The sequence below is a fragment of the Bradyrhizobium sp. BR 10289 genome, assembly GCF_019455385.1.
Taxonomy (GTDB): domain Bacteria; phylum Pseudomonadota; class Alphaproteobacteria; order Rhizobiales; family Xanthobacteraceae; genus Bradyrhizobium.
Genome location: NZ_JACOFR010000032.1, coordinates 1 through 84,148, shown reverse-complemented (window position 1 = coordinate 84,148; position 84,148 = coordinate 1). Strand labels below are relative to the sequence as shown.

Annotated in this window: 84 protein-coding genes and 1 pseudogene; 35 read left to right on the top strand and 50 right to left on the bottom strand. The window is 64.3% G+C overall.

Annotation, left to right across the window (positions count from 1 at the left end; genetic code table 11):
* Positions 1-168 precede the first annotated feature (168 nt).
* Entirely contained in the window at positions 169-2,199 is a 2,031-nt protein-coding gene (locus HYH08_RS33805) for a TonB-dependent siderophore receptor (protein ID WP_349631488.1), read from the bottom strand.
* A 61-nt stretch (positions 2,200-2,260) separates the two neighbouring features.
* On the opposite strand from HYH08_RS33805, the gene HYH08_RS37595 reads away from it, so the two are divergent.
* The 3 genes from HYH08_RS37595 to HYH08_RS33795 all read left to right on the top strand — a co-directional run bounded on the left by HYH08_RS37595 (position 2,261) and on the right by HYH08_RS33795 (position 6,524).
* A complete protein-coding gene (locus tag HYH08_RS37595; RefSeq protein ID WP_228748262.1) occupies positions 2,261-2,470 on the top strand; it encodes a hypothetical protein in 210 nt (69 codons plus the stop codon).
* Between the two features lie 439 nt (positions 2,471-2,909).
* On the top strand, positions 2,910-5,420 hold the full coding sequence (gene bamA / locus HYH08_RS33800; protein ID WP_220014141.1) for an outer membrane protein assembly factor BamA: 2,511 nt from the start codon (positions 2,910-2,912) through the stop codon (positions 5,418-5,420).
* Between the two features lie 174 nt (positions 5,421-5,594).
* Positions 5,595-6,524, top strand: coding sequence for a helix-turn-helix domain-containing protein (locus HYH08_RS33795; protein WP_220014140.1), 930 nt, complete (start codon positions 5,595-5,597; stop codon positions 6,522-6,524).
* 110 nt (positions 6,525-6,634) lie between these two features.
* Here HYH08_RS33795 and HYH08_RS33790 read toward each other — a convergent pair whose 3' ends face one another.
* From HYH08_RS33790 to HYH08_RS33760, 7 genes are all read right to left on the bottom strand, one after another.
* Positions 6,635-7,348, bottom strand: a complete 714-nt coding sequence (locus tag HYH08_RS33790) for a phosphoribosyltransferase (protein ID WP_228748257.1) — start codon at positions 7,346-7,348, stop codon at positions 6,635-6,637.
* Between the two features lie 18 nt (positions 7,349-7,366).
* Entirely contained in the window at positions 7,367-8,599 is a 1,233-nt protein-coding gene (locus HYH08_RS33785; protein WP_220014139.1) for a Zn-dependent hydrolase, read from the bottom strand.
* Positions 8,592-9,377, bottom strand: a complete 786-nt coding sequence (locus HYH08_RS33780) for an ABC transporter ATP-binding protein (protein WP_220014138.1) — start codon at positions 9,375-9,377, stop codon at positions 8,592-8,594. Before HYH08_RS33780 ends, HYH08_RS33785 begins: the two co-directional genes overlap by 8 nt.
* The gene (locus HYH08_RS33775) at positions 9,374-10,147 is read right to left on the bottom strand and encodes an ABC transporter permease (RefSeq protein ID WP_220014148.1); all 774 of its coding nucleotides are present in this window, start codon (positions 10,145-10,147) and stop codon (positions 9,374-9,376) included. Before HYH08_RS33775 ends, HYH08_RS33780 begins: the two co-directional genes overlap by 4 nt.
* Before the next feature lie 71 nt (positions 10,148-10,218).
* Complete coding sequence (locus HYH08_RS33770; RefSeq protein ID WP_220014137.1) at positions 10,219-11,163, bottom strand: ABC transporter substrate-binding protein; 945 nt, start codon at positions 11,161-11,163, stop codon at positions 10,219-10,221.
* A 104-nt stretch (positions 11,164-11,267) separates the two neighbouring features.
* The gene (gene hutC / locus HYH08_RS33765) at positions 11,268-11,996 is read right to left on the bottom strand and encodes a histidine utilization transcriptional repressor HutC (RefSeq protein WP_220014136.1); all 729 of its coding nucleotides are present in this window, start codon (positions 11,994-11,996) and stop codon (positions 11,268-11,270) included.
* Entirely contained in the window at positions 11,993-13,351 is a 1,359-nt protein-coding gene (locus HYH08_RS33760; RefSeq protein ID WP_220014135.1) for a formimidoylglutamate deiminase, read from the bottom strand. Before HYH08_RS33760 ends, hutC begins: the two co-directional genes overlap by 4 nt.
* A gap of 85 nt (positions 13,352-13,436) precedes the next feature.
* Here HYH08_RS33760 and hutI point away from each other — a divergent pair, with 85 nt between their 5' ends.
* From hutI to hutU, 3 genes are read left to right on the top strand one after another with little or no spacing between them, the layout of a single operon-like run.
* Complete coding sequence (gene hutI / locus HYH08_RS33755; RefSeq protein ID WP_220014134.1) at positions 13,437-14,651, top strand: imidazolonepropionase; 1,215 nt, start codon at positions 13,437-13,439, stop codon at positions 14,649-14,651.
* Positions 14,648-16,207, top strand: a complete 1,560-nt coding sequence (hutH, locus tag HYH08_RS33750; protein ID WP_220014133.1) for a histidine ammonia-lyase — start codon at positions 14,648-14,650, stop codon at positions 16,205-16,207. Before hutI ends, hutH begins: the two co-directional genes overlap by 4 nt.
* Positions 16,208-16,233: 26 nt before the next feature.
* A complete protein-coding gene (hutU, locus tag HYH08_RS33745; protein ID WP_220014132.1) occupies positions 16,234-17,904 on the top strand; it encodes a urocanate hydratase in 1,671 nt (556 codons plus the stop codon).
* Positions 17,905-17,911: 7 nt separating this feature from the next.
* On the opposite strand, the gene HYH08_RS33740 is transcribed toward hutU, so the two are convergent.
* The 3 genes from HYH08_RS33740 to HYH08_RS33730 all read right to left on the bottom strand — a co-directional run bounded on the left by HYH08_RS33740 (position 17,912) and on the right by HYH08_RS33730 (position 21,616).
* The gene (locus HYH08_RS33740; protein ID WP_220014131.1) at positions 17,912-19,918 is read right to left on the bottom strand and encodes a putative bifunctional diguanylate cyclase/phosphodiesterase; all 2,007 of its coding nucleotides are present in this window, start codon (positions 19,916-19,918) and stop codon (positions 17,912-17,914) included.
* A gap of 254 nt (positions 19,919-20,172) precedes the next feature.
* Positions 20,173-20,457 (bottom strand): TonB-dependent receptor plug domain-containing protein, encoded by a 285-nt coding sequence (locus HYH08_RS33735; RefSeq protein WP_220014130.1) that lies wholly within the window; start codon positions 20,455-20,457, stop codon positions 20,173-20,175.
* Between the two features lie 61 nt (positions 20,458-20,518).
* Positions 20,519-21,616, bottom strand: a complete 1,098-nt coding sequence (locus tag HYH08_RS33730) for a hypothetical protein (RefSeq protein WP_349631487.1) — start codon at positions 21,614-21,616, stop codon at positions 20,519-20,521.
* 327 nt (positions 21,617-21,943) lie between these two features.
* Between HYH08_RS33730 and HYH08_RS33725 the strand changes: the two genes are divergently transcribed.
* On the top strand, positions 21,944-22,753 hold the full coding sequence (locus tag HYH08_RS33725; protein ID WP_220014128.1) for an ABC transporter substrate-binding protein: 810 nt from the start codon (positions 21,944-21,946) through the stop codon (positions 22,751-22,753).
* Here HYH08_RS33725 and HYH08_RS33720 read toward each other — a convergent pair.
* A complete protein-coding gene (locus HYH08_RS33720) occupies positions 22,727-23,425 on the bottom strand; it encodes an ABC transporter permease (protein ID WP_220014127.1) in 699 nt (232 codons plus the stop codon). The genes HYH08_RS33725 and HYH08_RS33720 overlap by 27 nt on opposite strands.
* 343 nt (positions 23,426-23,768) lie before the next feature.
* Between HYH08_RS33720 and HYH08_RS33715 the strand changes: the two genes are divergently transcribed.
* Together HYH08_RS33715 and HYH08_RS33710 are read left to right on the top strand one after the other, a co-directional pair.
* On the top strand, positions 23,769-24,620 hold the full coding sequence (locus HYH08_RS33715; RefSeq protein ID WP_220014126.1) for a 3-hydroxybutyryl-CoA dehydrogenase: 852 nt from the start codon (positions 23,769-23,771) through the stop codon (positions 24,618-24,620).
* Positions 24,621-24,761: 141 nt separating this feature from the next.
* A complete protein-coding gene (locus tag HYH08_RS33710) occupies positions 24,762-25,226 on the top strand; it encodes a group III truncated hemoglobin (RefSeq protein ID WP_220014125.1) in 465 nt (154 codons plus the stop codon).
* Here the strand turns inward: HYH08_RS33710 and HYH08_RS33705 are convergent.
* Entirely contained in the window at positions 25,216-25,377 is a 162-nt protein-coding gene (locus HYH08_RS33705) for a hypothetical protein (RefSeq protein ID WP_220014124.1), read from the bottom strand. The genes HYH08_RS33710 and HYH08_RS33705 overlap by 11 nt on opposite strands.
* A gap of 95 nt (positions 25,378-25,472) precedes the next feature.
* On the opposite strand from HYH08_RS33705, the gene HYH08_RS33700 reads away from it, so the two are divergent.
* Both HYH08_RS33700 and HYH08_RS33695 read left to right on the top strand, forming a co-directional pair.
* The gene (locus HYH08_RS33700) at positions 25,473-26,126 is read left to right on the top strand and encodes a QcrA and Rieske domain-containing protein (protein ID WP_220014123.1); all 654 of its coding nucleotides are present in this window, start codon (positions 25,473-25,475) and stop codon (positions 26,124-26,126) included.
* Positions 26,127-26,245: 119 nt separating this feature from the next.
* Positions 26,246-27,994: a methanol/ethanol family PQQ-dependent dehydrogenase gene (locus tag HYH08_RS33695; RefSeq protein ID WP_220014122.1), complete on the top strand. Its 1,749-nt coding sequence runs from the start codon at positions 26,246-26,248 to the stop codon at positions 27,992-27,994.
* Positions 27,995-28,242: 248 nt separating this feature from the next.
* On the opposite strand, the gene HYH08_RS33690 is transcribed toward HYH08_RS33695, so the two are convergent.
* From HYH08_RS33690 to xoxF5, 7 genes are all read right to left on the bottom strand, one after another.
* Positions 28,243-28,503 (bottom strand): hypothetical protein, encoded by a 261-nt coding sequence (locus HYH08_RS33690; protein ID WP_220014121.1) that lies wholly within the window; start codon positions 28,501-28,503, stop codon positions 28,243-28,245.
* A 55-nt stretch (positions 28,504-28,558) separates the two neighbouring features.
* A complete protein-coding gene (locus HYH08_RS33685) occupies positions 28,559-30,871 on the bottom strand; it encodes a xanthine dehydrogenase family protein molybdopterin-binding subunit (RefSeq protein WP_220014120.1) in 2,313 nt (770 codons plus the stop codon).
* Position 30,872: 1 nt separating this feature from the next.
* Positions 30,873-31,325 carry a (2Fe-2S)-binding protein gene (locus tag HYH08_RS33680; RefSeq protein WP_220014119.1) on the bottom strand — a complete coding sequence of 151 codons (453 nt, stop codon included), beginning with the start codon at positions 31,323-31,325 and terminating at the stop codon, positions 30,873-30,875.
* Between the two features lie 587 nt (positions 31,326-31,912).
* Positions 31,913-32,476, bottom strand: coding sequence for an S-(hydroxymethyl)glutathione synthase (gene gfa / locus HYH08_RS33675; RefSeq protein WP_220014118.1), 564 nt, complete (start codon positions 32,474-32,476; stop codon positions 31,913-31,915).
* Between the two features lie 34 nt (positions 32,477-32,510).
* Positions 32,511-33,620 carry an S-(hydroxymethyl)glutathione dehydrogenase/class III alcohol dehydrogenase gene (locus HYH08_RS33670; protein WP_220014117.1) on the bottom strand — a complete coding sequence of 370 codons (1,110 nt, stop codon included), beginning with the start codon at positions 33,618-33,620 and terminating at the stop codon, positions 32,511-32,513.
* A gap of 63 nt (positions 33,621-33,683) precedes the next feature.
* On the bottom strand, positions 33,684-34,172 hold the full coding sequence (locus tag HYH08_RS33665) for a c-type cytochrome, methanol metabolism-related (protein WP_220014147.1): 489 nt from the start codon (positions 34,170-34,172) through the stop codon (positions 33,684-33,686).
* A 110-nt stretch (positions 34,173-34,282) separates the two neighbouring features.
* Positions 34,283-36,088 (bottom strand): lanthanide-dependent methanol dehydrogenase XoxF5, encoded by a 1,806-nt coding sequence (xoxF5, locus tag HYH08_RS33660; protein WP_220014116.1) that lies wholly within the window; start codon positions 36,086-36,088, stop codon positions 34,283-34,285.
* Between the two features lie 513 nt (positions 36,089-36,601).
* Between xoxF5 and HYH08_RS33655 the strand changes: the two genes are divergently transcribed.
* Positions 36,602-37,570, top strand: coding sequence for a helix-turn-helix domain-containing protein (locus HYH08_RS33655; RefSeq protein WP_220014115.1), 969 nt, complete (start codon positions 36,602-36,604; stop codon positions 37,568-37,570).
* A gap of 20 nt (positions 37,571-37,590) precedes the next feature.
* Here the strand turns inward: HYH08_RS33655 and HYH08_RS33650 are convergent, their stop codons facing one another.
* From HYH08_RS33650 to HYH08_RS33635, 4 genes are all read right to left on the bottom strand, one after another.
* Positions 37,591-38,580, bottom strand: coding sequence for a Bug family tripartite tricarboxylate transporter substrate binding protein (locus HYH08_RS33650; protein ID WP_220014114.1), 990 nt, complete (start codon positions 38,578-38,580; stop codon positions 37,591-37,593).
* A gap of 278 nt (positions 38,581-38,858) precedes the next feature.
* Positions 38,859-39,782, bottom strand: coding sequence for a type 2 periplasmic-binding domain-containing protein (locus tag HYH08_RS33645; protein ID WP_220014113.1), 924 nt, complete (start codon positions 39,780-39,782; stop codon positions 38,859-38,861).
* Positions 39,779-40,135 carry a c-type cytochrome gene (locus HYH08_RS33640; protein WP_220014112.1) on the bottom strand — a complete coding sequence of 119 codons (357 nt, stop codon included), beginning with the start codon at positions 40,133-40,135 and terminating at the stop codon, positions 39,779-39,781. Before HYH08_RS33640 ends, HYH08_RS33645 begins: the two co-directional genes overlap by 4 nt.
* A gap of 10 nt (positions 40,136-40,145) precedes the next feature.
* Positions 40,146-41,810, bottom strand: coding sequence for a methanol/ethanol family PQQ-dependent dehydrogenase (locus HYH08_RS33635; protein WP_220014111.1), 1,665 nt, complete (start codon positions 41,808-41,810; stop codon positions 40,146-40,148).
* Positions 41,811-42,146: 336 nt separating this feature from the next.
* Here HYH08_RS33635 and lanM point away from each other — a divergent pair, with 336 nt between their 5' ends.
* The 4 genes from lanM to HYH08_RS33615 all read left to right on the top strand — a co-directional run bounded on the left by lanM (position 42,147) and on the right by HYH08_RS33615 (position 44,063).
* Entirely contained in the window at positions 42,147-42,539 is a 393-nt protein-coding gene (gene lanM, locus HYH08_RS33630) for a lanmodulin LanM (protein WP_220014110.1), read from the top strand.
* A 172-nt stretch (positions 42,540-42,711) separates the two neighbouring features.
* Complete coding sequence (gene pqqA, locus HYH08_RS33625; protein WP_012029362.1) at positions 42,712-42,792, top strand: pyrroloquinoline quinone precursor peptide PqqA; 81 nt, start codon at positions 42,712-42,714, stop codon at positions 42,790-42,792.
* A 64-nt stretch (positions 42,793-42,856) separates the two neighbouring features.
* A complete protein-coding gene (locus HYH08_RS33620; protein ID WP_220014109.1) occupies positions 42,857-43,726 on the top strand; it encodes a DUF6662 family protein in 870 nt (289 codons plus the stop codon).
* A 127-nt stretch (positions 43,727-43,853) separates the two neighbouring features.
* Positions 43,854-44,063 (top strand): hypothetical protein, encoded by a 210-nt coding sequence (locus HYH08_RS33615; RefSeq protein ID WP_212235236.1) that lies wholly within the window; start codon positions 43,854-43,856, stop codon positions 44,061-44,063.
* Positions 44,064-44,067: 4 nt separating this feature from the next.
* On the opposite strand, the gene HYH08_RS33610 is transcribed toward HYH08_RS33615, so the two are convergent.
* From HYH08_RS33610 to HYH08_RS33595, 4 genes are read right to left on the bottom strand one after another with little or no spacing between them, the layout of a single operon-like run.
* A complete protein-coding gene (locus tag HYH08_RS33610) occupies positions 44,068-44,421 on the bottom strand; it encodes a hypothetical protein (protein ID WP_220014108.1) in 354 nt (117 codons plus the stop codon).
* A gap of 48 nt (positions 44,422-44,469) precedes the next feature.
* Entirely contained in the window at positions 44,470-45,180 is a 711-nt protein-coding gene (locus HYH08_RS33605) for an ABC transporter ATP-binding protein (protein WP_220014107.1), read from the bottom strand.
* Entirely contained in the window at positions 45,170-45,907 is a 738-nt protein-coding gene (locus HYH08_RS33600) for an ABC transporter permease (RefSeq protein WP_220014106.1), read from the bottom strand. Before HYH08_RS33600 ends, HYH08_RS33605 begins: the two co-directional genes overlap by 11 nt.
* Position 45,908: 1 nt before the next feature.
* Positions 45,909-46,889, bottom strand: a complete 981-nt coding sequence (locus HYH08_RS33595) for an ABC transporter substrate-binding protein (protein WP_220014105.1) — start codon at positions 46,887-46,889, stop codon at positions 45,909-45,911.
* Positions 46,890-46,976: 87 nt separating this feature from the next.
* Between HYH08_RS33595 and HYH08_RS33590 the strand changes: the two genes are divergently transcribed.
* On the top strand, positions 46,977-47,336 hold the full coding sequence (locus HYH08_RS33590) for a hypothetical protein (RefSeq protein ID WP_220014104.1): 360 nt from the start codon (positions 46,977-46,979) through the stop codon (positions 47,334-47,336).
* 122 nt (positions 47,337-47,458) lie between these two features.
* Here the strand turns inward: HYH08_RS33590 and HYH08_RS33585 are convergent, their stop codons facing one another.
* Together HYH08_RS33585 and HYH08_RS33580 are read right to left on the bottom strand one after the other, a co-directional pair.
* A complete protein-coding gene (locus HYH08_RS33585; protein WP_220014103.1) occupies positions 47,459-48,277 on the bottom strand; it encodes a quinoprotein dehydrogenase-associated SoxYZ-like carrier in 819 nt (272 codons plus the stop codon).
* Positions 48,278-48,333: 56 nt separating this feature from the next.
* Entirely contained in the window at positions 48,334-49,260 is a 927-nt protein-coding gene (locus HYH08_RS33580; protein ID WP_220014102.1) for a quinoprotein relay system zinc metallohydrolase 2, read from the bottom strand.
* A gap of 128 nt (positions 49,261-49,388) precedes the next feature.
* Here HYH08_RS33580 and HYH08_RS33575 point away from each other — a divergent pair, with 128 nt between their 5' ends.
* Positions 49,389-50,270, top strand: coding sequence for a substrate-binding domain-containing protein (locus tag HYH08_RS33575; protein ID WP_220014101.1), 882 nt, complete (start codon positions 49,389-49,391; stop codon positions 50,268-50,270).
* Positions 50,267-50,824 (top strand): PQQ-dependent catabolism-associated CXXCW motif protein, encoded by a 558-nt coding sequence (locus tag HYH08_RS33570; RefSeq protein WP_220014100.1) that lies wholly within the window; start codon positions 50,267-50,269, stop codon positions 50,822-50,824. Before HYH08_RS33575 ends, HYH08_RS33570 begins: the two co-directional genes overlap by 4 nt.
* 116 nt (positions 50,825-50,940) lie before the next feature.
* On the opposite strand, the gene HYH08_RS33565 is transcribed toward HYH08_RS33570, so the two are convergent.
* The 6 genes from HYH08_RS33565 to HYH08_RS33540 all read right to left on the bottom strand — a co-directional run bounded on the left by HYH08_RS33565 (position 50,941) and on the right by HYH08_RS33540 (position 55,980).
* On the bottom strand, positions 50,941-51,240 hold the full coding sequence (locus HYH08_RS33565; RefSeq protein ID WP_220014099.1) for a copper-binding protein: 300 nt from the start codon (positions 51,238-51,240) through the stop codon (positions 50,941-50,943).
* A 134-nt stretch (positions 51,241-51,374) separates the two neighbouring features.
* A complete protein-coding gene (locus tag HYH08_RS33560) occupies positions 51,375-51,989 on the bottom strand; it encodes a BAR domain-containing protein (protein ID WP_220014098.1) in 615 nt (204 codons plus the stop codon).
* Complete coding sequence (locus HYH08_RS33555; RefSeq protein WP_220014097.1) at positions 51,986-52,834, bottom strand: lanthanide ABC transporter permease protein PedC; 849 nt, start codon at positions 52,832-52,834, stop codon at positions 51,986-51,988. Before HYH08_RS33555 ends, HYH08_RS33560 begins: the two co-directional genes overlap by 4 nt.
* On the bottom strand, positions 52,831-53,640 hold the full coding sequence (locus tag HYH08_RS33550) for a lanthanide ABC transporter ATP-binding protein PedB/LutE (protein ID WP_220014096.1): 810 nt from the start codon (positions 53,638-53,640) through the stop codon (positions 52,831-52,833). The genes HYH08_RS33555 and HYH08_RS33550 overlap by 4 nt, the downstream gene beginning before the upstream one ends.
* On the bottom strand, positions 53,637-54,596 hold the full coding sequence (locus HYH08_RS33545; RefSeq protein ID WP_220014095.1) for a YVTN family beta-propeller repeat protein: 960 nt from the start codon (positions 54,594-54,596) through the stop codon (positions 53,637-53,639). The genes HYH08_RS33550 and HYH08_RS33545 overlap by 4 nt, the downstream gene beginning before the upstream one ends.
* A gap of 202 nt (positions 54,597-54,798) precedes the next feature.
* The gene (locus HYH08_RS33540; RefSeq protein ID WP_220014094.1) at positions 54,799-55,980 is read right to left on the bottom strand and encodes a lanthanide ABC transporter ABC transporter substrate-binding protein PedA1; all 1,182 of its coding nucleotides are present in this window, start codon (positions 55,978-55,980) and stop codon (positions 54,799-54,801) included.
* A 126-nt stretch (positions 55,981-56,106) separates the two neighbouring features.
* Here HYH08_RS33540 and HYH08_RS33535 point away from each other — a divergent pair, with 126 nt between their 5' ends.
* Positions 56,107-56,607, top strand: a complete 501-nt coding sequence (locus HYH08_RS33535) for a DUF3280 domain-containing protein (RefSeq protein WP_220014093.1) — start codon at positions 56,107-56,109, stop codon at positions 56,605-56,607.
* A 41-nt stretch (positions 56,608-56,648) separates the two neighbouring features.
* Here the strand turns inward: HYH08_RS33535 and fghA are convergent, their stop codons facing one another.
* Positions 56,649-57,494: an S-formylglutathione hydrolase gene (gene fghA, locus HYH08_RS33530; RefSeq protein WP_220014092.1), complete on the bottom strand. Its 846-nt coding sequence runs from the start codon at positions 57,492-57,494 to the stop codon at positions 56,649-56,651.
* A gap of 76 nt (positions 57,495-57,570) precedes the next feature.
* On the bottom strand, positions 57,571-58,191 hold the full coding sequence (locus tag HYH08_RS33525) for a response regulator (protein WP_220014091.1): 621 nt from the start codon (positions 58,189-58,191) through the stop codon (positions 57,571-57,573).
* A gap of 141 nt (positions 58,192-58,332) precedes the next feature.
* Here HYH08_RS33525 and HYH08_RS33520 point away from each other — a divergent pair, with 141 nt between their 5' ends.
* The 3 genes from HYH08_RS33520 (at position 58,333) to HYH08_RS33510 (ending at position 65,498) form a co-directional block, all read left to right on the top strand.
* Positions 58,333-59,691 (top strand): histidine kinase, encoded by a 1,359-nt coding sequence (locus tag HYH08_RS33520; protein WP_220014090.1) that lies wholly within the window; start codon positions 58,333-58,335, stop codon positions 59,689-59,691.
* Positions 59,692-59,853: 162 nt separating this feature from the next.
* The gene (locus HYH08_RS33515) at positions 59,854-62,337 is read left to right on the top strand and encodes a TonB-dependent receptor (RefSeq protein WP_220014089.1); all 2,484 of its coding nucleotides are present in this window, start codon (positions 59,854-59,856) and stop codon (positions 62,335-62,337) included.
* Between the two features lie 335 nt (positions 62,338-62,672).
* A complete protein-coding gene (locus HYH08_RS33510; protein ID WP_228748255.1) occupies positions 62,673-65,498 on the top strand; it encodes an ATP-binding protein in 2,826 nt (941 codons plus the stop codon).
* A 16-nt stretch (positions 65,499-65,514) separates the two neighbouring features.
* Here HYH08_RS33510 and HYH08_RS37765 read toward each other — a convergent pair whose 3' ends face one another.
* The 3 genes from HYH08_RS37765 to HYH08_RS33500 form a co-directional block, all read right to left on the bottom strand.
* Positions 65,515-65,646 (bottom strand): hypothetical protein, encoded by a 132-nt coding sequence (locus tag HYH08_RS37765; RefSeq protein WP_283844193.1) that lies wholly within the window; start codon positions 65,644-65,646, stop codon positions 65,515-65,517.
* Positions 65,647-65,791: 145 nt separating this feature from the next.
* Positions 65,792-66,208: a putative quinol monooxygenase gene (locus HYH08_RS33505; RefSeq protein WP_228748254.1), complete on the bottom strand. Its 417-nt coding sequence runs from the start codon at positions 66,206-66,208 to the stop codon at positions 65,792-65,794.
* A gap of 43 nt (positions 66,209-66,251) precedes the next feature.
* Positions 66,252-67,091 carry a VOC family protein gene (locus tag HYH08_RS33500; RefSeq protein ID WP_220014087.1) on the bottom strand — a complete coding sequence of 280 codons (840 nt, stop codon included), beginning with the start codon at positions 67,089-67,091 and terminating at the stop codon, positions 66,252-66,254.
* A 42-nt stretch (positions 67,092-67,133) separates the two neighbouring features.
* Between HYH08_RS33500 and HYH08_RS33495 the strand changes: the two genes are divergently transcribed.
* Positions 67,134-67,400 carry a hypothetical protein gene (locus tag HYH08_RS33495; RefSeq protein ID WP_220014150.1) on the top strand — a complete coding sequence of 89 codons (267 nt, stop codon included), beginning with the start codon at positions 67,134-67,136 and terminating at the stop codon, positions 67,398-67,400.
* Positions 67,401-67,474: 74 nt separating this feature from the next.
* Here HYH08_RS33495 and HYH08_RS33490 read toward each other — a convergent pair whose 3' ends face one another.
* The 3 genes from HYH08_RS33490 to HYH08_RS33480 all read right to left on the bottom strand — a co-directional run bounded on the left by HYH08_RS33490 (position 67,475) and on the right by HYH08_RS33480 (position 69,283).
* A complete protein-coding gene (locus HYH08_RS33490) occupies positions 67,475-67,678 on the bottom strand; it encodes a hypothetical protein (RefSeq protein ID WP_220014086.1) in 204 nt (67 codons plus the stop codon).
* A 223-nt stretch (positions 67,679-67,901) separates the two neighbouring features.
* Positions 67,902-68,219: a hypothetical protein gene (locus HYH08_RS33485; RefSeq protein ID WP_220014085.1), complete on the bottom strand. Its 318-nt coding sequence runs from the start codon at positions 68,217-68,219 to the stop codon at positions 67,902-67,904.
* A 26-nt stretch (positions 68,220-68,245) separates the two neighbouring features.
* The gene (locus tag HYH08_RS33480; protein ID WP_220014145.1) at positions 68,246-69,283 is read right to left on the bottom strand and encodes a DUF1236 domain-containing protein; all 1,038 of its coding nucleotides are present in this window, start codon (positions 69,281-69,283) and stop codon (positions 68,246-68,248) included.
* Positions 69,284-69,637: 354 nt separating this feature from the next.
* Between HYH08_RS33480 and HYH08_RS33475 the strand changes: the two genes are divergently transcribed.
* The 7 genes from HYH08_RS33475 (at position 69,638) to HYH08_RS33445 (ending at position 74,901) form a co-directional block, all read left to right on the top strand.
* Complete coding sequence (locus HYH08_RS33475) at positions 69,638-70,039, top strand: hypothetical protein (protein WP_220014084.1); 402 nt, start codon at positions 69,638-69,640, stop codon at positions 70,037-70,039.
* Complete coding sequence (locus tag HYH08_RS33470; RefSeq protein ID WP_228748253.1) at positions 70,020-70,280, top strand: hypothetical protein; 261 nt, start codon at positions 70,020-70,022, stop codon at positions 70,278-70,280. Before HYH08_RS33475 ends, HYH08_RS33470 begins: the two co-directional genes overlap by 20 nt.
* A 33-nt stretch (positions 70,281-70,313) precedes the next feature.
* The gene (locus HYH08_RS33465; protein WP_220014143.1) at positions 70,314-70,676 is read left to right on the top strand and encodes a hypothetical protein; all 363 of its coding nucleotides are present in this window, start codon (positions 70,314-70,316) and stop codon (positions 70,674-70,676) included.
* 103 nt (positions 70,677-70,779) lie between these two features.
* Positions 70,780-71,187, top strand: coding sequence for a hypothetical protein (locus HYH08_RS33460; RefSeq protein WP_220014083.1), 408 nt, complete (start codon positions 70,780-70,782; stop codon positions 71,185-71,187).
* A 148-nt stretch (positions 71,188-71,335) separates the two neighbouring features.
* Positions 71,336-72,799: a GH1 family beta-glucosidase gene (locus HYH08_RS33455; protein ID WP_220014082.1), complete on the top strand. Its 1,464-nt coding sequence runs from the start codon at positions 71,336-71,338 to the stop codon at positions 72,797-72,799.
* A 234-nt stretch (positions 72,800-73,033) separates the two neighbouring features.
* Positions 73,034-74,266: an acetyl-CoA C-acetyltransferase gene (locus HYH08_RS33450; RefSeq protein ID WP_220014081.1), complete on the top strand. Its 1,233-nt coding sequence runs from the start codon at positions 73,034-73,036 to the stop codon at positions 74,264-74,266.
* A gap of 332 nt (positions 74,267-74,598) precedes the next feature.
* Positions 74,599-74,901, top strand: a complete 303-nt coding sequence (locus tag HYH08_RS33445) for an HU family DNA-binding protein (protein WP_220014080.1) — start codon at positions 74,599-74,601, stop codon at positions 74,899-74,901.
* 72 nt (positions 74,902-74,973) lie between these two features.
* Here HYH08_RS33445 and HYH08_RS33440 read toward each other — a convergent pair whose 3' ends face one another.
* The 4 genes from HYH08_RS33440 to HYH08_RS33425 form a co-directional block, all read right to left on the bottom strand.
* Positions 74,974-75,129, bottom strand: coding sequence for a hypothetical protein (locus HYH08_RS33440; RefSeq protein WP_220014079.1), 156 nt, complete (start codon positions 75,127-75,129; stop codon positions 74,974-74,976).
* A 5-nt stretch (positions 75,130-75,134) separates the two neighbouring features.
* On the bottom strand, positions 75,135-77,519 hold the full coding sequence (gene lon, locus HYH08_RS33435; protein ID WP_220014078.1) for an endopeptidase La: 2,385 nt from the start codon (positions 77,517-77,519) through the stop codon (positions 75,135-75,137).
* 8 nt (positions 77,520-77,527) lie between these two features.
* Complete coding sequence (locus tag HYH08_RS33430) at positions 77,528-77,911, bottom strand: Hsp20/alpha crystallin family protein (protein ID WP_220014077.1); 384 nt, start codon at positions 77,909-77,911, stop codon at positions 77,528-77,530.
* Between the two features lie 189 nt (positions 77,912-78,100).
* The gene (locus HYH08_RS33425) at positions 78,101-78,670 is read right to left on the bottom strand and encodes a YciE/YciF ferroxidase family protein (RefSeq protein ID WP_220014076.1); all 570 of its coding nucleotides are present in this window, start codon (positions 78,668-78,670) and stop codon (positions 78,101-78,103) included.
* Between the two features lie 104 nt (positions 78,671-78,774).
* On the opposite strand from HYH08_RS33425, the pseudogene HYH08_RS37920 reads away from it, so the two are divergent.
* The 3 genes and pseudogenes from HYH08_RS37920 to HYH08_RS33410 all read left to right on the top strand — a co-directional run.
* Positions 78,775-78,978 (top strand): annotated as a pseudogene (locus HYH08_RS37920) (MarC family protein); the annotation flags it as partial.
* Positions 78,979-79,146: 168 nt separating this feature from the next.
* Entirely contained in the window at positions 79,147-79,800 is a 654-nt protein-coding gene (locus tag HYH08_RS33415) for an L-fuculose-phosphate aldolase (RefSeq protein ID WP_220014075.1), read from the top strand.
* Between the two features lie 8 nt (positions 79,801-79,808).
* On the top strand, positions 79,809-81,596 hold the full coding sequence (locus HYH08_RS33410) for a chloride channel protein (RefSeq protein WP_220014074.1): 1,788 nt from the start codon (positions 79,809-79,811) through the stop codon (positions 81,594-81,596).
* Here HYH08_RS33410 and HYH08_RS33405 read toward each other — a convergent pair whose 3' ends face one another.
* Together HYH08_RS33405 and HYH08_RS33400 are read right to left on the bottom strand one after the other, a co-directional pair.
* Positions 81,597-82,823, bottom strand: a complete 1,227-nt coding sequence (locus tag HYH08_RS33405; RefSeq protein WP_220014073.1) for an MFS transporter — start codon at positions 82,821-82,823, stop codon at positions 81,597-81,599.
* Between the two features lie 58 nt (positions 82,824-82,881).
* Positions 82,882-83,139, bottom strand: coding sequence for a DUF2798 domain-containing protein (locus HYH08_RS33400; RefSeq protein WP_220014072.1), 258 nt, complete (start codon positions 83,137-83,139; stop codon positions 82,882-82,884).
* A 292-nt stretch (positions 83,140-83,431) separates the two neighbouring features.
* On the opposite strand from HYH08_RS33400, the gene HYH08_RS33395 reads away from it, so the two are divergent.
* Complete coding sequence (locus HYH08_RS33395) at positions 83,432-83,884, top strand: hypothetical protein (protein WP_228748252.1); 453 nt, start codon at positions 83,432-83,434, stop codon at positions 83,882-83,884.
* Positions 83,885-84,148: the final 264 nt, after the last annotated feature.

The following is an 84,148-nucleotide window of genomic DNA, read 5'->3' as shown; positions in this document are numbered from 1 at the left end:
ACGCAGCGCAGCGCTATCCCGGCGATGCGAAGCATCGTCCGGAGCGGCGGTGCGCCGCAGAGCCGGGGCCCATCTCTCCACCCGTGCCGGGCCGCTTTGGGTCCCGGCCCTGCGCTGCAACGCTGTCCGCGTTGCAGCTTGTCCGGGACACGAGAGCGGGCCATGTCATCACCACCGATAGCTCAGGGTCCCGATCACCTGCCGCCGTTCGCCGGCATAGCAATAGCCGGACTGGCAGGTCGTATATTGCTTGTCGAACAGGTTGGTGGCGTTCAGGCGCATATAGGCGCCGCGAAAGCTGCGGTCGAGCTTGCCCAGATCGTAGTCGATCACGGCGTCGAACAGCGTCTTGGCGGCATTCTCGAACGTGTTCTGGTCGTCGCCGAAATTGGCGCCGATGTAGCGGACGCCGAGCCCCAGCCCCAGTCCTTCCACCGGCGTGCCGGACTGGAATGTGTACTTGCCGAACGCCGCGAACGAGTCGTGCGGAATGCCGGAATATTCATGGCCGGTGGTGTCAGTGTTGCCGCGCGTGATCACGACGTTGAGATGGGTGTAGGCCGCGGTGAGATCGAAGCCTGGCTTCAGTGCCAGCCTGGCCTCGAGCTCGAGCCCTTTGGACTCGACCTGCCCGGTCGCCGCCTGGAACGCGATGTCGTCGGGATTGGTACGCAGGACATTGTCCTGCTTGATGTCGAACACCGCAGCGGTCAGCAGCAGCGGAAAACTCGGCATCTGATATTTGACGCCGGCTTCGGTCTGCTCGCCGGTGGTCGGCTTGAACGTGGCGCCTGTCGCGTCGACGCCGGTCTGCGGGCTGAACGAGGTGGCGTAGCTGACGTAGGGCGCAACGCCGTTGTCGAACAGATAACTGAGGCCGGCGCGGCCGGTGAAGGCGGAGGGCTTCGAGGTCTCCGGTATCCCGTCCAGCGTCGTGGTCGTGCTCTGCTTGACCCAGCTCTGACGACCGTTGAGCGTCAGGATGAATCCGCCGAGCCTGGCCTGCTCCTGCGCGTAGACGCCGACTTCGTCGATCGTCTGGTTGGTGAAGATCGAAAATGGCGGAGACGATATCGCTTGGGCGCCGTAGTTCATGGTCGCAAGATTGAGATCGGGCGCCGGCCCGTACCCGATCTTGTCGTCGTAATGCTGGTGACTGTAGTCCACCCCGAACAGGACGGTGTTCTTGATGGCACCGAGGGCGAATCTGGCTTCAGCCTGGTTATCGATGGACGCCGTCTTGAGATTGTCGACGATGCGCCAGGCCGAGCGCGAGGCTGTCTGGGTCGCGGTGTCGATCGAATCGATCTGGGCGTATTTCGCATCGACGTCGACTTGATAGTACCGGAAATTCTGCCGCACGGTCCAGGTGTCGTCGATGTTGTGCTCGAACGCATAACCGATGCGGAACTGCTTCTGGTCCATGGCGCTGAACGCCGGATCATTCGAGTAGATGTTGGTCAGCTTTCCGTCCGCCGTGCGCGCGTTGCCGATGCTCGCGGCGGTGCGGCTCGTCTGATATTCGCTGAAGACAGTGAATGTCGTGTCGAGATCCGGCTTCCAGGTCAGGGCCGGCGCGATATAGGCTCGGTCGTCGTCGTTGCCGGGAAACCAGGTTTTGGCGTCGCGGAACAGGCCCGTCAGCCGGTAGTACAATTGATCGCTGCCGGGGACCGGGCCGCCAACGTCGAAGGCACCCTGATAGCGGTCGTAATTGCCGGCCTGCAATTGCACCTCGCCGAACGGCGTCTCTGTCGGCCGCTTCGTCGTGACGTCGACGATGCCGCCGGGAGAGCCGAGGCCGTACAGGCCGGAGGCGGGCCCGCGAAGGATCGACACGCTCTCGAGCCCGTAGGGTTCGATCTTGGGAATGACGAAATTGCCGCCGCCCTGGCGCAGACCGTCGCGATAAATGCCGGTGTAGGTCACGTCGAAGCCGCGGATGTAGAAGCTGTCGAAGCGCGGATCGTAGCCGAACGCCGAGGTCGTGACACCCGGCGTGTAGTTAACGGCGTCCTTGAGCGTCTGGACGTTGCGATCCTCGAGCTCCTTTCTGGTCACCACCGAGATCGACTGCGGCGTCTCGATCAGGGGCGTGTTGGTCTTGGTGCCGGCGGAGCTGCTGGTGGCGAGATAGCCGGTCGCTGTTCCAGCCGCCCGTTCAGCGGCATCCGATGCCTGATTCTGATTGGCCGTCACGTTGGAGCGCCGGCCCGTCGAGGCCGCTCGCGAAGGCCGTGTGCGCTGACTGGAGGCCGCAGTGCCGCTGCGCGGCTTCGCTGCCGCCGGCGCTTCGACGGTGACCGGCGGCAAGCTGCTCTGGGCCTGCGCTTGCGAAGGCGATACTTCAACGGATGCCAGTACGACGGAACCGAACATCGTCGCGTTGATCGCAGCTGCGCTTCCGAACCAACGTTTCCTCTCCGACAAAGCAACGCCCACCAATGATGTTCCTCAAGTTCAGAACTGATCCACACGAGCGCGCGCAGCTGCATGCTGATGCGCGTCGAGCGATGCGAACTTCTATGGGTGGCGCGATGGGAATTCCACACGCGCAAACTAGAATTGCTTGAACGTGTGGAGAACGACTCTGGAACGACTCAAGATGCGATTGATGAGTGCGACATGATTGCAGTCTGTCCGCGGCGGATGCGCGATGCGGCGTTCATTTCGCGATGGATCGTGGTTCATCGGTCGATGGAGTGTTGCTGAATGCGACAGCGCGTTGCCGACAGTTTCGCCCGTCGCGGCGCTCGCCGCCGCCGGCGGACCGAGCAAGCCTCGACGGCGCGCTCACGCGGCTGATCCGCCAATCAAATTCAACGACCGGAAACAGTACAGCAATCTGAAAGCCACACCGCGGCCACAGCCGTCACGTTTCAGAGCAGGAGGTGCTCTTGAGGTGTTGAATGTCGGTTTTGCGGGCCTGGCTGATCGCGGTGGCGATCGGCAGTGTATCGATTGCGGGATCAATCTCCGTGCTGTTGCCGCAGCCGGCGGTGGCGCAGGCGGCGGAGACGGTCGTGGTTGAAGGCAATCGCCGCGTCGAGGCCGAGACGGTCCGCTCCTATTTCAGGCCCGGTCCCGGCGGACGTCTCGACCAGCCCGCGATCGACGACGCCCTCAAGGCGCTGATGGAGACCGGCCTGTTCCAGGACGTCAGGATCAACCGGGCCGGCGGCCGCGTCGTGGTGTCTGTGGTCGAAAATGCCGTGATCGGCCGCATCGCCTTCGAGGGCAACAAGAAGATCAAGGACGAGCAGCTCTCGGCCGAGATCCAATCGAAGCCGCGCGGCACCTTCTCCCGCGCCATGGTGCAGTCCGATACGCTCAGAATCGCCGAGATCTATCGCCGGTCCGGCCGCTACGACGTGCGCGTCACGCCCGAGATCATCGAGCAGCCGAACAACCGCGTCGATCTCATCTTCACCGTCGAAGAAGGCACCAAGACTGCGGTCAAATCGGTCGAGTTCGTCGGCAACAGCGCCTATTCGGCTGCGCGCCTGCGCGACGTGATCAAGACCCATGAGAGCAATCTGCTCAGCTTCCTCGCCAACAACGATATTTACGATCCCGACCGCGTCGAGGCCGATCGCGACCTGATCCGGCGCTTCTATCTCAAAAATGGATACGCCGACGTCCAGGTCGTCGCCGCGCTCACCGAATACGATCCGGAGAAGAAGGGCTTCAACGTCACCTTCAAGATCGAGGAAGGCCAGCAGTACCGGGTCGGATCGGTCGACTTCCGCTCCAGCATTCCCAATTTCGATGCGGGCTCGATGCGCTCCTATTCGCGTGTCGGGGTTGGTTCGCTCTACAACGTCGAATCGGTCGAGAAGTCGGTCGAGGAGATGCAGATCGAGGCGTCACGCCGTGGTTACGCATTTGCGGTCGTGCGGCCCGGCGGCGATCGTAATTTCGATGCGCACACGGTGTCCGTCGTGTTCAATATCGACGAGGGGCCGCGCACCTATATCGAGCGCATCACTTTGCGCGGCAACACCCGCACGCGCGACTACGTGATCCGGCGCGAGTTCGACATCTCGGAGGGCGATGCCTACAACCGCGCGCTGGTCGATCGTGCCGAGCGGCGCCTGAAGAACCTCGATTACTTCAAGAGCGTGAAGATCACGACGGAGCCCGGCTCCTCGAGCGACCGCGTCATCCTGATCGTCGACATGGAAGAGAAATCGACCGGCGACTTCTCGATCTCCGGCGGCTATTCCACCAGCGACGGCGCGCTGGCAGAGGTCTCGGTCTCCGAGCGCAATTTGCTCGGCAGGGGACTCTACGCCAAGGCGTCGGTGAGCTACGGGCAGTATTCGCGTGGCGTCTCGCTGTCCTTCGTCGAGCCCTATCTGCTCGACTACCGGCTGGCGCTCGGGTTCGACACGTATTGGAAGCAGCAGAAATCGAACAGCTATACGAGCTACGGCGTGACGACGCTGGGCTTCTCGCCCCGCCTTGGCTTCGCGTTGCGCGAAGACACCTCGCTCCAGCTGCGATATTCGCTCTATCAGCAGAGCATCACGCTCGCCAGCGCCTACAACAATTGTAACAACAATGCGTCAAACTCCTCGCTCGCCTTCAACCCGACGCCGGCCTACGTCAAGAACGTTCTTGGAGGCGTCGACCCGACCAATTCGACGGATTCGGGCGTCTATGGCTATGGCTGCTATGGCGATGGTGAATCGAGCCTGCCGGTCCGCAAGGAGCTGGCGGACGGCGCGACCTGGACCTCGGCGATCGGCTACACGCTGAACTACAACACGCTCGACAACAACAAGAACCCCACCGATGGCCTGCTGGTCGACTTCAAGCAGGATTTCGCTGGCGTCGGCGGCGACGTCACCTATCTGAAGACGGCGCTGGACACCAAATACTATACGTCTCTGGTGTCGGAGATCGTCAGCGTGATCCACCTTCAGGGCGGCATCCTCAACAAGATCGGCAACAACGATCTGCGCATGCTGGATCATTTCCAGATGGGGCCGAACCTCGTGCGCGGCTTCGCCTCCAACGGCATCGGCCCGCGCGACATCACCTATTACAATTACGGATCCAACGGCGATGCGCTCGGCGGCACCAAATACTGGGGCGCCTCGATGGAGCTGCAGATGCCGTTCTGGTTCCTGCCGAAGGAAGTGGGCCTAAAGGGCGCGGTCTATGCCGATGCCGGTTCGCTCTGGGGCTATCAGGGGCCGACGTCGTGGACCGCCACGGGCGAGGTCAACACCAAGGCCTGTCCGACCTGCGGCCTGCAATATGACGACAGCAGCGTGGTGCGCTCGTCGGTCGGTGTCGGCCTGATCTGGGCCTCGCCGTTCGGCCCGTTGCGCTTCGACTACGCGGTGCCGCTCACCAAGGGCAAATATGACATCGTGCAGGAGTTTAGATTCGGAGGTGGCACCTCGTTCTAGGACGCGGCGCTGCGGCGGCACGCTGCGGCAACTATCGTGCAATTGTGAAAATGTGTGACGAGCCTGCCGCGCCCGAGCGTGGACAGCTCATGGCGAATGTCCGATAAGTGGCGGCTGCGAATTGCAGGCGCTCCTGTGGCCTGCATATGCTCTTCCACAGAAGGATTAATTCCGATGACACAGGTGGGCGCCTATGGACAGAGGCTTGGGCAGTTCCTGCGCTTGAAGGATGCGCCGCCCGCGCTGGTCGCGCGCTCGCTGCGCAGCGCCGAGCTTGCGGTGACCGAAACCCGCAACGACCATCCGGAGCGCGGGCTGTCGGGCTCGCTGGCCGCCGAGGACGCCTTCCTCGTCAGCCTGAAGCTGCATGATTATCCGGATTGCGAATGCTGGGAGCGCGGCAAGTCCGTCATGAAGGCGGACATTCGCGCCGGCACGACCTATCTCTACGACCTCAAGCGTGATCCGCGCTACGTCATCGACAAGCCGTTTCACTCCCTGTTCTTCTACATTCCGCGCCGGGCGCTCGACGGCATCGCCGAACAGAGCAACGCGCCGCGGATCGACGAGCTCGACTGCCGGGTCGGCGTCGGCCATGACGATGGAATCATTCGCCACATCGGCGCATCGCTCCAGGAGGGGCTGCGCAGGCCGGACGAGGCCAACCAGCTCTTCATCGACCACATGATGCTCGGGCTCACCGCCCACGTCGCGCAGACTTATGGTGGACTTCGTCGCACGTCAGCGCCCGCGCGTGGCGGTCTTGCGCCCTGGCAGGTAAAGCGCGCCTGTGAGCGGCTCGAATCGGATCTCGGCGGCAAGCTCTCGCTGCGGAAGGTCGCAGCCGAGCTCGACCTCTCGATCAGCCACTTCTCGCGCGCGTTCCGGATCTCGATCGGCCTGCCGCCGCACCAATGGCTGCTGCACCAGCGCGTGAAGGCCGCCAAGCAGCTGATGCGCGTCCGCGACCTGCCGCTGTCGGAGATCGCGATGTCGGCCGGCTTCGCCAACCAGAGTCACTTCACGCGCGTGTTCTCGTCCATCGCCGGCGTGAGCCCGGCCATGTGGCGCCGCGAGGCGCTTGGCGCCGCAAACGAGGCGTGAGGGCGGAGGTGAGCGGCGCTTCGCTTGGCGAGATTGGCCGGATTGAAGATCACAGGCCTGTTCCAGCTCGCCCGCCTCGCGCTGTCGGGTGCCTGTGATCGCCTGACCTGTCAGGGGATGTTGGGCTGAGTCTCCGCCAGCGGTGTCCAGCCGTCCTCGCCACGCTGGAACAGCGGGCAGCCGTAGACCGCGCGGACCGCAAGCGGCGCCGTCACGGCCTGCCAGCGATTGGTCTGCTTCATCGCGACGACCATGCCGGCCACGTCGGCGCCGATCCTCTGCAGCAGGCGCACCGCGGCGGTCGCGGTCGCGCCGGTCGAGATCGCGTCATCGACGAGAACGATCCGGCGGCCCTTGATCAGCGGCAGCAGGTTCGGATCCAGCCGTAGCTTCTTCCCGGCCTCGGGGCTGGTGATGGAGCTGACGGGCTCGGACAGCGCGTCGTCGTACCAGAACTTACGCGAATAGCCGAGCGGGACATAGCGCGGCTGGCCCAGCCGTTCGGCAACCAGCGATGCGAAGGCCAGACCAAGGGTCGGCAGGCCCACGACGATGTCGGCATCGAATGCGCGCGCCTGCGTCGCCATGTGGTCCGCAAGCACCGCGACGACGAGGCTCGAGGCCTGGTTGGCAATCAGGGAGGCGACGGCGCGGCCGCCGTCGGGCAGTTGGCGCAGCGGCAGGACGAGGATGCGGCCACAGGGCAGGGTCACGGGATAGCCGAAACGATAGGGAGGCTTTGCGGAGAAGCGCGCGGGGACCTCCGGCGTCAGCTCCTGCCAATAGCCGGTGGTCGCCTCGGTATAGGTCTCGCGCACGCTCATGATGCCGGCATAGCGCTCCTAACCGCTGAGAATCCGCCGGCAGGCATCGACGAAGACCTGTGCGCCGGTGACGATATCGGCGTCGGCGGTATTCTCGGTCCAGTGATGGCTGATGCCGCCGATCGACGGCACGAACAACATCGCTGCGGGCATGATGGTCGCAAGCATCTGCGCGTCGTGACCGGCGCCGCTCGGCATGCGCAGCGATCGTCCGCCGGCCAGCGCCTTGCTCGCGGCTTCGATGGCATCCTGAAAGCCGGCGTCCATCATGGCGGGCGCGCCGGTGCGAATCTTCTCGATGGCGACGGTGCAGGGGCCCTTCGCATTGGCCTCGGCCGCCATGGTGTGCAGCAATTGCTCCAGCCGCGCGATGACATCGGGATTGTCGTCGCGGATCTGGAACAGCATCTCGGCACCGCCCGGAATGATGCTCGGCGCGCCCGGATCGAGCGTGATGCGGCCGGTGGTCCAGACCGTGCGCGGCCCGCACGCAGAAGGAAAACGCTCGCCGATGGCCACGCAGAATTTCGCCAGCGCGAGGCCGGCGTCCTTTCGCACCGCCATGCGCGTGGTGCCGGCGTGATTCTGTTGGCCGACGAAATTGATCCGGTATTGCCAGATGCCGACGATCGAGGTCACGACGCCGATCGCGAGCTTGCCGCTTTCGAGGGTATCGCCCTGTTCGATGTGTGCCTCGATATAGCCGACGTGCCGTCCCGGCTCGGCGGCGACACGCGGACGCCCGGCGAGCCCCATCTCGCGCAGCGCGTCGCGCATGCTGCGACCATTGGTACGGTCGCGTGCGGCGTCGATCTCGGCCTCAGTCACCTGACCAACATAGGAGCGGGAGCCGAGAAAGCTGCCGAAATGGCCTTCCTCGTCAACCCACGCGGCGACCTCGACCGCGCCTTTCACGGAAGGGTCGCCATTGAGCACGCGCGCGGCTTCGAGCGCATAGACGACGCCGAGCGGGCCATCGAGCCAGCCGGCGTAGTTCTGGCTTTCCAGATGCGAGCCCGCCAGCAGCTTCGGTCCTGCCTTCGTGCTCGTCCCGAACACATTGCCGATGCCGTCGATCCCGGCGGAGAGATTAGCATCTGGCAGCTTCCGAACCAGCCAGTCCAGCGACAGTCTGTGTGGCTCGGAGAAGGTCGGCTTGTGCACGCCGGTCTTGTAGGCGCCGATGGCGCGCAGCGCATTGAGATCGGCAAGGACGCGCTCGCCGTTGGCGTGGGATAGAGTGTCAGGCATGCTCGGCAACCTTCAGCGCCTCGGTGCGGATCTCCTCGACCAGCCGCTCCTTGAACTGGACGAATTCGGGCGTGGTCTTGATCTTGTAGGAGCGCGGATGCGGCAGATCCACCGCAATCTCGGCCTTGATCCGGCCGGGTCGCGCGCTCATGACGATGACGCGGCTGCCGAGGAAGATCGCTTCCTCGATGTCGTGGGTCACGAACAGCACGGTCTTCTGGTCGCGCTCCCAGATGCCGAGCAGCATCTCCTGCATCAACGCGCGGGTCTGGTTGTCGAGCGCTCCGAAGGGCTCGTCGAGCAGCAGGATCTTGGGATCATTGGCAAGCGCACGCGCGATCGCGGTGCGTTGCTGCATGCCGCCGGACAGCTGCTTGGGCCAATGGTTCTCGAAGCCCGCGAGCCCCACTTGACGGATGAAGGCATCGGCGATCTTATTGCGCTCTGCCTCGGACACACCGCGCTCGCGGAGGCCAAAGGCGATGTTCTCGCGCACCGTCAGCCAGGGAAACAGCGTGTACGACTGGAACACCATGCCGCGATCTGCGCCCGGACCGGTGACCTCGCGCCCATCGAGCGTGACGCGGCCGCTGGTCGGACGGTCGAGACCCGCGACGATGCGGAGCAGCGTAGACTTGCCGCAGCCGGACGGGCCGAGGATAGTGACGAAGTCGTTGTTGCCGATGGTGAGATCGGTCGGCTCCAGCGCCCGGGTAGGCGCATTGCCGTGGCGCGCGGGAAAAGTTCGCGAGACCTGTTCGACCTTGAGGATCGTCATGCGAGCCTCCACGGAAACAGCCAGGCATTGAACGCCTTGAACATGAAGTCCGAGAGCAGGCCGATCAGGCCGATCACGATGATGCCGAAGATGATCTGGCCGGTGTTGAGCAGCGCCTGGCTGTCGGTGATCATGTGGCCGATGCCGGAGGACGAGCCGATCAGCTCGGCGACGATGACGTAAGTCCAGGCCCAGCCCAGCACCAGCCGCAGGATTTCGGCGATCTCGGGTGCGGAGGAAGGCAGCAGCACGCGGCGTATGACGCCGCGGTCGCTGGCGCCGAGCGTATAGGCGGCTTCGACCAGGTCGCGCCGCGTTGCGCCGACGGTGACCGCGACCATCAGGATGACCTGGAACACCGAGCCGATGAAGATGACGAGCAGCTTTTGCAATTCGCCGATGCCCGCCCAAAGGATCAGTAGCGGAATGAAGGCGGAGGCGGGCAGATAGCGCGCAAAGGACACGAACGGTTCGAGAAAGGCTTCGACCGGCTTGTAGGCGCCCATGAGAACGCCGAGCGGCACGGCGATGATTGCCGCCAGCGCAAAGCCGCCGACGACGCGCCAGATCGTCATGCCGATGTCGAACAGGAAGCCCTGCCTGGCGAGCAGATCGTAGCCCTCCTGCACCATGGTCAGCGGGTTGGCGAGAAAGGTCTTCGACACATGGCCGCCGAAGGTCGCCCAGGACCAAAGGGCAACGAACAGCACGAAGAACGCAAGACCATAGGCCAAGCGCTGCCGCGATGTCACGGGATCAAGGGGACGCATCAAACTGTTTATCCGGGTGGTCGGTCAGGCACCGGTCCCGCCTTGCAGCGGGACCGGATGCTCGCTGAAGCTTACTTGATGAAGCTGGCGTCGTAGAGGTCCTCGATCTTCGGCGCGGCCTTGATGATGCCGACCTCGAGCAGGAGCTCGGCGGCCTCCTTGTTGAAGGTCAGGAAATCGCCGGCGAAGAACTTCTGGTTCGCGGCCTTGTCCTGCCAGCGCAGGTACTTTGCCGAGTTGCCGAACTGCTCGCCGGTCTGCTTCACGTCCGCGCCCATGATCTCATAGGCCTTGGCCTGGTCGTTGGCGATCATGTCGAGCGCCTCGAAATAGCTGTTGGCAAGGGCTTGCGCGGCCTTCGGATTCTCGGCGAGGAACTTCGGCGTGCAGCCGAAAGTATCCATCACGATCGGATAGTCCAGCGTGGTCGCGATGATCTTGCCCTTGTCGGGGGCGGCACGCACGGTCGACAGATACGGCTCATAGGTCATCGCGGCGTCGTTCTGGCCGGAGACGAAGGCCTGCGCAGCGGCCGCCGGCTCGAGGTTCACCACGGTTACGTCCTTGGTGGTGAGGCCGTTCTTCTTGAGCATCCAGGCCAGCGCGAAATAGGGCGAGGTGCCGGGCGCGGAAGCCGCGACCGTCTTGCCCTTCAGATCCTTGATCGCGGCGACGTCGTTGCGCACCGCCATGCCGTCGGCGCCAAAGCTCTTGTCGAGCTGGAAGATCTGCTTGGTGGCGACGCCGTTGGCGTTCCAGGAGATCCAGGTCTCGACCGTGGTGGCGGCGCACTGGATGTCGCCGGAGGCGATCGCCAGGTGGCGGTCCTTTTGCGGAATCTTCTTGATGGTGACGTCGAGGCCGTTCTTCTTGAAGATGCCGGCCTCCTTCGCCAGCGTCAGCGGCGCGAAGCCGGTCCAGCCCGAGATGCCGACGCCGACCTTGACGTCATCGGCGAGCACGGGGGTGGAAGCCGCAAGCGCAATGATTGTCGCGAAAATTATCGAACTACGCATGATTGTCGTCCTCTTGCCCAGATGGATTGACGTCCTGTTGATCCCTGCTGGTCCATGCGGACCGTCGCCCGAAGCGTTGCACGAATTGTGCCGACATTGGTCTCTCAGCCTCCCTTGAATCGGGCGACAAGGCGGTGAGAGTCACCGGGATAAAGCAGCCGCACGGCGGTGATCGTGCGTGCGCTGCGCCATGTATAGCGGTCGATCACGAGGCAGGGCGCACCGATTGCGATGTCGAGCGCTTCCGCCGTGCGATCATCTGCAATGATGGCGCTGATCGTATGCTCGGCCTCTGTCCATGGGACATGATGAAGCAGCCATGACCCAGGCGGCTCTCGCGAAAAATCCGCAGCCGCCGCATCGGGCACGGACGACAGATCGATCAATCTGTCCTCGACCGCAAAGGGTACGTTGTCGGCGCTGTGCCGGCAGGTGACCGCGATCACCTTGCCGGCCTTCTTCACGCCGAGACGTTCGCGATCGGCAACGGTTGCCGCGCGCAGCTTGCGGCTCATCAACTCGTAACCGTAGCCGCGGCCGAGCGCGGTGATCTCGGCGCGGATATCGGAGATCTTGAGCACGGCCGATTGGTGCTGCGGCCGGCGCACGAAGGACCCGGCGCGCCGCCGTCGCTCGATCAGATCGGCTTGCGCGAGCTCGGACAGCGCCTTGTTCACCGTCATGCGCGAGCAGCGGTAGCGCGCGACGAGCTCGTGCTCGAACGGAATGCGATATCCGGGCGGCCATTCGCCGGTCAGGATCCGCTTTTCGATGTCGGCGCGGATGCGCTTGTAGAGTGTCGGCTTGTCGGCCGCGTCGGTGGCGAGGCTCATGCAACGAGCCTCCGTACCGCCGCGTTGAAGCGCTCGCGCGCGGTCTGGCGCAGCCTGTGCCGGCCGCCTTCGACGACCTTGTTGCCGCCGGCCCAGACGCAATCGATCGCGCCGCTACCCGCGGCGAAGATCCAGCCGTCGACGGCCGCGTCGCGCGAACGTCCGGCCAGCGACGGATGCGCGGTGTCGAGCGTGACGATATCGGCGCGCGCGCCGGGCGCGATGCCAATTGTCGTCTGGGCCATAGCCCGCGCGCCGCCGGCAAGCGCATGGTCGAACAGCGAGCGTCCTGTCGAACGGCTCGCGCCGCCGGAGAGCACATTGCGCTGGCGATGCGCGAGGCGTTGGCTGTATTCGAGCTGCCGCAACTCGTCGGAAGCGCCGACCAGCACGTTGGAATCAGTGCCTACACCGAACGCGCCGCCGGCATCGAGGAATTCGCGGGCCGGAAAAATGCCATCGCCGAGGCTGGCTTCGGTGATGGGACAGAGGCCCGCCACCGCGCCGGTCTTCGCGAACGCGATGACTTCCTCGTTCGTGATGTGGGTCGCGTGAATGAGGCACCAGCGCTGATCGAGTGGTGCGTGCTCCAGCAGCCATTGCACCGGCCGCTGGCCCGACCAGGCCAGGCAATCTTCGACTTCCTTCACCTGCTCGGCGGCATGAATGTGTATCGGACCGCCACCCGCCAGCGGAATGATCGCCGCGAGCTCGTCCGGTGTGACTGCACGCAGACTGTGTGGCGCGATGCCGATATTGGCGCCCGGCAGGCTTGCGATCGCCTTGCGTGAGGCGGCCATCAATGCGGCGAATTGATCGACTGTGCAGATGAAGCGCCGCTGGCCGTCATGCGGTGCTGCGCCGCCGAAACCGCCGCGCGCATAAAAACTCGGCAGCAGCGTCAGCGCGATGCCGGAAGCTTCGGCAGCCTGCGCGATGCGCGCGGCCATTTCGCCGATATCGGAATAGTGCGAACCGTCGCGATCGTGATGCAGATAGTGGAACTCGCCGACGCGGGTAAAGCCCTGTTCCAGCATCTCGACATAAAGCTGCGTCGCGACCGCGGCCACGTCGTCCGGTGTCATCGCCAGCGCAAAACGATACATCGTCTCGCGCCAGGTCCAGAACGTGTCGGCGTTGTCGCCGCGCAGCTCGGCGAGTCCCGCCATGCCGCGCTGGAAGGCGTGGCTGTGCAGGCTCGCAAGCCCCGGCAGCGCGATGGCGTGGCGCTCGTCGCCGGCGGACGGCGCTACGCCCGGCGTCACCTCCGCGATCGCGCCGGCGGTGATCACCACCTGCACGTCGTTGGCCCAGCCCGAGGGCAGGAGCGCGGAAGTGAAATGCAGTCGGGACATGTCGACACGCCGGCTGGACAGAACCGCCTTACGATTATATGTCTAGACATATAAGTCAAGCATCCGACGGCGAATGGACACCCGCATGGCAGAGCGCTTCGACCGGATCTGGCATAATGCCCGCCTTGCCACGATGCGGGCCGATCGTCCCGATCTCGGCGAGATCGAGCACGGCCTGATCGCTACGCGCGGCGGCCATATCGTTTATGCCGGCGCGGCGGCGGATTTTCCCGTCGATGCGGACGCGATCCAGCGAAACGATTGCGAGGGGCGCTGGATCACGCCGGGCCTGATCGACTGCCACACCCATCTCGTTTTTGGCGGCAACCGCGCGCATGAATTCGAGTTGCGTTTAAAGGGTGCAAGCTATGAGGAGATCGCGCGCGCCGGCGGCGGTATCGTCTCGACAGTCGCGGCGACACGCAAGGCGAGCGAAGCCGAACTCGTTGCTGGTGCGCTGCCACGGCTCGATGCGCTGATCGGCGAAGGCGCCACCACGGTCGAGATCAAGTCCGGCTACGGTCTCGACACCGAGACCGAGATGCGGCAGCTTTCTGCCGCGCGCAGCCTCGGTCGCCAACGGCCCATTGCGATCCGCACGTCCTTCCTCGGCGCGCACGCGCTGCCGGTGGAAGCCGATGGCGACAAGGATCGCTACATCGATCTCGTCTGCAAGGAGATGCTGCCGGCCGTCGCAAAGGCCGGTCTTGCCGATGCCGTTGATGCCTTCATGGAGGGTATCGCATTTTCCGGCGAACAGACTGCGCTTGTGTTCGAGACGGCGAGGGGGCTGAGCCTGCCGGTCAAGCTCCATGCCGATCAGCTCTCGAATCTCGGTGGCGCGGCGCTCGCCGCAAAATTCTCGGCGCTATCGGCCGATCATCTCGAGCATACCGATGACGCCGGCGCCGTAGCGATGGCCAAGGCCGGAACGGTCGCCGTGCTGCTGCCTGGTGCGTTCTACTTCATTCGCGAAACGCAAAAACCGCCGGTCGAGGCGTTCCGCAAGCACGGCGTGCCTATGGCGCTGGCGACAGACTGCAATCCCGGCAGTTCGCCGCTGACCTCGCTGCTGCTTACCATGAACATGGGCGCGACGCTGTTCCGGATGACGGTCGCCGAATGCCTCGCCGGCATCACACGCGAAGGGGCGCGAGCGCTTGGCGTGCTCCATGAGACCGGCACGCTGGAAGCCGGAAAATGGTGCGATCTCGCGATCTGGGACATCGAGCGCCCGGCCGAGCTGGTTTACCGCATTGGCTTCAATCCGTTGCATCGCCGGGTTTGGAGGGGGCAGTGACGGAGCAGGGCGCAGCGATTGTCGTCAAGCCGGGAACGGTCAGCCTCGACGATCTCGCGCGCGTGCTGGAAGGCGCGTCTGTCGTGCTCGATCCGTCGTTCTGGTCGCGCGTCGAGGCCGCTTCGGAGATCGTCGCGAAGGCTGCTCAGGCCGCGGCGCCGGTCTACGGCATCAATACCGGCTTTGGAAAGCTGGCCTCGAAGCGAATTCCGCCGGACCAGACGGCGCTGCTCCAGCGCAATCTCATTGTGTCGCATTGCTGCGGCGTCGGCCCGGCGACGCCCGAGCCAATCGTCCGCCTGATGATGGCGCTGAAAATCGTTTCCCTCGGCCGCGGCGCCTCCGGTGTGCGTCGCGAGGTGATCGAGCAACTTCAGGCCATGCTGGCGCGAGGTGTCTACCCGCTGGTGCCGCAGCAGGGCTCGGTCGGTGCCTCCGGCGATCTCGCGCCGCTTGCGCATATGACGGCAGTGATGATCGGCGAGGGGCAGGCGATCCTGGACGGGAAGATCGTGTCCGGCAGCGAGGCGTTGGCGGCTGCTGGCCTCGCGCCGCTGACACTCGGCCCCAAGGAGGGGCTGGCGCTGATCAACGGCACGCAGTTCTCGACGGCGTATGCCATCTCCGGCGTGCTGCGTGCGTTCGCTCTGGCCCGTGCCGCGCTGGTGACGGGTGCGCTGTCGGTCGACGCGGCGATGGCGTCGACGGCGCCGTTCCGGCCCGAAATTCAGACGTTGCGCGGCCATGCCGGGCAGATCGCTGCGGCCGCGACGCTGACCGCGCTGCTCGACGGCAGCGACATCCGGCTGTCGCATCTCGAAGGCGACGAGCGCGTGCAGGATCCCTATTGCCTGCGCTGCCAGCCGCAGGTTGCCGGTGCCGCGCTCGACCTGATCACGCAGGCCGCGCGCACGCTGATCGTCGAGGCCAATGCCGTCACCGACAATCCGCTGGTGCTGGTCGAGACCGGCGAGATCGTCTCCGGCGGTAATTTCCACGCCGAGCCGGTGGCCTTTGCCGCTGACGCCGTCGCGTTGGCGTTGTCCGAGATCGGCGCGATCAGCGAGCGGCGCATTGCGACGCTGGTCGATCCCGCGCTCAATTTCGGCCTGCCGCCGTTCCTCACGCCAGATCCCGGCATCAATTCCGGATTCATGATCGCCGAAGTGACCGCGGCCGCGCTTTATGCAGAGAACAAGCAGCGCGCTTCTGCCTGCTCGATCGATTCGACCCCGACCAGTGCCAACCAGGAAGACCACGTCTCGATGGCCGCGCATGCCGCGCGACGGCTCTCCGACATGGCCGACAATCTCGCCGCCATTCTGGGCATCGAGCTTCTGGTCGCCGCGCAAGGCATCACGCTTCGTGCACCGCATGCGACCAGCGCGGCCCTCGTTGCGGTCATTGCCAAGCTTCGCGAGCAGGTGCCCGCGCTCGGCGCGGACCGTTACATGGCCGGCGATCTGGCCAGGGCCGCTGCGCTGATCGAGGCCGACGCGCTGCCGGCGGCGGCGCTCACGGCGCTTTCATCCGATCCGTTTCCAAAACTTGACTGAACAGGCTTGACCAAGAGGTCCTCCGCATGAACCGCCGACTGGACAATGACCGCACCATCCGTGCTCCCCGCGGCAACGAGATCAGCGCCAAGAGCTGGCTGACGGAAGCTCCGCTCCGCATGCTCATGAACAATCTCGACCCTGATGTCGCCGAGCGCCCGAGCGAGCTCGTCGTCTATGGCGGCATCGGCCGCGCCGCGCGCGACTGGGAGAGCTTTGACCGGATTACGGCGGCCTTGCGCAAGCTCGAGAACGACCAGACCCTGCTGGTCCAGTCCGGCAAGCCGGTCGGCGTGTTCCGCACCCATGCCGATGCGCCCCGCGTGCTGATCGCGAACTCCAACATCGTGCCGCACTGGGCGACGCTCGATCATTTCAACGAGCTCGATCGCCAGGGTCTGATGATGTACGGCCAAATGACCGCGGGCTCGTGGATCTATATCGGCAGCCAGGGGATCGTGCAGGGGACTTACGAGACCTTTGTCGAGGTTGGCCGACGCCATTATGGTGGCAGCCTCGCAGGCAGATGGATTTTGACCGCGGGCCTTGGCGGCATGGGCGGCGCGCAGCCGCTGGCGGCGACCATGGCCGGCGCGTCCATGCTCGCGGTCGAATGCCAGCCGAGCCGCATCGAGATGCGGCTGCGCACCGGCTATCTCGATCGCCAGGCCGCAACGCTGGACGAAGCGCTGGCGATCATGGCGGACGCGGCGAAGACGAAGAAGGCGGTCTCGGTCGGCCTGCTCGGCAATGCCGCGGAGATATTCCCCGAGTTGGTGCGCCGCGGCGTCAGGCCCGACATCGTCACCGACCAGACCAGTGCGCATGACCCGATCAATGGCTATCTGCCGAAAGGCTGGACGCTGGCCGAGTGGGAGGCCAGGCGCGCGTCCGATCCGAAGGCGGTCGAGCGCGCCTCGAAGACCTCGATGGTCGAGCATGTTCAGGCCATGCTGGATTTCCATGCGCAGGGCATTCCGACGCTCGACTATGGCAACAACATTCGCCAGATGGCGCAGGACATGGGCCTGACTAATGCCTTCGATTTCCCGGGCTTCGTGCCGGCCTATATTCGGCCGCTGTTCTGCCGTGGCGTCGGGCCGTTCCGCTGGGCCGCACTGTCGGGCGATCCCGAGGACATCTTCAAGACCGACGCCAAGGTCAAGGAGCTGATGCCCGACGACAAGCATCTGCACAATTGGCTCGACATGGCGAAGGAGCGGATCAAGTTCCAGGGCCTGCCGGCGCGGATCTGCTGGGTCGGCCTCGGCGATCGTCATCGCCTCGGCCTTGCCTTCAACGAGATGGTGGCGCGTGGCGAGCTGAAGGCGCCGATCGTGATCGGCCGCGATCATCTCGACAGCGGCTCGGTCGCGAGCCCCAACCGCGAGACCGAGGCGATGAAGGACGGATCGGATGCGGTGTCGGACTGGCCGCTGCTCAACGCGCTGCTCAATTGCGCCAGCGGCGCGACCTGGGTGTCGCTGCACCATGGCGGCGGCGTCGGAATCGGTTATTCGCAGCACGCCGGGATGGTCATCGTCGCCGACGGTACGCCCGAAGCTGCCAAGCGGATCGAGCGGGTGTTGTGGAACGATCCCGCAAGCGGCGTCATGCGCCATGCGGATGCGGGTTATGACATCGCGATCGACTGCGCCCGTGACAAAGGGCTCGATCTGCCGAGCCTCGCGAAATAGCGCTGCTTTAAGCCACGACCTTGGCTTCAGTGGCGTCGAGACGCCGGCGTTCCCTGGCGAGATAATCGTCGATCGCATCGCCCGGCATCGGCTTTGCGAAATAGTAGCCCTGGATGTAGTCGCAACCGAGCCGGCGCAGGCTGTCGAGCTGGGCGCGGGTCTCGACGCCTTCGACGACGCAGGCGATCTCCATGTCGTCGCACAGGCCGGTGAGCGACTTGATGATCTTGTGGCTGACCGGATTGTCCTTGATGTCGGCGACGAAACTCCGGTCGATCTTGAGCTTGTCGAGGGGGAGCCGGTGCACATGGCTCAGCGAGGAATAGCCGGTGCCGAAATCATCCAGCGAGATGCCGCAGCCCATCGCCTTCAACGCCGCGATCGACTGCTGGGCGCGCACGAAGTCGAAGGTGACGGCGGTCTCGGTGATCTCGAAATCGATCCGGTGCGGCGGCAGGCCGCTCTTCTCGACGATGGAGATCAGCGGCAGAATGCCCTCCGCCGAGCAGACGTCGTGGGCGGAGAGGTTGAACGACAGGCGGATGTCGTCCGGCCAGGTCTTCGCCGCCGCCAGCGCGCGAACCAGCAGCGCCTGTGTCAATGGCCGGATCAGGCCGATACGCTCGGCGGCGGGGATGAAGTCGGCCGGCGACACCAGGCCGAGGCGGGAACTGTGCCAGCGCGCCAGCACCTCGAAGCCGGCGGTGTGCTCGCTCATGGCATCCACGATCGGCTGGAACACCAGGTCCATCTCGGTGCTGAAATCGGCGGTGCGCAGCAGGTTCTCGATGACGCCCCGGCTGCGGATCTCGGCCTCGAGCTCGGTCGAGAAGATCACGGTACGGCCGCGCAGATGGCGCTTGGCGTGATAGAGCGAATAGTCGGCGCATTCATAAAGCGCTTCCGCCGTCGTTGCCGATTGCGGAAATAGTGCGAAGCCGATCGAGCACGAGAGCCCGGTGTGGGCCGTGTCGACCTGGTAGGGAAGCTTGACCTGGTCGCTGATGCGCTCGCCAAGCCGCAGCAGGTCGGCGTCATCGGGATCGCCGCAGACGACGAGGCCGAACTCGTCGCCGCCGAGCCTGGCGAACTCGACGCGCTGCGGACCAAAGCCCTCGCAGATCTCGCGAATGCGGCGGCCCGCCTCGATCAGGACGCGGTCGCCGACCGAGTGGCCGTAATTGTCGTTGATCGGCTTGAAGCCGTCGAGGTCGATGATGCCGACCGCGACGCGAACGCCCCTGCGCTCAGCGTCGGTGAAGGCGCTCGACAGCTCGGCGAAGAAGCGGCGGCGGTTCGGCAGCTCGGTGAGGGAATCGAGATTGGCAAGGCGGAAGTTCTCGTCCGAGAGTGCCTGGGTCGCCGCCTGCTGCGCCAGCAGCGATTTGCGGCTGGAGACGAGGTCGGCGAAGTCGCGATAGTAGATGAACAGCACCGTCACCATCGCGCCGGAGACCAGCAGATTGTTGACCGCCATCGCCTTTAGCGTCGGCTCGCCGGTGGCCCAGAAGAACAGCACATAGGGCACGTCGACGACCAGTGTCACGATCAGCGCCGCCGAGCGCAGATGCATCAGCGAGAAGATGCAGCCGATCACGGTCACGGCCATGTAGAAAGCGACCTGGCTCTTGGCGAAGGGGTCCCCGTAGGGGTAGAGCGCGAAGGACCAGGCGGTGAAGCCGGCGCCGATCGGCAATGTCATCCAATTGGTGGCGCGCAGATTGCGCAGGATGTCGGCGTCGCTGCGCACGAGACGACGCTGGCGCAGCCACCAGAAGGTGCGGAGCGCGGCGAGCAGCGTCAGCACGGAGGGCACGATCATCGTCAGCCAGTCCGGCGCCACGTTCACATAAGTGTAGGCAACAGCGATCGTGTTGCTCATCAGGATGAAGTAGAGCAGCGGGATCTGCTTGGAGAAGGCGTCGAACTGCGCGCGCGTCAGGTCCGGGTCGTCAGGCACGCGGAACAGCCGCATCGCGGCGGCACAGTGAGACTTCAAATCGACGACAGGCATTGCAATACGCGCCCCGGATCGCTTTAAAACGGAAGCGATCTTGCACGGCGGGGGTAAAGGGCGCGTTAGACCGGTTCCTTGCGGAAAGGCCAGCGCAGGTTGCACGCTACCGGGGGATTTTCCGGCCGCGTGCATTGGTGAGATCCCGTTAAGGATATCCGGCGGCAGTGGCGTGCATCCGGGTACGAATTCCCGTCATCGCCGCAGCTACGCATGGCTAGCTATACGCGTTGGTGCAGCAGCTGATGGGTGGCCTAGCGCCCGATCGTCACGCCGGCGGTCGAGCGCATGGCATCTCGCAGGCTGGTCGCGTTCATGTCCTCGAGGACCTCCCGCGTCAGGACAGTGGTCTGGCCGGGCGTGTTGAGGATCGTCTCGCCGCGCGACGAAGAGAGCCGGTCAGCCTTGTAGGGCGCGGCAGGATCGATGGCGGGCGCCGTTGCAGGCACGTGCTGCGGCCGCTTGGTGGACGCTGCAAAGACGCCTTGCGGGACGCAGAGGGCGAAGATCACGATCAATCGCAATGATAGTGCGGGCATGAGATCTCCCACATCCAAACATCAGCCTAGCATATGGGGAGCGTTGCCGCAGGCAAAAGGATCAGGCGAGGACGGCCTGCCGTTCCCGCACCGGCTCGCGGGTGGACTTCACGGGATCGGCGAGGCGGGTGAAGCTGCGCTGGCTCGCATGCGCGGGCGCCTCGACGATGACGCCTTCGCAGACGATCTGCCCGCCCAGCATCGTGAATTCGAGCTTGTCGTAGCGCGGCATCGTTTCGCCGGGTGCGGGCGGCAGCAGCCCGATGCGGCCCTGGATGTTCAGCGTGGCATCGCCAGTGCCATGAAGCCGTGGATTCCACATTCTGATGCCAGTTTCCGCCCAGCGCTGCCGGATCAGCGCAGTGCGATCGGCGGGCTCCACGACCTTGGCGCGGGCCTTTGGCTTCGCGGCAATCTTCTGAGCGGGAGACGGAAGGACAGGCTCCGGCGTGATCTCCGCGACGACACCTTGTGTCTCGGCGGAACACGCCTCCGCCGCGACTGCTGCGACCGGGGCGGGATCATCGGCGGGGACCGGCTCGATTTCGACGGCGACGGCAGCGGACGAGATGCTGACCTCAGAGACATCCGGAACTTCGCCGTCGACAGGTGCGCCGCACGGGTCTTCCAGTGCCTCCAGCTCAACATCCGCGAGGACGTCGCAGGACGTATCGTCATCGGCGGTGAGAACGGGGGCCTCATCCGCAACAATCTCGATTTCGACAGACGAGACCGATGGCTCATCCAAAGCGACGGGCTCGACGTTCTCGGCGAGTTCCGTAGGCGGGTTGTCGTAGACGACGGGCTCGCCAGCCTCAAGAGGTTCGCTCTCGACCTCAACCGCGGCGAGCGCAACGTCTTCCACGACGACAGGGGCGGCCTCTGCCGCGGTCTCCTGAAGTGAAACGTCGCTGGCGTCGACAGCGGTCGGTGCTGCGGTAGGGCTCTCCGCGATGGCAGAGATGGCAGTCTCGGCGGCCGGAGGCGCGACAGCGATCTCGGCGTCACTGCACAGCGCCTGAGTGCTGATGTTGTCCGGAGCTGTAGCGGTGTCCGCGGTATCAGCAGCGATGACGGGCGATTCGCTTGCGGCGATCGGCGCAACGTCGACGTGATCGCCCTGCGGCGAGGGCCGAAACCGGGTGAACGCCCATTTCACCGCGGGTATGCGGCGTAGCAACGATATCAGTCTCGAAAGCACTGGGAGTTGTCCAAGAGGTACTCAGGCCGTAGGCAATCGCTGATTCGCCAGCAATGTGAAAAACTGCCCCGGCCGTCACATCGATGTCAATCTGGGTGGGACCAATTGCAGAACATCTGCACACCATCGTGCGCGAGCGACTTTCATGTCAAATCCGACCGCTCATGGCGATGAGCTCCGCGTCATGCGGTATTGCCCCGGCCGTTGATCCTGCGCCAAACGTCAGGCTTTCAAGCGTCGTCATCCCTGGGCTAGTTTGAAGCATCCGGGACCTGAGGACGACGCATGAAGAAGATCGCCGCCATTGCATCAATTCTGCTCTGGTCCACATGCGCCTCCGCGCAAGGCGGCAGCATCACCGTGGCTTCCACGACGTCGACGGAGCAATCGGGGCTGTTCGGCTATTTGCTCCCATTGTTCTCGAAGGCGGAGGGAGTCGAGGTGAAGGTCGTTGCCGTCGGCACCGGCCAGGCGCTCGACATCGGACGCCGCGGCGATGCCGACGTGGTGTTCGTGCATGACAGGCCGGCCGAGGACAAGTTCATGTCCGAAGGACAGGGCGTGAAACGCTTCGACGTCATGTACAACGATTTCATCATCGTTGGTCCCAAGAGCGATCCCGCGAAAATCGCCGGCAGCAAGGACGTCACGGATGCGCTGCGCAAGATCGCGGCCGCAAAGGCGCCGTTCATTTCGCGCGGCGACAAGTCCGGCACCCATGCGGCCGAGCTGCGATTGTGGAGGGAGGCGGGCGTCGATATCGCCGCCGGCAAGGACAGCTGGTACCGCGAGATCGGCCAGGGCATGGGCCCGGCGCTGAATATGGCCTCGTCGTCGAATGCCTATCTTCTGTCGGACCGCGGCACGTGGCTGTCGTTCAAGAACCGCGGCGAGCTTGCGATTCTGACCGAGGGCGACAAGCGGCTGTTCAACCAGTACGGCGTCATGCTGGTGAATCCGGCCACGCATCCGAACGTCAAGGCGAAGGACGGACAGGCGTTCATCGACTGGCTGGTCTCGCCGAAAGGACAGGATGCGATCGCCGGCTACAAGGTCGGCGGCGAGCAGCTATTTTTCCCCAACGCGTCCCACTAGCAGGAAAGCGAGGGTCGATACCGCGACGCTGAGCGCGAGCAGGATCAGCCCGAGCCCCAGCGCCAGCGGCAGATCGCCCTTGCTGGTCTCCAGCGCGATCGCGGTCGTCATGGTGCGCGTGAAGCCGCGGATGTTGCCGCCGACGACGATGATGGCGCCGACCTCGGCGATGGCGCGCCCGAACGCCGCGAGAAAGGCCGTGAGCAGCGAGGTTCGTCCCAGCGCGAGCAGAAGTGCCATGCTGCGCAGGGTCGACAGGCCGTCGATCCGTGCGAGATCGCCATACTCTGCCCAGAGCAGACTTGCCGGCCGGTGCACCAGCGCCACCACGATCGGTGTCGCGAGCAGCGTCTGCGCGATCACCATGGCGGTCGGCGTGAACAACAGCCCAGCCGCCCCGAGCGGGCCGGACCGCGACAGCAGCAGATAGAGCGCAAGCCCGACCACGACGGGCGGAAGGCCGAGCAGCGCATTGGTCAGGACGATGATGACCTGCCTTCCCCGGAAATGGGTGATCGCAAGCAGGGCCCCGATCGGGGCGCCGATCAGCAGCGCGACGAGGCTGGCGGTCAGGCTGACGCGCACCGACAAGGCCACGATGCCGAGCAGTTCGGCGTCGGCTTGTCCGATCAGCGTGAAGGCGGCGCGGACGGATTGCGCGAAATCGTTCATCCCGCCGAGGGGGCCGGCGCCGGGCACAACGCCTCAGGATGGAAGATGTTGATGCCGCGTAATCCGTCCACGGATTGGTCCCTTGGGGAGATTGTCCGGTTGCACAATACCCGGCAGGGACGATTTGGAAACGCAATTCATCCGGAAAGGGTGTGGACGGGCTGTTCCGGACTTTGGCGCCAGCCCGTTTTGCGACCGAATGGCGGCTTTATTCCCGCTTTGGATGCTTTAAGGAAGGGGCAGGATCAGGTCGCACCCGCCCGGTGGCGGTGCTAGACCTGATGCAGGAACAATGGGGCCGGGCCGCTACCGGCACGCCCGCAAGGATGAAGGATAAGAGGCAATGATCCAGACCGTTGGCATCATCGGGGCAGGGACCATGGGAAACGGCATCGCGCAGGTCTGTGCGGCCGCCGGGCTTTCGGTCGTGATGGTCGACATTTCCGATGCGGCGGTGAGCCGCGGCATCTCGACCGTCGGCGGCAGCCTCGAGCGCCTGGTCAAGAAGGAGAAGATGTCGGCGGCCGATCGCGACGCCACGCTCAAGCGCATCACCGGCACGACCGATCGCGCCAAGCTCGCCGATTGCGACCTCGTCATCGAGGCTGCGACCGAGAACGAGGAGCTCAAGGTCAAGATCCTGAAGGACCTCTGCGCCACGCTGTCGCCGCGCACGCTGCTCGCCACCAACACCTCCTCGATCTCGATCACGAAGCTTGCGGCCGCAACCGATCGTCCCGATCGTTTCATCGGCATGCACTTCTTCAATCCGGTGCCGGTGATGCAGCTGCTGGAACTGATCCGCGGCTTGCAGACCTCGGACGACACCCACGCCAAGGCGCTCGATTTCGCCCAGCGCGTCGGCAAGGTGGCGATCACCGCCAAGAACAGCCCGGGCTTCGCCGTCAACCGCATCCTCTGTCCGATGATCAACGAGGCGATCTTCGCGCTCCAGGAGGGCATCGCCACAGCGGAAGAGATCGATGCCGGCATGAAGCTCGGCTGCAACCATCCGATCGGACCGCTGGCGCTGGCGGATCTCGTCGGCCTCGACACCATGCTCTCGGTGATGGAGGTCTTTTACAAGGGCTTCAACGACCCCAAATACCGTCCGGCCCCCTTGCTCAAGGAAATGGTCGATGCCGGCCATCTCGGTCGCAAGACCGGGCAGGGGTTTTACAGCTACGGCGCCTGAGATTGGCGCAGGCAGCGGGGCGATTGAGCCCTGCTGTCAGATCCCCCGCAATTTGCGCTGCGGCAAAGACGCCGCGCGCAATTGGCCCGACAATGTCGAACGGGCGGCCCGCGGGAACAACGAAAACGGATAATGACGGACATGTCGGATCGACTGAAGGCCGAACGCGAGGCGGCGGCTGCGCGACGAAACCTGCTGACCCAGGATGCGATCGAGCGCACCGGGATCACGGAAGAGATGATCGGGGAACTTGTGACCCGCTTCTATGGCCGCGTGCGCGAAGATGCACTACTCGGTCCAGTGTTCGCGATCGTGCAAAATTGGGACGAGCATCTCGCGAGGCTGAAGGATTTCTGGTCGTCGGTCGTGCTGATGAGCGGCCGCTATCATGGCTCGCCGATGCGAGCGCATGCGCCGCTGAGTCTGGTCGGCGATCATTTCGACCGTTGGCTCGATCTGTTCGAGCAGACCGCGCGCGAAGTCTGTCCGCCACCGGCGGCGGCGTTCTTCATCGATAAGGCGCGTCGCATCGCCGACAGTTTTGAAATGGCGTCTGCGACCGTCGCAGGCCGCATCGCTTCGCCGCGTCACTTACTCAGGTCGTGACATACAAAATGCCTGCCTGAGAAATGCGCAATTCGCTGCGTGCGATAGCGCGGTGCACCAATTCCAGCATCATCGGTCTGATCTGCAAAATCATCATGCGGTTCGCGTAGCGCGACGTAGAATTTGCGAAAAGCCGCTTGAATGCGTTCATTCGCGTTCAATCAACGCGAGCAAAGCCATATTGATGCACTGCGGCGCCAATTCTCCGCCTTGTTTTCGGCAGAGTTCCAGCGCCTGCTAGTGGGCATGTCGCGCGCATCAATCAACAGCACTTCTTCATCGTCCGAGAGCATCGCGGAACCTGAAACCGGCGTGGGCACGGAGCAGACGCGCCGAACGCTGCTACTCGGCGCACTCGCCACCACCGCTTGCCTCGGTTGTTCCGTGCAGGCGCGCGCAGGCGAGGATCCGCCCGGTTCCGACGAACGGCCGCAGAAGGGCGATCTGCTCGTCTTCTCGGAAGGCGAGCAGGAAGGAAAGCTCATTACGTCGGCCGACGTGCCGCTCGGCGGTCCGCCGGTGCATGCGTGGCCGAAGGATCCCAAGACATCGGTCGTGCGCAGCGCCTCGCGCCTCAACGAGATTCTGCTGATCCGCCTCGATCCCGCCGAGCTCGACGAGAAAACCCGCGAGCGTGCCGTCGACGGCATCCTCGCTTATTCGGCGATCTGCTCGCATGCCGGCTGTCCTGTCACCGCCTGGGTCAAGAGCGATGTCGGCGACAAGGACGTGTTCAAGTGCATGTGCCACAACTCCGAATACGACCCCCGCGCGGGCGCGCAAGTCGTGTTCGGGCCGGCGCCGCGGCGGCTCGCCGCGCTGCCGCTCGTGCTCGCCGAAACCTCGCTCAGCGTCGCCGGCAACTTTATCGGAAAGGTAGGTGGCGCGCAGCCGGGATGACGATGGACGGTGCGGGGTGTGCCCGCCTCACGAGAGGCCGCATCCGCCGAGGGGCGGACGACGGGACGAACAAAAATTCAAAACAAGAATTCAAACGGATGAAGAAAAGGGGAACGTCCATGAAATCTTCCAAGGAAATGTTCAGGACCAGAAAGCAATTATTGCTGTCCGGCTTCGTCGCCTTCACCTGTCTTGCCGCGACCGCCGCCAGCGCCGGCCCGATCGAGAACTATGCGCCCGTCACCCAACAGCGCCTGGAGAATCCGGAACCCGGCAACTGGATGCTTTACCGGCGCACCTATGACGGGCAGGGCTATAGCCCGCTCGACCAGATCACCGCAGACAATGTCAAGAATCTCACGCCGGTCTGGACCTTCGCCACCGGCGTCGTCGAGGGCCACGAGGCGCCGCCGATCGTCAACAACGGCGTGATGTTCGTGGCGACCCCGATGGGGCAGGTGATCGCAATCAACGCGAAGACCGGCGACGAATACTGGCGCTACAAGCGGCAGCTTCCCGATGACCTGTTCCAGCTGCACCCGACCAGCCGCGGCGTCGGCCTGTGGGAGGACAAGCTCTATCTCGCCACCACCGACGACCATGTCGTCGCGCTCGATGCCAAGACCGGCAAGGTGGTGTGGGACACCAAGGTGCAGGATTACAAGAAGGGTCAATACATGACCCTGATGCCGCTGATCGTCGACGGCAAGGTCATCGTCGGCGGCTCCGGCGGCGAGTTCGGCGTGCGCGGCTATGTCGCCGCCTTTGATGCCAAGGACGGCAAGGAACTGTGGCGGACCTTCACCATTCCCGGCGAGGGCGAGCCCGGTCACGATACCTGGCAGGGCGACGACTGGAAGAACGGCGGCGGTTCGGCCTGGATGACCGGCAATTACGACAAGGACACGAAGACGATCTATTGGGGCGTCGGCAACGCCGCGCCGTGGCCCGGCGAAATGCATCCCGGCGACAATCTCTACACCTCCTCGGTGCTCGCGCTCGATCCGACCAACGGCAAGATCAAGACCTATCACCAGTACCACCAGAACGATTCCTGGGACTGGGACGAGGTCGAGGCGCCGATGCTGATCGATCTGCAGCGCGACGGCCGCAGCATCAAGAGCCTGGTGCATCCCGGGCGCGATGCGATCTTCTGGGTGCTCGAGCGCGCGCCGACCAAGATCAACTACGTCGCCGGCTGGCCGTTCGTTGCCACCGACGTCTGGAAAGGAATCGATGAGAATGGCAAGCCGATCGTCGACCCCGATCACAAGCCGGTCGTCGGCAAGCGCGTCGAGTTCTGTCCGTCGCTGTGGGGCGGCAAGGACTGGCCATCGGCGGCCTACAGCCAGAAGACAGGTCTCGTCTACGTGCCCGCCAACGAGAATTTCTGCGGCGGCTTTACCGGCGAGAAGGTTCCGCTCAAGCCGGGCGAACTCTGGCTGGGCACCAAGCCGGAGGACATCGGCCTGAAGACCAAGCCTGGCGCCGATCATTTCGGCGAGCTCCAGGCCTGGGACCCCGCGACAGGCAAGAAGGTGTGGCAGCACAACTTCCCGAAATCGCAGCTGTTCGGCTCGGTGACGGCCACCGCTGGCGATCTTATTTTCGCCGGCGGCACCAACGACCGCAACTTCCGCGCCTTCCACGCCAAGACCGGCGAACTGTTGTGGGAGCAGAAGACCAACTCCGGCATCATGGGCATGCCGGTGTCCTATGAGGTCGATGGCACCCAGTACATCGCGATCCAGTCGGGCTGGGGCGTCGATGCGCAACGCATTCAGGATGCGCTCGTCACCAACAATATCGGCATCGAGGCCAACGTGCCGCAGGGCGGCGTGATCTGGGTGTTCGCGCTGAAGAAATAAGCTCCGCGGGCGGATCGACGTAGCGGAGCGTCAGGGGGCAAATGCGGCGGACGGCAACGTCCGCCGCATTTTGCGTGGGGCCTTCTTCCTTCTCTCCTTGTGGGAGAAGGCGGCGCGCGCAACGCGCGCGACGGATGAGGGGTCTCTGTCCGCGGCGACAGACCCCTCACCCAAGTGAGCTTGTATCTGCCGCCTTCGCGGCCATCTCCCACAGGGGGAGAGGGCACATCAATGCGCAGCGCAAGCTGCTATTTCCCTTCGCGCTCGACCTTGTCCTTTTCCTTCTGGTTCATCTCGCGGATCTTCGGATCCGGATTGTGTTGTCCCGTGGTCTGGGTGGTCGAGGGCGGCGGCGCATTGGCGTTAGGAAGCGAGCTCTGGTCCGGTGCGGTGGGGCGGGTCGCCGTGGTCGGCGGCGTGGTGCTGCTCTGGGCAAATGTGCCTGCGGCGGTCAAAGAAAAGGCGCCCGACAGCAACGAGACTGCGAGCGCCTTTGAGATGTTGGTCATCGATCTGCTCCTGTCAGATCGATGGAAACGGCGCGAGGCCGCGTCAGTTCCTGCCTTACGCCTCCAATTGCTTGCCGAGCGGCAGGCTGCGGATGCGCTTTCCGGTCGCGGCAAAGATCGCGTTCATCAGCGCCGGCGCGAACGGGGGAACGCCGGGCTCGCCGACGCCGCTCGGCGGCGTGCCGGGCGCCGGCGGCACGATGTAGACGTTGGTGACCGCGGGCGACTCGTCGATCCTGATGACCTGGAAGTCGTCGAAGTTCTTCTGCTCCACCTTGCCGTCCTTGAAGGTGATCTCGCCGTACTTGGCGAGGCTCAGGCCCATGATCGCGGCGCCCTCAATCTGCGAGGCGATGCGCTCGGGGTTGACATAGGTGCCGCAGTCGATGGCGGTGTCGACCCGCGGTACCGTCAGCTTGCCCTTGTCGTCGACGGCGACCTCGACGATGGTCGCGATATAGCTGACGAAGCTGCGGTGCACGGCGATGCCGAGGCCGTGCCCCTTGGGTACCTGACGGCCCCATTCGCCCTTCTCGGCGACCAGCTCGACCACCTTGCGCAGGCGCGCAGTGTCGATCGGGTAGCTGTCATAGGGCTCGCCGTAGTTCCACATGTCCTTCACGGCGGGCTTGACGATGCGCGGGCTGCCGATCAAGGCAAGCAGCGTCTCCTTCTGGTCGCGACCTGTCGCAGCCGCGATCTCGCCGACCATGGACTGCACCGCAAAGGCGCGCGGGATGTTGGAGACCGAACGGAACCAGCCGATGCGGGTGAACGCCGCAGCTTCCGGGTTTTCGCAACTGATATTGGCGATCTCGAACGGCATGTCGACGAGGCCCATGCCGAGCTCGAACGGCGCAGCGTGATTGGCCCCGGCGGCGAAGGTCGAGGCGATGGTCGGCGCCACGCTGCGGTGGCGCCAGGCGATCACCTTGCCGCTCTTGTCGAGGCCCGCCTCGATCCGTTCCACCGAGACGGTGTGCAGGAAGTCGTGGCGGACGTCGTCCTCGCGCGTCCACTGCACCTTCACGGGCGCGCCGAGCTCCTTCGAGAGAAGCGCAGCTTCCAGCGCAAAATCGCATTTCGACTTGCGGCCGAAACCGCCGCCGAGCAGCGTCACGTTGACGGTGACGTTGTCCTCGGGAATGCCGAGCGTCTTGGCGACGTCCTCGCGGGTGCCGCCGGGGCTCTGCACAGGAGCCCAGATTTCCGCCTTGTCGCCCTTGACATCGGCAACCGCGACCGGCGGCTCCATGCTGACATGGGCGAGGTGCGGCAGATAGTACTCGCCGACGATGACCTTGTCGGCACTCTTGAGCGCGGCATCCGCATCGCCCTCCTGACGTACGACGAGCCCCGGCTTACGCGAGGCGTCCTCGAGCTCCTTGCGATAGGCGACCGAGTCGTATTTGCCGTTGGGGCCATCGTCCCAGACGAGCTTCAGCGCGTCGCGGCCCTTGATCGCGGCGCCGGTGTTGCGCGCGATCACCGCGACGCCGCCGAGCGGCTGGAATTTCGATGGCCACGGCCAGCCCTGGACCTTCATCACCTTCTCGACGCCCGGCACCTTGAGCGCCGCGTCCGGATCGAACGAGGTGAGCTTGCCGCCGGTCACCGGCGGACGCGCGATCACCGCGTATTTCATGCCGGGCAATCGGACATCGGCGCCATAGCGCGCCTTGCCGGTCGTGATGTCGTGGAGATCGACGATGCCGACCTGGCCCTTGCCGAGATAGCGGAAATCCTTGGGGTCTTTCAGCTTGAGGCCTTCGACGGCAGGCACCGATTCCTTGGCGGCATCTTCCGCAAGCTCGCCGAAGCCGAGCTTGCGGCCGCTGGCGCTGTGGACGACCTCGTGATTGACGGCCTTCACCTCGGTCGCCGGCACGCCCCAGCGCTTGGCTGCGGCCTGTTCCAGCATGGTGCGGGCGGAGGCGCCGATCTGGCGCATCGGGATCAGATAGTGCCGGGTGCTGCGCGAGCCGTCGGTGTCCTGGTTGCCGAACTTGACCTCGTCGCCATGGGCCTGCTGCACTTTCACCTTCGACCAGTCGGCCTCCATTTCCTCGGCGACGATCAGCGGCAGGCTGGTGCGCACGCCGGTACCCATCTCGGAGCGATGGGCGAGAATGGTGACGGTGCCGTCGGGTGCGAGTGCGACGAACACGCGCGGATCGATTACGACGCCATGCGGCATCTTGCCGGCGCCGGTCTCGTAGGCAAGCGCCTGTCGCGACATCACGGGGGCGGCGAGCACGAAACCGCCGGTGATGCCGAGGCCCTTCAGGATGCTGCGGCGCGAGACCTTCTCGACCTTGATGTTCTTTTCGAAGCCACGAAGCTTCGTCGGATTCTCGATGAAATTCATGTCACACTCCCGTCGATGCGAGATGGACCGCGTTCTCGATGCGCTGATAGCAGCCGCAGCGGCAGATATTGCCGGACATCGCCTCGCGGATCTGGTCATGCGAGGGTTTTGGGTTGTCCATCAGCAGCGCTGCGGCCTGCATGATCTGGCCGGCCTGGCAGAAGCCGCATTGGGGCACGTTGACCTGGCGCCAGGCCTTCTGCACCGGGTGATCGCCGTTCGGGTGCAATCCCTCGATCGTGGTGACCTCGCGTCCGGCGACGTCGTTGACCGATGTGATGCAGGAGCGGACCGCTTCCTTGTCGACGATGACGGTGCAGGCGCCGCACAGGGCCTGGCCGCAGCCGAACTTGGTACCGGTCAGCCCGGCCTCGTCACGCAGGAACCAGAGTAGCGGGAGATCCGGGTCGCCGTCCCAGCTCTGTTCCTGGCCGTTGATCTTCACCTTGATCATGATCGTCCCTCGCTCTTCATAAGCATGCAGATTGTCAAATTTGCCAAAGTCGTGTCGCCGCATCCCGACCTGTTATCCCCGCGCAGGCAGATCCCGGCAGGAAGCAGGAATGCGAATCGTGATGTCCGGATGTGCTCGATACCTCCCGCGTTATTCTTGATTGTTTGCTCGGCATCGTGACGCCGGGACCGTAGCAGAGATCGCAACGGTTCGGCGTTCACAGCCCAGTGTTCACACCGGGAAAAGATTGCATCGGTGGTTTGTCAAAAGCAGGGCGCGGCATCACGCCGCGTCTGCGAAGTGAGCCTAACCAAAAAAGCTTCGTCCGGCAGAATGACTGCGCGGACGAAGCAGGATGCCTCAGTCGAGGGAGGGAGAAACGCAGAAAACGCGGACTTCGAACGGGAAGTGAGCGGCACTGCGCAGTCATTCAGAGACCAGGACTGAGGAGCCGGTGGCCCTCACGCGACGCGCCGTACAGAGGCGGCTGCATCGCGGCGATTCGTTTCAGGGTCGGGCCCATCCGTTTCGCTGGTTTTGGTCGGACCAGCGAGCGGACGGGCAGGGTTCGTGCTCAGCTGCCTTGATCAGGCCGCTTTGGCCTTCGCCACGTGGGTCGCGATCGCGTCCATCAGCGCCGGCGACAGGCAGTCATAGGGCTCGAGCCCGATTTCCTTCAGCCGCGAACGGATGCCGGCCATCTGCTCCGGCTTGACGCCGGATTCGATCACCGAGGAGACGAAAGCGGCGAATTGCGGCGCCTGCGAGCCCTGTTCCTGGAACAACTCGGGATGGATGAAATCGAGGCCGTAGAACGGATGGTTCTTGTTCTCGATGCGGCCGTACATGTGGGTGCCGCAGGCCTTGCAGGCGTGGCGCTGGATCACCGCGGAGGCGTCGACGATCTCAAGCTTGTCGCCGTTCTCGAGCACGGTGACGTTCTGGCGCGGCACCACGGCGACGACGGAGAAGATCGCACCCTGCGGCTTCCAGCATTTGGTGCAGCCGCAGGCGTGGTTGTGGGCGACGTCGCCCTTGATGCCGACCTTGACCTGATGGTCCTTGCATTTGCAGGCGAGCGTGCCACCGGCAAAATGGCCGGTGCCTTGCTTGAGGCCGTTGTCGATCGAGGGATGGAGTGCAACAGTCATGGGTCGATCCTCCTTGGGGGGTGACGCTTTCGAGCTAGTACACGACGACGGAACGGATGGATTTGCCTTCGTGCATGAGGTCAAATCCCTTGTTGATGTCTTCGAGCTTGAGCACGTGGGTGATCATCGGATCGATCTGGATCTTTCCGTTCATGTACCAGTCGACGATCTTCGGCACGTCGGTGCGGCCGCGCGCGCCGCCGAAGGCGGTGCCGCGCCAGTTGCGGCCGGTGACGAGCTGGAACGGGCGGGTGGCGATCTCCTTGCCGGATTCGGCGACGCCGATGATGATCGAGGTGCCCCAGCCGCGATGGCAGGCTTCCAGCGCCTGGCGCATCACGGTGGTGTTGCCGGTGCAGTCGAAGGTGTAGTCGGCGCCGCCGTCGGTGAGGCCGACGAGGTGCTGGACGATGTCGCCCGTGATCTTCTTCGGGTTGACGAACTCGGTCATGCCGAAACGGCGGCCCCAATCCTCCTTGGCATCGTTGATGTCGACACCGATGATCTTGTCGGCGCCGGCCATTTTGGCGCCCTGGATCACGTTGAGGCCGATGCCGCCGAGGCCGAACACGACCACGTTGGAGCCCGGAGTGACCTTCGCCGTGTTGACGACGGCGCCGACGCCGGTGGTGACGCCGCAGCCGATGTAGCAGCTCTTGTCGAACGGTGCGTCCTCGCGGATCTTGGCGACCGCGATCTCCGGCAGCACGGTGAAGTTCGAGAAGGTCGAGCAGCCCATGTAGTGGTAGACCGGCTTGCCCTTGTAGGAGAAGCGGCTGGTGCCGTCGGGCATCACGCCCTTGCCCTGCGTGGCGCGGATCGCGGTGCAGAGATTGGTCTTCTGGCTGAGGCAGCTTTTGCACTGCCGGCATTCCGGCGTGTAGAGCGGGATGACGTGATCGCCCGGCTTCACCGAGCTCACGCCGGGACCGATCTCGCGGATGATGCCGGCGCCCTCATGGCCGAGGATCGACGGGAAGATTCCTTCACTGTCGAAGCCGTCGAGCGTGTAGGCGTCGGTATGGCAGATACCCGTCGCCTTGATCTCGACCAGGACTTCGCCCGCCTTCGGTCCTTCCAGGTCGAGTTCGACGATCTCGAGCGGTTTCTTGGCTTCGAAAGCAACGGCGGCACGTGTCTTCATCGGTAACTCCTCAAATTCTCGAAAGGACACCCAGAACTTAAGTCTCGGCGGGCTTCCAGACGTTCACTTCTTGCCCATGCACGAGTCTTCGTTCTTGGTATAGGCGTCGTTCTTGTCCTCATGCTTGCCGGGGCGGGCGCGGCCCCAGGCATCGTTGGAGCGGGCGCGCAGATAGACGTAGAGATCGTCCATGTAGCAAGCGACGTTCGGATTGTCGCCGAACGCCGGCATCACGTTCTCTGAGGCCGTCGAGATGTTCTTGCGGCCCGAGGCGACGACCCCGAGAAAATCGGCATAGCTCATCGTCTTGAGCGATTCCCTCAATGCCGGCGCATAGGTCGAGCCCATGCCGTCCGGGCCATGGCACACATGGCAGTCCGAGTGATAGCGGCGGTATCCGGAATAGGTGTACCAGTCGACGGACTCGCCGTTGACCTTGTAGGTCGGGTTTCCTTCCTTATCGAGCCATTCGCCAGTTTCGTTCTGCTTGACGGCAGTCGGGTCGCCCGAACCGTCCGCAACAGCAATTCCCCCGGACGCAACGAAGATCATCGCAGCAATGACAGAGCAGATTTTACGCAAGAGGTTGTCCTCGAAGGCATCAGGTGGAGACGAGCCGGCGCGTGGAGGTGATCCACGCGCCGGAGCGACTTGAGGTGAGGCTAGTTCGCCGGCAGCGAGAACACGGTCAACGTACCGCCGAGTGCCGTGTAGTTGCTGAGGGCGGCATAGCCGCCGACTGCGCCGAGACCGGCGGTCGGATCGGTCAGGCCTGCAGCCAGACCAATGCCGGCCCAGCCACCGACGCCCGAGAGCACTGCGACATACTGCTTGCCGCCGTTCTCATAGGTCGTGACGTTGCCGATGATGCCGGAGGGAGTCTTGAACTTGTAGAGCTCCTTGCCGGTCTTGGCGTCGACCGCCTTCAGGTAGCCTTCGAGCGTGCCGTAGAACACCACGCCGCCGGCGGTGGCGAGCGCACCTGACCAGACCGAGAACTGCTCCTTGTTCGACCAGACGATCTTGCCGGTCTTGCCGTCCCAGGCGATGAAATTGCCCATGTGGCTTTCACCTGCCGGCGGATACATCGAGAGCGTCGCACCCACATAGGGCTGGCCCGCGGTGTAGCTCACCTTGAACGGCTCGTAGTCCATGCAGACGTGGTTGGTCGGGACGTAGAACAGCTGCGTGTCCGGCGAGTAGGCTGCCGGCTGCTCGTCCTTGGTGCCGAGCGCGGCCGGGCAGATGCCCTTCACGTTGTGGTCTTCACCGGCCTTGTCGGTCGAAGCTGCGTCGAGCACCTTCGGGCGGCCATAGGTCGGCGAGTTCTTGTCCATGTCGACGCCGGAGGTCCAGTTGACCTTCGGATCGTACTTTTCGGCGACCAGAAGCTCGCCGGTGGCGCGATCGAGCGTATAGCCGAGGCCGTTACGATCGAAATGCGTCAGCAGCTTGCGGGCCTGGCCGTTGATCGACTGGTCCGAGAGGATCATCTCGTTGACGCCGTCATAGTCCCACTCGTCGTGGGGCGTCATCTGGTAGACCCATTTGGCAACGCCGGTGTCCGGGTTACGCGCCCAGATCGTCATCGACCATTTGTTGTCGCCGGGACGCTGCTTCGGATTCCAGGTCGAGGGGTTGCCCGATCCGTAATAGACGAGGTTCAGCTCGGGATCGTAGGAGATCCAGCCCCAGGTGGCGCCGCCGCCGATCTTCCACTGATCGCCTTGCCAGGTCTTCAGGCTGGAATCCTTGCCAACCGGCTTGCCGAGTGCAGTGGTCTTGTCGTCGACCAGAATCTGGTCATCCGGGCCTTCCGAATAGCCGCGCCATGCCAGCTTGCCGGTCTTGATGTCGTAGGCGGACATATGGGCCTGCACGCCGAACTCGCCGCCGGAGATGCCGATCAGCACCTTGTCCTTGACCACCATCGGGGCGGAGGTACCGGTCTCACCCTTGCCGGGATCGCCGTTCTTGGCAGTCCATGCCACCTGGCCGGTCTTGGCATCGAGAGCCACCAGGGTCGTGTCGGCCTGATGCAGGAAGATCTTGCCGTCGCCGAAAGCGAGGCCGCGGTTGACCGTGTCGCAGCACATCACCGGGATGACGTTCGGATCCTGCTTCGGCTCGTACTTCCAGACGATCTTGTTCTCGTTGGAAAGGTCAATGGCGTAGACCTTGTTCGGGAACGGCGTGTGGACGTACATCATGTTGCCGATGATCAGCGGGCCGCCTTCATGGCCGCGCAGCACGCCGGTCGAGAAGGTCCAGGCGACCTGAAGCTTGCCCACGTTTTGTGCGTTGATCTGGTTCAGCTTGGAGTAGCGGGTGTTGGCGTAATCGCCGGTCGGCATCACCCAGTCTTTCGGGTTCTGCGACATCTTGTTCAGCTCGTCATTGGCTGAAGCGCCACCGACGGCGAGAGCCGCCGCGGAGCCAAGAAAGGTCGCCAGTAGCACCTTGCGCATAGTTATTCCTCCGTTGGTCTCGTTTATTGTTTCCGAAGCATTGCTTAATCACCGGGCTTCTCGTCCGGCGTCGGCTCGTGCAGGGCGGTCACGATTGCGACCAGAAACGATGCTGTGGTGTTTCCTCCTCCGGATGAGAGCCACGGGTCCACGTGCAGGAGCGGCCCGTTCTTGTTGTTCCTGCCGCAATCCCTAACGCCTTCGTCCTCGGGAAACTTGCCCAAGAGAGAAACTGCTTTGCTTGACAGCGCACGGGCGCGAAGATTTTGATTTTGCAGTAGCGAATTCAGCGGCTTCGCACCGCTTCGCCAGCGCGTTCAGCGCTCAGGTTCCCCTTGACGGCGCTGCAACTAAGGCGGAGGATTAACTTTCAAGGGTGGCAATGGAACGATGGCGCTCGTTGCAAAAGACCGCTCAAATTCGAGGTAAACGTCACGCGATCACGGCTGAGGGCTCCGGCAAGCGCTGGTCGCGATTCGCATCGAATCTCCGGATCAACCAGCGGCTGGATTAATGTCCGACACCATTCACACGCTCTCGACGACCGGTATGACGCCGAAGCGGCAGATCCAGAGCTGGATCGATGGGCTGACGAGCCTGTGCGGGCATTTCGACGTCGATCCGCTGGAGGCGTCCTCGCTCGAGGGCCGCATCGACTACACCAGCGTCTCGCGCCTGAAACTCTGCCAGATCGAGGTCAGCCAGCATCGCATCGCGCACACGTTGGCGCGCGCCAAGGCCAATGAACACCCGTACATCAAGATCCACTTCCAGACTTACGGCGTGTCCTATTTCGAGCAGGAAGGCCGCCACATCGAGATCAATCCCGGCGACATCATCGCCTATGACGTCTCCTGCCCGCATTCGATCATCAGTCCCGCCTTCACGCGCCACGACGTGGTGATCGTGCCGAAGGCCCTGCTGCGCGACCGCGGATTTCCCTCGCAGCGGATGCCGGCCTGCAAGCTCTCCGCGAAGACGGGCACGGGGCGGATCGCCCACGATTTCGTCCATGCCACTTTCGACGAGGCGGCGAAGCTGTCGGCGAACAGCGCGGTCGGCGTTGCCGATTCGCTGATCGATCTCTTGCTGCTGCCGCTGCGCGAAGCCGACACCATGTTCGACCGGGTCGGGCCCGAGGCGATGTATGTGCGTGCCCAGTTCTTCATCCGCGAGCATTTGCGCGATCCGGATCTGTGCATCGACCAGATTTCCGCCGAGCTCGGCTGCTCCAAGCGCTATCTGCATATGCTGTTCTCGGAGCGCGGCACCACGGTCAGTGACTATATCTGGCAGGCGCGCCTGCAGAACTGCCGCCAGGAGCTCGAGGCCCACGCCGGCAAGACCATCACCGACGTCGCGTTCTCCTGGGGCTTCTCCAGCTCATCGCATTTCAGCCGCGTGTTCCGGAAATATTTCGGCGTGGTGCCGTCCTCGATCCACAAGGCGCAGCAGGGCACCGCGGCCGCGGACGAGCATTAAGCGGGCAGGGGCTTTCGAGATCAGGCCGGCTCGAGGCCGAGCGACTGCGCAGTCTCGATCCAGATCGGCAGCTCGCGCTGATACAGCGCATTGGTCTCCTTGAAGCCGATCGCGGGCTCGAGCACGAAGGTTGCGAGAACCTCCTTCACTTTCGGATCGCTGTTGGCGGCGACGCACAGCTCGGCCAGGCGGTCGATCACCGGCTGCGGCGTCGCTTTCGGCACGGCCCAGCCGGTGAAACCGCTCACGGTGAAGAATTTTGAGGTCGCGCCCTGCTCGGGCAGCGTCTTGACGGCCGGCAGCGTATCGACCTTTTTCGAGTGCACCGCGAACACGGTGCCGCGATCGCTCTGCAGGACGGATTGCGCCGCCGTGTAGCTGCCCATGGCCGCATCGAGCGTGCCCTCCAGCATGCCCGTCCACATCGGCGCTTCGCCGCGATAGTGGACCGGCTCGATGTTGAGGCCATATTGCTTGTTGAGCTCGTTGATCGTCATGTGCGGCGATGAGCCGGCGCTGTAGGTGCCGAAATTCACCTTGCCGCTCTTGCGCGCGAAGGCGACGAAATCCTCCAGCGTCTTGACGCCGGTCTTGGGGTTGGCGACCAGCAGCAGGCCCGCGCCCGGGATGACGCTGACGAGCGTCAGGTCCTTGTCCATGTCGTAGCCGGGATTCTTCATCACCACCCGGTTCATGATGTAGGTGGTCGAGATCGAGCACAGGATGGTGTGGCCGTCGGGCTCCGCACGGGCGACCTCCGCCGTGCCGATCGCGCCGGAGGCGCCGGGCTTGTTCTCGATCACCACGGTCTTGCCGACCTGCTTGGAGATGAATTCGCCGTAGGCGCGCGCGAGCAGATCGGTCTGTCCGCCGGCGGGATAGCTGCAGATCATGCGGATCTGCCGCGCCGGCCAATTGGTCTGCGCCGAGGCGCCGCGCGAGACGAAGGGCAGCGCCAGTGCGGTGGTACCGGCGGCGACGAAGTGGCGGCGATCGAGCTTGGCGGACATGATTCTCTCCCGGATTTTCGCCGAACCTACTGCATCGGGCTGACGCTGCCATGGGTGGCAGGCGAGACAGATTGGCGCATTCGACAAGGCCGCCATGCCCAATTGTGCGTCACGCGGAAGACGCAGCTCGGCGGATCTGATCTCGGGGGCGAGGAGGTCGCGCCGGCTGGTGGTGATCGGAGAATTCACGGGCACCAGCAGCGAGTGCCGTCGCATGCTGGGTCCCGGCTCTGCGCAGCGTCACTGCGTGCTGCACCGCGTCCGGGACACGGAGAGTATCACCGTTGAATGATCTTCATCCAGACATCGCCCAAAATCGCGGGCTCGCGCGGTGGCAGATAGGTCAGCCCCGCCTGCTTGCCGAACTCTGCGATCTTGCCTTCCGCGGCGAGCTCACCAAGCGCCTTGTTCACGGCGTCGATCAGCACGCCGTCGCTGGCGAGGCTGACATAGCCGCGGTTGGCGCCGATCGGATAGTAATAGCCCGACGCGGTAATCGCGGTGTCGGGATGCGCGGCGCGATGGGCGTCGAAGCGGGCGAGGTCGATCAGGGTCGCGTCATAGTCGCCACGCTGAAGCGCACCGAGGAGGTCGTCGCGGCCGGGGACCAGATGCGTAATGCTGTCGATCAGGCGGCCCTTGTCGAAGGTCATCAGAATGGCATCGCCGAGCGAGCCGCTCTCGATCGCGAGGCGCAAACCGGCGAGGTCGCCGATATCGTCGATGCTGCGGCCCTGCGCCTTCGGTCCCAGCACCACCGTCATTGGCGAATAGATGTAAGGCTGGCTCGGCACGAGCACGCCGAGCGCGACGCGGCGGCGCCGGTCGTCGCGGGTGGCGCCGGCAAAGTCGGGCAGGCGTGCCGTCTTCATGCCGGGTTTGACCAGGGAGTCCTGCGTCAGCGCATAGCCGCCGACCAGCGCGCAGCGCCCATCCGAAAGCAACGCATTGGCTTCGAGCTGCGGGCTGGAATCCTCGTCGAGCTTGCTCTCGAACCACTGGATTTTCAGTGACCGTCCCATCCGCTCCGCAATCGCCTGTGCCAGCAGCACGTCGAAACCGGCATCGGGCTTGCCGCGCTGATGCAGCGAGAGCGGCGGCCGGTCCTCGTCGAGGCAGACTTTGAGCGGATCATCGGCTGCATGCGCGGCCGAGATCGCCAGGATCGCGACGGCGCTCCACGCGGCGAGCCGGCGTCTCATGGCTTCCTCCGGCTCGAGATGAAGGCCCAGAGATTGCCGATCTCGTCGTCATTGAGGATGTCCCCCCAAGGCGGCATCTTGTTGTTTTTGCCGTTCTTCACCGTGGTGACGAAGCGCGTCTTGTCGTCGGGGAAGGCGCGCAAATCCGGCGTAATGGTGCCGGAGTTCATCAGATTGGGGCCATGGCAGTGCGAGCATTTTTCGGCATAGGTCGACTTGCCGTGGTCGATCTGTGCCTGCACGGGATTGCCGGTTGCGTCATCCGCGGCGCGAACGGTCGCCGCAAGCGCGACCATCAGGACCGCGACGGTGGCGAGGATCGCCACCGTCTTATGAGAGACCTCTTTCAGCATCGCGCCGGGGTTACTGCTTGACCGCAAAAACCCACAGCGAGCCGCCGGGCGGCACTTTCGCAAGCCGTTCGTCGCCGGAGAACAGCGAGTACACGCCGCCATAGCCGCTCGTCACGGCGATGTACTGCACGCCGTCCTGCTGCCAGGTCACCGGCTGTCCCTCAATGCCGGAGCCGGTCTGGAACTGCCAGAGCTTCTTGCCGGTGTCGGCGTCGAAAGCCTCGAACTCGCCGGTCAGCGCGCCCGTGAAGACGACGCCACCCGCGGTCGAGAGCACGCCGGAGAAGCGCGGAATGTCGGCCGGCGCCTCCCATTTTGCCTTGCCGGTCATCGGATCGATCGCCTTCAGATGGCCGCGCGCGCCGTCGCCGAACTCCCAGGGATCGGTCAGGTCCATGCCGAGATACCATTCGCCCTGCTTGAAGGTGACGGGCTCCGACTTGTACTTGCCGCCGAAGGCGAGGGTGTTGGCGTAGGCAAGGCCGGTCTGCGGATTGAACGACATCGGCTCCCAGTTCTTGCCGCCGAGGATCGACGGATAGACCGTCACCTTCTTGCCCTCGCGCGCGTCCTTGGAGACGTCGGTCTCGATCGGCTTGCCGGTCTTCATGTCGATACCGGTCGCCCAGTTCACCTTCACATAGGGATTGGCCGCGAGCAGCTTTCCGTTGGTGCGGTCGAGCACGTAGAAGAAGCCGTTGCGGTTGGCATCCATCAGCACCTTGGTCGGCTTGCCCTCGATGGTCATGTCGGCAAGCACCATCTCGGCCACCGAGTCATAGTCGAACGGATTGTTCGGCGAGAACTGGTAATGCCACTTGATCTTGCCGGTCTTGGGATCCATCGCCAGCACGGAGCAGGTGTAGAGATTGTCGCCGGGCCGCACCGCCGAATTGAACGGGCCGGGATTGCCGATGCCCCAATACACGGTGTTGAGCTCCGGATCGTAAGAACCCGTGATCCAGGTCGAGCCGCCGCCGAGCTTCCAGGTGTCGCCCTTCCAGGTGTCACCGCCGGGCTCGTCCGGCGAGGGGATCGAATGGGTGCGCCACAGATGCTTGCCCGTCGCCGGATCCCAGCCGTCGATGAAGCCGCGGGTGCCGAACTCGGCGCCGGAGATGCCGGTGATGACGACACCGTCGGCGACCAACGGGGCCACCGTCATCGAATAGCCTTCCTTGATGTCGGCGGCCTTCTGCCGCCACAGCTCCTTGCCATCCTTGGCATCGAGCGCGATCACATTGGCATCGAGTGTGGTGCGGAACACCTTGCCGTCGTAGAGCGCGGCGCCGCGATTGATGATGCCGCAGCAGACGATGCGCGGCGTCTCGGCGGGATATTCGACCTTGGATTTCCAGATCTGCTTGCCGGTCTTGGCGTCGACCGCCATGGTTGCGTTGTGCGAGGTCACGTAGATCACGCCCTGGTACACCAGCGGCTGCGATTCCTCGCTGCGATCATCGTTGAAGGAGTAGTTCCAGACCGGGACGAGGTTCTTCACCGTGTCCTTGTTGATCTGATTGAGGGTCGAGAAGCGCTGGAGATTGTAGCCCATCCCGTAATTGAGAACGTTCGATGTATCGGTCGCACCCTTGACCAGCTGCTCGGTGGTCTGGGCGCTTGCACAATTCGATGCAAGCATGACGAGGCTCGCGGCCATCGCAAAGCGTTTCATCCGTTCCTCCCAATATGCGCGCCTTTTGACGCTGCGAGCGCAACACTCCGCCCGAATGCAAAACCCGTCAATACGAAAGTCGAACGCGCGTTGCCGATATGTTGGATGCCAGATGCGGTCTCCTGACGGAGACCTGACAAGCGACTTTCACTTGTGCGCAGGCGCTGAAAAAATTCCGCGCCGTGAAGCGGCGCTGAGTCGGATTTGTCCTTGGGTCACCGGGTTCCCGGTTGTGCGGTGCTCGGGGTGCAATTCGGGACTTGAACCGGAGCTCGCTTGTAGACTTATCTCGTGTCGATCCCCCGCGAATCGGGGCTCTTGGTCAGGGAGGTCAAAATGATTTCACGTCGTTCAGTTGCGTTTGGGCTCACGCTCGCATTGCTGTCCGGACCGGCGTGGGCTGCCTCTGGCAACGCCGTCAAGATGTTCGACACCGACAATGACGGCACGCTCGATCTCGCCGAGGTGAAGAAGGCCGCGACCGCATTGTTCGCAAAACTCGATCCCGATCACGACGGCACGCTGGACGCGCGCGAATTGCGCGGACGGTTGACGGCGAAAGAACTCGCGGCTGCCGATCCCGACCGCGATGGCACTCTCACGCTCGACGAATATCTGTCGGTAGTCGAGCAGCGCTTCAACGCGGCGAATCCCGATCACGACGGAACGCTGGATGCGAAAGAGCTGAACTCGCGCGCCGGCCGCGCGCTGCTGCGATTGTTACGGTGAAAATCTTGCGGCTTGACTGGGAGCGAAGGCGATTTGCCCGAGAGCGAAATTCTCGAGTGAAATGCGACAGTTCGCTGTGCTCTCGGTCGGATTCCACGCTTGCACTGTGCCTGACGCAGCCCTAGGTTTTGCCCCGCGCGATGTCGCGCTCAATACGTTGGGGAGACCCCGAATGGCCTGGAAAGCTCCGAAGATCGTGGAAGTGCCGGTCGGCATGGAAATCAACATGTACGCCTGCGCTGCGCGCAAATAAGCAAGACTGACGACCTGCCGCGGCTTCGATGGCATAGGCCGTCGAAGCCGTGGTAGTGTTCGGAATGCGCGCGAGAGCCCATACATTCTGGACCATCATTGTCTGCACAGTCGCGCTTGCACCTGTGTGCGTCAGCGCCGAAGAGGGCTTTGATACCGAGCACATCTTCGGCTTCATGATCGGCACCGACGTCGGCAATGTCGGCGAACGCGAATTCCAGACTGAGACCACGGGGCGCTTCGGCAAGGGCGGCGGCACCTATCGCGCCATCGGGCAGGAATTCGAGATCGAAGTTGTGCCGTTGCCGAATTTTCGCATCGAGCTCGGCGGCACCGCCACCCTGCACGACATCACCGGCGTCCCCGATCTCGACGATCGTCGCCAGTTCAACTTCCAGGGCGCCTCGCTCGACCTGCGTTATCGCCTGCTCGACCGCGAGCGCGCGCCGTTCGGCATGACCGTCGCGGCCGAGCTCCATGGCGACCGCATTGATGAGACCTCTGGCGCAAAAGGCCGGATGTATGGCACCGACTTCACGCTCGCCTTCGACCGCGAGCTTGTCCCGAACTACGTCATCGGTGCGCTCAACCTGATCTACCAGCCGGAATGGGCGCGCTTCGAGGTCGCGGGCGTGTCGGAGAAGAGCTCGACCATTGGCGCTGCCTTCGCCGGCCTCGTCCGCGTGCGCCCCGACGTGCTGCTTGGCGGTGAGATGCGCTATTTCCGGCAGTACGAGGGCATCGGCCTCGGCGAGTTCGCAGGGCAGGCGTTGTTCGTCGGTCCGACCGCTTATTTCCAGCTCTCGGAGACATCGCGGCTGACGTTGAGCTGGAGCATGCAGGCCTGGGGGAGACCGGCCGGGACGGGAGCCAATCTCGACCTCGTCAATTTCGAGCGGCACCAGGCGCGACTGGTGTTCGGCGTGAATTTCTAGACGCGATCTTCGCCCTTCCCCCTTGCGGGAAGGGGGAACCTTCCTCCCGCCAAATTGAAACTTCCCCTTCCTTGAGACGTATCCTTTCGTGCTAACCTCCGTCCGCCCCATGCGAGAGGATCCCGGCATGAACCCGATTGACCTGGTGGTGACTGTGTGTGCGGTGCTCTCGCCTGCGACCTGCGAGGAGCAGCATATCGTATTCAACTATGCGGGCTCGCCCACGCAATGCGCGATGGCCGCGCCGCCCTATATCGCGCAATGGGTCGGCGAGCACCCGAAGTGGCAGGCGGTGCGCTGGCGCTGCGAATATCCGCACCCGAACGACAAGGCGTAAGGCGCTACTTCGTGCAGTCCTTCAAATCCTTGTCGGCGATCGAGAACACCGCGTCGGCCTTGATCTCGATGTCGCGGACGACGCATTGGCGCTCATTGGGATAGCTGACCTTGGCGTCGTAGCGGCCCGGTTCGACGCCGGTGATGCGCAGCCGCTCGTCGTGGTCGACCTCCTTGTCCTTGTCGTTCAGGCACTGGTTCGGGCCCCAGTCCGTCTTGCCGGCCGGCGAGAGCTGGAAGCCGGAGATCGTCTCCGTCGTGAGATTCCACAGCCTGATGCCTTTGCCCTTGGCCTGCGCGAGCGCTGCGCCCGGCATCGCAACCAAGAGGATGCCGACCGCAATCAGCGTGCGCCGCATGGTGAACCTCCCTCGACAGTCTCGTTCGATACAGTTGACCACGAGTTGTCATTTCGATTCAAGCGGCAGCGTTGCGAGCTGCGCCTTGATCCTGCCGAGCTCCGTCTCGCTGCGCGCGGCGCGCGGAACGGCGATCGGCACCTCCTGCACGATGCGCGCCGGGCGCGGCGACAGGAAGAACAGGCGGTCGCCGAGGCGGATCGCATCGTCGAGGCTGTGGGTGACGAGCAGCGTCATCACGGGGCGGCTCGCCACCAGCGTTGCGATCTCGTCGCGCAGTCGGCCGGCCAGCGCATCGTCGAGCGAGGCGAGGGGCTCGTCGAGCACGAGCAGATCCGGCTCGACGGCGAAAGCGCGGGCGAGCGCGACGCGGCGGGCAAGGCCGAGCGACAATTCGCCGGGAAAATGGCTGCGATGCGCGTCCAGCTCCAGGATCCTGAACAGCTCGGACAGTTTTGCCTCGGTGACATCGGGCGCAGCCAGCCGCACGTTCTGCTCGACCGAACGCCACGGCAGCAGCCGCGGCTCCTGGAACACCATGCCGATGCGTGCCTCCGGCGGGCGCGCGATGCGTCCCCGAAAATCATGATCGAGCCCGAGGATGATGCGGAGCATCGTGCTCTTGCCGCAGCCGGACGGGCCGATCAGCACGCCGACTTCGCCTGAAGACAGCGCGAATTTGAGCGGCGCCAGCACCTCGTGCGTTGCGCCCGCGGCACTGTTGAACGTCTTGCCTGTGATGTCGACCTCAAGCCGCACGAGGCCGCCACCGGGTTGCGCGGGCCTCGAACGGCTGCACCAGCAAGGTCTCGATCACGAGCACGACGGCGGCGAAGGTCAGCGAATAGGCCAGCAGCCGCGGCGTGTCGAACAGCTGGAAGGCGACGCCGATTTCGAACCCGACGCCGTTCGGCCGCCCCAGGAGCTCGGCGACCAGTACGATCTTCCACACCAGCGACAGGCCGGAGCGGGCCGAGGCCGCGATATAGGGCGCAAGCTGCGGCAGGACGACATGGCGGAAGGCGCGCCAACGCGGCATCGCGAACACGCTCGCCATCTCGTCGAGCGAGCGGTCGAGCGCGCGGGTGCCCTCGCGCAGGGTGACGATGGCGGTCGGCAGCTTGTTGATGGCGATCGCGGCGATCGCGGCGGCCTCGGTCAGCCCGGCCCAGATATAGGCCAGCACGATCACGACCAGCGCCGGCAAATTGAGCAGCAGGATCAACCAGGGATCGCCGAGCCGGTCGGCAAGCTTGACCCGCCCCATCAGATAGCCGATGGCGCTGCCGAGCGACATCGCCAGCGTAAAGGCGAGGATGACCCGTGCGAGCGTCGCGCCGAGATGCAGGAATAGCGCACCGCTCGACGCCTCCGCGATCATCACCTGAAGTACCGCAGGCGGGGAGGGCAGCTTGGCGCCGCCGACGAACAGCGCCGCAACCCACCACACCGCGAGAAACAGGGCGAACGAGAGCAGGCGCAGCACCTCAGTCTCCGGGGACTGCGTGATAGAAGGTACCAGGGTCCAGCTCCGCCGCAGGACCGACGAGGTCGCGGCCGCCGATCTCGGCGAGCACGCGATAGAGCACGCGCGCGTCGGCCTCCTCGTCGACGATGCTTCGGCGCGGAATGCCGTCGCGATAGCGGTCGCGGTAGGTCCTGAGCAGGGCGGGATCGCTCGTACCCGTGAGCGGTGCGATCTTGTCCCAAGCCGCATCCGAGGTGATCAGCAGCTGCTTGGCCTTGCGGGTCATCGCGATGAAGCGCGCGACGGCGTCTTTGTGGCTCGCCGCCCAGTTCTCGTCGAAGACATAGCCGACCGCGGAAACCGCGCCTTTGGCCCCCAGCTTCGGCAGGATATCCTCGATGCCAGCGAGGCGGCGAAAACCCTTGGCTTCGAGCTGGGCGCAGAAATTCCAGAAATTGAGGCTCGCATCCATCTCGCCGTCGAGCGCCTTCGCCGCGATCAAAGGCGGGGCGCCATAGACGATGGTCGCATCGGACTTCAGGTCGATGCCGTCCTGCTTCATCCGCGCCTGCAGCAGCAGCCAGCTCTTGTCGATGGGACCGCCGCCGACCGCCAGCTTGCGGCCCTTCAGATCGGCCAGCGTCCTGATCGGCGAAGACGCCGGTACCATCACCGCGCCGAGCGCGCTGGAATAGGGATAGAAGGTCAGCCTGGCGCCGAGCGCGCGCTCGCGCGACACCCACAGCCAGTCCGACAGCATGATGTCGGCATTGCCGGCACGGAGCGCGATCTTGCCGGCCTCGGGACTCGCAAGCTCAGTGACCTCCAGCGACAGATCGGCTTCCTTGTCGAGCTCCGCGCTGCGGATCGTCGCCAGCTCCCAGGAGAATGTTCCGGTCTTCTGCACTGCAAGGCGGATGGTATCGGTGGCATGGCCGGGGGCGGCCAGCGTCAGCGCCAGGATCGTCGCGAGCGCAAAACTTCGTCCAAAAAATCTCATCGCCTTGTGAGCCGTTTCTGCTGATCGAGCACTTCTCAGGACAATACGCATAGCATAGCTTTCGTCGCAACCAGCGGGAGGACGCTCATGAATTCGGCGGGACTGCTACGACCGATTGTCGCCGCATTGGCGGTATGGGCCGCGACCGCATCCGTGGCGCGGGCCGAGGAGGTGAACGACTATCCGACCGCAGCGCGCGCCGAATACGTTTATGGCTGCATGAAAGCCAACGGCGAGTCACGGCAGTCGATCGAACAATGTTCCTGCTCGATCGATGTGGTCGCCTCGATCGTGCCCTATGACCGCTACGTCACCGCGGAGACCGCACTGAGCATGTCCCAGGTCCGCGGCAATCTCGGCGTCCAGTTCCGGACCTCGGAGCAGGCGAACTCGGCGGTGAATGATCTGAGACGAGCGCAGGCAGAGGCCGAGGTGAGGTGCTTTTAGCGCCTTACGCGATGCAAATTGTTGCCGTCATGGCCGGGCTTGTCCCGGGCATCCACGTTCTTTGGTCTGACACGAAGTTCGAGGATGGCCGGGACAAGCCCGGGCCATGACGACGGAGAGAGCTACGTCCCCGGCTTCTCCACGTCCCACTCATTGCGGAACACGTGCCCATCCGTGTCCTTTGCTTCCGCGCGAAAACGCTTCGCGCCATTGGACACGTAGGTGAAGCGCAGATTGGGATCCTCCGAGATCGAGATGCCGCCTTCCATCGACAATACCAGGCTGTCGTCCTGGGTCAGCTTGAGCTGGTTGACGAAGAAGGCGGGAATGTAGAGCTGCGTGACCTGGTCCATTTGCAGGCCGGAATTGTTGGGATGGCCGATCATGATCTGCGCCTCGCGGACGCGGCTCGCCGGTGCGTCCTCACGGGCGAATTGCCGGTAGCGCATCTGGCCGAGGCGGTTGTTGGCTTCCTCGGCGTTCTTTCCGGCCGGCGCGGAGCATCCGCCCGAGGCCTTCACATAAACCTTGGAGACATAGAGCTGGCCGTCGCTGAGCTCGGCGACGGCATGGACGTCGGTGTAGTTGTTGACGCGCACGCGGGTGGAGATCTCGGTGACGTTGGCATCCGCGCCAAGCTCGAATTTGGCCGCCATCGGCGCGGGATTGCGGTCGATCACCAGCGTGATCGAACGGATCCGCCTGCTGTCGCCGGGCGACAGCTTGCTGCGCAGGGTCACCGGGACGATCGCCGCGTCCTCGGCACGATACGGCATCTCGATGCCGATGACGCCGTTGCCGTCGTTCATCGCCCGGTTGTTGAAGATATCCTGCACCAGGCCCGGCCAGGGATCATAGGCCTCTTCAGCCTGCGCCGGCACGGCGAACGCGATGCCGAGCAATGCGGCGATCAGGGGCAGGCGGCGTGTGCGTCCCGTCATGGTCATGGTCCCCGGAGTCAGCGAAGCTGATCTCCTGCTGCAGCGTAGCGCGTCCGCTACTCCCATTCAATTTCCGAAAATGCTGCAGTTGCGTTGCGGGCGTTGTAGTCGTCGAACAATTGCCAGTGCGGCCGCTCCTCAGCTGCCGCCTTGTCCGCGGCAGCGCGGATCGGCGCGCCCTTCTTGTTCAGGGCGCGGACGTCGGACAGCAGCGTTGACAGGTAACGGCGTTCATCACTCAGCGCGGCTGGCCACTCGCTCACAGGCCCGTGACCCGGGACGACGCGCTGCGCGGGGATCTTTTCGAGTTCCCCGATCGTGCCGAGCCAGCCGCGGATACTGCCGTCCATCACCGGGATATGGTGGAGGAAGACGAGGTCGCCCGCGAACAGCGTCTTGCTCCTCTCGTCGAACACCGTCAGATCATTGTCGCTGTGCCCGGCCGGCCAAGCCCGCAAAGCCAGCCGGCGCGATCCGAGATCGAGCGTCAACGCGTCCTTCACCAGCATCGTCGGCGGCACGATCTTCACGGGATCGATCAGCTCATTGCCCATGATGCGTCTAAAATTGTCGAGATAGAACGGTCCCCGTGTCGCCAGCGCCTGCGGCAGCCTGCTGTGGCCGACGAAGCTGGTTCCCTCGGCAACGAAGGCCGCATTGCCGAAGACATGGTCGGGATGGCCGTGGGTGTTGATGACATAGCGGATCGGTTTTGTAGTGCGCGCCCGCACCGCCGCGAGCAGCGCCTCGCCTTCGCGCAAGCTGCCGCCGGTGTCGATCACGGCGACCGCATCGTCTCCCACGATGAAGCCGACATTGGCGATGTCGCCCTCATTCTCGCGGGTCATCAGGGCGATGGTCCCCGAGTGCACGAAGATTCCGGGGGCGACTTCGCTCACAGGCAATTCGACCGTCCCGGCGCGTGCTAGCGTTGTCGACCCCAGCAGGGACAAGGCTGCGATCACGAGAGCGATGCGAGACACGTTTCCGCCTCAGTTCAAAGGATCGGCCGCGTTGCACTGCAGCACGACAAGCCAACACAAAGTTGGCAAAACATGGTGCGTCCATGCGTTGCATGGATAGCACTCGAATGAAACGAGGAGGAAGCGCGATGACGGAGGCCGGACGACATCGTCGCTGGTTGTTTTCACTGTGGGCCCTGGTTGCCTCCTGCGCGCTGGGCGACGCCGCCCTGGCGCAGACCAGCGAGACCGGCGACCTCTCGTTCGAGCTGGTCGATCCGAAAGTGCTGCGGGTTTGCGCCGATCCGCGCAATCTGCCGTTCTCCAACGAGAAGGGCGAGGGGCTGGAGAACAAGCTCGCCGAGCTCTTCGCGGACAAGCTCCAGAAGAAGCTCGACTACGTGTTCTTTCCGCAGGCGACCGGCTTCGTGCGGATGACGCTGGGCGCGCATCGCTGCGACGTCATCATGGGCTTTCCGCAAGGTGACGACCTCGTGCAGGGGACCAATCCCTATTACCGCACGTCCTATGCGCTGGTCTCGAAGGCTGGCAGCGGGCTCGAGGATGTCGACACGCTGGAGGATGCAAGGCTCAAGGGCAAGCATGTCGGCATCGTCGCCGGCACGCCGCCCGCCACCAACATGGCGCTCGCGGGCCTGATGGGGGACGCAAAGCCCTATCCGCTGATGATCGACACCCGCTACGACAATTCCGCGCAGGCCATGATCGATGACCTCGCCAGCGGCAAGATCGACGCCGGCGTGCTGTGGGGACCGATGGCGGGGTATTATGCGAAGAAGGTCGGCGCGATGCATGTCACGCCGCTGGTGAAGGAGACCACCGGACCAAAACTGGTCTATCGCATCGGCATGGGCGTCAGGCCCGCGGACCAGAACTGGAAGCGGCAGCTCAACAAGCTGATCCAGGAGAACCAGGGCGAGATCAACAAGATCCTGACCGACTTCGGCGTGCCTCTGCTCGACGAGAACGACAAGCCGCTTGGCGCGGAGACGGCCAAGAAGGCACCATGAGGCGGCGGATCGCCGCTGCGCTCGTCGCTGCGGTGCTGCTCGCCCCGGCATCGGCGCAGCAGCAGGAGCCGTTCGAGCCCGAGGGCTTTCGCACGGACAATTACCGCGCCCCCGTGCCGGCGACCCTGGCCGGCGCCCGCGTGCTCACGACGGAAGAGGCTGAGGCGATCTGGCGCGCGAAGAGCGGTGCGTTCATCGACGTGCTGCCGCGGCCACCGAAGCCGAAGAACCTGCCGGAGGGCACAGTCTGGCGCGATACCCCGCGGAAAAACATTCCGGGCAGCCTGTGGCTGCCGGACACCGGCTACGGCACGCTGCCGCCGGCTATGGACGATTATTTCCAGCGTGGCCTTTCAAATGCATCGCACGGCGACAAGGCCGCTCTGCTGGTGATCTACTGCCTCGCCGATTGCTGGATGTCGTGGAACGCTGCCAAGCGCGCGCTGGCTTACGGCTATTCCAACATTGCCTGGTACCCCGACGGCACCGACGGCTGGGAGCGCGCGAAGCTGCCGACCGAAGAGGCGCAGCCGGAGCCGCGGCCGGAACAGTAACTCAGGCTCGTCTTGCCCGAAACTGTCCCAGGCATCCACGTTCTTCGGCCGCGCGGCTAGGCGTGGATGGCCGGGACAGGCCCGGCCATGACGGCGGTGCAAGCGGAGAGCTGAAACTACTGCTTCTGCAGCTTCGTTAGCGTCCCGGCGCCGTTATTGTCCGTCGCCGAGTACGTCACCCGATCGCCCGCATGCACGGCATCAAGCATCGCGGCGTCCTTGGCCTTGAACTGCTGCAGCGCGCCGGCGCCGCCAGCGCTGCCGCCGACCGTGCCCTTCTGCATCTGCTGGATCGAGATCGTGTTGTTGAGCCGATCGATCCTCGTGACCATTCCGGTCAAGTCGTCGGCGAAGGCACTGGATGCGAGCATGCTGATGACCGCAGCGCCTGCGAGGATGAATTTCGTGGTTCCCATCGAGGCCTCCCGGCATTCGAGATTCACATCGACAAGCCATCCTAGTCCGATTTGGTTCCGGCAAACAGCCGCCAAAGGTTAACGATCGCGTTGATATCGGGGAACTTATCCGAAAGCCGTCAGCGAGGCTGACGCTATTCCATTTCCTGCTGGATCAAGCGGCCCAGCGCGAACAGGCGCTGATCGATCGCGGTGGGAACCTCGCAGACGAATCGCACCACCTTGTTGCGGTCCTCGAAGATGCGGGTCTTCCAGATCAGCTCATTGCTGAGCGCGTCGACCTTGGCGTCGTCGCGCGAGCTTGCGCCCTGCAGCGCCTGGAGCTGAATGGTTTCTTCCCGGATCTTGTCGGCGGCGTCGCGCTGCTTGCGGCTGACGCGTTCGAGCCCGTTCATGACCTGGGAGCGCTGGGCGTTGAGCGTGTCGAACAGGCCCGCGAACAGCAGCTTGGCGTTGGCGGTCTTGTCCGACCCGGAGCCGGACAAAAATTCCTTTACGGATTTTTCGGCCTCGTCCATCGGCGTCTTGCGCGCCGAAAGCTTTGACACCAGCGCGGCCACCTTGGCGTCGTCCTTCCATTTGGTCTCGGCGTCGCCGAGCTCCGGGCCGGCCCAGACGGCGGCGAGCGAGATCTCGGGCACCTTGGCCTGTGCGCAGGGCCAGTTGGGATAGCGCGGATCGGCCGCGTGCACGGCCGTGCTCGCAGCCGCGAGCGTCAGAACCGCCACCGCCCAAACCCGAACGATCATCCTTCGCCTCCCGCAGGGCCTCGTCGCGTCAGCCCGCGCGAGGGATCATAGGCCCAAATCGCGCCGATCATGAAGACGATTGTGCAGCCCGCGACCACCGCCAGCGAGATCCAGTTGATCTGTCCATACAGCGCAAACCGGATCAGCTCGACTGCATGGGTGAATGGATTGGCCTCGCAGAGGTAATAGAGATAGGGGCTGCCCTCCTGGACGCGCCATAGCGGATAGAGCGCGGAGGATGCGAAGAACATCGGGAAAATCACAAAATTCATCACGCCGGCAAAATTCTCCAGCTGCTTGATGCCGGACGAGATCAGCATGCCGAGCGAGCCCAGCATCAATCCGGACAGCACCAGCGCCGGCAGCACCGTGAGATAGCCCGAGGGCGGCGGGGTGATGTCCCAGAACCAGGCGATCAGCAGGAACGCATAGACCTGGAGCAGCGACACCGCGGTGCCCGCAAGCAGCTTGCAGAACAGGAGGAAGCCGCGCGGCAGCGGGCTCACCAGCAGCGTCCGCATATTGCCCATCTCGCGGTCATAGACCATCGAGAGCGAGGACTGCATGCCATTGAACAGCTGGATCATCGCCATCAGTCCCGGCGCGATATAGACCTCGTAGAGGATGTAGGTCTCGTAAGGAGGGATGATGGAAATGCCGAGCACCTGACGGAAGCCGGCGGCAAAGATGAACAGCCACACCAGCGGCCGCACCAGCGCGGAAACGAAGCGCTCGCGCTGATGCAGGAAGCGCAGGCCCTCGCGCCAGACAATGCCGGTGAGGCAGGTCATGTACTCGGAGGTCGAGAAGCCGCGCGGTGCCTCGCGCGTAGTGATGCTGCTCATGCGCCGCCGCCCGCCGGCATGGTTTGCGCGCCGGTGAGGCGCATAAAGGCGGTGTTGACGTCCTGGGCGCCGGCTTCGGTGATGACGCGGTTCATCGGTCCCTGCGCCAGCACCTTGCCCTGGTGCAGCACCACCAGATCGTCGCCGGCCATGATCTCGTCGAACAGGTGCGTCGCCCAGAGCACGCCGATGCCTTGCTCGGTCACGAGCTGGCGGACATGGCTGATGATGTCGGCGCGCGCCTTGACGTCGAGGCCGACGGTCGGCTCATCCAGCAGCAGCAGGCGCGGCCGGTGCAGCAGGGCGCGGGCGATCTCCAGCCGCCGCATCTGGCCGCCGGAGAGATCGCGCACCTTGCTGGCGGCGCGATCAGAGAGCCCGATGCGATCGAGCAGCTCGGCAGCTCGCGCGCGGGCTTCGCGGCGGCTGATGCCGTGCAGCGCGGCGTGATAGAGCAGGTTCTGCGTCAGCGACAGATCGAGATCGAGCGTGCGCGGCTGGAATACGACGCCGAGCAGCCGCAACGCTTCTCCGGGGCTCTTGCCGACGTCGTGGCCGAAAATGCCGACGCGGCCGGTCTGGATGCCGAACAGGCGTGTGATCAGCGAGAACAGCGTGCTCTTGCCGGCACCGTTGAGCCCGAGCAGCGCGGTAAAGCTTGCAGGCTGTACATTGAAGGAGACGTCCATCAACGCGCGCCGCGGGCCATACAAATGGCTGACGCCGTCGATCGACAGCGCCGGCACCGCGCCCGGATCGGGGCGGGGCGCTTCGCGTGGCTCGGCGATGGGAGCAGGGCTGGTCATGGCGCGATCGTGATGCCCCAGGGCAGTTCGCCCACCTGAATGGTCTTGATCACCTTTTGCGCGGCGACGTCGATGACGGAGACGTCGTTCGACACGCCGTTGGTGGTGAGCAGGTATTTTTCATCAGGCGTGAACGCCATGTGCCAGACGCGCTGTCCGACCAGCAGATATTTGGTCACCTTGCGCGCGCCGACATCGACCACGGCGACGCGGTTGGCGGGGCCGAGCGCGACGAAGGCGGTCTTGTCGTCCTTGGTCATGGCGATGCCGACCGGCTGGATCGCCTCTTTCCGCAGGCCCGGAATCTCGAAATTGACCTTGCCGATCACCTCGTGCTTTCCGGGATCGATGACCGAGACGGTGCCGCCGATCTCGGAGGATATCCAGACTTCGGAAGCATCGTGCTTGAACTCGGCATAGCGCGGCCGCGCGTCGACCAGCACATTGGCGACGATCTGGCGCGAACTGGTGTCGATGAAATGCGCCATGTTGGTCGTTTCCGACGTGTTGATCAGAATCTTGCCGTCGGGGCTGATGGTCATCCCCTCGGGCTCGACGCCGACCTGGATATCGCCGAGGCGGGTGCGTTTCTCCAAGTCGATCACGGTGACCGTATTGTCGTTCTCGTTGGCGACATAGAGAATTTTTCCCGCCGCATCCTGGGCGAACAGTTCCGGGTCGGGGCCGGACGGCAGGCTGTCCACCACGGCTTGCGTCTTGGCGTCGATGACCTGGATGGTGTCGTCATCGCCGACCGCGACCATCACGAATTTCCCGTCACGCGTGAACTCGATACCGCGCGGGCGCTGACCGACCTTGATGGTCTTCGTCACCGTCCAGCTGTCGGTGTCGATCACCGAGACCGTGTTGCTCTTCTCGTTCGAGACATAGGCAATGAACGCATGTGCGGGCGCGGCCGCCAGCAACAGTCCGGACAGAAGTCCAACGCGCCACATGAGCCACGTTCCGCTACGGGTTGGCTTCACCTCTCCCGCTTGCGGGAGAGGTCGCATCGCATCGCGAGATGCGATGCGGGTGAGGGTTCTTTCCTCTGGGGGGCTCTCGCGAGTTGAGACACCCTCTCCCCAACCCTCCCCCGCAAGCGGGGGAGGGGGCGCAGCGTCATCGCAGTGGCGGCTCGAACTCATCTCACAATGCTCATTTCAGCTTGCATTTGCTCTCCGGGCGATCGTAGCCGAGCGTGTCGAGCTCGGAGACCTGATGCAGAAAACCTTCCTGCGGCGACACCGACACCACCATGCGGCCGTCGACCAGCAGGATCGGCTGGCGCAGTTGCAGATTCCAGTCGCGCAGGGTTAGCTTTGTGCCCTTGAACGCGGCGACGGAGAAATCCGGACCCTTGATGAAATCGGTGACCTTCTGGACGTCGCCGGAATTGGTGCGCGAGGTGGCTTCGCCGATCATGCGCACCGCGGTCCAGGCCTGCATGTCGAGCGGCGTCATGCGCCGCGCATTCAGCTTGATGAAACGGTTCTGCATCTGGATCGCGCCCCACTGGTCCTGCGATGCGTCCCAGCTGCGCGGCACGAGGCCGGCTGAGCCTGCGACGGGGCGGGGATCCCAGGTGCGATAGGGCAGATAGGCGCCGAACACTTCGCTCTCGTCGGCGGCAACGAGCACGTCGTAGGCCGGCGCGCCTTGCGAGAACACCGGGATCTGGCGCTGGATCAACGTCACCCCGCTGTCCGTGCGCCGCGCGCCACCTTTGTCCTCGAAGATCTTCTCCTGGACGATCTTGGCGCCGAACCGAGTGGCCGTGCGCCGGAGCGCATCGGCGAACAGTCTGTCCTCGTCATGCGAGCCGACCACCAGCAGCCAGCGCGACCATTTCTTCCACACCAGGTATTGGCCGAGCGCATCCGCCAGCATCGCGCGCGTCGGCGCGGTGTGAATGACATTCGCGCGGCAATCGGCCTCGCGCAGCCGCTCGTCGATCGCGCCGGCATTGAACAGCAGGGTGCCGCGGTCGCGCAGGGCGTCGGAGACTTTCAGCAGGGCATCAGCCGGCAGGTCGGCGATGATGAAACCGTTGCGCGCGGCGAGGTCGGTTGCAGCTTGCACGGCGTCCTCGCCCTCCTTGATGCGACGCTCCTCCAGCGTGAAGCGCTGGTTAAGAAATTTTCCTGTGGTGTTGTTGTCCTCGATGGCGAGGCGCGCACCCGCAACGCCGTCGTTCTCCGCGGGCTGCTCCACCAGCGACAGCGTCGATTTCGTGCCGGCGAGGCCGAGATAGCCGACGCCGATCTGGGCAGGCTCTGCCGCGAGCGCGCTCGTCGCGGCAAGACTCCAGCCGATCAGTCCGGCCAACCATCGGATCATGCTTCCTCCGTGCGCTCCCCGGCTTGACCGCCAGCGGAGAATTGTTTCTGCTTCAAGCATGACCAATTTGTCGGGGCATGCAACCCCGCATTTCGTCCTTGCGCGCATGGAGGCGGAATCACGATCATGCGAGTGCTGATTTGTTTCGCAGCTTTGCTGTTGACGGTCTCGGCCGCGCTGGCCGACCCGCCGAAGCTTGTCGTGTTCGATTTCGAGCTGATCGACACCAGCCTGCCCGGTGAGTTCTATGGCTCCAAGCCCGAGGAGGCGCGCCTCTTGCGCATCAGCGAGCAGCTGCGCAAGGAACTGGCGGAGTCAGGCAAGTTCCAGCTGCTCGACGTTGCGCCGGTCAGGGACGCCGCCCGTCACGCGAACTTGCAGGCCTGCGGCGGCTGCGACCTCAAGCTTGCCGGGGAGCTCGGCGCCGAGCTCGAGATCACCGGCATGGTGCAGAAGGTCTCGAACCTGATCATCAACCTGAACATTTACCTGCGCGACGTGAAGACCGGCACGATGATCACCGCCGCCAGCGCCGACATGCGCGGCAACACGGATGAATCCTGGTCGCGCACGATGAGCTACCTGATCCGCAATAGGTTGCTGGCGCCGAATTACGGCAAACCGTGAGGTCTTCGCCTCTCCCCGCAAGCGGGGCGAGGGAGAAGAAATCACCCCTTCAACCTCTCCGCATGCCAGTGCAGATGATCGCCCATGAAGGTCGAGATGAAATAGTAGCTGTGGTCATATCCCGGCTGCCGCCGCAGCGTCAGCGGGATACTTGCCTTGGCGCAGGCGGCCTCCAGCAACTCGGGCTTGAGCTGCTCCTTCAGGAAATTGTCGGCATCGCCGACGTCGACCAGGAAGCCGGAATATTTCGCGCCGTCCTCGATCAGCGCCACCGTGTCGTGGTTGCGCCAGCTATCCTTGTTCGGTCCGAGATAGCCGGTGAGGGCCTTGATGCCCCAGGGCACCTGTGACGGCGCAACGATCGGGGCGAAGGCGCTGGCCGCGCGATAGCGGTGCGGGTTGCGCAGCGCCACCGTCAGCGCGCCGTGGCCGCCCATGGAATGGCCCATCACCGATTGCCGCCTGGCATCGACCGGAAAGTTCTCCGCCACAAGCTTCGGCAGCTCGTCGGTGACATAGCTCCACATGTGATAATTGCGCGCGAACGGCTCTTGCGTGGCGTCGACATAGAAGCCGGCGCCGAGGCCGAAATCATAGGCATTGTTGGCATCGCCGGGCACGTCTGGCCCGCGCGGTGAGGTGTCAGGCGCGACGAAAATCAGGCCGAGCTCGGCACACGCTCTGCGGAATTCACCCTTCTCGGTGACGTTGGCATGGGTGCAGGTGAGGCCGGAGAGATACCAGACCACGGGAAGCTTTGCGCCTGCTGCATGCGGAGGAACGTACACCGAGAACACCATGTCGGTTCCGGTGGCCTGGCTGGCATGGCGATACACGCCCTGCACGCCGCCGTAAGATGTATTGGTCGAGACCGTCTGGATCGTCATGCCGTTTTGCTCCGTGGCACCTCGCCACATCAATAGTGCAACGCTTATGTGACCGAATTCGTGGCGATGCGTATCGTCAGGCGACGCCGCTGTCGATCGCCAATCGCACCAGCTCCACCGAGGTCTTCACGCCAAGCTTCTGGCGCATGATCGAGGAGGTGTTGGCGACGGTCTTGTACGACGATTGCACCAGCCAGGCGATCTCCGACAGGCTCTTGCCGGCGCTGAGCAGCCGCAGGATCTCCATCTCGCGTGCATTCAGCTTGGAGAGCGGGCTCTGCGCCAGCGTCGGCCCTGCGAAGGCGATGCTGCGCGCGATCGCGGTCGGCAGATAGGTGCCGCCGCTGCCGACGGTACGGATTGCTTCGACGAGATCGTCGGGGTCGCCGGTCTTGGAGACGTAGCCCTTGGCGCCGCACTCGATCGCGCGCGCGGCGAAAGCCGGGTCGTCATTCATGCTGAACATGATGATACGGGCTTCCGGCGCGCGCTCGAGGATACGGCGCGCCAGCTCGAAGCCGGAGACGGTCGGCAGATTGATGTCGATCACGCAGAGGTCGGGGCGCTCGACGATGAAGACGCATTCGCCGTCCTCGGCGTCGGCGGCCTCCAGAATCTCGATCTCGCCTTCGTCGGCCAGCACGGCCCGGCAGCCGGAGGCGACAATGGGATGATCGTCGACGATCAGAATGCGCATAGGCGTTCCCCGTACCAGCGTCGGCCTGTTTCGCGCCCGGCCGGGATTGCTGTACGCTTTCGATTAGATATCGGGCGCTTCGCCTCTGTCAACGTCATCCGACAGGTGCAAGCCAGCCTTCGCGGGGCACGGGCGACACCAATGTGGCAAAATCTTTCCTTGCGCGCGCGCATCAACCTGCTGCTGGCGCTTTTGCTGGCACTCGGGCTCGCGGTGAACATCGGCCGTCAGGTCGCCGAGGCCGGTCCCCGCGTGCAGGCCGAGGACCAGAGCGTGATCCGGCTTGCCCGCGAGTTCATCGAGATGATCGTGGCTGATCTGAACGAGGCGCCCGATCCGGAGGCGCGGCTGAACCAGATTGCGCGCGATCTCAGCCGCTTGCGCCATGTCAGCATCGCGCTCAGGGATTCCGGCGGGAACCCGCTGACGCCGCCGCGCCCCGATACCGATGACGACACGCGCGGGCCGCCGGTCTGGTTCGTCAACCTGGTTCATCCCGAGCAGACCGCGGTCAGCGTCCCCGTCTCGCTCCACGGCAAGCCCGGCTCGCTCGTCATCATCTCGCATCCTGACGACGAGATCGCCGAGATCTGGGACGCCATCGTCACGCAGCTCGAGGTCGGCTCGGTGATCGCGCTCGCGCTGTTTTTCCTGATGATGACGGTGGTCGGCCGTGCACTCACCCCGCTCCAGTCCCTGGCGCAGACCATGACCGAGCTCGAGGGCGGTCATTATGATGCCCGTGTCACGCCGGGTGGTGCGCCCGAGCTTGACGCGATCTGCACCAAGCTCAACCATCTTGCGGCAACGCTTAGCGAGGCGGTCGAGGACAAGCGGCGTCTCGCTGAGCGCGCGGTGTCGGCCCAGGACATCGAGCGCAACGAGATCGCGCGCGAGCTGCATGACGAGTTCGGGCCGTATCTGTTCTCGCTGCGCGCGCATGCCAGCGCGCTGGCAAAGCTCGCGGACGGGCGCGTCCCGAGCGCGGAGGCCGTGCGAAAGCATGGCAGCGCCCTGCTGGAGCAGATCAATGCGCTCCAGCAATTCACCCGCCGTGTGCTGGAACGGCTGCGGCCGGTCGGGCTCGCCGAGCTCGGCCTCGGCCAAGCGCTGGAATCGCTGTCGCGGCTGTGGCGAGAATCGCATCCCGACGTCACGATCCAGACCACGATCTCGCCGGAGCTCGGGGCGACCGGAGAGACGGCCGACCTCACCATCTACCGCGTCGTGCAGGAAGCGCTCACCAACGTGTTCCGCCATGCCGGCGCGACCGCGGTCAATGTCGTCATCGAGCCCGCGGAGCAGCTCACGCGCGATGGGCGCCTCTGTGCCCGCGTGCGGGTCAGCGACAATGGCCGCGGCATGGAGCCGGGCCAGAAGCTCGGCTTCGGTCTCGTCGGCATGCGCGAGCGCATTCTGGCGCTGGGCGGCACGCTCAACGTTGTCTCCGGTGACGGCGGCTTGACTGTCGAAGCGCTGGTGCCGACCGCAGCGGGCTGATCAGCTCGCAGGTATTCGGGAATAATTCCCGATTTTGTCGGGAAAACGGGTGCGGATATTGCCCGACCTTTTGTGGCTGGCGGGATTGCTGCTGCCGATTACACTCGTCTCATCCAACCGGCGAAATCAAAACAGCCGGTGGTCGCGGGTGGGAAGGCTGGGATGGGCAAGCATTCTGAGTTCAGGCGTTTCTGGTTCAAGCGCCGTGTGTTGATGGCCTCGGTGTCGACCGGGCTGCTGTCGGGATTTGTCTTCGCTGCGCCCGCCGGCGCGGCGCAGGACGAGGAGACTAACGTTCAAAATCTCCCGGCGGTCGAGGTCGCGGCGCCGCCGTCCACCGTCAGGCGCAGCGCGCCGTCGCGGCCGGTCCTGCGCGCCGGCACAGCGTCGTCGAACCGGCCGAAGACGCGCCTCTACGTCTACCCGACTTCGCCGGGCACCGGCCGGGGCCTCGACGTCGACAAGGTTCCGTCGGCGATCAACGCGGTCGATGCCAACCAGATCAAGCGTACCGGCTCCCTCAACGTCGCCGACGCGCTGCGCGACAACATTCCCGGCGTCAATATCAGCGAAGTCACCGGCAATCCGTTTCAGCCGGACGTCGAGTTCCGCGGCTTCGTCGCCTCGCCTGTGACGGGTACGCCGCAGGGCCTCGCCGTGTACCAGAACGGCGTCCGCATCAACGAAGCTTTCTCCGACGCGGTCAACTGGGACCTGATCCCGACCGCCGCGATCAGGTCCGTGACCCTCGTGACCAACAATCCCGCCTTCGGCCTCAACGCGCTGGGCGGCGCGCTCAACCTGCAAATGAAGGACGGTTTCACCTATCAGGGCGCCGAGCTCGATCTGATGGGCGGCTCGTTCGGCCGCATCCAGGGCTCGGCGCAATGGGGCAAGACAGTCGACAAGAATTACGCCGTCTATGCCGCGCTCGAAGGCCTGCACGACAACGGCTTCCGCAATTTCTCGCAATCGGACGTGCGGCGCTTCTACGGCGATGTCGGCTACAAGGCGGGCGACAGCGAATTCCACGTCAATGCGGGTCTCGCCAAGAACGACTTTGGCGCCAGTGCGACTGTTCCTGCCGAACTGCTCGATAAATATTGGGGCGCGACCTACACCACGCCGCAGACCACCTCCAACCGCGTCGGCTATCTCAACCTGACCGCCAAGGCCGATGCGACGCCGACCTGGACGCTCGAAGGCAACGCCCATGTGCGCCGCTACGAGCAGAAGCTCGTCGACGGCAATCCGACCGACGTCGAGGAGTGCGCGGCCGACGCGACGCTGCTGTGCTTCGGTGACGGCGCGACGCCGGCGAACGGCACGAACGGTCTTCAGCTTGCCAATCCTTTCGCGCCGGGCACGATCCTCGGCGAGATCGACCGCAGCTCGATCCGTTCGACCACGTTCGGCGTGTCGGGGCAGGCCACCAACACCGATCAACTGCTCGGCCACGACAATCGCTTCGTGATGGGTGCAACCTACGACGCCAGCGTGACGCGCTACAACGCCACTGCCGAAATCGGCTCGATCGGAGAGAACTACGTCGTCAGCGGCAGCGGCCTCTTTTTGGGGCCAACCGGTACGATCGACACCGGCCTTGCCGGTCCCGTCTCGCTGCGGACCGTCAACCAGTATAACGGCCTCTACGCAATGGACACCTTCAACGTCACCGATGCGTTCGCCATCAGCGGCGGTGGCCGCTTCAACGTGGCGCGCATCTCGCTGGAGGATCAGCTCGGCACCGCCCTCAACGGCGATTATACCTTCACCCGCTTCAATCCCGTGATCGGCGGCACCTACAAGATCACGCCGGAGCTGACGGCCTATGCCGGCTATTCCGAGGCCAACCGCGTGCCGACGCCGCTCGAGCTCGGCTGCGCCGATCCGAACAATCCCTGCCTCATCGCGGCATTCCTCGTCTCCGATCCCCCGTTGAAGCAGGTCGTGTCCAAGACCGTGGAAGCGGGCTTGCGCGGAACGAAGGAGCTGAACATCGGCACGCTCGGCTGGAAGATCGGCGGCTTCCGCGCCACCAATTACGATGACATCCTCGCCGTTCCCGTTCCCGGACGCACCGGCTTCGGCTATTTCTCAAATGTCGGCCGCACCCGGCGGCAGGGCCTGGAAGCCGAGGTCAACATCAAGTCGCAGACGCTGCAGTTCCAGGCGAGCTACTCTTTCGTCGACGCGCGCTTCCTCGACGCACTGACCCTCGGCTCCAACAGCCCGTTCGCCGATGGCGACGGCAACATCCAGGTCTCGCCCGGCAACCAGATCCCCGCGATTCCGCGCCACCGCGTCAAGGTCGGCGTCGACTATGCGGTGACGGATGTCTGGAAGGTCGGCGGCAACGCGATCTTCGTCTCCAGCCAGTATCTGGTCGGCGACGAATCCAATCAATATGCGAAGCTGCCATCCTACACCGTGTTCAATCTCCACACCTCCTATCAGGTGACGAAGAACTTCCAGCTCTACGGCCGCGTCGACAACGTCTTCGACAAGCGCTACGCCACCTACGGCCAGTTCTTCGACCGCGGTGCCTTGCCCAACTTCACCACCGGCAGCGATTTCAACGATCCACGCTCGCTCAGCCCGGCGCGGCCGAGGGCGTTTTATGCGGGGATGCGGGTGACGTTCTGATCGCCGGCAACAACGACCTGAAGCGCGATCACAATTCATCTCGATCTCACCGTGCTTGAGGCGGCTCTTCGCCTCACCCGGGCATCGGCCGCTCAGGCGTATACGAACGCGGGCTGCGGCAGTTCGCCCGATCTCTATTCGTGCCAATCCGGAAGAACTTCGGTCCTGTGCCTGATAGTTCCGTACCTTCGTACCGGCGGAGTACTGACCACGGCCAATGATCCTGCCTGCGACACCTTGTGGGGTTGCGGTGGCCTTTAGGTCAACAATCGCTCAGTGCATTCGCCGAGCTGCTGACCGATGGACGATCGCGACGCTGAGGGCTGAGCAGGCTAATGTCAGGTCCGGAGATAACGTTTGGACCATTTCGCTTCAGCTTGGCCAGGCGCCTGCTGTTGCACGGTGAAACGCCCGTCAAGCTTGGCTCGCGGGCGGCTGCAATCTTGGGCGCTCTCCTGGAAGCGCCGGGTGAGCTGGTGTCGAGGGCCGCGCTCTACGATCGGGCGTGGCCTGGGCGGATCGTGACCGAAGCCAATCTGAAGGTTCAGATATCCGGTCTGAGAAAAGCCCTTCTTGAGTACGGAGACCTCATTCGCGCAGAGGCGTCCTTCGGATACCGCTTCGTCGGCGAGGTCGGCGTCTATCACGCGCCGAGGCGTCGATGGCGCGCGCCTGACGCGGCGAACGCGCCGATTGGCCGCGCCGCGGTGATCGGCAACATCAAGGAGCTCCTCGAGAATAACCGGCTGGTCACGGTCGTCGGGCCCGGCGGCATCGGCAAGACAACTGTCGCGCTTGCCGTCGCCCGTGAGCTTGAAGGGTCCTATAGCGATGGGGTTTGCCTGGTCGAGCTCGACCGGATTACTGACGGAAGTCAGGTCTGTGCGGCGGTCACCGGCGCGCTCGATCTGCCGGTTCACGTCGCCGCGAGCCTCGATCAGGTCCTGCTTGCGCTCCATGGCCGGCGCCTGCTGCTCCTGCTGGATTCCTGCGAGCATGTGACCGAGAATGTCGCGCTCCTCGCTGAAAGCGTGCTGAGCGACACCAGCGACGTCCACATTCTGGTGACGACCCGCGAAACCATGCGGATCGAAGGCGAACTGGTCTGGCGTCTCGACCCGCTGGAAACTCCGCCGCCGTCCGTTCCGGTGACAGCCGGGAACATCCAGGATTATTCGTCGGCGCGGTTGTTCACGCGAACCGTCTGCCACAGACTTCCGAGCTTCGTGATTGACGACACCGCCGCAGCCGCCATCGCGGATGTCTGCCGGCACCTCGACGGGATGCCCCTGGCGATCGAGCTGGCCGCGTCGATGGTCGATGTCCTCGGCCTCGACGAGGTTCGTCGCGGGCTCGACGAGTGGTTTTCACTGCTCTGGGTCGATCGCCGGACCACTATTCCGCGTCACCGTTCGCTCGCCGCCACGATCGACTGGAGCTACAACCTGCTTCCCGAGCGGGAGCGTACGGTGCTCGGGCGCCTGGCCATTTTTGCCGGCCCGTTCACCCTTGATGCCGCCATCGCGGTTGCAAGCGATGACGGTCTGGACATGGCGAGTGTCCGCGAAGCAGTGGTCGCATTGGCGAGCAAGTCGTTCCTGAGCGTCGACCATCACGCCACGCTGCTGGAGTACCGCTTGCTGGAGACGACGCGGGCCTATGCCTCTCGGGCATTGGACTCGGCGGGCGACCGGGAACTGGTCCACGAGCGCCACGCGCGGCATTTCCTCGACGTGCTCGAGCGGACGGATTGGGACGTCCAGGGTTCCGCGGCGGAGAGTGCAAGGCGGCGCGGCTATATCGACGAAGTCCGCGTCGCTCTCGATTGGGCGTTCTCGACCAATCCCGCGCTCGGCATCGCGTTGGTTCTTGCAGCCGAGCGCCTGTGGCTCGAGTTCACCTCGCTCGCGCAGGGCGTTCCTCATCTGGCGCTGGCATTGCGCTTCGCCGACAGCTGTCCCGATGTGGGGCCCGCCGTGAGATCGCGCCTGCTGGTCGCGCTGGCGGCGGCGCAGGTCTATGTACCGGGTCTCGAGGGCGCGAGCCTTTACGAGCACGCATGGCGCGCGGCGCAAATCGCGCGCGACGATTTCCTGGAGATGCGGGCCCTGTACGGCATCATCCAGAACATGCTCCTGACCAGGCGCCCCGCCTCGCCCTACATCGATGCGTTCTCGGCGGTCTGCAAGAGATCGAACGACCCCGTGATGTCGAGACTTCTCCTGCGCTGGTCTGCTTTCCAGGCCTTCGAGGCTTCCGACACGAAACTGGCCCACCAGAAATTCGAGGCGTTCCTGGACGACCGATCGGTGATTCCCCGGAGGATCTCGCTGTATTTCGGCGGTATCGACTCGGTCATTTCCTGCAAGGTCGGGCTGGGGCTCGCCAAGCTCTATCTGGGGTATTCCGGCCAGGCGAGGTCATTGCTGGCCGCGACCCTCAGCCAGGCGGAAAGCCTGGGCCACGTGACAACCCTGTATTTTGTGCTCGGCCAGGGCGCGATTTGGGCCAACCTTGCATCCGGCGATTTCGAATGCGTGAGGCTCTATTTGCGGAAGCTCGAGGCTGTCGCAAACCTTTATCGTCCATGGCGCGTCGTGGTCGATGTCTTTCAGGCGCTTTTGATCCGGGAGGAATCCCATGATCTCGAAGCGGCGGAACGCAGTCTGACCCGCAGCCTGCGAGACAGGTTCATCCTGAAGACGGGAACGCTTCATCCGATCTTGTGGGTTGAACTCGCGGACACGCGACGCTTGCTGGGCGATCTGGACGGGGCGGAGGCCGCGGCAAGGCAGGCGATGACACAATGCCTCGGCGATCGGGATGGCCGGTTCATTGGACGGTACAACCCCGTCCTCGCAAGGATCCTGATCGCGCGCGGTCGGCCGGGCGATCTGGAGGCAGCTAGGGCGCTGTTCCGGAAAGCAATCGAATTGATGCGGCTCCAGGGTATCTATTTCCATGAATGCGACGCCAGCATCGGTCTGGCCGAACTGGAGTTGATGACTGGACGGCCGGCGGTCGCGCATGCCGTCGTCAAGGAGCTGTTAGACCGTCTCGACGATCGAGAACACGTTCCCGGCCTTGCCCGAGCCCGGGAGATTTTTGACGGGACCAGAGCGGGGTCGATCGCCCGGCGGCAGATTGCCCGCTTGTCTTGATGCCTACGGCTCGAATCTAGAGCGCTGCCGCCGCCTTCGCGATGACGTCCGCGACGGCACCGGGCTGGGACAGCATGGGTACGTGCGAGCTGTTCAGCTCGAGCGTCTCGGCGTCCATCCGCCTCGCCGAGTCGCGCTTCATCGCCATGATATTCCTCCTGTGGTGTCGACCTGCGTTTCGACGCGGCGGCCGCGCCCGCCAGTATCGAACAGGAACGAACGTGAGGGCAGTTAAACGAGGTTAAAATCGCTCGCGCCGTCGTCGCCGGTTCGCCGCGATGGCCCGAGGTGATTCAACCGCCGCTGTGGCCGAGTATCTCCAGTCGCCTGACCACGACGCCGCCTTCCGCCAGCTCGGGCAGTAGGCCGAACCATTTCTGGACATAAGGCATCGCGTTATGGGCGTCGAAGTCGGCGCGGTTTGCGAAGACCTCGTAGAAGACGAAGCGGCCCGGCGTCGCGCGGTCCTCCTGGAGAAAGTAGACCAGGTTCTTGGGATCGCTGCGGACAAGCGCGACGAGCGGCAGCGTTGCCTCGCGAAGCGCGCGCTCCTTGCCCGGTTTGGCCCGGACTTCCGCGACAATCGAATAGGCTCCGTCGGAAATGGCGCGATAGCGAACGCCGTCGCGTTCCTCGGCAGCGGCCGACACCGCGCCGACGAGCGAAGCGGCAGCAGCGAGGACCGGGATCATTCGTTTCAGTGACATCATCGAGTTCATTCCTCTCTCCGATAAGCTCAGCTGTCGAATAGTTTCAGCCCCGCTGCTGACGGGCGCTGAGCGCGTCGGCGAAGCGTTTTTTCACCGGACCCAGCGCCTTGACGAACTCGAGCTGCTCTCCCTCCGGGCCCTTGCAGTAGATCAGCTCCCAGCCTTCCGAGAGGCCTTGCGTGATGCGATTGGTGTTCGTCTCCATCGGGGCGGCGCGGCGCTGCTGCTCCGATGTTACCGTAATCGTGCGATTGGCCCGCACCTGGGTCATGCCGCGGCGCGCGGATTCGGCCTCGAGGTCGTGAATGAACTTGTTGAAGTCGACGTCATCCCTCACGTAGAAGCAGATGTGCATGGAGCGCGGGTAGGCCGGGCTCATGTGATCGCGCGGCTCCGCGAAGCTGTCGCCGCTGCCCGACGGCTGGCTGGCGTCGCGATATTGCAAGAGCTCGATCACGACATTGTCGAACTGGACGAAGCGGACGTCGAGGCGCTGGGTGCCGCCCCTGAGATCGGGAACCCCGATCGTGCAGGGGTTGACGTGGCGCTCGCGCGCTTCGATCTCCTGATCGGTCAGCAACGTGTTGTGGATCGGTTCGCCCTTGAAGTCGCCGTCGCGGAAGATCTCGGTGCCGCCGAGCACTTCCGTGTAGAACTCGAAGGCGCGATCCATGTTCTGCACGGTCACGCCGAAATGTTGAACGCCTTGCAGGCGTGCGCCGAGCGGCGCGGAGTCGCGTGCAACCGAAGCGGTGCGCGGGGTGCCTTGGGCATTCGCAACCGACGGGACCGCTGCAGCCATTCCTGCCAGCATCGCTCCGGCCGTGAGAAGAATATCCCGGCGTCCTAGGTCGTTCGTGTCGAGGTTCGTCTCGTCACTCATCTTACGTCTCCATCGTTTCACCGACGTGCGGCGATCTGAAACTTGCTGGAGAACGGCGAGCTTTGCAGGTTAATTGAGGTAAATTCTGCCGTTGGTTTTGTGCCGCAAATTCTGCAGCCGAAGCCCGGCTGCACGGCTTTTCAAATCGCACGCGACGCGCCACGATGCCGCACCACCAGCATCGCCTTCGGAGGTCGCGGAGACCAAGCCGCCGATGCCGCGACGACACCGGCCGCAAGGCGCTTTCTCGCCGATCAGCTCGTCTCGTCCGGCAAGATCATCCAGGGGCTCGGCGTCGAGCCGGAATAGCGGATGGAAGCGGCACGGCGGATCGAGGCGATCGCTGCGCACCGGGAGGCGATGCGTCGAGCGCTATCGAGGCTTCAGAGCCTGCGCCGATATCTGATGCGGCGCAGTTGAATGCCCCCTGACTTACGTCGTGCACCGATGCCGATCTCCTGCGTCTCCCGATCGATGCGTCCCGCTTCCCATAAGCGGTCAAGGGATTTTGCGACTTCCAGCGTGTCCCCGCCGGAGAGGCGCTGAATCTGGGCGGCCGTCTGCCACTCGCTGTCCATCAGTTCCACCAGCCTCTCGTCGAGTCGACCGTTCCGTCCTTTATCCATGCTCGTCAAGGTTCTTGCGTGCTGCTGGTGATGTCGCTGAGAGCAGATACGTCATGGGAACACGGCAGGTTCAGCGCAGCATCGTCTCGGCGAGCTATGTCGCGATCTCAGCGTGCTCGTCAGAGCGTGATGGGCTGGTCATGACGCGAGAAGGGACCGCTGCGACAGCGGCCCCTTGTTTCGCTTACCAGCTCCGGGTGCCGAAGCTGAAGCCCACACTGGGGCCGCCGCCATAATAGCCGTAGCCGCGATCATAATATCCGGGGCCGCCGTAATATCCATAGCTGCGACGGACGACATAACCGTCATCGGCGTCGGAGTAACGTTGCACGTAACGCGGTCCGCGGGTCCGGAAGCACCGGCCATATTCGTTGCAGACGAGCCGCACCTGTTCGGTGGCGGATACATCCGTCGAGCCGGGCATGGTCGGATTCAGCGGAGCGGCCGTGGCGGCCGAGCCGCAAAGAACGGCTGCGAGAATTCCAAGTCCGATGGTCTTCATGGTCGTCTCTCCCTCAATGAATGAACTCAATCGATCTCTTCGATGATACGGCGCTCCTGCGGCTCGACGATGTACGTGCGGCTGTCCCGGTGGATGTAGCGGTACTCGCGCAGGCTCGGGGCGTCGCGATAGACTTCGTCGGGGAAGCTTTCGATCTCCACGCCTTCCGGTACGCGTTCGCCCGTGCGAATTTCGGTGCGAACCGTGCTGCCGGTGGTCTGCCGCTCGCGCTCGACGGGCCGCGCCTTGGCATGCTTGCGGATCACCTCGCGGTCGCGATCGCTGAAGGTCGTCTTGCGTGGCTCGGAACGCGCCGGCGCGGCTGCCGTCGAGCGTCCCGAATACGGCATCACCGCGACGATCTTGTAGCTGGAGGGCTCCACGATCACGATCTCGTCCTTCACCAGGACGAAGTCGTAACCGCGATACTGCGGCACGATCTCGACGACATCGGCCGGCAGCGGCTGAATGCGCACGTCCCTGGGCACCACGGTGCCGACCGACAGGGAGAAGTTCACGCTGGTCAGCGGCTGGACGTTGAGATGCGAGATCGATGAGCTGATGCGGGTGCGCTGCTGGTCATTGATGTTGACCGAAGCATTGACGTTGGTGTTCGACGATTGGCTGGCGGTATTCTGCTGGCTATTCGGCTGCTGCGCCGTGTTGGTCGAGCCACTGCCCGTTGGCGATTGGGCTTGATTGGTGTTCGAGGCCGGCGGATTCGCGCTCTGCGTTTGATTGCTCGACGGCGAGTTGGTCTGGGCCTGGGTGGGTGAGCTGCTCGCGGGTTGCGTTTGCGTGCTGCTCGTGTTGGTGCCGCTCGGAGCCGGCGCCTGCGTCTGGGCAGAGTTGGACGACGGGGTGGAGGTCTGTGCGGAGTTCGACGGCGTCGTGGCGGATGAGGAGGGCGTTGTGCTCGGCGCGGCCGGAGTCGCGGCGGACGTTGAGTTCTGCTGCTGCGACGTGGTGGGAGTCGAGGTCGACGAGCCCGGCGACGATTGAGCCAAGGCCGAAGTCGCGATCGCGAGGGCGGCTGTCGTGGTCAAGAATAAGCGGGTGTTCATGTTCATGCGAACCTCCTGAATGGCCCGCGACAACATCCGACCGGGTCATCGGTTCCTATTCGGGATAAAATGGCAATCGTGTTCGCGCAGCGGTGCGCTGCGATGAAGCGTCGGGGAAAATGGGGCGGGCCGATAGACCGGCTCAGGCCGGGCCCATGACCCAGGTCGATCGGGCGTCACCAAGTATCGGGAAAAAACGGCAGTTCATGGAACGATGATGAGATGTCGCAATTGAGCTTTCGTCTGGCATGTCCCCCGCAGGCCAGCAGCGCGGCTCCGGCTCTTATCTGCGCCCCCCGCACAGCCGGAGCCGCCCCAACTTCGTTGATGTCTGCTGGCCAGGATGGAACGCTCGTGCCGATCTTCCGCTATTTTCTGATCGTGGGAAGCGCATTGCTCACGTTGCTCTTGGCACTTGATGCCTGCCTGCCGAGGCCCGACGAGCCCGTCGAGCATGCTGACGTCGACCGGACCATCATTAGAATCCACTCGATCGGCAATCTTCCGGAGAAGATTGTTTTCGACACGTCTTCGCCTGCATTGATGTCGCCAAATGTGCTGACGGCCGAGCGGCCCGAGCCCGGCAATGCATTCGCGATGACGTCGGAGCCAGCGCCATCCGCGCCGCGAGCCACCGCGCCGGAGCCGGCGCCTCCTCGAAAGGTGCGCCATCAAAGCGCGCAGTGGCAGCATTCGGTCCGTCGGCAGCCTCAACGGCGGCTGGCCTTCGATCAGCATGACATTGCGCGATGGTGAGACTTATGGGAGGAACGATCCGATCGATTTGTCTGCCGCTCGGCTCGAGCGCTCCGCTGTGAAGCTGTTGCTCCAGTATCTCGAGCGAGCAAGACAGCTCCAGAAGCTGGCGACCAGCGAGGCCGATCCGGCATTCAGAGAGCAATTGCTGGAGCAGGCGCAGGCTTATCGAAAATTGGCGGCAAAACGAGCCAAGGATCATGCGCTTCCCGCACCCGATATTTCTTTCGATGGCCTCTAGTTGCTCGAATTGAAAGTGGCTGCCGCCTCCGGCATGATGGCCCCGGAGGCTCGCTTTGCTGTGTCATTGAAAAATCCGGCCGCAGTCGCTTCGATCGTTGCGGCGCTTCGGCACGTCTATGGTGACGAAGTCGCGCGCCTCATGCTGGTCGAAGGGATGAGCCTCGCCAATTTGATCGACGCGATGTTTTCTGCGCCACTGGCACATCGCGAGGCTGTTCGCGCGATCGCCGAGGGATTGGACGATTTCGCCATCTCGCCTGAGCTGGGTCCGATGTGGCACCTCAAATATATCTACGCTGATCGGCCCGGTTCCCTGCACGTCGTGGATATGGAGATCGCAACGCCAGACGGGACGCTGGCGAGCAAGGACGTCTGGCTTCGTCTGTCCTCATAGGCGGAGAGCGCTGAGGGCCGGATTGGCCCGGACCCCCGTTTAACGGTTTCTTAAGGCTGTCTATGCGGATTGTTCCCCGGGAATGCCAGGGGAGACTGCTCCCATGCTGAAGGACGGGACTTACGCAGCTTGGTTCAAGACGCCGCTCGATCAGGGCGCGGGCATTGTCCATGTCGCCGACGGCCAGATCTGGGGCCGCGACAGCCTGATGACGTATCACGGCACATGTCAGGTCGACGGCGATCGCTTCACCGCGACGGTGCGGACGAAACGTCATACCGAAGGACGCGTGACAATCTTCGGCGTCTATGACGAGCTCTCGCTGAACATCGAAGGAAGATGCGTTGGCAAGATCGCGACCTATACAGCAACGGCCGCCGAGGCGCCCGGCGTCGTCCTCCAGGGAACGCTCATTCTGACTGAACAGACGGTGGCGGCACCCGAACGGGCGGCGCAGCTTCCCGCCTTTAATCCGGACAAGCTTCCAAAGCTGCCGAAGCGCTCGCGCTGATCGCGGGCGAGGGCGCAGGGGCCCCTATCTCGGGATAGCGCCCTGGTCCGCAATTCTGCATCCGCAAGTCGCAGGACTCCCGCTTCTCAAACGGCTCTCGACCCGCCATTGTGCCGCCGCACCAGCATCACCTCCGGAGCAGCATCACATGTCGGACAAGGTCTCGCGTCGCCAGTTCGCGAAAATAGCGGGATTGTCCGCAGCCGGTGTCACCGGTCCCCTCGAACTCGCCGACGCCAAGCAGGCCACCGTGCCACGCAGCGCCAACGGTTTTCCGGCTGGCTTCGTCTGGGGCACGGCGACCTCGTCCTACCAGGTCGAGGGCGCGGTCAACGAGGACGGCCGAGGGGCCTCGATCTGGGACAAGTTTGTGCGCATCCCCGGCAAGATCGAGGACGGCACCACAGGCGACCGCGCCAACGAGCACTATCATCGCTACAAGGAAGACGTCGCCCTCATCAAGGACCTCGGCTGCAAGGCCTATCGCTTCTCGATCGCCTGGCCGCGGGTGTTTCCGGAGGGGGACGGCAAGCCGAACCCGAAGGGGCTCGACTTCTATAACCGCCTCATCGACGAGCTGCTGAAGAACGGCATCGAGCCGTGGGCGACGCTCTATCACTGGGACCTGCCGCAATCGCTCCAGGACCGTTTTGGCGGCTGGCGCTCGACCGAGACCTGCAAGATCTTTGGCGACTATGCGGGCTATGTCGCCGAGCGCCTGACCGATCGCGTCAGGAACGTGTTCACGCTAAACGAGAGCGGCCGTTTCGTGCAGTTCGGCTATGGCCTCGGCATCGATGCGCCCGGCGAGACCCTGCCGCAAGCTGAGGTCAACCAGATCAGGCACCACACCGCGCTCGCGCACGGGATCGCGGTACAGGCGGTGCGGGCGCGCGCCCGCCGCGGCACGCGGGTAGGGCCGGCCGAGAATATCGACGTCTGCGTTCCCGCGATCGACACGCCCGAGCATGTCCGCGCTGCCGAGATCGCGCTGCGCGAGATGAACGCCGGCTATCTCAACGTCATCATGACCGGGCAGTACACCGACGCCTTCCTGAAATACGCCGGGCCTAATGCGCCGAAATACACCGATGCCGAGCTGAAGATCATCGGATCGCCGGTCGATTTCCTCGGCCTCAACATCTATGCGCCGCAGAACTATGTGGTGCCGTCCGAGGAAGGCGCGGGCTTCATGCCGCTGCCAATCCCGAAATCGTTCCCGCACATGAGTTCGGACTGGCTCCGCATCGCGCCGGAGACGATCTACTGGGTGCCGAAGCTGGCCGCAAAGATATGGAAGACAGATGCGATCTACATCACCGAGAACGGCACGTCTGGCGACGATGTGGTGACGCAAGACGGCAAGATCTACGATACCGACCGCATCATGTATCTGCGCAACTACCTCGCCCAGCTGCAGCGCGCCACCGCCGAGGGCGTGCCGGTACGCGGCTATTTCCTCTGGAGCCTGATGGACAATTTCGAATGGGTGTTCGGGCTGAACAAGCGCTTCGGGCTGTACCATGTCAATTTCGACACGCAGGTGCGCACACCGAAACTCAGCGCGAGCTTCTACCGCAACGTGATCTCGAAGAACGCGGCGGGGGCGTAGCCCTTCTCCCTCTCCCCGTTCTTACGGGGAGAGGGTCGGGGTGAGGGGGTCTATCCGCGAGTCCGTCTGTCACCGTCCTTGCCGAGGCTCCCCCTTACCCGGATTTTCCGCTGCGCGTAAAATCCGGCCTCTCCCCGCACGCGGGGAGAGGCGAAGAGGAAGCACCCCGCATTGACTCGCCTCTCCCCCTGATCGAAAACCGTCCTTAACGTTCATAACAAGAGGACAACGTCCATGACCGACGCGCTGATCATCGATGCCTGCCGCACTCCGCGCGGCATCGGCAAGGCCGGCAAGGGAGCGCTGTCCGGCATTCATCCGCAGCAGCTGGGAGCGACCGTGCTGCGCGCGCTCGCGACACGCACCGGCATCAATACCGCCGATGTCGACGACATCGTCTGGGGTTGCAGCGCGCAGGTCGCGACCCAGAGCGGCGATCTCGGCCGCATGTCGGCGCTCGATGCCGGCTACGACGTGCGCGCCAGCGCCGTGACGCTGGACCGCTTTTGTGGCTCCGGCATCACCAGCGTCAACATGGCGGCAGCCTCGATCATGGCGGGCAGCGAAGATCTCGTCATCGCCGGCGGCTGCGAGATGATGTCGATGGAAGGACGTCGCGGCGGCGGTCCGATGATGATGGATAGCGGCAATCTGCGCCTGCGTGCGCGCCATCCGCAGTCGCACCAGGGCGTCTGCGCCGATGCGATCGCGACGCTAGAAGGCATCACGCGTCAGGACGTCGATGCGCTCGGCCTCGAGAGCCAGAAGCGCGCCGCGCAGGCGATTGCCGGCGGCCACTTCAACAAGAGCCTCGTGCCCGTACATCGCGAGGACGGCAGCCTCGCGCTCGACCATGAAGAATATCCGCGGCCGCAGACCACGATGGAGGGGCTGGCTGCGCTGAAGCCGGCATTCCCGGCGGTCGCCGACCATGCGCTGGACGACAGGGGCACGACCTATCGCGGCCTGATCCTGCAGAAGTACCCGGACCTCGATATCGACTTCATGCACCACGCCGGCAACTCGTCCGGCGTCGTCGACGGCGCTGCGGCGATCCTCCTGGCCTCGCCGTCCTATGCCAAGGCGCACGGCTTGAAGCCGCGCGCCCGCGTCGTGGCGATGGCCAATATGGGGGACTCGCCGACCCTGATGCTGAATGCGCCGGTGCCGGCGACGCGCAAGGTGCTGGCGAAAGCCGGGCTCACCATCGACGACATCGACCTGTTCGAGATCAACGAGGCCTTTGCCGTCGTTGCGGAAAAATATATCCGCGACCTCAAGCTCGACCGCGCCAAGGTCAACGTCAATGGCGGCTCGATCGCGCTCGGCCATCCCATCGGCGCCACCGGCTCGATCCTGATCGGCACGGTGCTCGACGAGCTCGAACGGCGTGACCTCAAGCGCGGTCTCGTCACCATGTGCGCGGCCGGCGGCATGGCGCCGGCGATCATCATCGAGCGGGTCTAGCTCGCCGCACCCCGTAAAAAGCAGGGAAAAACGTCGCAGGGCGACGATCCAGCCTTGTTTTTCAGGGTGAATCGCGACCGGTCTTTGGCAAAGAGGCCGGTCGTCGCTTGTCGAAAGCCTCGAATCAGCTTTAGCAAGGCAGCGTGCGGGCCTTTGAAACAAGGCAAAAACCGCTGCCCGAGGCTTCTCCCGTTCAGGAAGTGGCTAAAAAGCAGGGGTTTTTGCCACAGAGGGCCAAAAAAGCCCGTAAAATCGCGACAAAACTGTGCAGAAGGCTATAGGCCTTCGCCGGTTGGTCTAATATGCAGCCGTCACGAATCAGAGGAGACACGATGGCAACCCAACTTTCCAAATCGCAGCTGATCGAAAAGATCGCGACCGCTACCGAGCTTTCCAAGCGCGACGTCAAGAACGTCATGGAGACGCTCACGGACGTCGGCCACAAGGAGCTCAAGAAGAACGGCCTGTTCCTGGTGCCGGGCTTCGCAAAGTTCGTGGTCATCAAGAAGCCCGCGACCAAGGCGCGCAAGGGCACCAACCCGTTCACGGGTGAAGAGATGATGTTCAAGGCCAAGCCGGCCCGGAAGATCGTCCGCGCCCGCCCGGTCAAGGCCGCCAAGGACGCCGTGGCCTGATAACGCAAAGGCCCCCTCGATGAGAGGGGGCCTTCTGGTTTGAGTGACCGCGAGGGCTGAGGCGGAGGGGCCTCAGTTCTTGCGGCGCTTGACCCGAACAGGGATCGGCTGAAGCCGCGGCTCGGGTCCTGCAAGCGCATCGCGCACCCGGTCGATGGCCCAATCGAGCAATTGGCGTAGTCGCTGCGTCTTCCGCGAACGCTTTGCTTCTTCCAGCAGTTTCTTCATCGCTGTCACTCCGCCGCTTCGACCTTGGCCTCGACCGCCGGCTCGAGCGCCGCGGCGATGGCCTCGTCGACGCGCTCCAGCCAGATGAATTCGAGGTTGTCCCGCGCGCTCTTCGGGATGTCGTCATAGTCCCGCTTGTTGCGCGCCGGCAGCATCACACGCTTGAGGCCCGCGGCGGCGGCAGCCACCACCTTCTCCTTGATGCCACCGACCGGCAGCACCAGGCCGCGCAGCGAGATCTCGCCGGTCATCGCGGTGTCGCTGCGCACCGTACGATTGGTGAGCAGTGACGTCAGCGCCGTGAACATCGCAACGCCGGCGCTCGGCCCGTCCTTCGGGGTCGCACCCGCCGGAACGTGAACGTGGATGTCGCTCTTCTCGAACACGGACGGATCGATGCCGAGCTGCGGCGCCTTGCTCTTCACCAGCGTCAGCGCCGCCTGCACGCTCTCGCGCATGACCTCGCCGAGCTGGCCGGTCAGGATCATGCCGCCCTTGCCGGGGACGCGCGTCGCCTCGATGAACAGGATGTCGCCGCCGACAGGCGTCCAGGCGAGGCCGGTGGCCACGCCGGGCACGCTGGTACGCAGCGCGATCTCGCCTTCGAAGCGCGGCTGTCCCAGCACGTCGCCGATGTCCTTCACCGTCACCACGACCTTCGTCGCCGTGCCTTCGGCGATCCGCACCGCGGCATGCCGGAACACCTTGCCGATCTCGCGCTCGAGGTTACGCACGCCGGCCTCGCGGGTGTAACCCTTGACCACCAGCTTCAGCGCGTCCGGCTCGATCTGGGCCTGCTCGGCGGTGAGGCCGTTGGCCTCCAGCTGTCGCCGCACCAGGTAGCGCCGCGCGATCTCCAGCTTCTCGTCTTCCGTGTAACCGGCGAGGCTGATCAGCTCCATGCGGTCCAAGAGCGGACCCGGAATCTGGTCCAGCATGTTGGCGGTCGCGATGAAGACGACGCGCGACAGGTCGAAGGGCACGCCCAGATAATTGTCCCGGAACGTCCCGTTCTGCTCGGGGTCGAGCACCTCCAGCATGGCGGCGGAAGGGTCGCCCTGCACGCCGCGGCCCATCTTGTCGATCTCGTCCAGCATCATGACGCAGTTGCGTGCGCCCGCCTTCTTGATGCCCTGGATGATGTTGCCGGGCAGCGCGCCGATATAGGTGCGCCGGTGACCGCGGATCTCGGCCTCGTCATGCACGCCGCCGAGGCTGACGCGCACGAACGGGCGATCCATCGCGCGTGCGATGGACTGGCCGAGCGAGGTCTTGCCGACGCCGGGCGGGCCGACGAAGCACAGGATCGGGGCCTTCCCCTGCGGCGCCAGCTTGCGCACCGCCAGATATTCGATGATCCGGCTCTTGATCTTCTCCAGGCCGAAGTGATCGGCATCCAGGATGCGACGGGCTTCCGTGATGTCGATCGGCTTCTCCTCGGGCAGCGCCCAAGGCAGCTCGATCAGCCAGTCCAGATAGGTGCGGACCATGCCGGCTTCCCCGGCAGCCTCGGGCATGCGCTCGTAGCGGCGCAGCTCCTTCTTGGCATGTGCGTCCGCTTCCGGCGGCATGTTGGCCTTGGCGATGGCAGCCGTCAGCTCGGCGACCTCGGCCGCCTTGCCGTCGCCTTCACCCAGCTGGCGCTGAATGGTCGCCATCTGCTCGCGCAGGATCGCCTCGCGCTGCCGCTCGTCGAAAGAGGCCTTGGTCTTCTGGCCGATTTCATTGCTGAGGCGCAGCACCTCCAGCCGCTCGGCAAGGTGCTTGGACACCTTCTCGACGCGCAAGCCGAGGTCGATGGTCTCCAGCACCTCCTGCTTGTCCTGCGGCTTGATGTCCATGAACGAGGTCGCCAGGTCCGCCAGCGCGCCGGGCGCACTGGTGCCCTGGAACATCGCGGCCAGCTCGGGCGGCGCCTGCGGCAACAGCTCGATCGCCTCGATGGCCTGGCGCTGCAGGTTCAGCGCACCCGCCTCGATCTCGGGCGAGATCGCGGTCGGTTCGGGAATCTGTTGGAACCGTGCGACCGGGAACGGCGTCCCCGGCAGGAAGTCGAGGATGCGCGCGCGCTGCACGCCCTGACAGACGATGTGATGCGTGCCGTCGGGGGCGGTGATGTAGCGCACGATATTGGCGATGGTCGCGACCCGGTAGAGGTCGTCCGGGCCGGGCTCCTCGGTCTCGGGGCGGCGCTGCAGGACGATGCCGACCGGCCGCTGCTCGCGCAGCGCCTGCTGCGCGGCGGCGATGGACTTCGGCCGGCCGATCGCGATCGGCGCGATGGCGCCGGGAAACAGCACCATTTCGCGCACGGGGATGATGATCAGTGCGTCTTCGGGGATCTTCACGTCAGGATTCGCTTGTTCGGTATTCATCTGTTCGGTGGCCATGATCGACCTCAGGATTTGGCGAGGCGCAGCGCGACGCAGCCGTCCATCACGAAGCGGCTGATGGCATAGCGGCCAAGGGGCAGGGCAATCCGGCGCTCGAAGCGCCCTTGCGGCAGCTCGAGGCGGTGGATGCGCGCGTTGCGAAGCTCCGGCGGCAGCGTGCGCTGGCCGGAGACGACGAGGACGCCGTCATGGATGACCGTCTCGACATTGTCCGGATTGACGCCGGGAAGCGCGACCAGGATCAGAAGCTCATGCTCGGTCTCGAGCACGTCGATCGGCGGCTCCCAGCAGGATTCCTGGCGGCCGAACTGCTGGCGCATGCGTTCGCCGCGGGTCAGCTGGTCCAGGGCTTCGGACAGCATCCAGTCGAGGGGATTTTTGGGTGGCATGGCAAAACTCGGGGGAAGGCGCTGCGGGTTGGAAAGCGAGGATATGGGGATGGTTCCCGCAAATTCCAGCATCGCACGTTTGAGCATGCCTGCCTCTCGAACGGGTGCAGGCCCCTTGCGCTCAGACGCATCCGACGCCGCGAAACATGTTCCGCGGCGCCGGAGGCAACAATTGGGCGGGATCGTCGATCAGGCGGCTTCGCGGTACTCGGCCTCCGCTTCAAGGTTGATCACTGACGTTGCGAGCTCGGTCAGCGTGTGATCGGTGGCCTCTTCCTCGTCCAGCGTATCCTGGAGCAGGCGTGCTGCCTCTGGCATGCCGAGCTCCTCGGCCCAGGTGCGCAGCGTGCCGTAACGGGAAATCTCGTAATGCTCCACGGCTTGAGCCGCCGCGAGCAGGCCCGCGTCGAGCGCAGGGGCGTTCTTGAAGTCCTTCATGATCTCGGCGCCCTCGTCGGTGATGCCGTTGATCGCCTCGCACGGCTTGCCACGCGCGGGCTTGTCCAGCATCTTGAAGATCTGCTCAAGACGTTTGACCTGACCCTGCGTCTCCCGCAGATGCTTGTTGAAGGCGGCGGCAAGGTCCTTGGAATGGGCAGCCTTCGCCATCTTGGGCAGCGTCTTGATGATCTTGTTCTCCGCGAAATAGATGTCTTTCAGCGTTTCCAGAAACAGGTCGCTGAGCATCTTAGGTGCCTGACGCGGACGGCGCGATGCGGTCTTTTTCGCAGGCGCACGTTTCTTTGCTTTCTTAGCCATTGGTCCTCCTCTTGAGGCAACACGGGAAGGCACGCCCTTCCTCAATCCTCACGCGATCAAGAACTGGGATCGGCAAATGTTCCACGAAGCCCTGCACGAGCCGCTATGGGGCGAGGCTTGCCATCATCGCGATCGTCGTCGCGGTCTGCCCGCTCAGCATCCTGTGCCTTCGTCTCGGCTCACCTGATCGCTGAGCTCCGGCGCACCACAAATGGGTGCTGTCGCGCGTGCTCGGCATGCTGCTCGCGGCCTATTCGGTGCAGTTCGTCGTCAACGGAATTGCGGCCGTCCGGGCGAGCCTTTCCTGAAGCTGCGGCCATCCTTTAATCTGTTGATTTTGCGATCTAATTCTTAATGTAACGATACATCGAACGAGACGGCGTCAGATCCCGCCGCTTTCTCTTGCACTGCCATATTGCTTTGACGTACTTCCGGTCTAACAAACGCCATTGCCGGAAGGTCGAGATGAGATCGGGATGTCGATGACAGCGGACGAGCTCGCCAAGAGACAGGCCATCATCGACGCCTGCCGCCGCATGAATGCGCTCGGCATCAACCAGGGCACCTCGGGCAATATCAGCGTCCGGCATGGGGACGGGCTCCTGATCACGCCGACGAGCACGCCCTATGAGGCCATGACACCCGACCAGATCGTGGCCATGGCGATGGACGGTTCGCACGCGCCAGACCAGAAGCCATCCAGCGAGTGGCGCTTTCATCTGGACATCCTGAAGGCGCGCGCCGACGTCAACGCCGTCGTCCACGCCCACCCGACCTATTGCACCATCCTGGCGATCATGGGCATGGAGATCCCGCCCGTGCACTACATGATCGCGGCCGCCGGCGGCGACAGCATCCGCTGCGCGCCCTATGCGACGTTCGGCACGGCCGAACTGTCCGAACATGCGCTGCGCGCGCTGGAGGGCCGGCATGCCTGCCTGCTCGACCACCACGGTATGATCGCAGTCGGCAAGACGCTGGACAAGGCGATGTGGCTCGCCGTCGAGGTCGAGACGCTGGCGCGGCAATATCACGGCTGCCTCCAGATCGGGACGCCGCCGCTGCTGTCGAGCGAGGAGATCGAACGCGTCCGCCAGCGCATGGCCGGCTACGGCCTGTCGGAAGGTTAGGGCGGGCGGTGTTCGCGCGGATCAGACATCTCACCGATCGCAAGGCGTCCAACCGCGTCATGGTGCGGCTGCGCGCGCTGTTGCGCAGCAACGAGTTCTATCTGATCCCGCTCGCGCTGGTGATCGGCACGCTCGCCGGCGCGATCGTGACGCTGATGGCCGAGATCGCGCAGATCGCCCATGTCGTGATCTACGGCATTCCCATTGATGTGCGCCTCTCGGCCAACACCTATGTCAGTCCCTGGGCGGCGATGATCGCGCCCGCGCTGGGCGGTCTGTCGCTCGGCGTCATGGAATGGTGGCGGCGGCGGCTGAAGATCTCCAACGCCGTCGACCCGATCGAGGCCAATGCGCTGCGCGGGGGCAATCTGTCGATGCGCGACAGCGTGGTGGTGTCGAGCCAGACACTGATCTCGAATGGCTGCGGCGCCTCGGTCGGCTTGGAGGCCGGCTACACCCAGATCGGCTCCGGCATCGCCTCGCTGTTCGGCAAATTCTTCAATCTCCGCCGCAACGACCTCCGTCTGATCGTCGGCTGCGGTGCCGCCGCCGCCATCGCAGCCGCGTTCGGTGCGCCCATCACCGGGGCCTTCTACGCCTGCGAGCTGATCGTCGGCGTCTATTCGGTCGGCAGCGCCGCGCCGATCCTGGCGGCCTCGCTCGCCGGCGCGCTGACCGCGCAATGGCTCGGCGGCGCGCCGTACTCCCTCGAAATTCCCAAGGTCAGCGCCGTCGGCGTCGAGCAATATCTGGCGCTGATCGGGCTCGCGCTCGTTACCAGCGGCGTCGGCATCGCGGTGATGCGGTCGTCACCGATGTTCGAACGCCTGTTCGCCTGGCTGCCGGTCTGGCTCCGGCCGGTCGCCGGCGGCCTCATCGTCGGCGGCTTTGCCCTGGTGACGCCGCAGGTGCTGGCGGCCGGCCATGGCGCCATGGTGCTCGACCTTTTCCACGACATGACCATCAGCCTGATCGCCATCATCATCGCGTTGAAGGTGACGGCCTGCCTGATCTCGCTCGCCTCGGGCTTCCGCGGCGGTCTGTTCTTCGCCTCGCTGTTCGTCGGCAGCCTGATCGGAAAATTCTTCGCCGCGGTTCTCCTGCTCATCAGCCCGGACTTCGCGATCGACCCGCTGGTGGCGATGCTGACCGGCATGGCCACCCTCGGCGTTGCCATCGTCGGCGGCCCGCTGACCATGTCGTTCCTCGTGCTCGAGATGACCCGCAATGTCGACGTCACCGCCGTGGTGCTCGCGGGATGCATCGTCACCTCGATCTGCGTCCGCTTCATGTTCGGCCATTCCTTCTCGACCTGGCGCCTGCACTTGCGCGGCGAGACCATCCGAAGCGCCAACGACGTCGGCTGGCTGCGCAACCTCACCGTCGAGCGCCTGATGCGCTCCGACGTCGGCAAGGTGCCGTCGACCACGACCATCGCCGCCGCGCGCCGCGAATTCGCGCTCGGCTCGCGGCCCGGTGTCGTCATCGTCAACAATGCCGACGAATATGTCGGCCTCGTCCTGCTGCCTGATCTGTTCTCCAACGATCTCGACACCATCGCCGACGACATCCAGGTGATCGAGCTCGCCCGCCTGATCGACATCGTGCTGATCCCGGAAATGAACGTGAAGTCGGCGATGGCGGTATTCGACGAGGCCGAGGCCGAGATGTTGGCGGTGGTCGATTCCACCGACAGCCGCAAGGTCGTCGGCTTTCTCACCGAGACCTTCGCCCGCCGCCGCTACGTCGAAGAGATCGACAAGGCCACGCGCGGCGTGCTCGGGGCTTTGTCGTAATCACTCCAGCCGATCGACCTCCCGCAGCACCGGGAACAGTTTCATCCAGAGCAGCGCGATCGCAATCGTGCCGAGGCCGCCGAGGGCTGCCGCCGGCATCGCGCCGAGCAGGGCCGCTGCCATGCCGCTCTCGAATTCGCCGAGCTGGTTGGAGGCGTTGATGAAGAGGAAGTTGACCGCGCCGACGCGGCCGCGCATGGCATCGGGCGTTGTGAGCTGCACCAGCGCGACGCGGACGACGACGCTGATCGTGTCCGCGGCGCCCATCGCGGCGAGTGCGATGGTCGAGAGCCAGATGTTGCGCGAGAAGGCGAACACGAGCGTGGCAAGCCCGAAGGCGATCACCGCCTGGAACATGCGTAAGCCCGCGCGCCGGGTGATCGGATTGCGCGCGATCACCGCAGTCATCAGCAGCGCGCCGACCGCTGGTGCAGCGCGCATCACGCCGAGCGCCCAGGGGCCGGCCTGCAGGATGTCCTTGGCATAGATCGGCAGCAGCGCAGTGGCGCCGCCGAGCAGGACCGCGAACAGATCGAGCGAGATCGTGCCGAGGATCGCAGGATTGCTGCGAACGAAGTGCAGGCCGACGAACAGCCCGTCGACGCCCTCGTGCTCCGAGGGGGCGGCACGCTCGACCCGGATCATGCCGCTGAGGCCGCTCGCGACCAGCGACAGCAGCGCCATCAGCACGAACGGCGCGCTCGGTGCAATCGCATAAGCGAGCCCGCCAACGGCCGGACCGCCGATGGCCGCGACCTGCCAGGCCCCGGTCGAGAGCGCGGTTGCGCGTTGCAGCATGCCCTCAGGCGCGACCGCCGGCAGCAGCGCCGACGAGGCTGGACTCTCGAAGGCGCCGCATAATCCAAACACGGCGAGCACGATGAATATCTCGGCTGCGGTGAGCGTGCCCATCAACAGCCGTGCGGCGAGATAGCCGGCGGCCAGACCCTGCGTCAGCTCGCAAAGCTGGACGATGCGCCTGCGGTCGTGGCGGTCGGCCGCATGTCCGGCGACGAAGACGAGCAGGGCGCTCGGTATGAACTGTACGAGGCCGGCAAGGCCGAGATAGAAGGCGCTGCCGGTCAGCGCATAGATCTGCCAGCCGACCGCAACGGTTGCGACCTGATAGGAGAATTCCGACAGGGTTCGCGCGGCGATGTAGAGCAGCAGTGGAGGATGTCGCGACAGCGCGACGGGCGAGATGGGAAGTGTGGAAGCTTGGTCCAAGGCGGTGAACAATCATGGAAGCGGGACGGCGCGCGGCAAGCGCTGCCGTCCGCGCCGGCTATCGGCCTGGTTGAGGAGCAGACGCGACGAGGCAGGCCACGATCCGGCGGACCAGTGGCAGCACCATCAGCAACGTCGGAAAGGCGACGAGCCATGACAGCCCCCAGGCGCCCGGCCACGTCGCCAGGAACGCCGGCGTGGCGCCGAGGCTCCGCAGCGTCGAAATGACCGACACCACGGCTGTCATGAGGATGGACAGCACGAATGGCATCACGATCGGCGCATAGCGCGCCGGCAGTTTGCGAACCGCAATCATCTGATTTCTTTCGAGGAAAAGGACGCGTCAGTCACGGTGAACCCTGAAAATGGCATCGATCCCGACAGCGTCGGTTGATGCGTTGGTTCACGTGAACGCTTACGGCGACCGGGAAACGGCGCGCGGCTGTTCATTATCCGCTCAGGTTGCGTGGTGCAAGCTGGATCAGCGCGTTCGGTTTACAATCGTTCAAAGCGTGGCAGATTGCCGCGATCCTGAAACCATTCCAGTGGTTTGCCCGTTATCGACTGTTTGCTTATCACCTTTTGGGCGAGAACAAAGGAAAGTCAAAATGAGTGTTGGACCCATGATTTCCGTAGTTGGCCGCAAGGCGCTGGTGGCCTCCTTCGCCAGTCTCGCCCTGGTCACCGCCTCCACATCGCCGTCCGCCGCGGCGTCGTCCGGCGCACCTGTCAAGGCGGCCTTGGTCGGCCAGGCTGCGTCCGACGCTACCGATTTCAGCGCCGCCAAGCGCCGCTATGCGCGCCGCGGATCGAACGCCGCCGCCCTTGCGGTCATGGGCGCTGCGGCCGGCATCATCGGTGGGGCGATCGCCGAGAGCCGTCGCCGCGAGTATTACGAGAACCAATATTACTACGATCGCGGCCCGGCCTATGCACCCGGCGGCCCGTACTATGGTGGCCACGCGTATTACGGCGGTGGCGGCTACCGGCAGCCCTATGCCGGTGGCTGGACGCCTGCCTATCGCCAGGATCCGCGCGTCTGGGGCGACCCGCGTTATTGATGTGAGTTCGCGTAGCCCGGATGGAGCGCAGCGCAATCCGGGGCCGCTATCGCTTGTGTCGAGATTCACGGATTACGTGGAGCCTGCCACCGGGTCGGCGCGAAGTGCCGCCCGGTGGCGTCATTCGGGCTACAAGATCGTGCGCTGCCCGTCGGGCAAAACACGCGACTGCTGGGTCAATCGCGTTGCGCAAAAATATTCCGCTTTATCGAAATTCGGATTTGTCGTATGTATCGCCCATCCCGGCTCGATCTTGAGGGGCGA

Excerpts from the sequence above, each read along its gene's own strand:
- bamA (WP_220014141.1), top strand. The coding sequence starts at position 2,910 with ATGTCGGTTTTGCGGGCCTGGCTGATCGCGGTGGCGATCGGCAGTGTA.
- HYH08_RS33795 (WP_220014140.1), top strand. The coding sequence starts at position 5,595 with ATGACACAGGTGGGCGCCTATGGACAGAGGCTTGGGCAGTTCCTGCGC.
- HYH08_RS33790 (WP_228748257.1), bottom strand. The coding sequence starts at position 7,348 with ATGAGCGTGCGCGAGACCTATACCGAGGCGACCACCGGCTATTGGCAG.
- HYH08_RS33785 (WP_220014139.1), bottom strand. The coding sequence starts at position 8,599 with ATGCCTGACACTCTATCCCACGCCAACGGCGAGCGCGTCCTTGCCGAT.
- HYH08_RS33780 (WP_220014138.1), bottom strand. The coding sequence starts at position 9,377 with ATGACGATCCTCAAGGTCGAACAGGTCTCGCGAACTTTTCCCGCGCGC.
- HYH08_RS33775 (WP_220014148.1), bottom strand. The coding sequence starts at position 10,147 with ATGCGTCCCCTTGATCCCGTGACATCGCGGCAGCGCTTGGCCTATGGT.
- HYH08_RS33770 (WP_220014137.1), bottom strand. The coding sequence starts at position 11,163 with ATGCGTAGTTCGATAATTTTCGCGACAATCATTGCGCTTGCGGCTTCC.
- hutC (WP_220014136.1), bottom strand. The coding sequence starts at position 11,996 with ATGAGCCTCGCCACCGACGCGGCCGACAAGCCGACACTCTACAAGCGC.
- HYH08_RS33760 (WP_220014135.1), bottom strand. The coding sequence starts at position 13,351 with ATGTCCCGACTGCATTTCACTTCCGCGCTCCTGCCCTCGGGCTGGGCC.
- hutI (WP_220014134.1), top strand. The coding sequence starts at position 13,437 with ATGGCAGAGCGCTTCGACCGGATCTGGCATAATGCCCGCCTTGCCACG.
- hutU (WP_220014132.1), top strand. The coding sequence starts at position 16,234 with ATGAACCGCCGACTGGACAATGACCGCACCATCCGTGCTCCCCGCGGC.
- HYH08_RS33740 (WP_220014131.1), bottom strand. The coding sequence starts at position 19,918 with ATGCCTGTCGTCGATTTGAAGTCTCACTGTGCCGCCGCGATGCGGCTG.
- HYH08_RS33735 (WP_220014130.1), bottom strand. The coding sequence starts at position 20,457 with ATGCCCGCACTATCATTGCGATTGATCGTGATCTTCGCCCTCTGCGTC.
- HYH08_RS33725 (WP_220014128.1), top strand. The coding sequence starts at position 21,944 with ATGAAGAAGATCGCCGCCATTGCATCAATTCTGCTCTGGTCCACATGC.
- HYH08_RS33720 (WP_220014127.1), bottom strand. The coding sequence starts at position 23,425 with ATGAACGATTTCGCGCAATCCGTCCGCGCCGCCTTCACGCTGATCGGA.
- HYH08_RS33715 (WP_220014126.1), top strand. The coding sequence starts at position 23,769 with ATGATCCAGACCGTTGGCATCATCGGGGCAGGGACCATGGGAAACGGC.
- HYH08_RS33710 (WP_220014125.1), top strand. The coding sequence starts at position 24,762 with ATGTCGGATCGACTGAAGGCCGAACGCGAGGCGGCGGCTGCGCGACGA.
- HYH08_RS33705 (WP_220014124.1), bottom strand. The coding sequence starts at position 25,377 with ATGAACGCATTCAAGCGGCTTTTCGCAAATTCTACGTCGCGCTACGCG.
- HYH08_RS33700 (WP_220014123.1), top strand. The coding sequence starts at position 25,473 with ATGTCGCGCGCATCAATCAACAGCACTTCTTCATCGTCCGAGAGCATC.
- HYH08_RS33695 (WP_220014122.1), top strand. The coding sequence starts at position 26,246 with ATGAAATCTTCCAAGGAAATGTTCAGGACCAGAAAGCAATTATTGCTG.
- HYH08_RS33690 (WP_220014121.1), bottom strand. The coding sequence starts at position 28,503 with ATGACCAACATCTCAAAGGCGCTCGCAGTCTCGTTGCTGTCGGGCGCC.
- HYH08_RS33685 (WP_220014120.1), bottom strand. The coding sequence starts at position 30,871 with ATGAATTTCATCGAGAATCCGACGAAGCTTCGTGGCTTCGAAAAGAAC.
- HYH08_RS33680 (WP_220014119.1), bottom strand. The coding sequence starts at position 31,325 with ATGATCAAGGTGAAGATCAACGGCCAGGAACAGAGCTGGGACGGCGAC.
- gfa (WP_220014118.1), bottom strand. The coding sequence starts at position 32,476 with ATGACTGTTGCACTCCATCCCTCGATCGACAACGGCCTCAAGCAAGGC.
- HYH08_RS33670 (WP_220014117.1), bottom strand. The coding sequence starts at position 33,620 with ATGAAGACACGTGCCGCCGTTGCTTTCGAAGCCAAGAAACCGCTCGAG.
- HYH08_RS33665 (WP_220014147.1), bottom strand. The coding sequence starts at position 34,172 with ATGATCTTCGTTGCGTCCGGGGGAATTGCTGTTGCGGACGGTTCGGGC.
- xoxF5 (WP_220014116.1), bottom strand. The coding sequence starts at position 36,088 with ATGCGCAAGGTGCTACTGGCGACCTTTCTTGGCTCCGCGGCGGCTCTC.
- HYH08_RS33655 (WP_220014115.1), top strand. The coding sequence starts at position 36,602 with ATGTCCGACACCATTCACACGCTCTCGACGACCGGTATGACGCCGAAG.
- HYH08_RS33650 (WP_220014114.1), bottom strand. The coding sequence starts at position 38,580 with ATGTCCGCCAAGCTCGATCGCCGCCACTTCGTCGCCGCCGGTACCACC.
- HYH08_RS33645 (WP_220014113.1), bottom strand. The coding sequence starts at position 39,782 with ATGAGACGCCGGCTCGCCGCGTGGAGCGCCGTCGCGATCCTGGCGATC.
- HYH08_RS33640 (WP_220014112.1), bottom strand. The coding sequence starts at position 40,135 with ATGCTGAAAGAGGTCTCTCATAAGACGGTGGCGATCCTCGCCACCGTC.
- HYH08_RS33635 (WP_220014111.1), bottom strand. The coding sequence starts at position 41,810 with ATGAAACGCTTTGCGATGGCCGCGAGCCTCGTCATGCTTGCATCGAAT.
- lanM (WP_220014110.1), top strand. The coding sequence starts at position 42,147 with ATGATTTCACGTCGTTCAGTTGCGTTTGGGCTCACGCTCGCATTGCTG.
- pqqA (WP_012029362.1), top strand. The coding sequence starts at position 42,712 with ATGGCCTGGAAAGCTCCGAAGATCGTGGAAGTGCCGGTCGGCATGGAA.
- HYH08_RS33620 (WP_220014109.1), top strand. The coding sequence starts at position 42,857 with ATGCGCGCGAGAGCCCATACATTCTGGACCATCATTGTCTGCACAGTC.
- HYH08_RS33615 (WP_212235236.1), top strand. The coding sequence starts at position 43,854 with ATGAACCCGATTGACCTGGTGGTGACTGTGTGTGCGGTGCTCTCGCCT.
- HYH08_RS33610 (WP_220014108.1), bottom strand. The coding sequence starts at position 44,421 with ATGCGGCGCACGCTGATTGCGGTCGGCATCCTCTTGGTTGCGATGCCG.
- HYH08_RS33595 (WP_220014105.1), bottom strand. The coding sequence starts at position 46,889 with ATGAGATTTTTTGGACGAAGTTTTGCGCTCGCGACGATCCTGGCGCTG.
- HYH08_RS33590 (WP_220014104.1), top strand. The coding sequence starts at position 46,977 with ATGAATTCGGCGGGACTGCTACGACCGATTGTCGCCGCATTGGCGGTA.
- HYH08_RS33585 (WP_220014103.1), bottom strand. The coding sequence starts at position 48,277 with ATGACGGGACGCACACGCCGCCTGCCCCTGATCGCCGCATTGCTCGGC.
- HYH08_RS33575 (WP_220014101.1), top strand. The coding sequence starts at position 49,389 with ATGACGGAGGCCGGACGACATCGTCGCTGGTTGTTTTCACTGTGGGCC.
- HYH08_RS33570 (WP_220014100.1), top strand. The coding sequence starts at position 50,267 with ATGAGGCGGCGGATCGCCGCTGCGCTCGTCGCTGCGGTGCTGCTCGCC.
- HYH08_RS33565 (WP_220014099.1), bottom strand. The coding sequence starts at position 51,240 with ATGGGAACCACGAAATTCATCCTCGCAGGCGCTGCGGTCATCAGCATG.
- HYH08_RS33560 (WP_220014098.1), bottom strand. The coding sequence starts at position 51,989 with ATGATCGTTCGGGTTTGGGCGGTGGCGGTTCTGACGCTCGCGGCTGCG.
- HYH08_RS33555 (WP_220014097.1), bottom strand. The coding sequence starts at position 52,834 with ATGAGCAGCATCACTACGCGCGAGGCACCGCGCGGCTTCTCGACCTCC.
- HYH08_RS33550 (WP_220014096.1), bottom strand. The coding sequence starts at position 53,640 with ATGACCAGCCCTGCTCCCATCGCCGAGCCACGCGAAGCGCCCCGCCCC.
- HYH08_RS33545 (WP_220014095.1), bottom strand. The coding sequence starts at position 54,596 with ATGTGGCGCGTTGGACTTCTGTCCGGACTGTTGCTGGCGGCCGCGCCC.
- HYH08_RS33540 (WP_220014094.1), bottom strand. The coding sequence starts at position 55,980 with ATGATCCGATGGTTGGCCGGACTGATCGGCTGGAGTCTTGCCGCGACG.
- HYH08_RS33535 (WP_220014093.1), top strand. The coding sequence starts at position 56,107 with ATGCGAGTGCTGATTTGTTTCGCAGCTTTGCTGTTGACGGTCTCGGCC.
- fghA (WP_220014092.1), bottom strand. The coding sequence starts at position 57,494 with ATGACGATCCAGACGGTCTCGACCAATACATCTTACGGCGGCGTGCAG.
- HYH08_RS33525 (WP_220014091.1), bottom strand. The coding sequence starts at position 58,191 with ATGCGCATTCTGATCGTCGACGATCATCCCATTGTCGCCTCCGGCTGC.
- HYH08_RS33520 (WP_220014090.1), top strand. The coding sequence starts at position 58,333 with ATGTGGCAAAATCTTTCCTTGCGCGCGCGCATCAACCTGCTGCTGGCG.
- HYH08_RS33515 (WP_220014089.1), top strand. The coding sequence starts at position 59,854 with ATGGGCAAGCATTCTGAGTTCAGGCGTTTCTGGTTCAAGCGCCGTGTG.
- HYH08_RS33510 (WP_228748255.1), top strand. The coding sequence starts at position 62,673 with ATGTCAGGTCCGGAGATAACGTTTGGACCATTTCGCTTCAGCTTGGCC.
- HYH08_RS37765 (WP_283844193.1), bottom strand. The coding sequence starts at position 65,646 with ATGGCGATGAAGCGCGACTCGGCGAGGCGGATGGACGCCGAGACGCTC.
- HYH08_RS33505 (WP_228748254.1), bottom strand. The coding sequence starts at position 66,208 with ATGATGTCACTGAAACGAATGATCCCGGTCCTCGCTGCTGCCGCTTCG.
- HYH08_RS33500 (WP_220014087.1), bottom strand. The coding sequence starts at position 67,091 with ATGAGTGACGAGACGAACCTCGACACGAACGACCTAGGACGCCGGGAT.
- HYH08_RS33485 (WP_220014085.1), bottom strand. The coding sequence starts at position 68,219 with ATGAAGACCATCGGACTTGGAATTCTCGCAGCCGTTCTTTGCGGCTCG.
- HYH08_RS33480 (WP_220014145.1), bottom strand. The coding sequence starts at position 69,283 with ATGAACACCCGCTTATTCTTGACCACGACAGCCGCCCTCGCGATCGCG.
- HYH08_RS33470 (WP_228748253.1), top strand. The coding sequence starts at position 70,020 with ATGACATTGCGCGATGGTGAGACTTATGGGAGGAACGATCCGATCGAT.
- HYH08_RS33465 (WP_220014143.1), top strand. The coding sequence starts at position 70,314 with ATGATGGCCCCGGAGGCTCGCTTTGCTGTGTCATTGAAAAATCCGGCC.
- HYH08_RS33460 (WP_220014083.1), top strand. The coding sequence starts at position 70,780 with ATGCTGAAGGACGGGACTTACGCAGCTTGGTTCAAGACGCCGCTCGAT.
- HYH08_RS33455 (WP_220014082.1), top strand. The coding sequence starts at position 71,336 with ATGTCGGACAAGGTCTCGCGTCGCCAGTTCGCGAAAATAGCGGGATTG.
- HYH08_RS33450 (WP_220014081.1), top strand. The coding sequence starts at position 73,034 with ATGACCGACGCGCTGATCATCGATGCCTGCCGCACTCCGCGCGGCATC.
- HYH08_RS33445 (WP_220014080.1), top strand. The coding sequence starts at position 74,599 with ATGGCAACCCAACTTTCCAAATCGCAGCTGATCGAAAAGATCGCGACC.
- HYH08_RS33440 (WP_220014079.1), bottom strand. The coding sequence starts at position 75,129 with ATGAAGAAACTGCTGGAAGAAGCAAAGCGTTCGCGGAAGACGCAGCGA.
- lon (WP_220014078.1), bottom strand. The coding sequence starts at position 77,519 with ATGGCCACCGAACAGATGAATACCGAACAAGCGAATCCTGACGTGAAG.
- HYH08_RS33430 (WP_220014077.1), bottom strand. The coding sequence starts at position 77,911 with ATGCCACCCAAAAATCCCCTCGACTGGATGCTGTCCGAAGCCCTGGAC.
- HYH08_RS33425 (WP_220014076.1), bottom strand. The coding sequence starts at position 78,670 with ATGGCTAAGAAAGCAAAGAAACGTGCGCCTGCGAAAAAGACCGCATCG.
- HYH08_RS33415 (WP_220014075.1), top strand. The coding sequence starts at position 79,147 with ATGTCGATGACAGCGGACGAGCTCGCCAAGAGACAGGCCATCATCGAC.
- HYH08_RS33400 (WP_220014072.1), bottom strand. The coding sequence starts at position 83,139 with ATGATTGCGGTTCGCAAACTGCCGGCGCGCTATGCGCCGATCGTGATG.
- HYH08_RS33395 (WP_228748252.1), top strand. The coding sequence starts at position 83,432 with ATGAGTGTTGGACCCATGATTTCCGTAGTTGGCCGCAAGGCGCTGGTG.